Genomic DNA, 82939 nt, shown 5'->3' on the forward strand with positions numbered 1-82939 from the left:
TTCAACTAAGTTGTCCATAGCCTGTTCCCCCTCGGAGCTGTTTTTGGTGTGCACCAAAACTTTGCTCCTGGAACAGGCTTCTCGTCAATTTCTTATCCAGAATTCGGGTTAGCTAGCATTCAAACGCGTATTGAAGAGCGAGTATTGCGCTATGAACCCCGTGCAGAAATGACTGAAATTAAAGTGAGTCAGAAAACCGATTTATCGAATACCTTACAAGTTCAGGTGAATTATGCCTTGAGAGGCAGCGAAATTAGCCAGCAAATTGAAGGTATTCTTGAGATGGGTGAAGGGCTGATAGAGGTGATCTTATGAGCAAACAACTGGTGGTTGATGGCGACACCTTGCTATTCGAACCCTTGTTCGGTAACCGACAGGTCACTCTTGTGGGGCCAGCAATTATCAGGGGCAGCGGGCACGCCAAAATCCAAGGCAAAAAGATTGTCATCGTGGGTGATGAAAAAAAGATACAGCTTCAAGCGCAATATATTACTCCTATCCACCCGGTACCTGGCATGGGGATGGTCACCATTGCTCAATTGGATGCTAGCCAGACAATAAACTTTTGCCGTAGCCTTGCCACGGTGATTGTTGTTGGGCAACAATTTATTGCTCGTTTTACTCCATCACAGCCGGCAAATAATCCACAGAGTGGCCCGGATATAACAGCACCCAGTATGGGTAAAGGCCGATTTATTGCCAGTCAATATGCTGTCAGTGCCGGATAAATAACCTTTTAATTTATTTTTAAATAATGATCATCTCCTGAAAATATCTTAAAGTTATATTCAAATAACAGGTGGAATAAATATGGGGCAGACAGAATTAGAAAATAAACTTACTGCTATGGTATCGGATACTACTTTTAAACTTGATGAAAGAAGTACGCTGGATATATTAAATTGGCTTCAGGAATATACGGAAAAAATCCCTTTTGAACAAGAGAAAGAAAAACTTTGGAGTAGCTTCTACTTTATTCAGGAAAACAACCCTCAGCAATTAGCGGATATTTACCAAGATGCGAATAAAGCCAATGGCCTTTTACCAGCGCATCAGGCTTTTTTACTGGCTTTTTTAAAACTATTAGAAACCACTAAAATATTATTCAATACCTTTCCGGCACGTCATCGTGATCTTTATTACCGACAATTGTTAGGCTTAAAACCGAGAAATGCTCAAGCAGATCAGGTTGCAATTGGTATCACGCTGAATTCGAGTAGCGTTGAATATCTTATTCCGAAAGGCACCCGCTTTGATGCTGGACATGATAGCGCTGGCAATCCATTACAGTATGTGTCTGAATCGAATATATTAGCAAATCAAGGAGAATTAACCGACCTGCGTTGGTATCGAAAAGAGGGGGATGGCTGGAAATCGGCAATACCACTAAATCTTGCAGATAACATTGCATTGCCTGAAAACGGTATTCGACTTTTTAGCCCAACGCCTAATGATGTTCCGGTTCTGTCTGGCTACTTAATTACTTCGCCTTTATTGACGATGTCAGCGGGAGAGCGCACGATTAAAGTGACATTAGACAGCGAGTGGGCGGGGGATTCTAATCAAGTCACCGCTCAGATTAGCTCGGGAGATCACTGGCTTTCATTATTAGTAGAAAAAGAAAAGGCTAACCTCAAACTCAGCTTATCAGCTAACGATGACCCCATTAGCCCACCTGATGCTTTAGATAATATGACGTTTGATGTACCGGTACTAAAACTGAGCACCAAACAGGGACCGAGGTTGCCGAAGATCAAAGACATCGAGATCAACATCAACATTAACGGCAACCGTAGTGTGTACTATGCGTCTGATAGCGGTATTGAACAAATGAATGCGACTAGTTTTCCTTTTGGTCAATCACCGTTATTAGGCTCTGGTTTTAATCTGGTTGCTCCTGAATGGTATAACTTCGAAAACGCGACCTTGACGATTACCCCTCAATGGGTAGGATTGCCTCAACAAAACTTTTCAACATGGTATGGAGGATATGAGACCCAGCTCGATAATAGTGCATTTAAAGTACAGGGTTACTTAGTCACGCCTCAAAAGAGAGAAAAGCTTAATGAAGCGCAATCATTATTCAATGGAAAGGAGAAACCACAAGGACAAAGCTTAAAATTTACCTTGCCAGCAATGAATTTTCCCCTTACAGACAGCTCGAATCCCAATGATTGGCCTGCATCCGTGCGTATAGAACTCGCCGAGCAGGATTTTATGCATACCCAATACTGGAAAGATCCCAAAGATAAAAATTTACCCTATATCCCACAAATCAGTGCGTTGCAGATTCAATTCAACGTTGAAGTTAAATCTAAGCAATTTACTGTTTACCCTCTGACGCCTTTTGGCCGGGGTGAAGCAGCAGAAACACTGACATTTACTCATGATGCATTCTATTTGGGCTTTACCGGAGTACTACCGGGTCAAACTTTATCTCTTTATTGGCAATTAGAAGGGGTAAAAAAACAGGCTTTATCTTGGTTTTATCTCGACAAGTGCAATACCTGGAGTAAATTGGATAAATTCGTTGACGATCAAACTGATAACCTGTTCGACCGGGGTATCTGGCGCACTTTATTGCCACAAGATGCCTCAAATCAGGCCGCTCTGATGCCGTCAGGGCGGTACTGGCTGAAAGCCGAGATAACGGATAAGACTGATCCCCAAGATTACCCACGTATTAAAGGTTTGCTGTATAACGCTACCACTGTCACCTTAGCTAACGCAGAAGCTGTTGAGCAGGAACATTTTATTAATGGATTGGCCGTTGGCAGCATAAAACAGCCGGCAAACACTATTCCGGCAATCAGCGGTGTTACGCAACCTTGGGCTTCCTGGAACGGTCGCCCGCAAGAAACTGAGCAAGCCTTCTTAAAGCGAATTCCTGTCCGGCTGTCCCATCGTAACCGAGTGTTGAGTTGGGGGAACATGGTCACCTTACTAAAAGATCATTTTGTTAGCCTACTTGATGTCAGACACCATTCAGGCAGTAAATTAACCACCCTCCCGGCGCCGGAAAAGCAACAATTGATAGTCATCCCAGACAGCCGTTACAAGGATAACGACGATGCATTACGCCCAGCACTGAACCCGGCGCGATTGGCCGAGATGGTCGAATGGTTAAATCGATTAAGTAGCCCTTGGGTAACCATTGAAATCAACAATCCTACTTATGTTGACGTTAATGTGGATTACCAAGTGACCTTTATCTCAGGCATTAATTCTGACTACGGCTATCACCAGCTACAACAGCAATTAAGCAGAACGTATATGCCGTGGGGAGAGAATCCTGCTATCGGTGTGACGATGGGTAATCACATTGACTACTACCAGTTATTAGCCACCATCCAACAATCCCCTTTGGTAGAACGCGTCACCAATTTAAGCATAACAATAGTTAATCGAGTTACGGGTGCCGTGGGTACAAATATCGAAGCTAATGATAATGAAGTGTTGATTTTAGTCTGGTCAGATAAACATTCCTCAAATAAGGAGTTAATCAATGAGTCATCAGGATGCTCTGTTTCCCGTTGTTAAAGACGATATTGCCTTTGATACCTTACTTGCTCAGGCTAAGGCTGTTATTGAGCAACAGTCTGGTCAATTTTGGCGTGATATCAGTGAAAGTGATCCCGGTATCACCTTATTAGAAGCCTGTTGTTATGGTGCATCAGATTTAGCTTACCGTCATTCGCTGCCGCTTTTAGATCTTCTGACGCCCAGAAAGGAGGAACAGACACCCGGCGACGGTATTTTCCCCCAAGAGTTTGGCCCGCAACAGATGCTGACTTGTGGTCCAATTACGTTGGCGGATTATCGCCGGGCGTTGCTGGACTTGCATAGTGACAACACGGTTGATGGTTACTTTTTATTTAATGATGTACTACTGGTATGTGAACCTAACGATCAACGCTATACATACTGGTATAGCAAAAAGAAACGTGAATACAGATTTATTCAAATCGCAGATTCAGATAGTGAACAGTTAACATTAAGAGGAAATTATTGGCTTTATTTGCTCCCAGGCCGGGAAACTCAGATCGATAATAAGTTGGCACAGGAGAAACTTAACGTTTTCCTGAAAGATAATCGTAATTTAGGAGAATGGGTGAGTCGGGTTATCTGGTTAGAACCTATTGATTTGCCATTGAAGATGGATATTCAGCTTGATAATGATGTTAAAGATATCGCTGACGTATTTGCTCAAATTTATATGACAGCGGAACAAACGGTGCAGGAAAAGCCGCTACGTTATACCACCCAGATAATGAAAGAAATGGGTTACAATAATGAAGAAATTTTTGACGGGCCTTATTTACATCACGGTTGGATACCTGAATTACCCCCGATCAAAGATTACAGTGGTGCGACGATATTAAATCTAAGCCATTTGGTTAACCGATTATTGGCTATCAAGGGAGTTCAAAGTATTATTAGGCTGGAATTAGATGAAAATAAAGATAATAAGAAAATTATTTCTCCGCTACTGCAAGATAATTGGTCTTGGCAAATTGCGAAAGGATATTATCCCAGATTATGGGGTGATGATCCCTTGGGATTGATTACCTCATCAGACAGCCCATTGACTCTTATTGCCAAAGGTGGTGTGAAAGTTGTAGTTTCTAGCGAAGAGATAAAGAAGAAGATCATTACAGAACCACTGATTAATACACAACCAGAATTATTAAACTGGGGTAAGCACCGTAAAGTGTTGGATTATTATCCGGTAAGTAATAAATTACCGGCTTGTTATGGATTGCAGACTAATAAACATACCTTACAACAACGACAGTTACATCAATTTATTCTGCCTTTTGAACAAATATTAGCTAACGGTTGCGCAGAACTTGCCTTATTGCCAAAACTATTGGCGTTTAAACAACGAGGAAATACGGTATACGGTGCACAATGGCCTTTCAAGGTTAATACCGTCAGTCAGAACGTTCATCAGGAGATAATGCCCGACTTAATTAAGAAACTGAATAATGATGTACAAATTGGTAATGATGATGGCATCCATGAGCGAAACTATGCAAAAGAGCTGGCTATTCTTGAATATCTGTTAGGCTATTTTGGTACACAGCGAGCCGCCAGACCACTTATTCTCAATCGACAGGATTTTTTATCCACTCAGCGCGGTTACTTGGCTCAACAACCAGAGTTGGCCTACCATCGTAATAATATTCGCATTGATAAAGTATCGGCGCTGCAAAAACGAATTGCAGCTCGGTTAGGCTTGGGAAGAAAATGTTTTAGTGAACCGCCTGATTTAGCTGATCTTCCTTTCTATTTAATTGAGCATCGCCGGCTGTTACCCGTGAAACCTGATGAGGCATTCAACAGTGAACAAATACCTGATAATCTGGAAATTAAAAATCATCCTGATTCTAAAAGCCATCATTTAATTATTATTCAGCAAAGTACAGCAGGGCAGTTATTACATGGTCAAATGATTGACTTGATTATTAAAGGCGAGAACGGATTCACATTACGGGGCCAGGTGATCACTGAGATTACAGAAAAATCATTTTATCTTGACACCCATAACAGTGTTGCTTTGGAACACAATTTGAACAGAGTGCAACAGGCATTTACTGACAAAAAACTAGTCTGGCAAAATAGCCTGGTGTGGTTGGAAGATATGGATTATCAACTGGTTTATGCCGATGAAATACATCAAAAAAATAAAGAAGACGATGAACTCTGGATCACATCTAGTCCCCAAAGCCCTTTTCCTGCTATGATCAAAGAAGGGGATGAAATCACACTAAAATATAAAATTACCCCTTATGAACCAGCCAAAAAAATATCCGCTGATATGAATTCTCCATCTGACTATATGCTTAAAGCGTGGGTAAAAAAATTCGATCATATTAAGGGTAAGATATTAATTAAACGAGATAAAAATACCAAACCTTTTCCAGAAAAGGAAAATGCATGGCGTTACCGCTGGTATTTCTCTAGTGCAGAATACGCGCATACTGATCGTTTTTCATTTGTCGTCAGCGTAGTCATTAATCGCCAGTTAATTGAGAATAACAACGTTGATCATCATGGACTGGAATCGTGGGTAAAAACTGAGATTTTAGCTGAATTTCCTGCTCATGTTTCCATGATTATTCATTGGTTATCACCGGACCATTTCAGGAATTTTGCCAGCACCTATAAGCGTTGGCAAAATAATGGTTCTGCTTTAGGGGATGAAGCATACCATATTTTAGAAATGTTAACATTAGGTCGTCTGCCTTCTGAATTAACAGGTATAGGGAATATGAGAATTGCCACTGAACAACAGAGAACTGAGGTCATTGGTGAGTCTGAAACAGAATGGAATGCTAAATTTATTGAGAGTAATCAGTTGCTGTATGTACCAAAAGTTAAAGATAATATTTATCGTGACAAAGACAAAGGTTGATTTATACCCTATGGATTTCAAGATGCATCGCGGCGGCAAGGGAGCGAATCCCCGGGAGCATAGATAACGATGTGACCGGGGTGAGAGAGTGCAGCCAACAAAGAGGCAACTTGAAAGATGACGGGTATATGTTATTAGAATAGACGAATATATAAGGTGATAAAAATGGAAAAGAAGAACGATTTGTCCAATTTAGAGAGTAATCAAGAAAATACTAATAATAAAGTAGAAGATCTTTCAGCAGATGATTTAAAAAAACGTTTTAAAGCAGGTAGCATTCCATTGCAAACTGATTATGAACATTTAATTGATATTGCTGATATTGGTCGCAAAGCAGTCGGGAAAGTACCGAAACAAACTGGGCCAGGAACAGGATTGAAACTGGATGATAATGGTACGCTTAATTTAAAGATGGGTCCTATCTCCAGTAAAGACTTTTCTCCATTAATATTAGAAAAAGATATTTTATCTGTAGACCTTGGTAGTGGTTTGATTAATAAAGAGAATGGAATATCTGTTGGTCAAGGTAATGGTATTGTTGTAAATACAGATGATGTCGCTGTCAAGGCTGCTAATGGTATTACTGTTGATGGCAAAGGTATTTCAGTTAAATCTAATAATGGCATCAATGTTGATGCTGATGGTGTCTCTGTAAAGACAAAAAATACAACCATCAAAGTCGAATCTATTGGGATATCTGTAGGAATTGGTTGGGGAGTAAGAATAGGAGATGAGGGATTAGATGTCCAAGCTAGTAATGGTATTAATGTTGATAAAAATGGTGTTTCAGTTAAAGCTGGCAATGGTATTAAGGTTGATGATAAAGGTGTCAGTATTGATCCTAACAAAGTACTCCCCAGAGGAATGATTGTGATGTTTTCTGGCAGTAATGCTCCTGAGGGATGGGCATTATGCGATGGTAATAATGGTACACCAAATTTGATCGATCGATTTATTTTAGGCGGGGATTTTTCTGGTGTTAAAGGGCAAAGTAATACTAAAGTTTCAGGACCTAAAGATGGTAAATCATTTAGTTTTAATTCTGATGAGGCTACATTAAATATCAATGGCAAAACAAATGAGAAATCGTTATCTATTGGTCAAATACCTAACCACGATCATCTTAGTGGAATAATTATTGATACAAATATAATGGCTCAATATGGAGCTTATGAGATATCTTCAGACAAGAGAGCGGTAGCTTCTTCAAATAATACTAGAAATAGATATCTCTATTATTCAACAGGGATGACCACATCTAAAGGTGTTGTAAACGGAAACAGTCCAGAAACACATAATCATGACATTGATGTGAAAAACACAGGTAGACATTCCCATAGTAATAAAATAACAGTTCCTTATTATATTCTTGCTTTCATTATGAGAATTTAATGTTTATTAAGGAATCGAAAATATAAGTCATTCATTAATCGTAAAGAGAATACTATTTATGACTTTAGGAAAAAACTTGTTAAATCGAATTGCTATTACTATTGAAGCTAATAATCAACAGGTAGCTAAAAAATTATTACATGGTTCTCTGCTTAATCAAGTCAGCATGCATAAATTACTTAATTTATACTTTAATAAACATGCTGTTAATCAGGATATCTATTTAGAGAAATTAACGCTGAATCTTGGTGAAATTAATTTCCGTAACTTTAATTCATTATTTCCTATTAGGCTTAATATGGAGTTAAGTAAAGCATTGAATCGATATCATGGAGATAATAAGGAAAAAACACTCACAGAAGATTCAATAATACTCCAAAATACCCATAAGCCCTCTTTATTAAATGGTGATTATTTATCTGATATTGAGGAATTTATCCAATATTTATATAAAAAAGATGTTAAGTTAAATATTGAAAAGGCAATTGTAAATAATAGGAATATTGATGTTAATACTAAATCTTTAATTAACAAATTAATGCGAATGGAGAGAAAATTAATATTATTTTTGGCAAAAAGTTGCTTATCTGAGCATGGTTTACAGCGACTTTTAGCTATCAGTCAACCTGCTTTATTAACTGCGATTAATCACAAATTGTTGGAGGATATAGATAAATCTCAGCATCAAGGAAAGATAATTTCTTCTTGGCAATTGGTATTGAATGCCTTGGGATATATACAGCGACATAATACGCAGGAAATACCTAAACCAGATATGAAAGTGATGTCATATATCATGGCTGAACGTGATAACAGTATGCTTGATATTGTGTCTATTATTACATTATTTCGCCAAAATATAGTCGCTGAAAGTGCCTTATTAAATGCATGGTTGAAGCTGCTTTGGCAAATAGAATGGATTCCAAAACTGTGCAAAAAACACCTCTCGATTCAGGAATATGAAGATTTAGTTAATCGCTTTAGCTGTGAAGATCAGATTATTAGGGAACACACTTTACAACAAACAGTCGCAGTTAATTCTTTGTTGACTGAGTTATTACAGAGATTAGCGACGGAGACTCAGAAAACTTTACCGCCATTAAATCATCATCAGCTTTCATTAATAGCGGCAGCAATTCAGAAGGGGGAAATTAAAACAGAAAATATTCTCCAGCTATTGCAACATCCAGCGTTATATAACAATGTAGGTTTGGCTTGGTTAGCACCGCTGTGGCAATTAGCTCCTGTTTGGCAAATGTGTAAAAAACATCTTCCTGTTGAGGAATATCGCGATCTGTCACAACGCTTTATTCCAAATAATGCAAATCAAAAATTAATTTTGCAAGATCAGCCAATATTATTAACACCAGATAACGTGTGCGTTAAAGACAATAATGGTAGCCAACGTCGAGCAATTAATAGACCATGTTCTGAGCCGGGTTTATTACCGCTATATCAAGTCAGTAATGCTGGAATATTGATTCTATGGCCGATGTTACCCGCATTATTTAATCATCTGGGTCTACTTGAAGAGAAAAATTTTATCCATCATCAAGCTCAATTTAGGGCGATTGATTCTCTGGATTATCTTATTTGGGGGAGTGAAGAGACGCAAGTAGAGAGAAAAATATTGAATAACGTTCTGTGTGGGTTAATGATTGATGAAGAGACACAATCAATCCCTGTTGAACCAGAAAAACAGTTGATAATAGAACAATGGTTAGATGTGATTATTACTCAACTTCCGGGCTGGAAAAAACTGAGTCGTAATGATATCCGTCAACTATTTTTACAGCGGCCGGGTGAATTGTTGATAAATGAACTGGAAATTAAAATCACGGTACAGTATCAGCCATTTGATGTGCTATTAGCCGACTGGCCGTGGCCGTTAAATATCGCCAAACTTCCCTGGCTAAATCTTCCTTTACGAATTGACTGGCAAAACATTTAAAAGGTTTATATGAACTCTTTCCCTTGCCGTCGCGATCCATCTTGAAATCAATAGGGTATATATGATGGCTGAATTACGTTGGATTTATCCCCATCTGGAACGTATCGATCTGCAATTACAACATTACTATTATCAGAATAGAGATAAATATGACTCCTTACCGGAGAGTTTTTTACTGACTGAGGATGAAATAAGACAACATTTAGCAACACCATTAGGTATTCCGCATTGGATAATTAAACAGGATGATATTATTAACCTGCCTGAAATTGAAGAAAACCCATCCATTGATGAATTGTCTTTATTGGTTGAACGTTTTGAACTGACGGAATTTGAGCGTGATGCCTTATTATTAGGTTTATTGCCACATTTTGACAGCCGTTATCATGCATTATTTGCTGCTCTGCACGGTAACAGTAAAAAGCAATGGCCTAGTTTTGCTTTAGTAATTGAATTATTTAGCCAATGCCAAAGTGATAGGCAATTACTGCGAAACAGTTTTTTGCCACAAACACCGTTAATTAGTAATCAATTATTGCGACTCAATAATTACGAGGAGCCTATTTGGCTTCAAACGCAATTTTTAACTCACATCGCTGTCTGGCATTTTTTATCAGGCCAACGGGTAATTTTGCCGTCCCTAATAACTTGTGCTTATTGGCATTCTCCTGTTTCGCACCTTTGGTATCCACCAACCCTTTGTCATTCACTTGAAAAGATATTATTGAATGAAACTGATGAGATTCGCCCGCTGGTGATACTTAGAGGAAAACAGCATAGTGCCAGAGAATTAGCGGTCGGCAATATTATGGCGTTTCACAGAATTAACACTTTAATCTTGGATTTAGCTCGATTACCAGAGGAAGAAAACTCAACTGTAATAGCTAGTTTGCTAGCAGATGCAGTGAGAGAAACACGTTTACATAATGCTTGTTTATTAATTCGCAATTTTTCTTTGCTTGCAGAGGAAAAGAAAATATTGAATAACGTATTATTCGTTTTATTAAATCAACCAAGATTACGGGTGGTTTGTTTAGTAGAGCCGGGAGACGCATTAGTATGGATTAAACATCTGCCAATGGTACAAATAGAGATGCCGGTAGCTACGCTGGTGGATAAAGAATCTATGTTAAAAGAATGTTTACCGGATAATACCGCTCAAAGAATTAATATTATTCAATTGTGTCAGCGTTTCTCATTTACCGCAGAAACATTGCCGTTAATTCTTAAAGAAGCTTATCAATACCAAATACTCCGACAACCAGAGGAGCAGTTAGAAGAAATAGATTTACGTAAGGCGTTAAGTTTTCGCGCTCAACAGAACTTAGGCAAGCTGGCTAAACGAATAACACCAACACGTAATTTTGATGATTTAGTGATTTCTGATGAATTAGCTCAACAATTAAAAGAAATTATCGCGGCAATTAATTATCGTGACCAGATTTTGAGTGCTGGTTTTCAGGAGAAAATAGGCTATGGTACTGGTATTAGTGCACTATTTCACGGTGAATCGGGTACGGGCAAAACAATGGCCGCAGAAGTGATTGCCGGGCATCTTGGTGTTGATTTGATTAAAGTTGATCTTTCTACCGTTGTGAATAAATACATTGGTGAAACGGAAAAAAATATCGCCCGCATTTTCGATTTGGCTGAGACGGATTCTGGGGTGCTGTTTTTTGATGAAGCCGACGCACTATTTGGCAAGCGCAGTGAAACCAAAGATGCTCAAGATAGACATGCCAATATTGAAGTTTCTTATCTATTACAACGATTAGAGGATTATCCGGGATTGGTAATTTTAGCCACCAATAATCGTAGTCATTTGGATAGCGCTTTTAATCGTCGTTTTACCTTTATTACCCATTTTACTTATCCTGACGAACTATTACGTAAAAGAATGTGGCAAACTATTTGGCCTGAACAACTGAAATTATCCGACGAAATTGATTTTGCACATTTGGCTAAACGGTCTGATTTGACGGGGGCTAATATCAGAAATATTGCCTTATTGGCATCAATATTAGCCGCGGACAATAATAGTGAAAAAATTGATAATCAACATATAGAACGAGCCGTTACCCTCGAATTAAATAAGACGGGTAGACTGATTTTTTAAATACTGATCAAATTTGGAGTCGATATGAAAGATATTATTGAGCCTAATAATGCTATTGTCGAAGTTAATAACGCATTAAAAGATGTTTTATCTCGATATTTAAATAATGTTGATATTCGTTTTGATTTGCCAGATATAGATTCAATTCCATCTAAACCGACAATCAGTGTATTTCTTTATGATGTACATGAAGATTTGCAATTACGCTCTGCTGAACCAAAGCGTTATAATCCTGTGACTAATTTATTGTTACCGGGATGGGTAAATATTAATTATAATTATTTAATTACTTACTGGCATTCGAACAAACCATCAGTTGATGGTAGCAGTCCTGATAGCCAACCTGATAATCAGGCGGCAAAAATAATGACATCTGTTTTGAATGCATTGATTAATCATCGTCAATTACCTAAAATTCCTGGTGCTTACACCAAAGTCATTCCACCACAGGAAAATTTAAATAGCTTAGGTAATTTTTGGCAGGCGCTTGGCAATCGCCCACGTCTTTCCTTATTATATTCCATTACCGCACCGGCAAAACTTCAAGATATTACTAATACAATAGAGACAGTTATGGAAATTTCTCATTCTGTGGATCAAAAATTGAATCCGGTTAGCTCACAAATAAGTCAGGCGTTATTAGAAAAATTATGTACTGATTTGGGGGGAACAGAAGATGTGCGTTTTGCGTTGGCTAAAGTGAAGTTAACGATTAAACTGGACATATCTGTCACAGGCAATAATGATAATCAAGAAAATGAAAAAATTATTCTTGAGGTTTCGGGTATTACTTGTTTAACTTATTTATCTAAGATAAAAGAGATTCTTTCAACATGGGTAAAAAGTCATAAAGCGGTCGTTAAGGTAAATGGTATAGGTATTATTGTTGCTAAAGAAAATTCTGATGCATTAATTGGAGTGAAAAAACCATCATCTAATTAATTACTCATAATAAAATGACAAGTTAGAGAAGATAACGATATTTTTATTGAGGGATTTATATAAAAACATCTTGTTGTTTGTGATATTTTAATCTATATACCCTATGGATTTCAAGATGCATCGCGGCGGCAAGGGAGCGAATCCCCGGGAGCATAGATAACTATGTGACCGGGGTGAGTGAGTGCAGCCAACAAAGAGGCAGCTTGAAAGATGACGGGTATATCAGTCAGATTTGGGAGAGGGGGCATTACCGCCTCTTAAAATAGCAGATTGGTTAAGTGCTAGAGGAAAAGATCCCGTTACTCTTAATAAATTAAAGAAATTATTAAGTCATGAATTTAATCTATTATCTGCAAATGAGCAACAGGAACTTATTGCCGAAATTTTTGATATACATAAAGAGATATCTAATGTTGGATTAGATAAAATTAAGAAAGATAAACGGATTGATATCTATTTAACAGAGTATAATATTAATGACTTTTATGAAAACATTGAAAAGTTAAAATCTAAATTTGATGATTTATAATATCGCATTTGGTAAGCCAGAATGAGATCTATTATTTTAATAATTGTACTAAAATTGTTTTAATAATCATTTATAAGGTGATAATATGAGACGTGAATATAGTGAAAAAGAAAAGAAAAAAACTTCAATACCGTTGGGGAATTCTATTGATCAGCATGAAATAGATAATAATCCGTTAGGATCAGGATTGGATCTAAATCAGATGATGAATAATACTCCTAGGGTAGCGAAAGATAATTACAGTGAAGAAAATGGCGATCTGTTTTATGGCCTTGCCGCTAAAAGGGGAAAGTATATAAGAGATGTTAATCCTAATTTTGATTCAAATAATCCTGATAGTACGCCAATGATTATAGATTTTTATAATAACGAAGTATCTAGAGTTATTTTTAAAGACACTAAGATATTACCTAAAAAATCAGAAGATTTGGTGAAAAATCCTAAAAAATATGCAAGAAATATTAAGGTTAAAGACAGCTTACAGAAAAATATTATTAAAGAGCAAAAAGGGAGATATCCTTTATGGAATGATTATTTTAAAATAGGAGGTGAAAATAAGAAATTTAACATGTATAAAATATTTAAAGAAATAACTAGCAAGTATAATTCTGACTATTATCATGTTTGTTATAACAAAACATGGCTTACCTTTGAACCTAGATTACTTTGGAAAAGAGGAAGCAAGCTTGGTATAGAAATGGCAGCCCGTAATGGGAGAACAAAAATACACTTTGTTCTTGATGGCCTGAATATCGAACAGGTTGTTAATAAAACAAAAGGTTCTACTCCTCTGGAGGCAGGGCCAGGCGAGTCAGTTACCGCGTCTGAATTGCGTTATGCTTATCGCAATAGAGAGAGATTGGCGGGAAGAATTCATTTTTATCGGGATGGTAAGGAAGTTATTGCGCCGTGGGACGAAAATCCAACGTTATGGCAGAATTATATTCCTCAGGGTAGTAATCGAAATATAGCTACTCAGAGAAATGGAGGAGCAATGTCTAGATTAATAGCATTACCGAGACGAATGTTTTCACCAGTTATTAAGCGTATTTTTTAGTTGAATCCTGATAATTTAAATACCCAGTTGTCATAATGATAATTTCAGGTATCCAATTTCAATTATTATAGAGAGTTTAAAAATGTTCAAAAATGATATACGTGAAAAAACAGTTAAACTTGGCAAAGGTAAAACTGCGGATGAAAGGTTATTGGATGCATTACATTTGGAACTTCCTGATGAAAAAGCAGTTATGTCGGCTTATCAAAAACAGATTCCTGAATTTGATGGTTTTAGTAAAAAAACGCAATTAATCCTTAGCTCTTCAAGTGAATTTGGAAAATTGAAACCAGCGAAGCAGCGTAATTTCTCAAAACCGGGTTTAAAATCGAATGGTGTTTCTGATGGAAAATTTCTTTATGCAAAGAAATCCTTGGAGAATTTCGCTGCTCATGCTGGATACGAGTATAATGGTCATTATGACGATGAATTTGTCAACTTTAAGGATAATAATAGAAATTTAGCCGATGGAAAGTTATTCCCGGGTATTAACCTGATTAAACGTCCAAAATTATCGATAGTGAAAGGTAAAGGAGAATGGGAAATACAACAAAGTGATGAGGCCGAAGCTTATAAGATTATTGACATTGAATCCTTTATTTCAGGGATAAGAGATATGTATGGTAGGGTAAATACACCTTTGCATCCAGTAATAGAATCTTTGATCAGAAATCATATTATCAACAACGACCGTATATTACCGACGATGGCGGGTATTGCTGGTTTGCATGCAGAGGTACAGGCACTGAATAATTTATTGATTTCAGAAGATAAAAAGGCAGGGAAAGCTATTGGAAGTCGGAAAATAAGCGAATATATACGGGATATGCTGAAATCATCTATTTTCACTCAGCGATTAACAACTAAACAAGCTGGAGATAATTTTGCTGCTTGCCATAATTGTTCGGGGATATTGTCATCACCCGTCAATGTCGTTACTGGTAAGGTAACAAGTGCGGGAAGTGATTTTTCATCAACATTATCTCGATATAAAACACCGCAAGAATCTCCAATATAAAATATACCCGTTATCTTTCAAGTTGTCTCTTTGTTGGCTGCACTCACTCACCCCGGTCACATAGTTATCTATGCTCCCGGGGATTCGCTCCCATTTATAAAGAGGCTAAATGATAGTTTTGCTAATGATTTGGTATTTATAACACCAGATCCAAGATGATGACACCACACAAGCCAATCGCCCATGCAATAGTGGTTGGTATTGACCAAACGATCATCTGTTGTTTGGCATCTTTAATTCCCATCATGCGGTTAACGACCCAGAATAGGCTGTCATTAAAATAACCGAAGAATAACGAACCCATCGTTGCTGCTTGTGCGGCAACCAACATGTTGATCCCCGGAATTTGACTAATAATTGGTGCAGAAATAGAAGCAGCAGTGATCATTGCCACAGTGCCGGAACCTTGAATTAAGCGAACCAGTGTTGCGATGATAAATGGAATCAGCACCGGTGTTAGTGGTAGATTGGCTATATATTGCGCCAGAATGGTGCCGGTACCACTTTCACGCAATACCGCGCCTAACGCACCGCCTGCTCCTGTCACTAATAAAATAATACCGGCAGCCTGTAAACCTTCTTCCAGACGGTCAATGACTTCATGTTTATTGGCTTTTGGCATCAAGGTATAAACCGCCAATAATACACTAATGGCTAAGGCAATAATGGGTGCGCCAAGGAAATCGAATGTCTGAAAGTAGAAGTTGTTTTCTTGTCCAGTAAAAGTTTCAGTGTTTAATAACAGGCCATTAATGGCTTTAATGAAGATCAAAACAATAGGGATAATAATCGGCAACAGGGAAAGAAATAGGCTCGGTAGTGGTTTGTTCGCCTTCTCTTCCATGTAGCGTTGGTGGATTGCTTGTAGATCTTGAGCTTCTTCGGCTTCATCAATGGGTTGAAATTCAGGATATTTTACTGCTAACCATTTGGCATAAAATACAATGCCAATAACGCAAGGCACCGCCAGAACCATACCGGTTAACATCATGGCGCCGACATCTACACCGAAAATACCAGCAACTCCCAGTGGCCCCGGTGTTGGCGGAACAGTGTGGTGGGTAACAACCAATCCGCCGGCCAGTGCCACGCCAAGCGTTAGCAGATGACGTTTTCCCTTTTTTGCGAGAGCCTTTGCCAGTGGATAGAGGATAACGAAAGCAGAATCGACAAAAATCGGAATGCTGACGATATAACCGGTAATCGCTAATGCCCACTCTTCGCGTTTTTTACCTAACCATTTGATAAAACTGTAGGCTATCTGTTCCGCGGCACCGGAAACTTCTAGCACCCGTCCCATCATGACCCCTAGACCGATAACAATCCCAATACTGCCCAGTGTGGAGCCAAAACCTTTAGTCATAACATCAATGGTATTTGCTGCGGTTAAGCCGCCAGTAATCCCGGCAATCGCTGCGGCAATTAGCATTGCTAATAAAGCATGAACACGGGTACGTAGTACCAGAAAGATCAACGTAAATACGGCAACACCCAGACCAATGACCGGAATGTAGTGTTCCATAATTAGCCTCCAGCTTGGGATAGGTTATTGGAGATAAAAGCACGGATTGCATCACTGAAAGTATTATCAACATGAAAACCCAGTGATAAGCCACGGTTGATATCGAAGTGACCCGGCCAACTGGCAACAATACGGTTAATGTTTTCGTCTGGTTCAAAGCGGATGAGATCCACCGCTTTCTGCCCGGCAATCTCGGCCAGTGCGTCAATCATGTCCTGAACTGTGACGCTAATACCCGGTAAATTAACTGTGCGGGAAAGACCAAATTTTTCCGCCGGAATTTGAGCTGCATGTATAAAGTTGCGGATCACGGTTTCAGGGCTGGAAAGCCATAAAGTAAGATCGCGGGAAACTGGACAGATACTGCTTTCTCCGTGCAGAGGCTCACGGATAATGCCACTGGCAAAAGAGGATGCTGCTTTGTTTGGTTTACCTGGGCGGATACTGATTGTCGGTAGACGAAGTACTCGGCCATCAACATATCCTTTGCGGGAATAGTCGTTAATTATCAATTCACACATGGCTTTCTGTGCGCCATAGGATGATTGAGGATTAACCGCACACTGATCCGTAATGGTTGATGGTAATTCTCCGCCAAATACGGCCAGGGAACTGGTGAAAATAAATTTCAATTTTGGATTTTTAGCCCGTGCAACGTTTAATAAGTTGCGAGTAACATCAAAGTTAACTTGCAAACCGAGATCAAAATCGCTTTCAGCGTGACTACTGACAATGGCGGCGAGATGGAATAATACCGCACTGTTTTCATCGATCAGCTTTTCCGCGGCTTCTGATTGAGTTAAATCCAGTGCTAGACACTGAACGCGGGGATCATTAACGGGTGAAACAGGACATTGAATATCGGTCAATATGAGTTGGTCGAAATTTAATGTTTGATTGTTGTTTAGTAAAGCGCTGGCTAGTTGCTGACCCAGAAAACCTGCTCCACCAGTGATTATCATTTTCATTGCGACTCTCCTTGTTTAATAGCGTTGGGCTATTTACTTATAGGTTATAGGGTATATACCCGTTATCTTTCAAGTTGCCTCTTTGTTGGCTGCACTCGTTCACCCCGGTCACATAGTTACCTATGCTCCCGGGGATTCACTCCCTTGCCGTCGCGATGCATCTTGAAATCCATAGGGTATAGTAGGGTTCTTACCCTTGTACGCTGACGATATGTAATATCAGATTGTGTTCTCGTAATTGTTGCTGCACTTTCGCCGGAAGTTGGCTGTCACAGACAATATCATCCAAACTCGAAAGCGGGCAGACCCGAAACATGCCGTATTTGCCATATTTACTGCTATCAGACACCAACACACGGCGGCGGGCGATTTCCAATACTGCCTGTTTGACTAACACTTTTTCTTCATGTGGCGTGGAGACACCATGCTCTAGATCCCATGAACTGGTGCTAATAAAGGCAATATCCACATTCAGATTGCGAAGCAGCATGGCGGCGATAGGGCCAACACAGGAATAATTTCTTTTATCTACCAGCCCCCCGGTATGGAACAGATTTAATTGGGGTTTGTTCATCAGATATTGGGTAATGGAAAAATCGTTCGTGATGATAGTGAGGTTAAAACGCTCAGCCAGGACTCTGGCAATTTCAAACGTGGTAGTGCCAGCATCAAGATAGACCACTTGTCCATCTTCAACCATAGATACTGCATATTGACCAATTTCCCGCTTATGACGATGATGAAGCCGGGCTTTTTCATTCCAAGGCAATTCCTGACGTAAAACATCACTAAGTTGCACACCACCACTGACACTAACGACTTTTCCTTCCTCCTCCAGAGTGCGGATATCCCGCCGTACTGTCATATGCGAGACGTTCATCAGTTTAACCAGTGTACTGATAGAAATTGTCCGATATTCATGTACATAGCGATAAATAAAGTCTCTACGCTCTGATGGAAGCATATCTTCTCCTGATTATTTCTGTGCTTTGGTCAACCAATCCAAACCATCTTCGGTGTAACCAGCGGGGTGATATTCACAGCCCAACCACCCTTGATAGCCCATTTCATCCAGTTTGTTAAATAGCCACGGATAGTTCACTTCGCCGCTATCGGGTTCATGGCGTTCGGGCACGGAGGCAATCTGGATGTGACTGAATTTTCCCCATAGACGTTCAATGGTGCGTAGCAAATCCCCTTCCATGATCTGGCAGTGATAAAGATCCAATTGGATAAGAACATTTTGACGATCAATTTTTTTGAGTAATGTTTCAGCCTGATGCTGAGTTGTCAGAAAGTAACCCGGCATATCACGAGTATTAATCGGCTCAATTAATACGTTGATGTTATGTTCTGCCATGACATCAGCGGCATATCGAATGTTTTTGATATAACACTCACGTTGTTGTTCTGGTGTGAATTGTTCATGCAATTTCCCGGCCATAGCATGAACTTGCTTGCAATTCAGAGCCAGTGCATATTTCAGCGCTATTTGTGTACCTTCAACAAATTCTTTTTCACGGCCAGGTATAGAGGCTATTCCTCTTTCTCCCGCCGCCCAGTTTCCGGCGGGCATGTTGAATAGAGCTTGTGTTAATTGATGCTGTTTTAATAGGGCAGCAAGCTCTTCCGCTGCGACTTCATAAGGAAACAGATATTCAACGCCTTTAAATCCAGCTTTGGCTGCACGGGCAAACCGTTCTGTGAAAGGTACCTCATTGAACATCATGCTCAAGTTTGCCGCGAATTTAGCCATGACGAATTCCTTGTTTGTTCACTCAGTTTTTGGGTAACGAGTTGCAAGTTCTTGCACTTGCTCTTTATTTAATGTCGTAAAGCCGTGTGGCAATAAGGTTAAATAGAGCCGTGCGGTATCTTCCAATTCCTCTGCGTTGAAAAAAGCTTGCCGTAAAGTTTTGCCGCCGACAACAGGTCCGTGGTTTGAGAGAAGAATTGCGTTGTGTTTTGCGGCCAGCTTCGCAATTTCTTCACCGATTCTTTCATCTCCTGGTGGCAGATATTTGACCAGAGGCAGTTTTCCGACCCGCATTACATAGTAGGGCGTAATGGGGGGTAGACAGTTACTTTTGTCCAGATTGGGTAGGCAGGAAAGGGCAGTTAACCAAGGGGAATGTAGATGGACCACCGCATGGCATTCGGGACGGTTGCGGTACATTGCCAAATGCATGGAAACTTCTTTTGTGGGTTTGTCACCGGATAGCCAATTACCTTCTGCATCTAGTTTACTCAGGCGATTAGCTTGCAAGTCACCAAAACTGGAGTTGGTCGGTGTGATGATAATCGTGCCATCTTCCAGTTTGGCGCTGATGTTACCTGCACCGCCACTGCTATAACCCCGGTAGAACATTGAACGAGCCCATTCGACTAACTCTAACCTTAGTGCTTGTTCACTCATGAAACATCTCCTGTACATGCAGGAAGAAATCGATGTTGCCGAAGTTACCTGATTTCAATGCCAGCCAATAATTGTGTTGTCGATCGTGTACCCAAGGTACGCCGGGAGCAATGGGTGCGCCGATACTGAATTGTTGGATGTCCAGACTTTGTACTATCTTACCGGCAGTCTCGCCGCCTGCGACAATAAAGGTATTGAATCCTAGCTGACACAGGCTTTTTACAACGCTGGCGAAGGTGTTTTCTATTGCTTCACTGGCAGTAGTTGCACCATATTGTTGCTGGATTTTCTGTAATGTTTCTGGCGGGTGAGTCGCGTATAGCATCGGTGCCAGATAGTTTTCGGATTGCTGAATAACCCACGCAACCAGCTTTTCGGCATATTGTGGATCATTGATGCATGAATCAATATTCAGGGATTTAGTTGGGGCCAATTTCTGATATAGAGCAACTTGTTTGTTGGTCATGACGGAACAACTGCCAGAAAGGACCACGGTGCGTCTATTCTCGGCGGGTGGGGTTGCCCCTTCTTGTTGGTATGGCATCAATGGCTTACCGGTGTCTGTGCTGGCAAGGGCAGCGCCAAGACCAGAACCACCAGTGATTAATTTCAGCTCTGATGCCGCTTTGGCAATAGGCAGTAGGTCATTCATGGTGAGGGTATCTGTTATTGCGTAGCGTATGTTTTGTTGTTGTAAATGATTTAGCCTCACGCGGATTGCCTGCTCGCCTTGGTGTACACATGCCAGATCCACCAGATCTGCTTTCCCTTGAGCTTGTTGTTCTATTAGGCGCAGTAGATTGGCATCTGTCATTGGTGTCACCGGATGGTGCTGCATACCACTTTCATTAAGTAGTTGACCGTTGACAAATAGATGCCCATGTACAACTGTTCGCCCGTTAACGGGAAGGGCAGGGGAGATTAGCGTGATGTCTGTTTGTAGTTCATCCATCAGGGCATCAGTGACCGGCCCGATATTGCCTTTGCTGGTAGAATCAAAAGTTGAGCAGTATTTGAAGAATATTTGTTGACAACCTGTTTTCTGACGTAACCAGCGGCAGGATTTCACCGCGTTATTCACGGCTTCGTCTATCGGGCAGGAACGGCTTTTCAGGCTGATAACGATAGCATCAATATCCGGTGGAATAGAGGTATTTTCATCAGGTGTATCTAATAGCTGGACAACTCGCCAACCACTTTGTGCCATAAAACCGGCGATATCGGTTGCGCCGGTAAAGTCATCAGCGATAACGCCCAATTTAATGGTCATTATTTTTTCTCCGGCAAAGTGATACCTTTAAATGTTTTGATAACCGCGCTGTCATCCCATTGGCCGAAACCTTCATTACTGGCAGCGAGGAACATTTGATGTGCAGTGGCTGATAATGGTAATGGGAATTTCAGATCCTTACCTGTTTCTAAGACTAATCCCAGATCTTTGACAAAAATGTCTACGGAGGATTTGGCAGTGTAATCCCCAGCCAGAATATGGGGAACGCGGTTTTCAAACATCCAAGAGTTACCCGCCGCATGGGTTACAATGTCGTACATCAGTTCCAAGGAAATGCCGGCTTTGGCCGCCAATGCCATACTTTCAGCTGCGGCAGCAATATGTATACCGGCAAGTAATTGATGGATTGTTTTGACGGTAGAGCCTTGACCAATTTCATTTCCAACATAGTAGAGACGTTCGGTGGTGGCAGCAAATACGGGTTTTAGTTGTTCAAATAATGCGAGTTCACCGGAAGCCATAACGGTGAGTTGGCCTTGTTCAGCTTTTAGTGCGCCACCTGAAATAGGTGCGTCCAGCATGTTTAGATTGTATTGGCTAAGACGATGGGCAAAATTTTTAGCCTGTTCTGCGGCAACGGTACTGTGAAGCACAATGATCGTACCGGCTCTTAACTGGTTGACTAACGGTGTTTCGCCTTCAAACAGTATGCTTTCTATTTGAGCACCATTGACGACAACAAGTAAGATAGCATCCAGCTCTGATGCCCAATTTGCGGCGTTGTTTGTCGCCACTTTAGCGCCTGCTTGTAGTAGTTGGTCACAGGCTTTTTGGTTTAAATCAAATCCATATATGGAAATACCCGCGCGTATTAACGCGCGGGCAATTCCCATACCCATAGCCCCCAATCCTATAATTCCTATTTTTTGTGTTGATTGGTTCATGATGGTTCCCTGGTGTTGTTGTTATAATTTGTTATTCTTTTATAATTATTTCACACATCATTTCACAAATATACGATGGTTATCACATTCGAAAGCTCGCTGCTTGAAGGTGGTTTTTGTTTTAATTATTTGATTTATATGGTTTATTGTTGATTTTTGCAAAATGTTAAGCTTCACATAAAGATGTGATTAAGAAATATGATCGTGGGTACATTAAGGTTGGGGGAGCGCATGTTTCGTTGAGTACTTTTAAAGGTGCTAATAGCCAATTCAGAAATGTGCAGACTCAGATTAGGTTTAGGGGATGGAGAGTATAAGAAATCAATCCGGTTGCCACTTCTAAGAGAAAATTTATCGGATTGAGAATTTGAGGTCTTGCTTTAATGTCTGGAGGCTTGAAGAATATTTATGGTGGTGGGGGAAGGATTCGAACCTTCGAAGTCTGTGACGGCAGATTTACAGTCTGCTCCCTTTGGCCGCTCGGGAACCCCACCAGATTTTGAAATGTATCACTGTTGATTACAGCGGGCGGAATCATATCAAATGAGCCGCCGCTGTAAAGCATATATTTAAAAATAAGTTACCGTATGCTGTTTTTTTATCCTTATTGATCCCGTTGTGAGCAAATGAGCGGCCTGTTTGTTGGTTGCCCCAACTAATTCAGCTTTAAAGAATTACAGTACGGTTGCCGTAAACAAAAACCCGCTGAGCAAGAACCCAATATAAAGCATGGCTCAGAACATTTTTTTCAACATCCCGGCCCGCTCTCATCATATCTTCAGCCGTGTATGTGTGGTCTATGTTAATGACATTCTGAGTAATAATTGGACCTTCATCCAGATTATCATTCACATAATGCGCTGTTGCTCCGATGATTTTTACCCCTCTTTCATAAGCTTGATGATAAGGACGTGCCCCGATAAATGCCGGTAAAAAGGAGTGGTGGATGTTAATAATCTGATTTGGATAATGCTGGACAAATTCTGGTGTCAGTACTCGCATGTATTTAGCTAATACCACGTAGTCAGGTTTGTATTGGTTAATTTGTGCAATCAGTTTTTCATCGTGTTGTTCACGAGTTAAACCCTCGTGACTGATTAAATGGAAAGGAATGCCAAATTGTTCAACCAACGATTGTAATATTGCATGGTTGCCGATAACCGCCGCAATTTCAACATCAAGCCCGTCATAAGCGCTTTTCATGAGCAAATCCCCAAGACAATGCGCTTCTTTTGTCACCATAATGACAATACGCCGACGCCCCGCGCTATTTAATTCCCGTTGAGAACCCACCGGCAGTGCATCATCTAAATCAGCAAGAAATGTCTCATCATTGAAAATGCCTTCAAGCTCTGTACGCATAAAAAAGCGGCCAGTACGATGATCGACGAATTCATTATTCTGAACTATATTCAGTTGGTGTTTGTAGCAAATATTAGTAATTTTGGCGATCAGTCCTTTGGCATCAGGGCAAATAGTGCGTAAAATTTTCTTTTGTATATGTTGGTGCGGCATGAATGGGATTATCCTTAAATATTTTGCGTTTTCTGTTTATGGGTCTTAACCACAACATTTTTTGTATTTTTTACCCGAACCACATGGGCAGGGGCTATTACGGCCAATTTGAGGCTTTACACCATCAATAGGTTTTACTCCATCAATATAGTACCAACGCTGGTCTATACGAAGAAAACGTGAACGCTCATGAATAAGTTGCTTATCTTGGGATTTCTGATCAAGAAAGCAAGCTGAAAATTCAACATAGGCTTCGTTATCATTTTTGCCTTTTTCAGTGGTAATGACATGTAGTCCGAGCCACTGGGTAACAATAAAACTCTGCTCTATGTCTAAACGCCACTTTTCAGCCTGGCAGTTAGGATGCCAACTGGTAATTAGATAATCGACGTTGTGCTTTACATAGGCACTGTATCGGGAACGCATCAGTGATTCAGCAGTTTGGGCAAATTTTATGTTTTGGAGATAAGGGGAACAGCAATCCGCAAAATCTATTCCACTACCACAAGGACATAGCTCTGTCAAAATAACTCCAATTGTAAAGGGTGAAATACCATTTTTATGGGTTTTCTATTGCAAAGAAACGTAAGAGAACAAATGATAGTCACTTAATTGAACTAATATGAGTGATAGTACCTAAGAAAAGGTGAAGGTCGCAATATTAAGGTAAGGGAGCGTATTTATGGAAAAGGCATTGGCAGGCAAAAAAATTCTGATTGTGGAGGATGAACCTGTTTTTTGTTCTTTGCTGGCAGGGTATTTGCGAACGTTGGGCGCTAAGGTATTAGTCGCATCTAATGGCGCTGTCGCACTACAGGTGCTAGGACGCGAAGCTCATGTTGAACTTATTTTATGTGATTTAGATATGCCGGTCATGAATGGCATTGAATTTATTGCGAAATTGACGAATGAGGGTATTAGCATTCCAGTTATTATTATTTCAGCAACTAACAAGATGGCCGAAATTGATGAAGTGCTTCGTTTGGGTGCAAAAGATGTTTTATTAAAACCAGTGTCAGATCTTAATGAGATAAAAAAATCGGTGTTGGCCTATTTACATCCTACGGTCTTTATGTCTGGTGCGATTGAACAGAATAACTTGAATAAAGATTGGTTAACCCTAAAGCATAATTCAGATGAAGCATTAAATATGCTTAAGCAGTTGCAACCCCCAGTTTCTCAAGTGATTGCCCACTGTAAAGTCAATTACCGAAAATTAAATATGATTGATAATCCAGGATTAATTCTCGATATGGCGGCGTTATCTGACAATGAATTAGCTTTTTATTGTCTAGATATTAGCCGTTCAAAAGAGTATGGCGTGATTTCAGCATTATTACTTAGAGTCATATTTAATAGTTTGTTACAAGAGCATATCATCCACCATTCCCGACGTTTACCCAATATGGCAGGTATTCTAAATAGAATTAATAAGTTACTGGAAGGTGCAGGGTTACAAGGGCAATTTCCATTGCTGCTTGGGTATTATCATACAATCAATAAAACGGTTCTGCTCACTTCTGCGGGGTTACATGCCAGTATTAAGTCGGGTAATCGCCAAATCCAATTAGACAGTGGTGTTCCTCTTGGGACATTGAGAACGATTTGTTCGAACCAAGTTTGTTCTCATAGCGCTGAATGGCAATGTCGGATTTGGAATACAAATAGTCAAATAAATCTGATGCTTTCTTCAATGTATTCTGAGTGAATATTACCAAGGTGGAATGTTGTTTAAAATGGATTTTAAACATCAAGTCACGGTAATGTAATTAAGCAGAATGGTGATGTTTATCGAAGAGAATTAGCTGGTATACTCCGCCTATTATGCTTGGAAGTCTATCTAATCAGGCTATTTTATTTGCCGCTCTTTAGTACAAAGAGCGGATTTAGTACTGCTCAGATAAAAGTGATAACTTTTTGAGTGGTCAGAAGGGTGAACTGAACGAAGCAGTGAACTTTTGTATGCCTTGGTTCCTGTGTGCTGTTCGTGTGCGCGGTTTATTGACACAAAATAATCAGTAATAGTGATGCCTTATTAAAGAATTGGCACTGATTTTGAGTTGAAGACAGATTTGTTTTAGCCAAAAAACATCGGGAGAAAGGTTAATGCCATCAGTAGAAAAACGATCAGTAGACAAACTATCAGTAGGAAAAATAGTAAAGAAAGCTGTTATTCCAGTCGCGGGCTTGGGAACGAGGATGTTACCTGCTACGAAAGCAATTCCTAAAGAGATGTTACCTTTAGTAGATAAACCTCTTATTCAGTATGTTGTTAATGAATGTATTGCCGCTGGCATTAATGAAATTATCTTGGTAACTCATTCATCAAAAAATTCAATTGAAAACCATTTTGATACCAGTTTTGAGTTAGAAGCTATCCTTGAGAAAAGGGTGAAGCGTCAGTTATTGGACGAAGTTCAATCTATTTGTCCAAGTCATGTCACTATTATGCAAACTCGTCAGGGAATTGCTAAAGGATTAGGACATGCGGTGTTATGTGCCAAGCCTTTAATCGGTGAGGAACCTTTTGCTGTGATACTGCCTGATGTGATTCTTGATGAATACAGTACAGATCTGACTAGATATAATCTGAGCGAAATGTTGGTTCGGTATAATGAAACGGGTGCTAGTCAAATATTAGTAGAACCTGTACCTCATGAAGAAGTTTCTAGTTATGGTATTGTCGATTGTCAGGGAGAAAATCTTCAACCCGGTGACAGCAAACTCATTAAGCGCGTAGTTGAAAAACCTCAACCTAAAGAAGCACCATCAAATCTTTCCATTGTTGGCCGTTATGTGTTGTCCGAGAAAATTTGGTCATTATTAGCAAAAACAGCGCCAGGTGCCGGTGATGAAATTCAACTCACTGATGCAATCGCTATGTTAATAGAAAGGGAGCCTGTGGAAGCCTATCATTTGCAGGGTGTAAGCCATGATTGCGGTAATAAGCTTGGTTATATGCAGGCATTTGTCCGGTATGGTATGAAACATCATACTTTAGGCAAAGAGTTTACTGATTGGTTAGTGGCTTTGCAGGATCAAGCTAAAGAATAATCTTGTGGAAATTTTTAGGTATCATATGAAAGTTACAGTATTTGGTATTGGCTATGTTGGCCTGGTTCAGGCTACGGTTTTAGCTGAAGTAGGGCATGATGTCCTTTGCATTGATGTAGATGAAAATAAAGTTGAGAACCTGAAAAATGGTCAAGTCCCCATTTTTGAGCCTGGTTTAGCGCCACTGGTTAAGAAGAATTATGAAGAAGGCCGTCTGAATTTTAGTACGGATGCAAAGGCCGGTGTTGCACACGGTAAATTGCAATTTATTGCTGTCGGTACTCCTCCTGATGAAGATGGTTCAGCGGATTTGAAGTATGTGACAGCGGTTGCTCGTACTATTGCGGAACATATGGATAGCTATAAAGTTATTATTGATAAATCTACGGTTCCTGTTGGTACCGCAGATAAAGTTAATGCGGTTGTCAATGAGACTCTGCGTAAACGCAATATTGATATCCCATTTGATGTGGTTTCTAACCCGGAGTTTCTCAAAGAAGGGGCCGCTGTTGCAGATTGTATGCGCCCTGAGCGGATTATTATTGGGTGTGACAACGACAGAGTCGTTGACCTGATACGTGAGTTGTATGAGCCATTTAACCGTAATCATGATCGTATGATTGTGATGGATATCCGCAGTGCAGAACTGACTAAATATGCCGCGAACTGTATGTTGGCAACGAAAATCAGTTTTATGAATGAGATATCTAATTTAGCTGAGATGCTTGGCGCTGATATTGAGCATGTTCGTCAAGGAATTGGTTCTGATTCCCGTATTGGCTATCATTTTATCTATCCGGGCTGTGGTTATGGTGGCTCATGTTTCCCGAAAGATGTGCAGGCGTTAATTCGTACCGCAGAGCAAATTGGTTATCAGCCTAAAATTCTTCGTGCTGTGGAGCAAGTGAATGAACTGCAAAAGCATAAATTACCTTCTTTTGTAACGCGCCATTTCGGTGAAGATTTATCCGGTAAGACATTTTCTGTCTGGGGATTATCGTTCAAACCGAATACCGATGATATGCGTGAAGCATCAAGCCGTGTTTTGATGGAAGCATTATGGCAGGCCGGAGCCAAAATACAGGCTTATGATCCTGAGGCGATGCAGGAAGCTCAGCGTATTTATGGTCAGCGTGATGATTTATTATTGATGGGAACTAAAGAAGCAGCGCTTAAGGGAGCCGATGCCTTGATCATTTGTACTGAATGGCAAAGTTTTCGTGCGCCAGATTTTGATGTAATCAAAGAGTCTCTCAAAACGCCGGTTATCTTTGATGGCCGGAATCTCTATGATCCTGAACGCCTGCAATCCCGAGGTTTTACTTATTATGGGATTGGTCGTGGTGCATCCATTAATCCGGTTATCTGAGTAATACAATGAAATTCTTAGTCACAGGTGCTGCTGGTTTTATTGGCTTTCATGTGAGCCAGAGATTATTGCAAATGGGGCATGAGGTTGTGGGTATCGACAACCTTAATGACTATTATGATGTGAGTCTCAAACAAGCACGGTTAGATCTATTATTTGATAAGTCAGGTTTTAAATTTGAAAAGCTAGATTTAGCTGACAGAATAGCCATTCCCGATCTTTTTTCGCGACACCAATTTCAGCGGGTTATCCATCTGGGGGCTCAGGCGGGTGTTCGCTATTCGTTGCAAAACCCAATGGCTTACATTGATTCGAATATAATAGGGCATATCAATATCCTGGAAGGTTGCCGTCACAATAATGTTGAGCATTTATTATATTCTTCTTCTAGTTCTGTTTATGGATTAAATAGAAAGCAACCGTTTTCTACAAATGATTCAGTTGATCATCCAGTTTCACTATATGCGGCAACGAAAAAATCAGATGAATTAATGTCTCACAGTTACTCTCATCTTTATCAGTTGCCAACGACAGGCTTGCGCTTCTTTACAGTATATGGCCCGTGGGGACGTCCTGATATGGCTTTATTTAAGTTCACCAAGGCCATGTTATCAGGGCAGCCTATTGATGTTTATAACCACGGTAATATGGTTAGAGATTTTACGTATATAGATGATATCGTTGAATCAATAATCAGATTGCAAGACATCATTCCCACACCAAATGAGAGCTGGGTGGTTGAAGATGGGCAAATATCTGCCAGCTCTGCCCCTTACTGTATTTATAATATTGGTAATGGTAAACCAACTAGACTAGGTGCTTTTATTGAAGCAATAGAAGAATCATTAGGCATTCTGGCTAAGAAAAATTTTATGCCCATGCAAGATGGTGATGTTCTGTCGACCTGTGCTGATTCAAGTGACATTTTTCAAAAAATAGGGTTTGCCCCAAATACATCTGTGAAGCAGGGTGTGAAGCAGTTTGTAGAGTGGTATTTGAGTTTCTATCATAAGTCTAAATAAGATAAGGAGCCGTTGGCTCCTTATCTATTGAATCAACGACAGTGACCAGAGAGAAGTAAATAGTTGTGTCTGTTTGATTATTAATTTATCTATGCATTGGCTAAGTGAGTAACTGGCCTTGCTTTACCATAAAGAAATGATACAAAAAACGGGCAACTCGACTAAATTCTTCTCAAGGATACTTATCTCGCTTATACGATAGACGTTAATTCTTTTGTCAGCTAAGTTGTTTTATAATAAAAACACCCTTCTATTTTAAAAGGGTGTTTTTAATTAAATTAACTTGAAAAACAATGACTTAGAGTAAGAAGCTTTCCAGCGTTCTTCCTTCTTCTTCAATTGCTTTTTTGATAACAGCAGGTGTACGTCCTTGGCCAGTCCAAGTTTTAGTTTCACCGTTTGTATCAACATATTGGTATTTAGCTGGACGTGCAGGACGTTTTGCTTTACCAGCAGATTTGCCGGCGCTCATTGTCTGAAGCAATTCGCTTGGATCAATTCCTTGGTCAAGAATCATTTTACGAACTTCTTCCAATTTACGTGTACGTTCCTCTAATTCAGCTTGTACCTGACTTTCTTCTTCACGACGTTCTTCAACAACGACGGTCAGTTTTTCAAGTATTTCATCTAAGAACTCAAGTGGGCATTCTCTTGCTTGGGCTCGTAAAGTACGGATGTTATTTAGGGTTTTTAAATCGCTCATTGTCCTGGTCTCAAATTATTAATGATGATTGCGGATGTGGATATAATAATAGAATGCTATTTTATTTTCTGCAATAGTCAATTTCTCATATTCCGATAAAATAGCTCTTTTTTTTAAACGTAATTTCTTTACAAAAGTTATATAGTGCTTTTTATACAGCTATTTTGATTGTCATTCCCCAATAACATGTTCAGGGTACCTTTAACAAAGAGGAGACATGATAATCTCTCTAATTTATAAACCAGGTATATACTAAATCGGTAAGTAATTTTAACTGTTTCTTATCATACCTGATAAACCAGGATAATACTAAGTTAAAAAAAACTTATGACTAATCCATGAGTTATCGCTGATTTACTGTTACCGTTTTCTGGAAGTAAATCACGCACATTATTAATTTGCATACGATATGCAACAAATCAGACTAGCTTTCATTTTTTAATTTAAACATGAACATTTGTCATTCAAATGCGCTTTATTACTCGGCTGGTGTGATGGTGGTCATGAATCATTAAGACATCACTAAGCTAAATATTTCGGTATATCAACCAGTGTAGCTTACTGAGATGGATAATCACAACTCAAGTTTATGGTAAACTCATCTGACTATTATGGCCTTATAAATTTTGTTAAGGGGCAGGGTTGATGGCTCAACTTTATTTTTATTACTCCGCAATGAATGCTGGAAAATCGACATCCTTGTTGCAATCCTCTTATAACTATAATGAAAGAGGGATGAAAACGCTGGTTTTTACCGCGGAAATTGACACCCGGTTTGAAAATGGAAAAGTCAATTCTCGGATTGGATTATCTTCTGATGCACTTCTATTTAGTCAACAGACAGATATTGGTGAGTTGATCAGAAATGAAAATAAGCAGGCAAAAGTGCATTGTGTGCTTATTGATGAGTGCCATTTTCTCACGAAAGCACAGATTGAACAGATATGTAAGGTGACCGACTACGATGATATTCCGGTTCTTTGTTATGGGCTGAGAACTGATTTCAGAGGCGAGCTTTTCAGTGGTAGCCAGTATCTTCTAGCGTGGGCTGATAAGTTAGTTGAATTAAAAACTATTTGCTATTGTGGACGCAAAGCGAACCGTGTATTACGTTTTGATAGCGAAGGCGCGGTCATTTATGATGGCGAACAAGTTGATATCGGTGGTAATGAAAAATATGTGTCTGTTTGCCGTAAGCACTATATGGATGCTATTAGTGAGGCGAGGAAAAACAGAAAAGACAGCGTGTAATGGATAGGCTTTCTGTGAAGCGGTCGGGTGCTCTGTTTGAGAGTTTGTATTAAGAATAGAGCAGCGGTAAGTTAAAGGGAGCTGATATCAGCTCCCTTAAGTGGTATTTAATCAGTTAATAAATTTGTTCTTATTGGCTTTTTTCTGTTGCAACGGTTTCTGTAAATTCTCGTCCATAGTATGAATCCAACAGCAATTGTTTCAGCTCAGAAATCAGCGGGTAGCGCGGATTAGCACCGGTACATTGGTCGTCGAAGGCATCTTCAGATAACTTATCAATTTTTGCCAAGAAGTCAGCTTCTTGAATGCCCGCTTCACGGATAGATGTCGGGATACCTAGCTCAGACTTGAGCTCTTTCAGCCAGGCTAACAGTTTTTCAATTTTTGTGACAGTATGGTCACCAGTAGCAGATAAACCGAGATGATCGGCAATTTCAGCGTAACGACGGCGGGCCTGTGGGCGATCATATTGACTGAATGCAGTCTGTTTGGTTGGGTTATCATTAGCGTTATAACGAATAACATTACAAATCAGCAATGCGTTAGCCAGGCCATGCGGGATATGGAACTCAGAACCCAGTTTATGCGCCATAGAGTGGCATACCCCCAAGAAGGCATTAGCAAATGCAATCCCTGCAATAGTTGCTGCATTATGAACCCGTTCACGGGCAACTGGGTTAGTGGCCCCTTCATGATAGCTGGTTGGGAGGAACTCTTTCAGTAGTTTTAGCGCTTGCAGTGCTTGTCCGTCAGAGTATTCGTTTGCTAAGACTGATACATAAGCTTCCAAAGCGTGAGTGATGGCATCTAATCCACCAAAAGCACAGAGTGATTTCGGCATATCCATGACTAGATTGGCATCAACGATAGCTATATTAGGCGTCAATTCATAATCAGCCAGTGGATATTTCTGACCGGTTGCATCATCAGTGACAACGGCAAATGGTGTCACTTCAGAACCGGTGCCGGAAGTTGTGGTAATGGCGACCATTTTCGCTTTAACCCCCATTTTGGGGAATCTATAGATGCGTTTACGGATATCCATAAACCGTAGAGCTAGCTCTTCGAAATGAGTTTCAGGGTGTTCATACATCACCCACATAATTTTGGCCGCATCCATTGGGGAACCTCCCCCCAGGGCAATAATGATGTCCGGTTTGAATGAGTGCATTTGTTCCGCACCCTTACGAACAGTGCTCAGGGTAGGGTCTGCTTCAACTTCAAAGAAAACTTCTGTTTCTATCCCATGGGATTTCAGCACATCAGTGACTTGATCAGCATAACCATGATTAAATAAGAAACGGTCTGTTACGATAAAAGCGCGTTTTGCACCGTCGGTTGCAACTTCTTCTAATGCCACAGGCAGGGAGCCGCGACGGAAGTAAATTGATTTCGGAAGTTTATGCCACAGCATATTTTCTGCTCTTTTCGCCACGGTTTTGGTATTGATGAGATGTTTTGGCCCGACATTTTCAGAGATGGAATTCCCTCCCCAAGAGCCGCAACCTAGTGTCAGAGAGGGAGCAAGCTTGAAGTTGTAGAGATCACCGATACCGCCCTGAGAAGCAGGAGTATTCACGAGAATACGAGCTGTTTTCATTTTATCGCCGAAATACTTGATTCGTGCCGCCTGATTGTCCTGATCGGTATACAAGCAGGAAGTGTGACCAATTCCGCCCATTTCAACCAATCTTTCTGCCTTTTCTACGGCATCTTCAAAGCTATTGCCACGATACATAGCGAGAAGTGGAGACAATTTTTCGTGGGCAAAGGGTTCTGCTTCATCAATCAAACTCACTTCTCCAATCAAGATCTTGGTCCTTTCAGGAACATTAATGCCTGCCATTTCGGCAATTTTTGTTGCAGATTGACCAACAATTTCCGCATTTAGACTCCCGTTTTTCAGAATGATATCTTGAACAGCTTTCAGTTCCTTGCCTTGTAACAGATAACCGCCATGAGTAAAGAAACGTTTACGCATCTGATCATAAACGGCATCCACCACGATAACGGATTGTTCTGAAGCGCAAATGACGCCGTTGTCAAAGGTTTTAGACATCAGAATAGATGCGACAGCACGTTTAATATCAGCTGATTCATCAATGACAACCGGGGTGTTACCGGCACCGACGCCGATTGCGGGCTTACCAGAGCTGTACGCCGCTTTTACCATACCTGGGCCACCGGTCGCCAGGATTAGATTGATGTCTTGGTGGTGCATCAATGCATTGGAAAGTTCAACGGAGGGTTCATCAATCCAGCCAATAATATCTTTTGGCGCACCAGCGGCAACCGCAGCGGATAGAACCAATTCTGCTGCTTTGGTTGTTGCTTTTTTGGCGCGTGGGTGGGGTGAGAGAATAATACCGTTACGGGTTTTTAGGCTGATGAGGGCCTTAAAAATAGCGGTAGATGTTGGGTTGGTGGTTGGCACGATACCGCAGATTAAGCCAATAGGCTCGGCGATAGTGATGGTGCCGAATATTTTGTCCTCAGACAAAATGCCGCAGGTTTTATCATCTTTATAAGCGTTATAGATATACTCGGAAGCAAAGTGATTTTTGATTACTTTGTCTTCGACAATGCCCATACCGGATTCTGCTACGGCTAATTTTGCTAAAGGGATACGTGCATCTGCCGCTGCAAGGGCCGCTGCGCGGAAGATTTTGTCAACTTGCTCCTGAGAAAAGTTAGCAAATTCACGTTGTGCTTTTTTTACCCTGGCAACGAGTTCGTTCAGTTCAGTAACATGAGTTACAGTCATAAAGAAGTACTCCTGGAAATATTAAAAATCTTTTAATATCAATGAATAAGTATTTTTTAAACTATTTAGCTTGGTGATTTTTTGGTAGCTAAAGGTTACCATTTGGTATTAAATATATATTGATCTTAATCACATAAATCCCCAAGCTGATTCCTTTCAGCTTGGGTCAGTGATAGTTATTATTGATTGGGTTTAAATAGCGTTAAGAAGTTGAATTTTTAATCTAATAAAAATATCGGGTTAACAACTTGTTATATAAGATATTTTAAATTAAAAAATACGTTGTGGTTGATGGAAAATAGAACTTCGCCAGTATAAGGTGAAGAAAAAATTAAGTTTTCCATGATTTTTGGGAGAGCAATCATGAGAATGTTTTTAACAACACAGCGTAATTCAATAGGGGTTCTTTGTGGGTGACTTACTGCTGGATCTGCCTGACTCGATACTACGTATGTTTGGCATTTCCATTGACTCTTTTCGTATTGCCGGTGGGATTTTGGTTGTGACCATCGCGATGTCGATGATTAACGGTAAACTTGGAGAGGACAAACAGGCATTAACGTTATCACCCGAATTATGGGACTGCTATTGATGTCTTTGGGAATTGAACTGATTGTGACAGGGATCAGAGCGCTATTCCCAGGGTTGCTTTGATATGATTTACGATAAAAGGTGTTAGTTTTCATTCTAGTGAAATTACAAATTATAATATTCTTATCATTTTTATTATAAAGCCTATTTCATAGGCTTTTCTCCCTTCTTTTACCGGTACTTCCTGAATTTTATACAAATAACCTAATATTTTTCTAAATGATTCTTTCCTGTTAGTTCGATGTGTAACTGGTTGCTTCCACCACTGTTTTGTGATGAATGTAGGTTTTTAATTTGCATTGATTGCAATTTGTTAAAATTATGTTTATTTTCATCTTTGGTCTCGCTTTGTTTACTATTTTATTTAAGTTCTAAGTTAATAATGCTATATATATCAACTTGTTATAATGAACTTTGGGATGTTTTATCAATTAATGTAATAAGTCGTACTAAGTTGTTTGTAAGGATGATTTTTACAATATGAGAGCGATATTTTAACAATCGATATGATAAGTTGCCTTTAATATTTAATCCGTTACTTTGGGCTAAATAATGTGAAGATACCGGCCTTGATGGGATATGTGGAATGAACCGGTCCATCAAACTGGAGGTAAAAAATGAAGATTAAACAATTAAAATTACATAAGTTTATTTCCTGTATATTTTTATTATCAGCATTTCCTGTTACCGCCGTGTCTGCCGTTGAACTTCCAGATGGTGTGAAACTTGCGGATAAACAACAAATTATTATTAATAATGGCACCGAAGTTGCCTCGCTTGATCCACATAAAGTTGAAGGTGTACCAGAAAGCAATATTATTCTTAATCTCCTGGAAGGGTTAGTGAGGATGGGTTCTGAGGGAGAAGTTGTGCCAGGCGTTGCGACCCATTGGGAAAATCAGGATTACAAGGTATGGACTTTTTACCTGCGTGATAATGCTAAATGGAGTGATGGAACGCCCGTCACTGCCCACGATTTTGTCTATAGCTGGCAACGGTTATCTGACCCAAAAGTGGGTTCACCTTATGCCAGCTATCTTCAATATGCTTACGTTGAAAATATTAGTGATGTTCTAAAGGGTAAAAAATCGCCTGATCAGTTGGGCGTAAAAGCGCTGGATGATCATCGTTTACAGGTGACTCTGACGCATCCTGTGCCTTATTTCGTCAGTATGCTCAGTCATACGGCAATGAAACCCGTCAAAAAGGATGTGGTCGAAAAGTTAGGTAATAAATGGACGCTACCAGAAAACTATGTGGGTAATGGGGCGTATCTGTTAAAAGAGTGGGTGGTCAATGAGCGGATAGTGATCGAACGCAACCCGCAATATTGGAACAATGCAAAAACAGTTATTGATCAAGCGACGCTTTTACCCCTTCATTCCGAAACCAGTGATATAAACCGCTATCGTAGCGGAGAGATAAATATTACCAACAGCTCCATTCCGCCGAATCTGTATCAGAAAATGAAAAAAGAGCTCCCTGAACAGATTCGTGTCAGTCCTTATCTTTGTACGTTTTATTACGAAATTAACAATAAAAAACCGCCGTTTACTGATGTTAGAGTCCGCGAAGCCGTCAAATTAAGTCTCGACCGGGATATTATCGCTGGAAAAATTATGGGTCAGGGGCAAATACCGGCTTATGGTTTCACGCCAACATTTATCGGTGGTGGCGATTTCGCTAAGCCAGAATGGGCTAATTGGACACAAGAGCAACGCAATAAACGCGCCAAAGAATTGTTAGCCCAAGCCGGTTTCAATCAGGCGAATCCATTGAAGTTCACATTGTTGTACAACACCTCTGAGCAAAATAAACAACAGGCTATTGCTGCCGCTTCCATGTGGAAAAAGAATCTGGGAGCGGATGTGATTTTGCAGAATCAGGAATGGAAAACTTCTCTTGAAAGCCGCCATCAAGGGAATTATGAGGTGACCAGAGCGACCTGGTGTGCTGATTACAATGAACCTACCGCATTTTTAAACATGTTGTTGTCAGACAGCAGCAATAACACGACTTTTTATCAGAATAAAAATTTTGATAGCTATCTGGAACAGGCATTAATCGCTAAGGATGCTATTGAGCGTAAGAAATTATACCAACAAGCCGAGTTTCAATTGGATAAAGACTCGGTGCTGATTCCCGTTTATTACCGGGTGAGTGTACGGCTTGTTAGCCCATCAGTGGGAGGGTTTTCAGGGAAAGACCCATTGGATTATATGGATATTAAGCGACTGTATATGATAAAAAATTAGACAGTAGCTTTATTCAAAAGAGTTACTAGACCCTGCAAACAAAATCGTTCCTTTTGTATGCAGGTGGTAATCCACCCTTTATTTCTGGGCCGTCGGCTGATAACAAATCTGACGGTATAAAATTGGAGTAGAAAAAGATGATAAACACAACGAAAAAGAGACTACTTACTGTCAGCATCAGCGCTGCACTGAGTATGGTAATGGCGAGTCAGGTCTTTGCTGCAAAAGTGCCTGATGGTGTTCAATTAGCTGATAAACAGGTTTTAGTCCGTAATAACGGCTCTGAACCGCAATCGTTAGACCCGCATAAGATTGAAGGAGTGCCAGAATCACATTTGGCACGCGATCTGTTTGAAGGTGTTGTCATCGTTGGTCCGAATGGCGAAATTTTGCCAGGTTCTGCGACCAGTTGGGAAAATAAAGACTTTACCGTCTGGACATTCCATATGCGTAAAGATGCTAAGTGGTCTAATGGTGATCCTGTCACGGCTCATGATTTTGTTTACAGTTGGCAACGTCTGGCCGATCCTAATACTGCTTCTCCCTATGAAAGTTACCTCCAGTATGCCCATATCACCAATATTGATGACATCATCAGTGGTAAAAAGAAACCAGATACTTTGGGAGTAAAGGCGCTGGATGACTATACATTGCAGCTTACATTGAGCGAAGCGGTTCCTTATCTGCCAAGACTTTTAGCCCACTCTTCAATGTCACCGGTGCATAAAGCCACGGTAGAAAAATATGGCGAAAAATGGACTCAGCCACAGAGTTTTGTCGGTAATGGGGCTTATAAACTGAAAAATTGGGTAGTTAACGAACGTATTGTGATGGAACGCAGTCCGACATACTGGGATAACAAGAATACCGTTATTGATCAGGTTACTTTCTTGCCAATTTCGTCAGAGGTCACGGATGTCAACCGCTATCGCAGTGGTGAAATTGATATGAGTCATACTAATTTACCGATTGAGCTATTCCAGAAACTGAAAAAAGAGATCCCGAACGAGCTGCACATTAACCCACAATTATGTACTTATTATTACGAAATTAATAACGAAAAACCCCCATTTAATGATCCCCGCGTTCGTACCGCACTGAAACTGTCTATGGACCGCGACATTGTGACCAATAAAGTAAAAGCACAGGGTGATATCCCGGCTTCTGGTTATACACCGCCGGTCACAGATGGTATGAAAGAGATGAAACCAGTGTGGTTTACTGGTTGGAGTCAGGAACAACGCAATCAGGAAGCCAAAAAATTACTGGCTGAAGCCGGTTATACTAAAGACAATCCACTGAAGTTTAACCTGCTTTATAACACCTCTGATCTACATAAAAAAATTGCAATCGCCGTAGCTTCAATCTGGAAGAAAAATTTGGGTGTTGATGTTCGTTTAGAAAACCAAGAGTGGAAAACTTTCCTTGATACTCGACATCAAGGGAATTATGACGTAGCCCGTGCTGGCTGGTGTGCCGATTACAACGAACCTTCTTCATTCCTGAATTCAATGCTTTCTTATAGTAGTAATAACACGGCTCATTATAAGAGTGATGAGTTTGATAAGCTGATGAAACAATCTCTGAAAGTGGCAACAGATGATGAACGTGCTGCTGTTTACCAGCAAGCAGAAGCGCAGTTAGATAAAGATTCGGCTATTGTCCCTCTCTATTACTATGTAAATACCCGGTTAGTGAAGCCCTATGTTGGTGGCTATACAGGAAAAGATCCTTTGGATAATTTACACACCAAAGATTTTTATATTATCAAACAATAATCGTTGTAAAGCAGCCCGGAAAGGGCTGCTTTAGTGTCAAATTATTTTAAGGCCAGGGTTAAGGGCCAATACATAGGAACGGGCAATGCTTAAGTTTATTCTACGCCGTTGTTTAGAGGCTATCCCGACACTTTTTATTCTTATCACTATTTCGTTTTTCATGATGCGGTTGGCACCAGGTAGCCCATTTACCGGTGAGCGGAAATTGCCACCAGAAGTGATGGCAAACATTGAAGCGAAATATCATTTGAATGACCCAATTTATAAACAATATTTTGATTACTTAATTCAACTCACTAAAGGAGATTTTGGGCCTTCGTTTAAATATAAGGACTACACCGTTAATGATCTGGTCGCCGTGGCATTTCCGGTATCTGCCAGGTTAGGTGCTGCGGCATTTATTATGGCAGTTGTGTTGGGGGTCAGCGCCGGGGTTATTGCCGCACTTAATCAAAATACCAAATGGGATTATACGGTTATGGGGTTCGCCATGACGGGGGTTGTTATCCCGGGGTTTGTCGTAGCGCCGTTACTGGTGCTGGGGTTCGCTATTCATCTTAAATGGTTGCCGGGAGGCGGCTGGAATGGCGGTGCGCCTAAATATATGATTTTACCGATGGTAGCACTCTCTTTGGCCTATATCGCTAGTATCTCCCGTATTACCCGTAGTTCGATGATAGAAGTGTTGCACTCTAACTTTATTCGTACTGCGCGAGCCAAAGGGTTGCCATTGCGCATCATTATTTTCCGTCATGCTTTAAAGCCCGCATTGTTGCCGGTTATCTCTTATATGGGGCCTGCTTTTGTCGGCATTATTACTGGTTCGATGGTGATTGAAACGATCTTTGGGTTGCCGGGAATAGGGCAGTTGTTTGTTAATGGCGCATTAAACCGTGACTATTCGTTAGTGTTAAGTCTGACTATTTTAGTTGGTAGTTTGACTATTCTGTTCAATGCGATTGTTGATGTGTTGTACGCGGTTATCGATCCGAAGATTCGTTATTAAGATTGGAGCACGCAATGATAGTTAATAAACAAAACAGCGAAGCTTTGGAAAATTTCTCTGAGCAATTAGAAATTGAAGGCCGTAGTTTGTGGCAGGATGCACGGCGTCGTTTTATTCACAATCGGGCAGCGATTGCCAGTTTGTGCCTGTTATCTTTGATTACCTTGTTTGTGATCCTGGCGCCGATGTTAGCTCAATTCACCTATGACGATACTGATTGGGCCATGATGTCGATGCCGCCTGATTCTGAATCAGGTCACTATTTTGGTACCGATTCTTCCGGTCGTGATTTGCTGGTGCGTGTTGCCATTGGAGGGCGTATTTCATTGATGGTTGGGGTGTCTGCTGCTTTGATTGCGGTAGTCGTCGGAACCTTATATGGATCATTATCCGGCTATCTGGGGGGAAAAATAGATTCAGTCATGATGCGTCTGCTGGAAATTTTGAATTCATTTCCATTTATGTTCTTTGTGATCCTGCTGGTGACCTTCTTCGGACAGAATATTTTTCTGATATTTGTCGCTATCGGCATGGTGTCATGGTTGGATATGGCGCGTATTGTCCGAGGTCAGACACTGAGCTTGAAACGTAAGGAGTTTATTGAAGCGGCGTTGGTGTGTGGTGTGCCAACCCGTCATATTGTGCTGCGCCATATTGTTCCTAATGTATTGGGAGTGGTGGTGGTTTATGCATCTTTATTAGTGCCAAGCATGATTTTGTTTGAATCATTTCTTAGCTTTCTGGGATTGGGAACTCAAGAGCCGTTAAGCAGTTGGGGCGCATTGTTAAGTGATGGTGCGAATTCGATGGAAGTTTCCCCGTGGTTGCTGATGTTTCCTGCCGGTTTTCTGGTGGTGACACTGTTTTGTTTTAACTTTATCGGCGATGGCTTGCGTGATGCCCTCGATCCGAAAGATCGTTAAGGAGGTAACATGGACAGCGTTAAAAACCAGAAAAGTTCTGAGCCGTTGTTAATTGTTAAAGAGTTGGACGTGACTTTTAGTACCCCGGATGGGGATGTTACCGCAGTGAACAAGCTGAATTTTGATTTACGAGCGGGGGAAACACTAGGAATTGTGGGTGAATCTGGTTCTGGAAAATCACAAACCGCTTTTGCTTTGATGGGGCTACTGGCCAGAAATGGCAAAATTGGCGGTTCCGCTATTTTTAATGGCAGGGAAATTCTTAACCTTGAAGAGAAAGCGCTTAATCGCATGAGAGCGGAAGAGATATCAATGATATTTCAGGACCCAATGACATCTCTCAATCCCTATATGCGTATCGGCGATCAACTGACAGAAGTATTGATGTTGCATAAGCATATGAGTAAAAGTGAGGCATACCTTGAATCGATACGGATGCTGGATGCCGTCAAAATGCCAGAAGCACTTAAGCGAATGCGGATGTATCCTCATGAATTTTCTGGTGGGATGCGTCAGCGTGTGATGATCGCAATGGCGTTGTTATGCCGACCAAAATTGTTGATTGCTGACGAACCGACAACCGCACTTGATGTCACGGTTCAGGCTCAGATTATGACTTTACTGAATGAGCTGAAACGGGAATTTAATACTGCAATTATTATGATTACTCACGATTTAGGGGTGGTTGCTGGTATTTGTGACAAAGTGTTGGTGATGTATGCGGGGAGAACGATGGAATATGGTTCGGCCCGTGAAGTATTTTATCAACCAACCCATCCTTATTCTATTGGCCTGCTTAATGCTGTTCCGCGTCTTGATGGTGATGAAGTATCATTGACGACCATTCCCGGAAATCCACCTAACTTATTACGGTTGCCGAAAGGGTGTCCGTTCCAGCCACGCTGCCAGTTTTCAGTAGACCGTTGTGTAAATTGTGAACCAAGGTTAGAGACATTTGGCAACGGGCGTTTGCGAGCTTGTTTTAAAGCACCGGGGGAATTGGTATGAGTCCGATTGAAGAAAGACGTGTGCTGCTGGAAGTAGCAGATCTGAAAGTTCACTTTGATATTAAAGATGGTAAACAATGGTTCTGGCAACCAACAAAAACTTTGAAAGCGGTTGATGGCGTTACATTAAGGTTATACGAAGGGGAAACCCTTGGTGTGGTTGGTGAGTCCGGTTGCGGTAAGTCGACTTTTGCTCGTGCAATTATCGGATTGGTTAAGTCTTCCGGTGGTTCAGTAACTTGGTTGGGAAGAAGCCTGCTGGATATGGATGATAAACAGTGGCGGGATATTCGTAGTGATATCCAGATGATATTCCAGGACCCATTAGCATCCTTAAACCCGCGAATGACGATTGGCGATATTATCGCTGAGCCACTGCGCACTTATCATCCGAAGATGAAAGGGCTGGAAATTAAAGAGCGGGTAAAAGCCATGATGATGAAAGTTGGGTTATTACCGAATTTGATTAACCGTTATCCGCACGAATTCTCTGGTGGTCAATGTCAGCGTATTGGAATTGCTCGTGCACTTATCCTTGAGCCTAAATTGGTGATTTGTGATGAGCCGGTATCCGCGCTTGATGTATCCATTCAGGCTCAGGTAGTTAACTTGTTGCAAAAATTACAACGGGAAATGGGGCTGTCGCTGATTTTTATCGCCCATGATCTGGCGGTGGTTAAACACATATCTGACCGTGTATTGGTGATGTACCTTGGGCATGCGGTGGAGTTGGGGACTTATGATGAGGTTTACCATAATCCACAACATCCTTATACCAAGGCGTTGATGTCAGCCGTGCCAGTGCCTGATCCAGATAAGGAACGAAATAAACACATTGAATTGCTGGAAGGTGAATTACCGTCACCTATCAACCCGCCTTCAGGATGTGTTTTCCGTACTCGTTGCCCAATGGCAGATCCTGAATGTGCTAAAACTCGGCCATTGATGGAGGGGAGTTTCCGCCATGCCGTGTCTTGTTTGAAGGTTGATCCATTGTAGTTAAGATTGATTGTAGTTAAGATTGATCGATTGTCGTTAAGGTTAATCAATTGTAGTTATTGAGGAACTTTGTAAGACATTCAATGTGAGAGTTACTTTTGGGATTTTATATCAGGATTCAGACCTGCATTAAAACGGGTAGCTCTCACTTTTTGCGGAAAAAAGAGCAGATCAAAATAACTGACTTTAATTTTTCACTCTTTCCACAAAATATGGTAAATCAGGTGAGATTTTTCCCGGCAAATGAGGATACGGGCAAAAACATCGTTGATCTCAGCATCTTCAGATTCTGCTAGCCCGATAATGACTTCGGCAAAAAAATCGGGGTTTGGATTGAAATCCACGTGTTCAAGCCACTCATCAGAAAGGGGCAGTAATTCTGCGCCGCCACGTATTTCGAATTGCAAGCTAAATAGCAGAATATCAGCGGGATCAAGGTTGAACGAAGCCAGTTCAAGAAAGATGTCATAGGCTTTCTCAAGGGTTTCATCTTCTGTCATTCGATTATTGAGATCTAAATCCATAGTTTGTGAGGATCTGTTGTCCATATTGATTTATTTGTGGGTCGTGATGAAGAATTAAAACATGATGAAGTCTTGATTGATACCCCCGTCTTGTAAAGACGAGGGTATTGATCACAGTAGTGGACTAAAAAAGTAACAAATACGCTCAATAATCCGATGCCACAAAGGGCGTTGTTCCCACTCATTGATTTCCAGCAATGTGGAATGGGCGATATAATCGTATTGCACCAGCGTCAGATCATGACCAAAGTTTTCATCATCAATAACCACGGTAATTTCGAAATTTAGCCACAGGCTACGCATATCAAGATTAACGGAACCCACCATACTGAGTTGACCATCAACTAAAACGCTTTTGGTATGTAGCAATCCATCTTCAAACTGGTAAATCTTAACACCGGCGTTTAATAGTTCAGCAAAAAATGCCCGGCTTGCCCAACGAATTAAGAAGAAATTGTTTCTGCGTGGAACGATAACAATAACTTCAACCCCTCGTAAGGCTGCGGTGCAAATAGCATTTGTCAGGTCATCACTGGGAACAAAATAAGGGGTAGTTAAAATCAGTTGCTTACGAGCAGAGAAAATAGCCGTCATTAAAGATTGTTGAATCAATTCCTCAGGGAATCCGGGGCCGGATGCAATAATCTGAGTTGTGTGTCCGCTGGCCTGTTCAAATGGCATGATATTGTTATCTGGTGATGGCGGAAAGATACGCTGACCTGTTTCCATTTCCCAGTCACAAGCGTAAATAACCCCCATAGTCGTGGTAACCGGCCCTTCCATTCGCACCATGATGTCGATCCATTGCCCAACGCCGGCATCTTGTTTAAAGAAGCGTGGATCGACCATATTCATACTGCCGGCATAAGAGATATAATTATCTATCAAGATAATTTTACGATGCTGGCGCAGATCCATACGGCGTAGAAATAAACGGAATATATTGACTCGCAAAGCTTCAACAAATTCAATTCCCGCCTTGCGCATGATATCCGGGTATTGGCTACGGCAATATAACCAGCTACCGGCTGAATCCACCATAATACGGCATCTGACTCCTCGGTGTGCTGCGGCCATAAGAGCATCCGTCACTTGTTCAACCAAGCCGCCGGTTTGCCAGATGTAAAACACCATATCAATACTGTGTTTGGCATTCTCAATATCTTTGATAATGGTTTTTAGTGAATGGTCGTAGGTTGTCAGTAGTTGGATCTTGTTACCTTTAACACCGGCAAGCCCTTGCCGTCGTTCGCAAAGCTGGAATAGCGGTGTCGCGACTTCGCTATTTTCTGTAGCGAAGATATGACGAGATTTGCGCAATTCTTCAAGCCATACGGTTGTTGAAGGCCACATGGCTTTTGCTTGTTCAACTCTGCGTTTTCCCAAATGCAGCTCACCAAATGACAGGTAAGCGATGATTCCAACTAAGGGTAGGATATAAATAATCAGCAGCCAGGTCATGGCAGAAGTGACAGGCCGGCGTTTTATCAGAATGCGTAAGGTGATACTGGCAACAATCAGCCAATAAAAGAAAATAGCAAGCCAACTTAGGACGGAATAAAAGGTTGTCATATTAGGCAATCAATCCTGTTTTGTTCAGACATCTTTGGTGGCGTTTAACATGGTTTCCTCAAGACTCAAGCTATAAACGATCTAATTAACTTGGTGAATTTACCAAAAAATCGGCAAATATACTGCAAGCATCATACTTGATATTGGTCATTTCGCATTATTGATATAAAAAGTACTATCCAGATACGCCTTGGATATCTTTTTTAAAGGCTTATAATGAGCGTGATGTTTTTATAGGTAGGTTTTATGAAACGTAGTCGGAATGAAGTAGGGCGGTGGCGGATATTGCGCCAGAATTTCAACCGCCGTCGCCGTTGGCTGGAAGGGCAGTCAAGACGTAATTTGCGTATTTATTCACTACGTAAATTAGATGGTTATAAGCAGCGTCGAGCTTTATTGTTTGTTCAGCATGGCGAATGGATACATTGAAAAAATAATATTTTTGGCCTTATATTCACGCTCACCTACAATCTTTATTGAATATGATTGCTATTTGCATTTAAACTAGCAGTCATTCGAGGATTGACTATTATGCTGCTAATCAAGAATTCCCTTATGCGCTGGATACATTGGCCAATATTGTTGTCAGTTTGTTTACACGTTTCTGTTGCTGCCGCACTTTTTTGTTCTGCAATACAGGAAAAGCAGCCTGATGCTGCACTTATGTCTGTTGCTATGATTCAGTTAGCTGCCGAGGAAACTCCTGTTTCAGAGCCGGCAGCACCAGAACCTGAGTCAGAGCCAGAGGAGCCGGAACCTGTTCCAGAGCCGGTAATTCCAAAACCAGAGGTGAAGAAGCCGAAACCGGAAGTGAAGAAAAAGGTTGTTAAAAAGCAATCTGAACCCGTTGAAAAGAGGGCTGAACAACCGGAAAAGCCGTTGTTTAATCAGAATGCATTGGCTAACCGTACTGATAATAATCAGAATAAACCGGTGGTTAAACCGCAGAATGGGCCAAGAGCATTAAGTAAAGCGTTACCTGTCTACCCATCCAGAGCTTCAGCATTGGGCACCGAAGGTTATGTGAAAGTCAAATATGATATTGATGAAGACGGACGGGTAAAAAATATAGAAGTGATTGGCGCTAATCCACCCAATGTTTTTGAAAGGGAGGTGAAAAAAGCGATGAGAAAATGGCGCTTTGAAAAAATACCCGCGATGGGTTATATCACAACCGTCGAATTTAAAATTACGGGTATATCTCAATCCTGATTGTCGGGGAAATGCAAATAAAAAAGGAGCATTATTAACATGCTCCTTTTTCCATTAATGTTTATTCGCTGGTACTGCTAGCGAGTTGGAACTGGGTTTTACCTTCTGGTAACCGACGTGAGGTATTATCTTCATTAACCGCAACATAAGTGAATATCGCTTCGGTTGCACGATAGCGTTGACCGACAGGTTCAGAGGCGACTTTCTTCACCCAGACTTCGATGTTGATGGTAATCGAACTGTTACCGGTTTTGAGACAATGCGCATAGCAGCAGACGACATCACCAACGGCAACAGGTTTCAGGAAAGTAATACCATTTACTCTGACAGTGACAACACGGCCTTCCGCAATTTCTTTTGCCAGAATTGCACCACCAATATCCATTTGTGACATTAACCATCCACCAAAAATATCTCCATTGGCGTTGGTATCAGCGGGCATAGCCAGTGTGCGGAGGACTAACTCTCCGTTAGGTAATTGTTGTTGTGTCATTGAAAACTTTACTTTATTTGATGAAAAAACAATACCTGCCTACAGACGATAGCAGGCAGGTATCCATTTGAATAAGGTTACTTCTGTTCGCGTGGCAGGTGACGATAAATATATACTACACTGAGCACGGTGAAAACCAGAGTCAGGGCAGTCAGACCAAATACTTTAAAGTTAACCCAGACATCTTGTGGTAACCAGAATGCGACATAAATATTAGCCAGCGCACAGGCTGTAAAAAACAGCGCCCATGCCATATTGAGCTTATTCCAAACAAGATCGGGTAAAATTAACTCTTTTCCTAGCATTTTCTGAATGAGTGGTTTTTTCATAAACCACTGGCTGCCTAGCAAAGCTAATGCGAATAATGCATAGATTACAGTGACTTTCCATTTAATAAATAGATCACTATGGAAAGCTAAAGTTAACGTACCGAAAACAGCAACCATGATAAAAGTGATCAGGGAGGCTTTCTCTACTTTCCGGTAGATGGAATAAGTAATAGCGACAGCTAAACCGGTGGCGGCGATCAACGCCCCGGAAGCGTAGAAAATGTCATACATTTTGTATACGACAAAAAAGACGACTAGAGGTAGAAAGTCTAAAAGTTGTTTCATATTTGAACCTATTGTAATTCCGGCATTTGATTATCATCCGATAATGATGGACTGGCAGCAACAGTATGGTTTTATACCCGTTATCTTTCAAGTTGCCTCTTTGTTGGCTGCACTCGCTCACCCCGGTCACATAGTTACCTATGCTCCCGGGGATTCACTCCCTGGCCGTCGCGATGCATCTTGAAATCCATAGGCTATATCGTTCAATAAAAAAGGTTTTTATCGATCGGTTTCGCACAATTTTACCATAAAGAGCGGCGTAATTAACTTCCGGTTGTCAGTGAACATATAACGCAGCATTATAACGAAAACCCGTTGAAAAATAAGAGGGCATAAACCAGATGCAGTGGAAAAAACTACAGCGTTGGATGCCAGGGTTGGGTAATTTTTCTCATTATCGCAAGGAATGGTTTAGTCATGATTTAAGAGCTGGGCTTTCTGTTGCCGCAGTTGCTCTGCCCGTTGCTATTGCTTACGCCGAATTGATGGGAATAAGTGCAATTATTGGTCTTTATGCATGCATTTTACCTATGTTCGCTTATGCACTATTTGGTACTTCAAGGCAGTTGATTGTCGGGCCAGATGCCGCAACGTGTGCCGTTATTGCAGCGGCTGTCGCGCCATTGGTTTTTGATAATGAAGATGTACGCTGGCAGCTCACGATCGTCATGACCTTAATGACCGGGATATGGTGTGTTCTCGCCAGTCACTTCCGATTAGGCGCGTTTGCTGATTTTCTTTCCAAACCGATCCTGAAAGGATTAATGAACGGTGTTGCATTGACAATCATTGTGGATCAGCTAGCTAAAGTCTTTGGTTTTGCTGGCGTTCCGGCGGGATTGATTGAACGGGTGATCGCATTACCTGTCAAGCTCATGAGTACACATTTACCGACGTTAGCAATGTCTGTTGCTATAGTATTAATTTTGCTCACTGTACGTTTCTTGCGTCCGACTTGGCCGGGGCCTTTGTTGGCAATGGTATTAGCGACTTATATAAGCTGGCAATTTGATCTGGAAAAATATGGCATTCAGATTGTTGGTAGTGTCAGCGGTGGGGGATTACCTGTTGTGCCAATGCCCGATTTCCAGCCAGGCATTATGCGTGAGCTGGTTATTCCATCGTTGAACCTTGCTGTTATCAGTTTTGTCAGTTTTATGATGACGGCCCGTAGCTTCGCCAGTAAAAACGGTTATCAGATTGATGCAGATTGTGAACTTAGGGCCTTAGGCATTGCGAACATTGCTTCTGCTTTATCACAAGGATTTGCTGTCAGTGCTGCCAGCAGTCGTACTGCGGTTAATGATGCGATTGGTGGGAAAACGCAATTGGTCTCTGTTATCGCAGCGACCATTATTTTGCTGGTTTTGTTATTTATGACCTGTTTCCTGGCTTATATCCCGTTGTCATCTCTTGGTGTGGTGCTGATTTATTCGGCATCGTCACTGTTGGGCTTACGGCGGATCTGGTCACTGAGGAAAAGAAATCATCAGGCATTTACTTTATCACTATTTACATTAATTGCCGTGCTGGTGGTTGGCTTGATTAACGGTGTTGGTTTCGCCGTTCTGCTTGGTTTATTACAGTTTTTGCGAATTATATTCCGCCCGACAGATCAGCTCTTAGGGGTGAATGACCAAGGAATGATTCATTCAATTAACCATGGCAATGATATTAAGCCAATAGATGGTGTGATGATGTATCGGTTTAATTCACCATTGACTTATTTCAATGTCAGCTATTTTAAAAAGCGGGTGTTACAGCATGTTGACAGGATTCAAAAACTTAACAAGACGCAAAAACGTCCGGGTTGGTTGGTTGTCGATGCGGCTGTGAGTTTTACCTACGATGATGTCAGCGTATTTGCCGCTATTGATGAGTTGATTAGTGAATTGAAAGGAAGAGATATCACATTGGTGCTTGCCGGGCGCCGGACAGAACTTACTCGCTGGATAAGACAGAATAAACTGAAAAGTAGTGATGACGATCTGATTGTGGTGCCCGATCTCTATTTTGCGGTACGAATGATCCAAAGTAAGCCTGAATGGTACTCGAATTACATGAAAAGATAATAATTTACAGTTGCTTGCTAGCTTGAATTTCATTAAACAAAGACATATGATTAGATCATAACAACAAGGAGGTTTTAGTAATGCAATCGGATTCAGGTTTGGACGTCTTGAAACCCTATAGATAAGGGTGTTCCATATGAATTTACTTCTGCATATCAGTTAATTGAGGATTTCTTTACTAAAATTGATGAAATTATCGCTGAACGCGAAAAAAGAGGGTAATACGATGAAAGCACTCATTGGCGTGATGAATGAAGAACTTATACGCAAGCGCACATTGGCTATTATTAAAGGTGAATATGTTGTTCAACCTGATGAGCCTAAGATTTGGTTTACTTCCATGATTGCTCTTGCCCAAGTACTTAGCAGTGATAATATCGCGCTTCTGCGCCTTATCAATGAGCATAAACCGGAGACAATCGCAGAGCTGGCTAATTTATCAGGAAGGAAACCAAGCAATCTGTCAGTGACATTAAAGACGCTTAGCCAACATGGTTTTGTAACGCTGGAAAAAAGTAATAGAAGCGTAAAACCAAAGGCGCTGTTTACTGATTTTGAAATAAAAATTGAGCAGGAAATCAGTGAAAGGGTTATGTCATCTTGTGGGGCTAAAAATATAGCAGCTTGAAATAGCAAATTTAAGACAATGTAAATTAACACAACGTAAACTTGTTTATAACTTTCAGCCTCATAGTTTTATCACTGTGAGGTCTGATTGAACGATTATTTAGCTATAATAGCGTTATTGAGATCAACAAGTGAATACGATAAATAAAATAATCACATTGATAATTATAATTGAAAAAATAGTTCTTGATTCCTAAACGTATGATTATTGACCGTTATTCTTCTATTATTTGAGATATCAGATCCTGAATACCTGTTTTATTTTAAAATTTCTTGTTAAAAAACAATGTGATTGGAATATTAAGTATTTAATACCACGTTACATTTTGTTTTTCGATAAGTATATTTTAACAAAGCAAAATCATTATTACTTGTACAATAACTATTTAGGACGTTCCAATGAAAAAGGCATTGATAGCCTCAGCAGTGGCAGTTGGTTTATCTGTATTCACATTTGCAGCAAATGCCGGTGAACACACGATTTCTGGTGGTTATGCTCAAAGTCATGTGAAATTTGATGGTGAAAAGCTTGATGAAAACCCAAAAGGCTTTAACCTGAAATATCGCTACGAGCTGGATGATAATTTTGGTGTTATTGGGTCATTCACGCTGACACATCAGGGTTATGATATCTACGATTATGGCAGCAAAGTTGGTACGGATGATTTAGATTATTATTCTCTGATGGTTGGCCCTACATACCGCTTTAATGAATACGTGAGTGTATACGGTCTGGTTGGTGCTGCACACGGAAAGGAAGAGGCAAAGGGTAATGCTGCTGTATTGGGCTATGACGTTGAATATAAAGAGAGTAAGACCTCTGCTGCTTATGGTTTAGGATTGCAGTTTAACCCTATGCCAAATTGGGTTATTGATGCATCTTATGAATATTCGAAAGTAGGTGACTATAAAATAGGCACTTGGGTAATTGGTGCGGGTTATCGATTTTAAATAGTGTTTCCAATGTAGTCGTTCCTTTAAAGGGAATTCAGTCCAACTTTTGCGATCTGTGCAATCTCATTAAGTGACTGAAGATAATAAAGTAATGTTAGAACCAACTCTCTGTTAGCTTGTTAGATAGTTTATTTAAAGGCTATCGAAATAATGAGGACACAGAGTACGGATTTTCATCAGGGATTATTGAAACCGGATATATGTTTTTGACTACTTTTTGCCAGAACATCTTATTTATAGATTTGTATTGGTTTAGTGTCCATATATCTATTTAGTTGAAATTGCTAGTCCATGTTTAGCCATGTAATCTGAAGATTATTCCTTTATTAGTTATCACTATCTATTCTAGACAAAATTCCCTGTTGTAAGACAGGGAATTTTTTTGCTTTTATCTCAATAGTGAAGTGATGAAATGCTAATAAGCACAAAAAATATCCGATTAAGATGGAAAGATTATCTTGTTCAGGATGGAAAGCGGTTATTACTTTATCTTGTTAAACGGAAACTTAACAACAAACGGGATTGAGTTGTTTTCTATTGATTGTTGATAAATAATCGCGCCTCGTAATTAATCTTTTCTATATTTTATACAATATTAGGGATTTTCAATGAAAAGAGCATTGGTAGCTTCAGTGGTGGCAGCAGGTTTATCTGTATTTGCATTTGCGGCAAATGCCGGTGAAAGCACGATTTCGGGTGGTTATGCTCAGAGTCATATAAAGTTTAAAGACGATAAGATTGACGATCATCCAAAGGGCCTCAACTTAAAATACCGCTACGAATTGGATAATAATTGGGGTGTTATCAGCTCATTTACGTATACATATTTGGGGTACGAGTTTTATGACCATGGCCGAAAAGTAGGTAAAGCTGATATAGATTATTATTCTCTGATGGCGGGGCCTACATATCGTTTTAATGACTATGTTAGTGCATACGGTATGGTTGGTGCTGCACGTGGAAAGGTTAAGGTCTCTGATTTTGTTGATTCAGAGAGTTACAGTAAAACATCTATTGGCTACGGTCTGGGATTACAGTTTAACCCTATGCCAAATTGGACTATTGATACATCCTATGAATATTCAAAACTGAATGACATTAAAGTAGGCACTTGGGTAGTTGGTGTTGGTTATCGGTTCTAACCGAAATTCGCTAATTAATATTTAATTAGCTCTCTTTTCTATAGAATTCCCTGTTGAAAAACAGGGAATTTTTTTGTGTTTTAGTTCAATCCAGATATATACCCTATGGATTTCAAGATGCATCGCGACGGCAAGGGAGCGAATCCCCGGGAGCATAGATAACTATGTGACCGGGGTGAGTGAGAGCAGCCAACAAAGAGGCAACTTGAAAGATGACGGGTATAGCAGCTTATTCTGTTTATCCCCATAGTTTTATCACTATGGGGTTTTGTTTGAATTGCTATTTTATATTGATTTTTGTTGTGAAGAGGTAATCAGCATATACAACCGGAACAGGTAAATCAGCAAAATGGCTGAGATGAGGTTATTAAACACACCAAGAATAATCCCTGCCATCTCGCTGTGAATGAATGTTAGGCGATCAATAATAAATACCAGTAAGAGCCTTGCGGTCAGCCATAAAAGAATTGCTGGAACCAGCAGGCGAATATTAGCAAATGCCAGTTTCCAGCTTATTTTTATAGAAGCAAAAACGCCGCAACGCTCGGCAGTCATAATAACGGGTGATAAAGCCAGTGCGATCGACAAAATAATGCCTGGTACTAGCATAAGCATCAAGCCTAGTTGAATTAGCAGGGTGCAGATAAGCAGTAACAGGAACAGTTTCGGTAACTGGCTTGCTGATAAACCAATTGCCTGTAATGAAGAGATACGATTTCCCGCTGAAACTGCCGCAACCAGTGTCAATACACCACCAACTAGTAACACGCTACCAATCATGCTTGAGAAAATGGTTCCGATTCCCGCACGCATGATCATTGATTGTTGCTCTGGAGTCATTTGAGACACCAGCTCTTGAATACCGGCCTTGCCTGAGGTGGCAAACGTGAATTCTGCTTCTGTCAGCAACTTCATCTGTTCGCTGTCAGGAATAAACAGGTGCCCCAATAAGGTGGTAACCAGAGCCGCCAGAACGGCCAGGGTCAGGGTACTTAACAGTTGATTCTTGAAAAAGTTAAAACTGTCACGGTACAGGGTATTCGCCGTGATTGGCATGAAGACAGCTCCTATCAGGTTAAACAACAATACATAGGGGATGATTGTACCTTGTTATGGGGAAACGTGGATAGTAGAAACAAGATGATACGGATAAATTAATGGTTAGCTGTGATTGTTGATGACAGAAAAAAATTCTTCACATTATATTCTTAAGATAAAAATAAACATAAAATTAACCTTATTAAAACATAATGGAAATATAATGAGAGGAAAGATAAAACATCGGAATGGTAAAAAGATTACTAACTGATTAATAATAAATAAACTTTGATTTGGATCAAGTTAAAATAATTCCTAATTGAAATAATAATATTATAGATATGCGGTTTTACTGAAATTCTTTGAAAGATGTGATCTGTCTTGGATCATAATTTCTAATATATGAGTATATTTTGATTGACTTTAAATCACAGGAATGGGATGAATAATGAAAAAAATTTCTGCATTTGTATTAGCAGCGGCAACTTTAGTACCCTCATTCGCTTTTGCTCATGAAGCGGGTGATTTTATTTTCCGCACAGGTACTGCAACAGTAAGACCTAATACAGGTTCTGATAATGTATTGGGGGTGGGTTCTTTTAGTGCGGATAATAATACCCAGATGGGTTTAACTTTCAGTTATATGATGACCGATAATATTGGTTTTGAATTACTGGCAGGGACACCCTTCCAGCATCGGGTAAGTTTACCGGGTGTTGGTGATATTGCTAAAGTAAAACATCTACCGCCGACATTAATGGCGCAATACTATTTCGGCTCTAAAGAAAGTAGTTTCCGCCCTTATGTTGGTGTTGGTCTTAACTATACCACTTTCTTTAACGAAAAATTCAATGGTAATTCGGCTGTTAAAGATAATAACTTACATAGTCTGGACTTGAAAGATTCCTGGGGTGTTGCGGGGCAGGTTGGTCTGGATTATGAGTTAGATCAGAATTGGATGTTGAACGCCTCTGTGTGGTGGGTAAACATTGAAACAGATGTGAAATTTAAAGCAGGTGACCAGCAATATAAAGTTGATACCCGGCTTGATCCGTGGGTATTTATGTTTGGGGTTGGTTATCACTTTTAATAAAAAAATGGGGCAGATTTTGCCCCATTTTTTGTAACCGGAACTGGATTCCCAATTTCATTTCATTTCCTCACGTTATATATTTTGAATACCTTTTAACACCAATATCAAAAACCAATTTCGCTATAAAAATTAAAATTAAAATTAAAATTAAAATTAATGTGACCAGAGTCTGAATAAAAAACCATTTCATACTCATTATTCCACTTACTACTGAAGCTGGAACACCCGTTATAAATAGACACGGAAGTATGAACATTAAAATAAAACGAACTACACCATGAAAAGATTGTTCAGGTCTCACCAATACTTTAAAACAAGGATTTGAGTTCTTAATACTAACTAATGACGTTGTCCAAAATATTGTTGTTCTTATGATCCATGTAATTGAAGTAAGTATTAAGACTCCTTCTAATACCATGATAAAATGTAAAAAAACCAACAAAATATTAGTGCCAAAGTAAATATGTACAGTAAAAAATAATACTAAAGATAGGAATGATAATAAAAAATGCTCAAATGCAATATTTGTAGTGACATATAAAAATTGAGTGTTTATAGGTAGCGTTAAATGAGGTTCTAACTTTAATGACTTGACTTTTTTAACCAGCAAGAGGCTTCCTCTGCCAAATAAAAAAAGATAAAGATTATCGACTAAACATACCGTAGTAAAAAATATAATAATAAAACCATCAGATAAAATATAACCTGAAGATTGTGAGTTTAAAATAGCATACCAAAAAAAAGCTTGTGCTATATAGTAACTAAAATTAACAAAAGCGGATAACCATAAATTTAATGGACTTTTTTTTGCTTCTGACAATCCACTTTTAAAACCAATAAATATAACTCTAAACATTACCATTATACCCTTGATTGTATTTTAACATATAATTCCAAATAAAATTAAAAATCATCATTAAACACATCATGACTAAAAATCCATTAAATATAAAATAAATAGATATTGAATTTGTTGCAATTTTAACTGGAATATAGGTAATATATTGAAATGGAATATAATTAAATATTGATTTTAAAAAATCACCAAACACATCTAATGGTATTAACGCACCTGAAAGGACCCATGACAAAGTATCCTTAATAATTATATACCCGTTATCTTTCAAGTTGCCTCTTTGTTGGCTGCACTCACTCACCCCGGTCACATAGTTATCTATGCTCCCGGGGATTCGTTCCCTTGCCGTCGCGATACAACTTGAAATCCATAGGGTATAATGTTTAATTATTTCATATCCATATTATCTTTATTCTTTTAATTTGAAGGCTATTATAGCCTTCAAATCTCTAGAAATTACTTATCGCTGTGCGATTTTAAAGGACGAGGAATATTATGCGTGGCAGACTTCATTTTTGATACAAATTCAGTCAGTTCTTTCAGCATTATTTCTGGCTGAGAAAGATTTTCTTCGATAATTTTAACGACGGCAGATCCTGAAATGGCTCCCGCTGCGCCACTCGCTAATGTTTCTTTTACCTGCTGAGGTTCTGAAATACCAAATCCCTGTAACGGTGGTGCAGCATGATATTCCCATAGTTTATTGACTAGATGATTTAACGGTTTTTCACCTCGTTTTTCTATACCGGTCACTCCTGCTCTTGATAATAAGTAGGTATATCCGCGGCCATAAGAAGCAATTTCACGTAATAGTTCATCTTCCGCGTTGGGGGGACAAATAAAAATGGGGGCAATCCCATGTTTCATGGCTGCGGTACGGAATGGCCGTGATTCTGACATAGGAACATCTGCAACTAATACTGAATCGATATCGGCATCTTTGCAACGGCGGTAGAACTCATCTATTCCATGATGAAAAACCAGGTTAGCATACATTAATAAACCAATAGGAATATCAGGATATTTTGCCCTAATCTTTGTTAATAGTTCAAAACAGAGCGTGGGAGTCACATTTGAGGAGAAAGCGCGCAAATTAGCATTCTGAATTGTCGGGCCGTCAGCCAGCGGATCGGAAAAAGGAATACTTAACTCAAGAGCGTCAGCGCCACCGATAATCAGTGTATCAATAATTTTCAATGATAATTCTGGGGTTGGATCACCGAGTGTGACAAAGGGGACAAAAGCACCTTGTTTACGGCTTTCCAGTTGTTTAAATAGCTGCTCGTAACGCTCCATTAGATTTCCCCCCTGGATTTTAAAATATCGTGGACAGTAAATATGTCTTTATCACCGCGACCGGATAGGTTAACGATCAGTAATTGCTCTTTATCAGGAGCTTGATGGATCATTTTCAAAGCATAAGCCAGCGCATGAGAGGATTCGAGGGCTGGAATAATGCCTTCCTCACGGGAAAGGGTTTTGAATGCTTCTAATGCTTCATCATCGGTGATGGAAACATAGTCAGCTCGTCCAATGCTGTTCAGATAAGCATGTTGAGGGCCAACGGAAGGGAAATCCAGACCGGCGGAAATAGAATAAGATTCTTCAATCTGGCCTTCATCTGTCTGCATCATTGGCGATTTCATACCAAAATAGATACCCAATTTGCCATGTTTCAATGGCGCACCATGTTTACCGGTTTCGATACCGAGCCCGGCAGGTTCAATACCAATCAGGCGGACCGATGTTTCAGGAATAAACTCGGCAAACATGCCAATGGCATTGGAACCCCCACCAACACAGGCCAATACGGCATCGGGCAGGCGTCCTTCTCTTGCCAGAATCTGGGATTTGGCTTCTTCGCCAATCATACGCTGGAACTCTCGGACCATCGTCGGATAAGGGTGCGGTCCGGCGGCAGTTCCTAATAAATAGTGGGCTTTATCATAGCTACCAGACCAATCACGTAACGCTTCATTGCAAGCATCTTTTAAGGTGGCAGAACCGCTGTGAACCGGAATAACTTCGGCTCCCATCAGACGCATGCGGAAAACATTAGGGGATTGGCGCTCCACATCTTTAGCGCCCATATAAATGCGGCATTTCATATTTAAAAGTGCGCAGGTAAGGGCGGTGGCTACACCATGTTGACCAGCGCCGGTTTCTGCAATAATTTCGTTTTTGCCCATGCGTTTCGCTAATAGAGCCTGACCAAGTACCTGATTGGTTTTATGAGCACCGCCGTGTAATAGATCTTCTCGTTTCAGATAAAGGCGAGTTTTGGTGCCCTTCGTCAGATTACGGCATAACGTTAATGCCGTTGGCCTGCCTGCATAATTTTTCAGTAGATCTTGAAATTCTTGCTGGAATTCAGGATCTTGCTGAGCGGCAATAAATGCGGCTTCTAATTGTTCAAGGGCTGGAATAAGGATCTGTGGTACAAATTGTCCACCGAAATCACCAAAATAGGGGTTAAGCTTACTCATCATTCTATTTGTCCATCGTAATTAATCGAAATATACCCGTCATCTTTCAAGTTGCCTCTTTGTTGGCTGCGCTCACTCACCCCGGTCACATAGTTATCTATGCTCCCGGGGATTCGTTCCCTTGCCGTCGCGATGCATCTTGAAATCCATAGGGTATATAGTAATTAATCGAAATATAGTAATTAATCGGAAAACAGTAATTAATCGGAAAATTGCTGTTTATTGGTAACAGCGTAGTAGCTGAAACACTTTATTTAATTTATGACTGCTTTTGATGCCGGGTGCGTTTTCGACGCCAGAGTTAAAATCAAGTCCACAACAGCCATATTTTGCTGCTTGTTGGCAATTTTCTTCATTTAATCCACCGGCGAGCATGATGTTGGCGAGTGATTGTTTTTCAAGTAATTGCCAATCGAAACTTTGGCCGGTTCCACCTTTGCCGTTATCAAGTAAATAACGGTCAACATTTCTGGCTTTGGTGTGAAATTCATCTTTCGACATATCAATCGCTTTCCAGATTTGACAATTTTCAGGCAATGTTTTTCGTAATTCCTCAATATAAACTTCGCCTTCGGCGCCATGGAGTTGCACCGCAGCCAGAGAAAGGACACGAGCGGTATGACTGATGAATGCAGATGATTGATTTTGAAATACCCCGACATATTTGAGATTTGCTGCATTGATAATTTGTTGGGCCTGTTGGATATTAATTTTACGTGGTGAATGTTCAGCAAATATCAAACCACCATAAACAGCACCTGCCTGTAATGCCACTTTCGCATCTTGTGGGCGAGTTAATCCACAGACTTTATTTTCACCCAGAATCAGTTGACGTAATGCTAAGTCCAGATTGGGTTGGGCCATCAAAGCACTGCCAATGAGAAAGCCATTAGCATAATGACTAAGCTCACGAATTTGTTGATGCTGGTGGATACCCGATTCGCTAATAACAATGGTTTCTTCCGGTAACTGTGGCGCAAGTTGTTTGGTACGGTTTAAATCGATAGAAAGATCTCTCAGATCACGGTTATTGATACCAATAACTTTAGCTTTTAATGCAACTGCTCTGGCTCGCTCTTCCTCTGAGCTGATTTCAGTCAGCACGCCCATATTCAGGCTATGCGCCAGTTCAGACAGCGTAATATATTGCTGATCATCAAGAACAGAAAGCATCAGCAAAATCGCATCGGCTTGATAATAACGGGCAAGATAAACCTGATAAGGATCGATAATAAAATCTTTGCACAATACTGGCTGGTGAACGGTATCACTGACTAAACGAAGAAATTCATAGTTGCCTTGAAAATATTTTTCATCAGTTAATATAGAGATGGCCGTTGCATAGGGCTGATAAATTTTCGCTATTTGAATGGGATCAAAATCCTGGCGAATGACGCCTTTAGAAGGAGATGCCTTTTTACATTCCAGAATAAAAACGGTCTGTTCACTGTTTAGTGCCTGATAAAAATGACGGTTGCTGGCAACAACAGCATTAATAAAACTTTCCAATGGTTGTTGCTGTTTACGATTAATAAGATATTCGGCTTTATCATTAACAATTTTCTGTAAAATGGTAGCTTGCATGATTAACTCCTTGTTGCAAGTGCAATAACTCGTTCATAAGCTCGGCCACTGTGAATGGTTTCGAGAGCTTGTTGGGTGTTATGACGTAAATCTTCCTGTCCATGAATTTTCATTAACAGAGCAACGTTAGCCGCAACGGCATCAGCATGGGCTTTCTTACCCCGTCCTTGTAACAATAAACTGAGCATTTCACGATTATCCACGGGTGAACCTCCTTTTAGTGCTGACATTGGATGGCGTTGTAAACCAAAATCTTCAGCATTTAATTGATAATGGATAATTTCTCCATCGTTAATTTCTGCCACTTTCGTTGGTGCATGCAGTGCGACTTCATCCATGCCACCACTGTGTACAACCGCTGCCCGTTGATAGCCGAGAACCAGTAAGGTGCGGGCAATAGGTTCAACGAGTTCCGGGCTGTAGACGCCAATTAATGCTAATGGCGGACGTGCCGGATTAATCAAAGGACCTAATATATTAAATATAGTCCGTGTTTTCAGTTGTTGACGTACCGGCATCGCATGACAGAATCCCAGATGATAATGTGGCGCAAATAGGAAACAGATGCCGATTTCATCCAGTGCGCTACGAGCACATTCCGCGCTGATGTCAAGGGCGATACCAAACGCTGCCAGCAAATCAGAAGAACCTGATTGGCTGGAAACACTGCGGTTACCATGTTTGGCAATTTTAATCTGGCAAGCCGAGGCGACAAAGGCACTGGCGGTTGAAATATTGATACTGTTCGCACCATCACCGCCCGTTCCGACGATATCGCAGAAAGTGTAATCCGGCCGTGGAAATGGCAGGGCATTTGCCAATAATGCTTGGGCTGCACCGGCAATCTCCTGTGGTTGTTCACCCCGTAATTTCATGCTGATAAGTACAGCAGCGAGTTGTGGTTCACTTAATTCTCCTTGAATAATGGCGGCAAATAGTTGCTGGCTTTCTTGTTGTGTCAGTGTTTGCGCATTAAACAATTTATTGAAAATAGCTTGCATTTTCATCTCCCTTTTAATTTAGTGCCCAAACCAGAGTTTGTTCAAGCAATTTAGCGCCATGAGTTGTGAGAATCGATTCTGGGTGAAATTGAAATCCACAAACCTTATGTTTATCGTGGCGAACTGCCATCACGGTGTCGCCACAACGGGCAGAAATAGTCAGTTCAGACGGAATTAGGCTACCCATGAGAGAGTGATAACGGGCAACGGGTAGAGGGTTTTCCAGATTAGCGAACATAGCTTGATTATCGTGTTTTGCCAGAGAAGCTTTGCCGTGTAGGATTTCATCAGCAGCAGAAATTTTTCCACCATAAGCTTCAATAATGGCTTGATGCCCAAGACAGATGCCGATCACTGGGATTTTGCCGATGACTTGTTGGAGTAATTTAGGCATACAACCGGAGTCAGATGGTTTACCCGGTCCCGGTGAAAGCATCAATAGCGGAGAGGAGAGCATTCTTAATTGCTGCATAATCATTTCAGTAGCAACAGTATTGCGATAGATAACAACCTGATGACCATGATTACGCAATTGATCGACGAGGTTATAGGTGAATGAATCCACGTTGTCGAGCAGAAGAATATTTGCCATTAGAAAGTCTCCTCTGCCTGATGAGCCTCAATAATTGCACGAATGACTGCTCTTGCTTTGTTACGAGTCTCTTCGGATTCTGCTAAAGGTTCGGAATCCAGTACGATACCGGCGCCAACCTGAATAGTTGCTACGCCGTCTTCCACGTAAGCAGAGCGAATAACGATGCAATTATCCATATCCCCTTTGCCGGTGAAATAACCGACAGCACCACCGTAACTGCCACGGCGTTCGCTTTCATAGTGAGCGATAAGTTGCATTGCGCGTACTTTCGGCGCGCCGGTGAGGGTACCCATATTCATACAAGCTTGATAGGCATGAAAGGTGTCTAAATCATGGCGTAATGTCCCCACGACGCGGGAGACCAGATGCATAACAAAAGAGTAGCGATCGACTTTTGTCAGATCCGCGACATAGCGGCTGCCCGGCTCACAAATGCGGGCCAGGTCATTACGGGCCAAATCGACCAGCATCAGATGTTCGGCTAATTCTTTATGATCTGTTCGCATCTCCAGTTCGGTCCGGCTGTCAAGATCCGCATCCAGCTCGCCAGCCGCATTGCGCCCACGGGGACGTGTGCCGGCGATCGGGTAGATTTCAATTTGGCGATTGGACGCATCATATTTAAGCGCGCTTTCGGGAGATGCGCCAAACAGACAGAAATCTTTATCCTGCATGAAAAACATGTAGGGACTTGGATTGTGGTACTTAAGTTTTTGATAAGCATGAAGCGGTGCCGGGCAGGGCAAAAAGAAGCGTCTTGATGGCACTACCTGAAAGATATCCCCCTGGCGGATGTATTGTTGTAATTGCGCCACCATTTCTGCATAGGCCGAGTCATCCCGATTGTATGAAACTTTCATGGTTGGCAGAGAGATTTGTTGTACTGGTTCAATGGGTTTGGTAATGAGCGCCACTAATGTTTTTAATCGTTGCTTAAGGCGTTGTTCTTCTGCTTGAGAATCACTGAAAAGAGAGATTTGCAAGCGTGCATTTTTGTTCTGGTGGTCGATCACCAATAACGTTTCTGCGAGATAAAAACAGAAATCAGGGCAGCGTTGAACAGTTTTTACTGCGGGTAATGGTTCAAATCCGGCCACCAGATCGTAGGAAAAAAGGCCGCCAACGAATATCGCTTCTGCGCTTGACGAATTGTATGTTGACGGCTCTTCCGCCAAAGAAAGCAGGGCACGCAGTGCATCAAATACGGATACCGCTTTTAGACGATTATCTTCATCTATATTGTGATTGATTGGTGGGAAAATCACTTGAAGAGTATTGTGTGTTATTTCAGATTGGACGTTGCTGGAAAATTTGTTGGCCAAAATGGGTAATAAATTTCGGCCATTTTCTGTTAAAGCGTCAAAAGTAACCTGATTGCCGTTGGCACTGATGCGCAAGGCACTATCGATAATTAGCAGACTTTTTAAGTTTTTTTTGCTGTTAATTTCCGCAGATTCTAGCAATAAAGTTGCTGGTCGCTCACCGCAGAGTTGGTTGAATAGTCGCGTAGGATCAGGTTGGTAAGCGGTTTCCTGCTCAATTACTGTGATTTTTGGTTGTTTATCCGTCATTTTTTCGTCCTGTCAATAAGTTATGCATATAAAAAAACCCGCTGATTAGGCGGGTTTTGGTAATTTGGCACTGTTGATTTATGTGCGTGACCATACCGCCCTTACTGGGAAGTTATGCCACCAACGGATAGACATCATAAATACAGCCATTTTCAGTGCCTCTTTAGTATTGATATAAGATGGGATACAAGACAATATCGCTTTCACTTGTGTACTAGTAAACTGGAACGAAATTGGTGTGTCAAGTATTTTTTGGCGCGTTTATTAATTTGCTGTGTGATTTCTCGAATTTGAAATGACCAACGTTACAGGTAGTGAATTTCCCACAGAATCTATTCAAGAGATAACCCTATTTTAATATGACTAGATAAAATTGAAGGTTAATTTGGTGACATTTTATTACGGTGTAACATAAACTGATTAATAGTTAGAGATCGGATACTTAATTTTAATAAAATTATTATCTTATTGTCACAAATATCTCATCATATTATTTTATGATATAGCTATGATATATATTTAGTAATATTAAGTATGTAAATCATGTTTCATGAAAAAAAGAATTTAGCGATAGTAAAAATTGGTTAAAGAGCAGGATTAGCTGGATTTTTTTTGAGTCAATAGGCAAACGGGGAGAATAGATAATCAATTTTTATATCTGTATATGAAAAAAAGAGGTTTAACCGATATTACTGTGAGAAGTAGTATTCATAGCTCTAACATATCGTGTTATTTAAAATTTAGATCTTTATAAGTTAAAACTATGTAATTATTTGTATTTAATACGTTATAGGTATGTCAGATGAACGATTTTTTAATCTGAATACTTATACCCAATAGATTTTAAGATGCATCGCGACGGCAAGGGAGCGAATCCCCGGGAGCATAGATAACTATGTGACCGGGGTGAGAGAGTGCAGCCAACAAAGAGGCAACTTGAAAGATGACGGGTATATAGATCTCTACTTAATTCTGGCATCGGTCGCCATGATTTAACTCTCTGATGTTTAAAATAATTGTACTATTAGTGGAGTAAGATATGAGTGAAAATAAACCAAAAGCAGATAGCCAATTGGTGTATGAAACTGATCCATATAAGGTTAAGGATTCGGAAGAAGGTGCGGCGCAGAAAACTTATCGGTTAAATAGTTTTGATCCTAAGACAACCGATGGTGCATTATCTTATACACCAACAAGGCTTGCTAAAACAGTTTTCAATACTTATGAGGAGAAGGATGATTTTGGTGTTTTCTGTTATTTAACTGATTGGTCAATTTATGATGCGCGTTTTATTGACACAGCAAGCGAAGATGATTTTAAAAAGAATGGTGGCAGAGGCTCTGATTTAATGCGCTTTAAGGGTGATAAAGACAAGGGAAAGCCGTTTCAGAGAATTATCTTTAGCTTTGCAGGTATTATTGGTGACACTGGGGAGAAGAAAGAAACTATCATTGCTGCCGCGGGTAAAAATGGATGGCAAATGGGGGAGGCCGAACAAGATATTCTAGAGAATCACGAAGGTAAACCTATTCCAATTGATCCTTGGGCTGATGTTGGTGCTTATCTTAATTGTGGCTTTACTCATTGGGTGGGCAATCCTGTAGACTTATATCAGCAAGATAAAGCCCAAGGGGTATTAGGAGGATTGCGCTTACTCAAAGAACAAAACCCGGATCTGGAAATTTCTGTTAGTGTTGGCGGTTGGTCAATGAGTGGTGCTTTTTATAAAGTTTGTCGTGATGAGAAACTGCGCCAACGGTTTGTTGAGGGGGTTAAAGATTTATACACCAGATTCCCCATGCTAACCCATATTGATCTTGATTGGGAATATCCTGGTTCTGCGGGGGAAAATAATCAATTTGATAAAGATGATTATAAGTACTTTGCTGAGCTTATTAAGGATTTGAAGAGTGCAAATATCAGTAATTTGAAAGGCATTAGTATTGCAGCTTCTGCTGATGTAGAAAAAATTAAAGCAGCGAATATTCCAGAATTGATCGCCGCCGGTGTCAATGAAATCAACTTAATGACTTATGATTTCTTTACATTGGGCGATGGAAAACTTTCTCATCACACTAATCTTTATCGCAATCAGGATGATCAGTATTCTAAATATTCAGTCGATGATGCAGTTAACTATCTTATCTCTTTAGGTATTAATAAGAAATTTATTTATATCGGTTATTCTGGTTACACTCGTAATGCCAGAACTGCGGAGTTAGAGAGTAAGGATAATGAACAACTGGTTGGGAAATATACTGATGGAACATCCACAGTAGGGAGTTTCGAATACAGTGTAATTGAATGGACAGATATTATCTATAACTATGTTGATTATGAAAATCAAATAGGTCGTAATGGTTTTGCGGTTCTCCATGATCCGGTGGCGAAAGCCGATTATCTTTACAATAAAGATCTCAAAGTATTTATGTCGTTAGATACGCCACGCTCAGTAAGAGAAAAAGGCCGCTATGTTAAAGAAAAAGGGCTTGGTGGCTTATTTATTTGGACCGGTGATCAAGATAATGGTTTGCTAACTAATGCTGCTCATGAGGGATTGGGGCGTAAGGCGATTAAAAAAGTTATTGAAATGGAACCGTTTTATTTCGAAGGTGAACTTCCTTCTTACGATAAACCGAAAGAGAAACGGTGTGAAGCATGTAAATTAAATTGAATTTATGCTTTAAAAAATCTCACTACTTAAAATGGTTATAGTCTCTATAACTGTTCTGTTCAGGTGTTTCCGATTAATTAGGTTGGGAATAATATAATGGATAAATATAAAAGCATTTCTCGTGAAAAACAGAATATAACAAAAGTATCACCATTATTAGCTGCGGTGGCAGAAGTTAAATCGTCAAAATCGCCATCAGGTTATAGGTTATTAAACGCAGTAGAGAAAGAAGATAATTCCACTATCACGCTGGTTAATACACTCCAGCGTCTGGGATATCACTCAATTTTTGATATTGCAGAAGTATCAAAGCAGCGATTTATTAAACGCCATAATCAATCTTTATCAGGTCATGCAGAGGTCATTTTTGATAAAGCAGTGAGTGCGGCGAATCAATTGGTACAAAGTTATCGGCAAAGACAATTGAGGGATTACGATGACACATCATTAACAAAAGCGAGTCATCAGGCAAGATATTTTTCTTATCGCAATAATGATGCAGATGAGAAAGAAAAATTACCTGATTACAGTAACCTATTTCCTGAGCCTTGGGATAGCTTCTGTCAGCCAAACGCTATTGAATCCCTTGACAGTCCGGTAAATTACCTGCTTGATCTTTATAAGTTTGTACAACAAATAGAGTTAGATGGCTCTAATAATGCCGTGGGATTGGAGCAAAGGCGTGCTGATATTCCTGACTTATTACTTAATAGTGATAATCTTTACAAAGAGATCACGGCAATATCTATTGTGAATGATGTTTTGTCGAAAAGTGCCAGGGAATATATTGATCAGACAGGTCAGGCGGAAAAACCGGTTAATCAGGTTTTGGGAGAGACTCGTTTTCCCTTTACATTACCCTATAGTTTACCCTCTCAACAGATCAATAAAGGTTTGGCCGAAAAAGAGACTGAATTAGGTACCGTTATTCAGCAAGTGAATCAACAATTTCCTTGGCATATCTTAACGGAAAAACGTGATCAGGCTCTGCTTGCTTATACCCAATTAAGTAAAGAGCAAATGAGTTTACTCACAGAGAAAAGCCCATTTGCGCAACACTTTTTATCACGCGAACAACTTATTAATAGCTATTTCAGTACAAGTACAACAGAAGTATTGCCTGAACGTGATGTTGCAAAACATGCTTATATTATTCATGCTGATGAAAATATCACTGGCCCAACATTATTGAGTGATAATGTTGATAAAGCCTATGATGAAATTGTCGTTACTTGTGAAAATAAAGCTAAAGAGACGATCAAAGTTAAACTTCGTGGTGAAAATGTTCTGACCTACAATCGCATAAAAGCGAGGATGGAGCCTTTCGATAATTCATCACCATTTAGTCGGCAGTTAAAATTGACTTATGTAGAAAGTGATAATAGTGATATCGGTAATTTAGATAAAGGTCCTTTCTTTGGTGAAATGACAGTTTATGCTGCGGTACCCAAAGAAAGTACAAATAATACTGCGGTAAATATTGAAGGCATTAACTTCCTGACCATGACTTATCGTTTTGCTATTGCTAAACAAGGGACTGCACAATCAGAATTATTGCCAGAAGCAGAGCGGTTTTTCCAAGATAACTATGGCGTTTCTGCGGATGAAAGGGTGAAATTAACAGAGATTTTATCTTTTGGTCAACAAACAGGATCGAAAGTGACAGATCTCGAACACTTGTTTAGTAGTGGTGATTTCCGGCCTTTAGTTTCGCCAAATGTGGTATTTTCTAATCCTATCTTCGATAGTGGGCAAACATCAGAACACTTTCCTGCACCTTATCACTGTGGTGGTGTTTATATAAATGCAGGGCAATTGGATGCATTAAGCATTGTGAGAACGGACTCAGGACGGGAAATAGATGCAGTTTCTGATTTTCGCTATGATCGAATGAACCGCTTTATTCGTTTACAGCGTTGGTTAGCGTTACCTTATCATCAACTTGATTTACTGGTAACCTCAGCAATAAAAGCTGAACCGAAAAATAGCGATCTGGCTATCTCTAATAATACATTAAGAGCATTAGGTTTATTCCGTCATTTATCGACACAATATAAAGTATTACCGGAGACGTTTGCCGGATGGATATATCAAATTACGCCATTTGCCATCAGCAATAATATTCCATTTTTTGATCAAGTTTTTAATCAGTCTAAACTTTTTGACCAGCCGTTAATTCTGGATGGGAAAGAATTTAACTATGCAGAAAATCAAGGAGATGGCGCAAAAACAGTTAAACAATTGTGTGCAGGGTTAGCTATTTCTTTATCCACGTTTCAAGTGATTGCACCTATCGTTGAGAAAGCACTGAAACTCTCTTCTGGCAAATTAGTGCGTAATCTTGATGTCGTATCCAGACTTTATCGCTTGGTGACTATTCCACGATTATTTGGTTTTTCTGCGGAAGATGGATTAATTCTGGTGGATATTTTAACGGATAAAAGCGAATATCTGGTAAATATACCGGCTTTAGGAGAGAAAGATGACATCCTCAGTATTATTGCCCAAATGGAGGTTTTAACTTCCTGGCTCACTAAAACGAAACTGACACCGATTAAGCTTTCTCTATTATTAGGTAAAACTCAGCTTCCGGTCGTGCCAACAAGTGGTATGTTAACTTTTTATAAAGGAATTTCTGACGGTCTTACTGATAATGTACGTTTGCAAGACTCTGATTTTAATCGGCAAGAAATAAATGGTACAGATTGGTGGACCATTTTGTCAGATGAAAATGGTGTTTTTGATAGGGATAATGGATTAATCAAAGATATTCCATTGATATGGGGAAAAACAGACGAAGAATCTCTGAGGAAAAAGATAGAAGATATTGTAAAAGAGAAAAAGATAACTCCAGATAATAATCAAATTAATATTGTCTTGCAGATCATATTGCAATCTAAAACCACACAAGAGAGTCTATTATCTAGCACTATTGCGGGTGAATATGGGGTATCAAGAGATATTGTGCCACTACAATTGCGTTGGTTAGGAAGTAGTGTTTATTCAGTGTTGAAAATGGTGTTAGATAATACACCAGAAAAAGTTGAAGATATTAAAAAAGAGTTTCTGGACTTGACCTATAGTCTGTTAGTTTATACCCAATTAATTAATGCGTTGAGCATAGGTAATAATCTATTATTATTGCGCCTGACAAATCCTAAATGGCTTGGACTAATCATAGATGAAACCACAGAAATATCATTGTCGTTAGATGAAATTTTCCTGTTGAATCGCTATCAAGATTTACTGGAAAATGCGAAACAAAATGAGGATAAAGTTCAGGAATATTTTACTTTTGCTAACAGTGAAATTTTACCGAAGACAGAAGAGGATGATAATAATTATAAATGTGCGCAATTACTGGCGGAAATTTTAGATTGGGGTCCTGATGAAATTTATCTTGCTTGCGATAAAGGAGGATTAGAAAGAAAACGTGCGATGACCTTATCCCAAATAGATTGGATACGACGGCTACAACAATTTTCTGTGAAAACCAATTTATCCGTTGAGCCTTTATTAGGTGCTGGTGCACTTGATGTTAATTCAGATTTTGAAGCTTTCCAAAGCATTGGTGAAGCAGTAATGGCTGCATTAAAAGCGCAAGGAGATGATGAGAATGTCTAGTTTAATTGAAGCTAAATTACAGGAAAATTTGCGTGATGCATTAGTTGATTATTATCTTGGTCAGATTGTTCCGCATGATACCGCTTTTCAATCCTTGAGTGAAAGAATTCAAAATGTTGATGACTTGTATGATTTTCTCTTGTTAGACACTCAGGTCTCTTCTAAAGTAAAAACAGCCCGTGTCGCACATATTACCCAATCTATACAACAATATATTAACCGTATTGTTTTGAATTTAGAGTCAGGTTTATCAATGACTCAGGAAGAGGCAGACAATTGGCAGGAGTTTGCTAATCGTTATGGTTATTGGGCGGCAAATCAACAATTGGCTATTTATCCAGAAGTCTATGTTGATCCCACATTACGTTTAACCAAAACAGAATTCTTTTTCCAACTTGAAAGTGCGCTTAATCAAGGCAAGCTCACCGATGATGTTGCTCAAAAAGCGATATTGGGATATTTGAATAACTTCGAAGAGGTCAGTAATTTAGAGGTTATTGCTGGCTATGAAGATGGTATTGATATTACCGATGATAAGATCTATTTCATTGCTAAAACACGAACTCAACCTTACCGTTATTTTTGGCGAACTTTAGATGCCAAACAGCGTAATAATCAGACTGATGAACTCTATCCTACCGCCTGGAGTGAGTGGAAGCTGATTAATGTTCCTTTAGAAAATGCGTATAACGGTATTGTTCGTCCAATTATCCTAAATAACCGGTTATATATTAGTTGGTTTGAAGTCTCTGAAGAAAAACAAGATCAAGGTAATAGCGTTAAATATCGTACCAAACTTAATTTGGCTCATTTAGCATTTGATGGTACCTGGAGTACCGGGACAACTGTTCGTGAGGATTTACTCGACCACTCAATGAAAGAGTTGATTGCGGTTCTCGATCGTACCGGAAATGTTGAACGTTTAGCGTTGGTCGCATTTGTGCGCTTGCAAGGTACAGATAATGATGGAAAAGCATACGATTATGATGAAGTTTTCACCTATGTTTGTGACAACTTATTAATGGAAGCAACGGATTTGCCCAAATCCACTTCAAAGCTATCCGACCTTGATGCATATGGCGCTGCTTTAGTCTGGTTCTATTTTCGGGAACCCTCAAATGGCGGGCCGGAAGAATATAAGCAATTGGTACTTTATCCCGTTAATAATAATATGAAATGGCCGATAGCCGAACCACCAACATTTGAAGGACAACTGGGTAAAATAGACGATTTTAAGCTGGAGGCGCCTTATGTTGACGGGACATTAAATATGCATCTTACGTCCACTTCAACGTATAAATATGATTTTAGCAGAAGTAAAAATATCCTTTATTGTATTTGGCTGGAAGATAGCAAGGGTGAACGCTGTTGGCTTGATTATAAGATACTGACTCCAGAAGATTATGATCCAAATCTGAGTTTCATATTGAACCGTTGTGATAGAAATGATGTAACGGTTGTTACGGGTTTTAGTTTGCCGTCGGAAACTGGAGATGTTGCGGGTAAAATTAAAACTAAACTCAGTGTAGGTAAATTGCTCCGTGACAAGGTTCAGATTAAACAGACTAAACAAACTCAGTATTTGCAATTTCCAAAGGAACAGAAACCAAAGGAACCATTAGAAAGTTGGTATTCTGACAAGGCGATTCGTTTAAATACCCTGTTTGCAAAAGAGTTAATTAGTAAGGCGAGTCAAAAACTGGACAAAGTTCTCAGTTGGGAAACGCAACATATTCATGAAGAGCCGATTACCGGCAATGTTTCAAAACCTATCGACCTTAAAGGAGCAAATGGTATTTATTTCTGGGAATTATTCTTCCATATGCCATTTATGGTGGCCTGGCGGTTTAATGTCGAACAGCGTTATGAAGAAGCCAGTCGCTGGATTAAGTTTATTTTTAATCCTTTTGAAAGTCATGATGAATCGGCGCTGGAACAAAATAAGCCACGTTATTGGAATAGTCGCCCGATCATTGACGAGCCAAAGAGATTACGTAGTTTAATAGAACCGGCTGATCCTGATGCAATTTCTGCCAGTGAACCTATTCATTATCGTAAGGCTATTTTTAACTTCTACGTTAAGAATATTATCGATCAGGGTGACATGGAATATCGCAAATTACAGACTACTGCCAGAACGGTGGCACGTCTGAGCTATGCAACGGCAAGTTCATTATTAGGCGCTCGTCCTGATCTCCAATTAGCCAGTTCATGGCAGCCGATAACTCTTGAGGATGCATCATATAGGAAGAGTAGCGCAGTACGTGCATTGGAGATGATAAGTTATCCTTTGCCTTATGCCCCGGTGGTTCATGATAAAACGATTCGTGCGCTGGATAATGATCTCTTTATGAAACCGATTAATGAAGAGTTAACGGCCCTGTGGGATAAAATAGAAAACCGGATTTACAATTTACGGCATAATTTAACGCTGGATGGTAAAGAAATTTCTATGGATCTTTATGATTCGAAAATTTCTCCTCGTGGATTAATGAATCAGCGTTATCAGAAGGTTGTTGCTGCCAGAAATGCCAGCAGAATGAATTTCAGAGTGCCAAATTATCGTTTTGAACCGATGTTGGCGCGGGCGAAATCAGGTGTCGATACATTGATACAATTTGGCAGCACGTTGTTAAGCCTGTTGGAACGGAAAGATAATTTGAGTTTTGAATCATTCCAGATGGTGCAGAATAATGATCTCTACCGTTTTGCGGTTGACCTTCAGCAACAAGATATCAATATTAATCAGGCCAGTCTTGATGCATTGCAGGTGAGTAAACAATCTGCTCAGGAGCGGTACGAACATTATAAAAGTCTTTATGATGAAAATATTTCGTCAACGGAACAGCAGGTTATTGAATTACAGGCTCAGGCATCTTCTGCTCTATTAGCTTCACAAGTATCAAGAACAGCGGCGGCGGCGCTGGATTTAGTTCCCAATATTTATGGATTGGCAGTCGGGGGTTCACATTGGGGGGCCGCTTTAAATGCTGTTGCTGAAATAGCAACCTTGAAACATCAGTCTGATAGTACTAAAGCTGATAGCCTCAGTGTTTCTGAATCTTATCGCCGTCGCCGGCAAGAGTGGGAACTGCAATATAAACAGGCTGAATGGGAAGTAAAATCTATTGATCAGCAAATTAATATTCAGCAGTTGCAGGTCAGCGCCGCACGTAAGCGTTTGGCGCAAGTAGAAGCACAGCAACAACAATCTCAGGCACTGTTGGCGTATTTCTCCAGCCGTTTTACTAATGAAAGCTTATATACTTGGATGATTAGCCAGATCTCAAGCCTTTATTTGCAGGCTTATGATGCTGTTTCATCGTTATGTTTATCCGCACAAGCCTCTTTACAATATGAACTTGGACTAGGCGAGCAGAATTTTATTGATGGCGCGAGCTGGAATGATCTCTATCAAGGGCTGTTGGTCGGTGAAAATCTGAAATTGGCGTTGCAACGCATGGAACGCACTTATGTTGAGCAAAATTCGCGTAAATTGGAAATTATCAAAACAATTTCACTTAAATCTTTATTGGGTGAGTCTTGGGAAAATAATCTCAACGCTTTAAAAGCGCATACTGCAATTACCTTTAATTTGGATGAGTTAAAACAATTTGGTGTGGATTATCCGGGTTTATTTAATCGGCGGATTAAATCAGTTTCAGTGACGCTGCCGATGTTAATTGGGCCTTATGAAGATATCTGTGCCAAATTAAGTTTGTCGGGTGTGAGCAGTTATACGACAAAAGCGGATCTCAAAACCGTTGAAAAAATGTTGAAAGAAGGAATTCGTGCGGAAACGCCTTATACGGTGCGCAGTATCCAGCCTAATCAACAAATCGCTTTATCTACGGGGATTAATGACAGCGGAATGTTCACGCTTAATTTCGATGATGAACGTTTCTTACCCTTTGAGGGGGTAGGGGTAGGATCAAGTTGGAATTTCCAATTTACCAATACCTCGCAGGATTTAGAAAGTTTGACCGATATTATTCTTCATATTCGATATACCGCGCAAGAAGGATCTGCATCATTTGGTCTGGCGGTTAAAGAGTTATTAAAAAAGGAAAACCCAGATTTGTGATAACGAGAATTAAGCATTAAATGAATCAGTCACCTGAATTTAAAATGCTTACTCATTATCTTTAACATTCAAATTAGCCTCTTCTCATTATGTGGAGGCTAAATATAAATCGCATTGGAGTTTATAAATGGTAAATAAATATACTTATACCTCATCGAAATCCATGTCCGACATCAGTGATATTGTTGGTGAACCATTAACTGCATGGAATAATCAGGCAGGTGGCCAAGTTTATAATGTTATTTTTAATAGTGGTGTTTATACCAATACGTATTGGGTTGAGCGCTGGCATATTCCCGATCCTACGGCTAAAGAGGGAACACCGCATAATGCCTGGAAATATATTCGTCCAGCGACGGAAGATGAGATAAAACAGCACGGAAATCCTACCGATGGGCGCGTTGATCCAACCGAAGATATTCCTTCACCGGTTTTACAACCGGATGCGATTACAGAACAAACCTATCAACGGCCGGATGTTAATTTTAAACCTGATGGTTCAGCGGGTAACCTTTCTTATACTGCGACGCGTGTTTGTCGCCCGATGTTTAATGAATATGAAAGCGATAAATCCAGGCCAAAACTTTCTGCTTATATTACTGATTGGTGCCAATATGATGCACGTTTGGATGGTGAGGATAAAGGGGCGGGTGATCGGGGAAGAGGATTTGATTTAAGCACTATCAAAGTCACCGCTTATGATAAGTTAATATTCAGCTTTTTGGGTATTTACGGTGATACTGGTGTGAAAGGGGATAAAATCAAAGAGGTTGCCGATGGTTGGAATAGCCAGAGTGAAATAAAAATTACTGAAGGCCATATTGTCCCTCTTGACCCTTATGGTGATTTAGGAACTGCCCGTAATGTGGGATTACCGAAAGAAAGCGCGAATACTGCTATCGGTCCGGGAACATTCTTGCCTTATTATCAACAAAAGAGAGCTTCGGGTTTATTAGGTGGGTTGCGTGAACTGCAAAAAACGGCACGTTTAGCGGGCCATAAACTTGAATTAGCTTTTAGTATTGGTGGCTGGAGTATGTCCGGTTATTTCTCCGTGATGGCGGCTGATGCGGTACTGCGTCGTGTTTTTGTTGACAGTATTGTTGATTTCTTTGAGCGTTTTCCTATGTTCAGTTGTGTCGATATTGACTGGGAATATCCTGGAAGCCCGGGAGAGGAAGGTAATGTTATTAGTGATAAAGATGGAGAACATTATGCTCTGTTAATTAAAGAATTACGTGAATCTTTGGATAGTCGATTTGGACGAGAGGATAGAAAAGAGATCTCCATTGCTTGTAGTGGTGTAAAAGCGAAATTAAAAACCTCTAATATTGCTGAATTAGTCAAAAATGGTCTGGATAATATTTACTTAATGAGTTACGACTATTTTGGTACTGGTTGGGCACCTTATATCGGCCATCATACTAATCTCTATTCGCCAAAAGATCCTGATCCATCAGAGGCATCTGATTTATCCGCGGAAGTTGCTATCAATTACTTACATCAGGATCTTGGCATACCTTTGGAGAAAATTCATTTAGGTTATGCTAACTATGGCCGTGCGGGCAAAGGGGCAAATCTTGAAACGCGCGAATATAATAAAACTGGCGATGCATTAGGAACAATGGAAAAAGGTTCACCTGAATTCTTTGATATTGTTAATAATTATCTGGATAGTGAACACACTCTCGCTACCGGGAAAAATGGCTTTGTGTTAATGACAGATACCAATGCTGATGCTGATTTCTTGTTTAGTGAAAAAGAGGGGCACTTTATCTCATTAGATACCCCTCGCACGGTGAAGCAAAAAGCGGAATATGTCGCTAAGAATAAACTGGGAGGCATATTTTCTTGGTCAGGCGATCAGGATTGTGGCTTGTTGGCAAATGCGGCCAGAGAAGGGATGGGCTATATTGCCAAATCTAATGATGAAACCATCGACATGGGGCCACTTTATAATCCGGGTAAGCCCTATTATTTGAAATCTATTGGTTAGGTGAAGAAAAACGCCGGTTAATTTTTCTTTGCCAATAAAAAGGGATATTGCTTTTCTTATCTGTTAGTTTTTTCATGCTTAAAATAATCATGTTCAACCCGATATTCTAGGGCTGAACATGATTATTTCTGTAAAACGCGACCATTTACCGTTAAGCTATCCCATCAAGCATTTAAGCTATTTGGGCAGAGAAAGAGATAATGACAAATTCAGCCACTGAGTTAGTAACAATTTACGATCTGCATAGCCATACGACTGCATCGGATGGTTTACTTTCACCAGCAGAATTGGTCGAACGAGCGGTGGCAATGGGCGTTAATGTATTGGCCGTGACTGATCACGATACGACAGACGCTATTTTGCCGGCCCATGAATATATTAACCAACATGATTTGCCATTAAAGCTCATATCAGGGGTTGAGATATCCACACTGTGGCAAAATATCGAGATTCATATTATTGGTCTGAACATTGATATTCAGTCAAATGCAATGATTGAATTACTTAATAAACAATCTGAACTTAGGAAAGAAAGAGGAATTGAAATAGGTCGCAAGCTGGCAAAGGTGGGTATTTCCGATGCTTGGGCAGGAGCGAGCCGATTAGCGAATGGTGGACAAATAACACGAGGCCATTTTGCCCGTTATTTAATTGAAATGGGCAGAGAGCCAACAATGGCGAAAATATTTAAAAAATATCTGGCAAAGGGAAAAATCGGATATGTTCCACCTCAATGGTGTACAATTGAACAAGCTATTGATGCCATTCATCAATCAGGTGGTCAAGCAGTCATTGCGCATCCGGGACGATATGATTTATCGACCAAATGGTTGAAGCGTCTGATTGTTTGGTTTAAACAACATGGTGGTGATGCAATGGAAGTTGCACAGTGTCAGCAGGCACCTAACGAGCGGCAATATCTTGGTCAGTTGTCACGGGAACATGATTTGATGGCTTCGTTAGGTTCTGATTTTCACCAGCCTTGTTCATGGATAGAGTTAGGGCGTAAATTGTGGTTACCCGGTGATGTGGTACCAATATGGCGTAACTGGTCACTGTAGGGGCAGCATAAAATTAAGAGGTAATTTATGAGCCAGTTTTTTTATATTCATCCAGATAATCCGCAGCCCCGCTTAATAGGGCAAAGTGTGGATGTGTTGAAAAAAGGTGGGGTGGTTATTTACCCCACTGATTCCGGTTATGCGATTGGTTGCCATCTGGAAGATAAAGATTCGATGACTCGGATATGTCGTATTCGCCAGTTAGATAGTCATCATAATTTCACCTTAATGTGCCGGGATTTGTCGGAGATATCGACTTATGCTTATGTCGATAATCCGGCTTTTCGTCTGATTAAGAATAATACTCCGGGCAATTACACGTTTATTTTGCGTGCGACGAAAGAAGTCCCTCGTCGTTTGATGAATGATAAGCGGAAAACCATCGGATTACGTGTTCCATCTAATCCAATTGCCTTGGCGCTTCTTGAACAAGTGGGTGAGCCATTGATGTCCACGAGCCTGATTTTGCCAGGCAATGATTTTGCTGAATCTGATCCTGAAGAAATTAAAGATAATTTGGGAAAACGGGTTGATCTGATTATTCACGGGGGTTATTTAGGGCAACAACCTACCACCGTAATTGATTTAACCGAGGATACGCCGGTTGTAATACGGGAAGGGGCTGGCAATATCACGCCATTCTTATAAGCTACGCAGTAATTATTTTCAGAATCTATATAAAGCCTGTATATTATACGCAGGCTTTATATTTTTGGTTTTTTAATTGAATCGAAATGGTTATTATTGTTTCGAATTATTAATACTGACTCAATAAAATAAAATCATCATCTATTTAATAATTAAGTTGATTTTAATAACGTGATAAGGAAATATTTACCTAACCAAAGGTAAGTGTGTTCGCCAATTATTTGACTATACCATTAGATATAAAACCTTTGGTCTGAGCTATTTAATATAAATAATAGCGCAAGGCTATTCATCCATTATAAAATCAAGGGATATTGAAAATGTCAGTTATTAATTTCTCCGATAAACCAGTTGATGTCGCTAATGTTCATGCATGGCCGAAATCACCAGATAGGGATTTAATTGCATGTGGACGTGACGCATATGCTGAAAAATCAGTGCAAGAAGCATTGAGCGGAGATCCTGATAAAGCGGTAAAATTAAGTGAATTAAATGATATTTTGGCTGCCTGTGAACCTTTTGACTTTAAAGGCGTCACGTTATATGCAAAAGATCCTGTATTGACCTTAATTAAAGCGTTATCAGAGAAGAATGCCTATTTAGTCGATGATTCATATCCTCCTGAGCAATGGCAAAGCGGGGGAGTTGATAAGCATGACCGTATTAAAGATTTTATTGAATCCCCTAACATGTTTATTAAAGGGATAGAGATGATCGATATGGGCCAGCTTTATCTTGGTAATTGCGGCTTTGTTAGTACCATTGGGGCAATTGCATCCCATCCTGAAGGGCATAATTTGTTATTTTCTGCTATCTATCCGCCGGTTTATAACCCAACGGGGGTTTATTCGATTAGAATCATCAATCAATCGAAAATTGGTTATTTATTGATTGATGATGATCTGCCACGAGTTAGTTTTTCTGATATGGAAGATAAAAATGAGTTTTGGTATTACCTGATTGAAAAAGCATTTGCGAAATTGCATGGAAGCTATGAGAATTTAGGCGGCGGTAATGAGATCTATTTTGGTATAGAATCGACAGAAAATACCAGTATTAATCGGGATAATCAGGATCGTATTTGGGATGAAAAATTTATCGATATCTTCAAAATAAAACATCATGTGACTTATCAAGGAACGGGTTACTCTACGGATTTGGTATCAGGTCATGCTTATTTAATATTAGATGCTCAGCAATGGAATGATATTAAGTTAGTACGATTGCATAATCCGTGGAATGTCGTTAAATATAAAGGTCCATATTCTCCGGGCTCTGCTGAATGGGAAAATATTCCAGAAGACGTGCAAAATGATATATTCCAGAATAGCCGATTTGAGGGGAAATCATTCTGGATGCCATATGATCTCTATGTTAAGAATTTACCAAAGATTAGCGATATGTATCTCAGTGAAACTGTTCCTGATTCACTGAAAAGTATTGCAAATCCCTCTCCAATTCAAGAGTGATAGGATATCAGTTTTGTCAGGATTGATTTGTAAGCCTCTAATTTAATATTAGTACCTGGTAATTAATAGTAATTTAATGAAATGGTGGCCTGAAATTTATAATTTATGGTCACCATTATATTGTTTGAAATTATATTTATTAATTATTTGATAATTGAAAGAATAAGTGGGTAAGTCAATTTGGTTATCAGTGCACCTTTTTCCCAGGCGGGCAGAGAATTATACAACAGCCCTAAATCGTTCTGGTTTTCTGTCGTCACAAACTGGCTGAGATGGTTGAAATTTTTAATCCTAACTCTGTATCAGACTGATAAATAAAAAATATTAATATAAAGTTAAAGTAATCCCAGCCGTAGCTGACTGGGATTAGAGTTTTATCTATACCCGTCATCTTTCAAGTTGCCTCTTTGTTGGCTGCACTCGCTCACCCCGGTCACATAGTTATCTATGCTCCCGGGGATTCACTCCCTTGCCGCCGCGATGCATCTTGAAATCCATAGGATATAGACTTACTAGCCATTAGTAGATATTTTAGTTAACGGACATTGTGACATTTTTTGAATTACAGAATGAACTGTACCAGCAGGTAATAATGTCTCCTTTATTGTATTCCCATCATCAATACTCCAAATTAGGCGATCATTTTGGCTTGTTTTCATAAAGTAAATATAATAGCCATTATCCCCCATTGCAGTACAAGTCATATCAAACAAGCCATCAATAAGATCTTCTCCTTCTCCTGTAAAATAACTTTCTGCATTTCTGTATAAGGTAATAGGATCAAAGGGAATATCATTACATGGCAACTCATCTATTTTCATATTTGAGTAAAAGCCAATTGTTGTTCTTAATTCAAAAACATCAACGATGTCAAATAATTTATTCCCTTCTAAGTAGAAAAAAAATACTCCATTTTTCCAAAAGTTATCTGGAGAGTTCCATGACTCAACAATGTCAAATTGAAGAGAAAAGTAAAATGGATCACCATAAATCATTTTAGTTTCACTCCTAGTTTTTTCTGAATATCACTTGGCACCTGTTTGCTTGTTAAGGCATTGTTAATATCTCCGGTGCTGCCATTCCAATGATATTCTCCGTTAGTTCCTTCGAATCGGTGAACGTTACCGTTCTTGTCTACTGAGAATCGAACCTCTTTATTGTTATAGTTTTTTGAGCTTGGTATAGAGTTTTCAAAAAGAATTAGAGAATCTCTTGGTTCTATTCCTGCATTTTTGCGATTTCCATCACCTCCGGGAGTATGTTTAGGATTTGATTTGTAAATTAACCCATTAGAAGCGGTTATGGGTTCCGGTACTGGTATTGCGCTTCCTCGGTGTTTCCCAACAATCGAAGCAACGGAAACTTTGCTGCCGATAGCACCACCAATACCGGCAGATTCTACCGCCTCTTTGGCTATTAGTGCACCTTTTTCCCAAGCAGGCAGCGAGTTATACAACAGCCCTAAATCGTTCTGGTTTTCTGTCGTCACAAACTGGCTGAGACGATGAGTATCTTCAGCCGATAAGCCAAACATCCATCTCAGACCATTGATGGCATCTGCTGTTTTTATTCCTCCTTCCATTTCGGCCTGATAGGTCAGTGTGCATAACCCACCATTCCCGGCACAATGAGATAACATGTCTGCCCGTTGTGCAGCGCTCAGTTTGTTGTATTTGTTCCAGATTGCTTCGGTAGGCGTTCCTTGCTCATTGGCTTCCTGGAGCTCTCTGGCCAGATTGTAGGCATTCATGGAGTTCAGGTGGTTAAAGAGAATAACAATTTCCCCAGCATTAGCCCCACTGTTAGCGCCTTTGGCGCTGTTGGTCGCAATGGCACCTGCGACGCTGCCGATGATTTTGCCACCCGCCTGAATTTTCATTGGATCATTGAATGTTTTATCCAATGTTATCGCGGCCAGTTCTGCGGCTAATGCTCCAGCCGCCGCCCCTTTGGCATCACCGCCGCCAATTTCCGCAGCAAGGGCAGAAACCGCCGCATGGCTGATAGCTTTTCCGGGTAAATCTAACACCTGACCGTTAGCCCCAATCAACCCGGCACCTTCGGCGTTAATCTGGCTGCCAATATTGGCAAGTAATGCGGTGGTAAAATTGTCCTTAAAACTACCGCCATTGATGGCTGTACCCAGGCTGGAACTGATAATGGATTGACCTGCGATCCGTTGAGCCACTTTGCTCCAGTCGCCGTTGCTCAGTTTAGGTAATGTCACTTTTGCCGGGTCAATTTGAGCACCATTGGCGGCTTTATCCCATCCCATGGCGTTATCAAAACCCGCCAGTGCGCCACCCATTGCCATTGATGTGACAGTTGATTTTACTGTCTCACTGTTTCCCATATCCTTAAGGGTTTTCGATAGGTTTCCTTCATTATTAATAAGCTTAACCGCTGCCGTAGCAGCTAGAGATGAGATACCCGCAGAAACTGCGCCGTATGTGGCGGTACTCACTGTTGCCGCAGTTGCAGCACTGGCTCCGGCTGCGGTAGCGGCACCACTGGCTGCACCCGCGGCACTATTGGCAGCAGCTACAGTTACCCCGGCCCCGGCTGTGACTACAGCAACGGAGATAGCAATAACCGCAGAAACGACAGGATTTAAATGCTGGCTCTTATGATCCCAATTCTCATAAGCATCCTGAACTTCATTCCAGTTGACATCTTGACGTTGGCTTAACTCTTTTAACCAGGCTGTTTCAGAAGTGTTGCCAAGAGCAGCCAATACCGCCTGTAAGGATTGTCCTTTCTGTGTTTTGATATCAGCACTGATCCCATTTGCGGCCTCAATCGTTAATTTTCCACCAATGTGAACCGAAGGCAGCACCCATGTTTCTGCACGATGACCACTATCTCTGTTCTTAATGAAAAATCCTTTAGACTGGCTAATGGTCTGTTCAAAAGAACTGTCTTTAACTGCTTTAAAGTTTATTTTTCCATGTGTACTGGTCAGTCTGGCATTTTTATTTGTTTCAATTTTGCTGGCTTCATATGTACTGTCATCTCGGCTGAGTAAATTAATATCTCCATCAGCAATAAATTCAGTCACTTTATTGGTGACTGAATGATGGGTGGTAGTTGAAGTCTTCTTTTTACCATACCACTTACGTTTAGTACTGGAGGTTGTATATTCAGTCACATCTTCCTGTGCTTGTGCATAAAGATAACCCCCTTTAGCAGCAATATCTATTACACCTTTAGCTAAAAGTTTAGTTGCTTGAAATAAAAGACCTTCTCCGGTAAAAATGGTTAAATTATTACTGCTGGTTAATTTGGCTTCTTTATGTGTAATAGATGATCTGGAATTTGTGTTTTCAGTATCTACTGCGGATTTAAGGTATGTATACCCACCAGAAGTGAGGGTCATATCACTTTTAGAAATTAAACTTGAACCTTCTAACTTTATATTATCATTAGCTATTAAAGTTAATTTATTACCTGCATTAACAGAAGTAATGTGGCTTACTCTTCCTTCTCTCATCAGAAGACCGTCTACATTACCATAAGCAACAGATAAATTGAGATCTCCACCAGAATTCATCAATATGTTTTCTGTTGCATTCAATGCAGAGTTGGTTACATTCAAATCTTTCCCCGTCGATATAGAGATACTATTAGCTGTAATAGGAATTCCCCATAATGTAGAATTTTGAGAAGAGTTTATTATAACGTCTTTTCCTGCGATGAGTTTTACACCACTAATATCCAGATTTATACCACCATTAATGGATATGGACTCGGATGAGTCTAGAGTGGTTTCACTTCTGCTTATTTTAATATCTCTGACCGCAGTTAAAGTCGTATTCTTGTTTTTTGTTAAATAATTGATAAAATTTAAATCTAAGTTTGTTCCTGAATAAAATGTTAAATCTCCTGATGAGTTTATTATATTACTTCGATCATCAATATCAGGCCCGATACTAAATCTTGTAGATTTATAAGCGGATATTCCTGAATTTTTGCTTATTAATGAAACATTATGTCCTTTTAATACCGTTGATAAAATATTAATGGCATCTGGAAATAATAATTTACCCCAAAATTCATACGGTGCTTTATAATAGGTTGAAAGTATAGATAAATCACCTGATTTAGATATGATTTTAGAATCGGTAAGATCGACAACGTTAGCATCTGATGAGATAATGTTGATATCTTTTTCAGCATTTAATCGTGCTGATTTTAATGTAAATCCATTTGCATTTAATATAAGATTATTTTTAACTTTGATATCATCAGTTTCTGCATTTAATAGATTTAATGTTTTTTCTTTCCAACTAGGTGTAATCGGCGTATTCAACTTGTTTTCATTAATAAGTTCCTTATTTGACGTAATTTTAACCTCGCCAAGAAAATCAATAACTAAATTCCTTCCAGAAAATAGCATTGTCTTATTTGTGAATGAGTCAATTTTTGTTTCATTAGAAGGATTATTTCGAAGAAGATTCCAATCTTGCTGTTTTATATCTGTGTTATTTCTATCTAATACATGTATACCCGTCATCTTTCAAGTTGCTTCTTTGTTGGCTGCACTCGCTCACCCCGGTCACATAGTTATCTATGCTCCCGGGGATTCGTTCCCTTGCCGCCGCGATGCATCTTGAAATCCATTGGGTATATTTCTCTGTCGTTTTCCTGCCTATTTCTGTATTTATAGTATGGATTATTAAATACAGGATGTGAACTATTTATTATAAAATGTGGATAGGTATTTCCATTATCATTATATAGATTTTCAGTATTTATAAATTTAGTGCTTGTAAAATGACTTCCGGTCAAAAATACATCGCCTTTTCCATGTATTTCACTGTTTATATTTAATAAATTATCACTATTTATATATAAATTTCCTCCAGATGAAATTAAACTGCTATCATAATTTTCTATAAAGAACCAATTTCTCATGTCACTGAGATCATCAATATTACTAAAGTCAAGAAAATCGTTTTTTTCAGGTTTAATATTAGAAAGGAGATAAAGATCTCTTATATTGAGCATCTTATGAGATCTGGCAACTAAATCGCCTTTATTCGTCTTTATGGTGGCAGATCTATTTTCAATAAGATGACTTTTATCTCCTTGTGCATTTTTCTGTATCCACATATTATTATTGGCTTGCAGCAAGGCTTTATTACCGCTATTACGCACAGTATCGCCAAATATCCGCATATCCCGGCCAGCAGTCACGCTACCTTTATT

General features: G+C 40.0%; 64 protein-coding genes, 1 tRNA gene, 2 pseudogenes and 1 other annotated feature. Of the genes and pseudogenes, 39 read left to right on the forward strand and 28 right to left on the reverse strand.

All coding sequences use genetic code 11. From position 1 onward, the window contains the following. Window positions 1-48: 48 nt before the first annotated feature. The 12 genes from ACGF49_RS14370 (at window position 49) to ACGF49_RS14425 (ending at window position 15423) form a co-directional block, all read left to right on the forward strand. Window positions 49-315, forward strand: coding sequence for a GPW/gp25 family protein (locus tag ACGF49_RS14370; protein ID WP_387491557.1), 267 nt, complete (start codon window positions 49-51; stop codon window positions 313-315). Then, on the forward strand, window positions 312-728 hold the full coding sequence (locus tag ACGF49_RS14375) for a hypothetical protein (protein ID WP_113041309.1): 417 nt from the start codon (window positions 312-314) through the stop codon (window positions 726-728). Before ACGF49_RS14370 ends, ACGF49_RS14375 begins: the two co-directional genes overlap by 4 nt. A gap of 82 nt (window positions 729-810) precedes the next feature. Further along, window positions 811-3540, forward strand: a complete 2730-nt coding sequence (locus ACGF49_RS14380) for a hypothetical protein (RefSeq protein ID WP_387491561.1) — start codon at window positions 811-813, stop codon at window positions 3538-3540. Next, entirely contained in the window at window positions 3506-6418 is a 2913-nt protein-coding gene (locus ACGF49_RS14385; RefSeq protein ID WP_113041311.1) for a hypothetical protein, read from the forward strand. The genes ACGF49_RS14380 and ACGF49_RS14385 overlap by 35 nt, the downstream gene beginning before the upstream one ends. Then, window positions 6415-6561, forward strand: coding sequence for a hypothetical protein (locus tag ACGF49_RS14390; RefSeq protein ID WP_387491565.1), 147 nt, complete (start codon window positions 6415-6417; stop codon window positions 6559-6561). Before ACGF49_RS14385 ends, ACGF49_RS14390 begins: the two co-directional genes overlap by 4 nt. A 22-nt stretch (window positions 6562-6583) precedes the next feature. Next, entirely contained in the window at window positions 6584-7810 is a 1227-nt protein-coding gene (locus ACGF49_RS14395; protein WP_387491568.1) for a tail fiber protein, read from the forward strand. A 58-nt stretch (window positions 7811-7868) separates the two neighbouring features. After that, the gene (locus tag ACGF49_RS14400; RefSeq protein WP_387491571.1) at window positions 7869-9761 is read left to right on the forward strand and encodes a contractile injection system tape measure protein; all 1893 of its coding nucleotides are present in this window, start codon (window positions 7869-7871) and stop codon (window positions 9759-9761) included. Between the two features lie 61 nt (window positions 9762-9822). After that, window positions 9823-11877 (forward strand): ATP-binding protein, encoded by a 2055-nt coding sequence (locus tag ACGF49_RS14405; RefSeq protein ID WP_387491574.1) that lies wholly within the window; start codon window positions 9823-9825, stop codon window positions 11875-11877. Window positions 11878-11901: 24 nt separating this feature from the next. Then, entirely contained in the window at window positions 11902-12819 is a 918-nt protein-coding gene (locus ACGF49_RS14410) for a DUF4255 domain-containing protein (protein WP_228903026.1), read from the forward strand. Between the two features lie 232 nt (window positions 12820-13051). Continuing rightward, the gene (locus ACGF49_RS14415; RefSeq protein ID WP_113041316.1) at window positions 13052-13348 is read left to right on the forward strand and encodes a cycle-inhibiting factor; all 297 of its coding nucleotides are present in this window, start codon (window positions 13052-13054) and stop codon (window positions 13346-13348) included. A gap of 85 nt (window positions 13349-13433) precedes the next feature. Beyond that, entirely contained in the window at window positions 13434-14405 is a 972-nt protein-coding gene (locus ACGF49_RS14420; RefSeq protein ID WP_113041317.1) for a hypothetical protein, read from the forward strand. A gap of 82 nt (window positions 14406-14487) precedes the next feature. Next, a complete protein-coding gene (locus tag ACGF49_RS14425; protein ID WP_113041318.1) occupies window positions 14488-15423 on the forward strand; it encodes a YwqJ-related putative deaminase in 936 nt (311 codons plus the stop codon). 136 nt (window positions 15424-15559) lie between these two features. Here ACGF49_RS14425 and ACGF49_RS14430 read toward each other — a convergent pair whose 3' ends face one another. The 10 genes from ACGF49_RS14430 to ACGF49_RS14475 all read right to left on the reverse strand — a co-directional run bounded on the left by ACGF49_RS14430 (window position 15560) and on the right by ACGF49_RS14475 (window position 24544). Next, a complete protein-coding gene (locus tag ACGF49_RS14430; RefSeq protein WP_113041319.1) occupies window positions 15560-16945 on the reverse strand; it encodes a GntP family permease in 1386 nt (461 codons plus the stop codon). Window positions 16946-16947: 2 nt separating this feature from the next. Beyond that, a complete protein-coding gene (gene denD, locus ACGF49_RS14435; RefSeq protein WP_113041320.1) occupies window positions 16948-17913 on the reverse strand; it encodes a D-erythronate dehydrogenase in 966 nt (321 codons plus the stop codon). 190 nt (window positions 17914-18103) lie between these two features. Beyond that, the gene (locus ACGF49_RS14440; RefSeq protein WP_228902661.1) at window positions 18104-18877 is read right to left on the reverse strand and encodes a DeoR/GlpR family DNA-binding transcription regulator; all 774 of its coding nucleotides are present in this window, start codon (window positions 18875-18877) and stop codon (window positions 18104-18106) included. Between the two features lie 12 nt (window positions 18878-18889). After that, window positions 18890-19669 (reverse strand): 2-oxo-tetronate isomerase, encoded by a 780-nt coding sequence (otnI, locus tag ACGF49_RS14445; RefSeq protein WP_113041322.1) that lies wholly within the window; start codon window positions 19667-19669, stop codon window positions 18890-18892. 18 nt (window positions 19670-19687) lie between these two features. Beyond that, window positions 19688-20329 (reverse strand): aldolase, encoded by a 642-nt coding sequence (locus ACGF49_RS14450; RefSeq protein ID WP_113041323.1) that lies wholly within the window; start codon window positions 20327-20329, stop codon window positions 19688-19690. After that, window positions 20322-21599 carry a 3-oxo-tetronate kinase gene (gene otnK, locus ACGF49_RS14455; RefSeq protein WP_228902662.1) on the reverse strand — a complete coding sequence of 426 codons (1278 nt, stop codon included), beginning with the start codon at window positions 21597-21599 and terminating at the stop codon, window positions 20322-20324. The genes ACGF49_RS14450 and otnK overlap by 8 nt, the downstream gene beginning before the upstream one ends. Then, window positions 21599-22504, reverse strand: a complete 906-nt coding sequence (gene ltnD / locus ACGF49_RS14460) for an L-threonate dehydrogenase (protein WP_113041325.1) — start codon at window positions 22502-22504, stop codon at window positions 21599-21601. Before ltnD ends, otnK begins: the two co-directional genes overlap by 1 nt. Before the next feature lie 409 nt (window positions 22505-22913). Beyond that, a tRNA-Tyr gene (locus ACGF49_RS14465) sits at window positions 22914-22998 on the reverse strand. 172 nt (window positions 22999-23170) lie between these two features. Beyond that, window positions 23171-24019, reverse strand: a complete 849-nt coding sequence (gene purU, locus ACGF49_RS14470; protein ID WP_113041326.1) for a formyltetrahydrofolate deformylase — start codon at window positions 24017-24019, stop codon at window positions 23171-23173. A gap of 45 nt (window positions 24020-24064) precedes the next feature. Beyond that, window positions 24065-24544, reverse strand: a complete 480-nt coding sequence (locus ACGF49_RS14475; protein ID WP_113041327.1) for a YchJ family protein — start codon at window positions 24542-24544, stop codon at window positions 24065-24067. A 157-nt stretch (window positions 24545-24701) separates the two neighbouring features. Here ACGF49_RS14475 and rssB point away from each other — a divergent pair, with 157 nt between their 5' ends. The 4 genes from rssB (at window position 24702) to ACGF49_RS14495 (ending at window position 29464) form a co-directional block, all read left to right on the forward strand. Continuing rightward, complete coding sequence (rssB, locus tag ACGF49_RS14480; protein WP_113041328.1) at window positions 24702-25727, forward strand: two-component system response regulator RssB; 1026 nt, start codon at window positions 24702-24704, stop codon at window positions 25725-25727. A 398-nt stretch (window positions 25728-26125) separates the two neighbouring features. Further along, entirely contained in the window at window positions 26126-27073 is a 948-nt protein-coding gene (gene galU, locus ACGF49_RS14485) for a UTP--glucose-1-phosphate uridylyltransferase GalU (RefSeq protein ID WP_113041329.1), read from the forward strand. Between the two features lie 25 nt (window positions 27074-27098). Beyond that, window positions 27099-28442, forward strand: coding sequence for a UDP-glucose/GDP-mannose dehydrogenase family protein (locus ACGF49_RS14490; RefSeq protein ID WP_113041330.1), 1344 nt, complete (start codon window positions 27099-27101; stop codon window positions 28440-28442). An 8-nt stretch (window positions 28443-28450) separates the two neighbouring features. Next, complete coding sequence (locus ACGF49_RS14495; protein WP_387491589.1) at window positions 28451-29464, forward strand: NAD-dependent epimerase; 1014 nt, start codon at window positions 28451-28453, stop codon at window positions 29462-29464. A gap of 298 nt (window positions 29465-29762) precedes the next feature. Here the strand turns inward: ACGF49_RS14495 and hns are convergent, their stop codons facing one another. After that, the gene (gene hns, locus ACGF49_RS14500) at window positions 29763-30167 is read right to left on the reverse strand and encodes a histone-like nucleoid-structuring protein H-NS (RefSeq protein ID WP_113041332.1); all 405 of its coding nucleotides are present in this window, start codon (window positions 30165-30167) and stop codon (window positions 29763-29765) included. 645 nt (window positions 30168-30812) lie between these two features. Here hns and ACGF49_RS14505 point away from each other — a divergent pair. Beyond that, complete coding sequence (locus ACGF49_RS14505; protein ID WP_113041333.1) at window positions 30813-31418, forward strand: thymidine kinase; 606 nt, start codon at window positions 30813-30815, stop codon at window positions 31416-31418. Between the two features lie 130 nt (window positions 31419-31548). Here the strand turns inward: ACGF49_RS14505 and adhE are convergent, their stop codons facing one another. Beyond that, the gene (gene adhE / locus ACGF49_RS14510) at window positions 31549-34182 is read right to left on the reverse strand and encodes a bifunctional acetaldehyde-CoA/alcohol dehydrogenase (protein ID WP_113041334.1); all 2634 of its coding nucleotides are present in this window, start codon (window positions 34180-34182) and stop codon (window positions 31549-31551) included. A gap of 424 nt (window positions 34183-34606) precedes the next feature. Between adhE and ACGF49_RS14515 the strand changes: the two are divergent. From ACGF49_RS14515 to oppF, 7 genes and pseudogenes are all read left to right on the forward strand, one after another. After that, window positions 34607-34836: pseudogene (locus tag ACGF49_RS14515) on the forward strand (MarC family protein); the annotation flags it as partial. Window positions 34837-35390: 554 nt separating this feature from the next. Beyond that, complete coding sequence (locus tag ACGF49_RS14520) at window positions 35391-37028, forward strand: ABC transporter substrate-binding protein (RefSeq protein WP_349010410.1); 1638 nt, start codon at window positions 35391-35393, stop codon at window positions 37026-37028. Between the two features lie 137 nt (window positions 37029-37165). Continuing rightward, window positions 37166-38806, forward strand: coding sequence for an oligopeptide ABC transporter substrate-binding protein OppA (gene oppA, locus ACGF49_RS14525; protein ID WP_228901968.1), 1641 nt, complete (start codon window positions 37166-37168; stop codon window positions 38804-38806). A gap of 85 nt (window positions 38807-38891) precedes the next feature. After that, complete coding sequence (oppB, locus tag ACGF49_RS14530; protein ID WP_228901969.1) at window positions 38892-39812, forward strand: oligopeptide ABC transporter permease OppB; 921 nt, start codon at window positions 38892-38894, stop codon at window positions 39810-39812. A 14-nt stretch (window positions 39813-39826) separates the two neighbouring features. Beyond that, window positions 39827-40735 (forward strand): oligopeptide ABC transporter permease OppC, encoded by a 909-nt coding sequence (gene oppC, locus ACGF49_RS14535; RefSeq protein ID WP_113041338.1) that lies wholly within the window; start codon window positions 39827-39829, stop codon window positions 40733-40735. A 9-nt stretch (window positions 40736-40744) separates the two neighbouring features. After that, the gene (locus ACGF49_RS14540) at window positions 40745-41743 is read left to right on the forward strand and encodes an ABC transporter ATP-binding protein (RefSeq protein WP_113041339.1); all 999 of its coding nucleotides are present in this window, start codon (window positions 40745-40747) and stop codon (window positions 41741-41743) included. Next, on the forward strand, window positions 41740-42741 hold the full coding sequence (gene oppF, locus ACGF49_RS14545; protein WP_113041340.1) for a murein tripeptide/oligopeptide ABC transporter ATP binding protein OppF: 1002 nt from the start codon (window positions 41740-41742) through the stop codon (window positions 42739-42741). The genes ACGF49_RS14540 and oppF overlap by 4 nt, the downstream gene beginning before the upstream one ends. A 194-nt stretch (window positions 42742-42935) precedes the next feature. Here the strand turns inward: oppF and ACGF49_RS14550 are convergent, their stop codons facing one another. Next, complete coding sequence (locus tag ACGF49_RS14550; protein ID WP_228901988.1) at window positions 42936-43265, reverse strand: HI1450 family dsDNA-mimic protein; 330 nt, start codon at window positions 43263-43265, stop codon at window positions 42936-42938. 111 nt (window positions 43266-43376) lie between these two features. Continuing rightward, on the reverse strand, window positions 43377-44837 hold the full coding sequence (gene cls, locus ACGF49_RS14555) for a cardiolipin synthase (RefSeq protein WP_113041342.1): 1461 nt from the start codon (window positions 44835-44837) through the stop codon (window positions 43377-43379). Between the two features lie 246 nt (window positions 44838-45083). Between cls and ACGF49_RS14560 the strand changes: the two genes are divergently transcribed. Next, window positions 45084-45266 carry a YciY family protein gene (locus ACGF49_RS14560; RefSeq protein WP_112875877.1) on the forward strand — a complete coding sequence of 61 codons (183 nt, stop codon included), beginning with the start codon at window positions 45084-45086 and terminating at the stop codon, window positions 45264-45266. Window positions 45267-45368: 102 nt separating this feature from the next. After that, entirely contained in the window at window positions 45369-46049 is a 681-nt protein-coding gene (tonB, locus tag ACGF49_RS14565) for a TonB system transport protein TonB (RefSeq protein ID WP_113041343.1), read from the forward strand. A gap of 61 nt (window positions 46050-46110) precedes the next feature. On the opposite strand, the gene yciA is transcribed toward tonB, so the two are convergent. From yciA to ACGF49_RS14580, 3 genes are all read right to left on the reverse strand, one after another. Continuing rightward, window positions 46111-46542, reverse strand: a complete 432-nt coding sequence (gene yciA / locus ACGF49_RS14570; protein ID WP_113041344.1) for an acyl-CoA thioester hydrolase YciA — start codon at window positions 46540-46542, stop codon at window positions 46111-46113. Window positions 46543-46619: 77 nt separating this feature from the next. After that, window positions 46620-47156, reverse strand: a complete 537-nt coding sequence (locus ACGF49_RS14575) for a septation protein A (protein ID WP_112875880.1) — start codon at window positions 47154-47156, stop codon at window positions 46620-46622. Next, window positions 47095-47286 (reverse strand): hypothetical protein, encoded by a 192-nt coding sequence (locus tag ACGF49_RS14580; RefSeq protein WP_146748059.1) that lies wholly within the window; start codon window positions 47284-47286, stop codon window positions 47095-47097. The genes ACGF49_RS14575 and ACGF49_RS14580 overlap by 62 nt, the downstream gene beginning before the upstream one ends. Before the next feature lie 211 nt (window positions 47287-47497). On the opposite strand from ACGF49_RS14580, the gene ACGF49_RS14585 reads away from it, so the two are divergent. The 5 genes from ACGF49_RS14585 (at window position 47498) to ACGF49_RS14605 (ending at window position 52201) form a co-directional block, all read left to right on the forward strand. Beyond that, on the forward strand, window positions 47498-49228 hold the full coding sequence (locus ACGF49_RS14585; RefSeq protein WP_113041345.1) for a SulP family inorganic anion transporter: 1731 nt from the start codon (window positions 47498-47500) through the stop codon (window positions 49226-49228). Window positions 49229-49454: 226 nt separating this feature from the next. Next, a complete protein-coding gene (locus tag ACGF49_RS14590) occupies window positions 49455-49856 on the forward strand; it encodes a MarR family transcriptional regulator (RefSeq protein WP_113041398.1) in 402 nt (133 codons plus the stop codon). Window positions 49857-50254: 398 nt separating this feature from the next. Beyond that, a complete protein-coding gene (locus ACGF49_RS14595) occupies window positions 50255-50806 on the forward strand; it encodes an Ail/Lom family outer membrane beta-barrel protein (protein WP_271859073.1) in 552 nt (183 codons plus the stop codon). Window positions 50807-51417: 611 nt separating this feature from the next. Next, the gene (locus ACGF49_RS14600; RefSeq protein WP_113041347.1) at window positions 51418-51951 is read left to right on the forward strand and encodes an Ail/Lom family outer membrane beta-barrel protein; all 534 of its coding nucleotides are present in this window, start codon (window positions 51418-51420) and stop codon (window positions 51949-51951) included. A gap of 73 nt (window positions 51952-52024) precedes the next feature. After that, entirely contained in the window at window positions 52025-52201 is a 177-nt protein-coding gene (locus tag ACGF49_RS14605) for a hypothetical protein (protein ID WP_228901977.1), read from the forward strand. Window positions 52202-52236: 35 nt separating this feature from the next. On the opposite strand, the gene ACGF49_RS14610 is transcribed toward ACGF49_RS14605, so the two are convergent. After that, window positions 52237-53007, reverse strand: coding sequence for a YciC family protein (locus tag ACGF49_RS14610; protein WP_113041348.1), 771 nt, complete (start codon window positions 53005-53007; stop codon window positions 52237-52239). Between the two features lie 430 nt (window positions 53008-53437). Here ACGF49_RS14610 and ompW point away from each other — a divergent pair, with 430 nt between their 5' ends. Beyond that, window positions 53438-54079: an outer membrane protein OmpW gene (ompW, locus tag ACGF49_RS14615; RefSeq protein WP_113041349.1), complete on the forward strand. Its 642-nt coding sequence runs from the start codon at window positions 53438-53440 to the stop codon at window positions 54077-54079. A gap of 70 nt (window positions 54080-54149) precedes the next feature. Here the strand turns inward: ompW and ACGF49_RS14620 are convergent, their stop codons facing one another. The 8 genes from ACGF49_RS14620 to ACGF49_RS14655 form a co-directional block, all read right to left on the reverse strand. Then, entirely contained in the window at window positions 54150-54938 is a 789-nt protein-coding gene (locus ACGF49_RS14620; RefSeq protein WP_387491605.1) for an ABC-2 family transporter protein, read from the reverse strand. Further along, on the reverse strand, window positions 54931-55248 hold the full coding sequence (locus ACGF49_RS14625; RefSeq protein ID WP_387491607.1) for an ABC-2 family transporter protein: 318 nt from the start codon (window positions 55246-55248) through the stop codon (window positions 54931-54933). The genes ACGF49_RS14620 and ACGF49_RS14625 overlap by 8 nt, the downstream gene beginning before the upstream one ends. 146 nt (window positions 55249-55394) lie before the next feature. Further along, window positions 55395-56234: a tryptophan synthase subunit alpha gene (gene trpA, locus ACGF49_RS14630; RefSeq protein ID WP_228902890.1), complete on the reverse strand. Its 840-nt coding sequence runs from the start codon at window positions 56232-56234 to the stop codon at window positions 55395-55397. Further along, window positions 56234-57424, reverse strand: coding sequence for a tryptophan synthase subunit beta (trpB, locus tag ACGF49_RS14635; protein ID WP_011146690.1), 1191 nt, complete (start codon window positions 57422-57424; stop codon window positions 56234-56236). Before trpB ends, trpA begins: the two co-directional genes overlap by 1 nt. Window positions 57425-57643: 219 nt before the next feature. Next, the gene (gene trpCF / locus ACGF49_RS14640; protein WP_228902889.1) at window positions 57644-59008 is read right to left on the reverse strand and encodes a bifunctional indole-3-glycerol-phosphate synthase TrpC/phosphoribosylanthranilate isomerase TrpF; all 1365 of its coding nucleotides are present in this window, start codon (window positions 59006-59008) and stop codon (window positions 57644-57646) included. A 2-nt stretch (window positions 59009-59010) separates the two neighbouring features. Continuing rightward, complete coding sequence (gene trpD / locus ACGF49_RS14645) at window positions 59011-60009, reverse strand: anthranilate phosphoribosyltransferase (protein ID WP_113041353.1); 999 nt, start codon at window positions 60007-60009, stop codon at window positions 59011-59013. A gap of 13 nt (window positions 60010-60022) precedes the next feature. Next, window positions 60023-60601 (reverse strand): gamma-glutamyl-gamma-aminobutyrate hydrolase family protein, encoded by a 579-nt coding sequence (locus ACGF49_RS14650; protein ID WP_113041354.1) that lies wholly within the window; start codon window positions 60599-60601, stop codon window positions 60023-60025. Then, window positions 60601-62175 carry an anthranilate synthase component 1 gene (locus ACGF49_RS14655; protein ID WP_228902888.1) on the reverse strand — a complete coding sequence of 525 codons (1575 nt, stop codon included), beginning with the start codon at window positions 62173-62175 and terminating at the stop codon, window positions 60601-60603. Before ACGF49_RS14655 ends, ACGF49_RS14650 begins: the two co-directional genes overlap by 1 nt. 28 nt (window positions 62176-62203) lie before the next feature. Continuing rightward, window positions 62204-62304, reverse strand: a sequence feature (Trp leader region). Window positions 62305-63214: 910 nt separating this feature from the next. Here ACGF49_RS14655 and ACGF49_RS14660 point away from each other — a divergent pair. From ACGF49_RS14660 to ACGF49_RS14690, 7 genes are all read left to right on the forward strand, one after another. Then, the gene (locus ACGF49_RS14660; RefSeq protein WP_387491611.1) at window positions 63215-64849 is read left to right on the forward strand and encodes a glycoside hydrolase family 18 protein; all 1635 of its coding nucleotides are present in this window, start codon (window positions 63215-63217) and stop codon (window positions 64847-64849) included. Window positions 64850-64945: 96 nt separating this feature from the next. Continuing rightward, window positions 64946-68473, forward strand: a complete 3528-nt coding sequence (locus ACGF49_RS14665; RefSeq protein WP_387491613.1) for a Tc toxin subunit A — start codon at window positions 64946-64948, stop codon at window positions 68471-68473. Then, window positions 68466-72557 carry a neuraminidase-like domain-containing protein gene (locus tag ACGF49_RS14670; RefSeq protein WP_387491616.1) on the forward strand — a complete coding sequence of 1364 codons (4092 nt, stop codon included), beginning with the start codon at window positions 68466-68468 and terminating at the stop codon, window positions 72555-72557. The genes ACGF49_RS14665 and ACGF49_RS14670 overlap by 8 nt, the downstream gene beginning before the upstream one ends. Window positions 72558-72684: 127 nt before the next feature. After that, a complete protein-coding gene (locus tag ACGF49_RS14675) occupies window positions 72685-74553 on the forward strand; it encodes a glycoside hydrolase family 18 protein (protein ID WP_387491618.1) in 1869 nt (622 codons plus the stop codon). A gap of 200 nt (window positions 74554-74753) precedes the next feature. Next, window positions 74754-75614, forward strand: coding sequence for a PHP domain-containing protein (locus ACGF49_RS14680; RefSeq protein ID WP_113041360.1), 861 nt, complete (start codon window positions 74754-74756; stop codon window positions 75612-75614). 27 nt (window positions 75615-75641) lie between these two features. Next, a complete protein-coding gene (locus ACGF49_RS14685; protein ID WP_228902710.1) occupies window positions 75642-76262 on the forward strand; it encodes an L-threonylcarbamoyladenylate synthase in 621 nt (206 codons plus the stop codon). A gap of 320 nt (window positions 76263-76582) precedes the next feature. Continuing rightward, a complete protein-coding gene (locus tag ACGF49_RS14690; protein ID WP_387491621.1) occupies window positions 76583-77731 on the forward strand; it encodes a C2 family cysteine protease in 1149 nt (382 codons plus the stop codon). A 512-nt stretch (window positions 77732-78243) separates the two neighbouring features. Here the strand turns inward: ACGF49_RS14690 and ACGF49_RS14695 are convergent. After that, window positions 78244-78726: an immunity 42 family protein gene (locus ACGF49_RS14695; protein ID WP_262978037.1), complete on the reverse strand. Its 483-nt coding sequence runs from the start codon at window positions 78724-78726 to the stop codon at window positions 78244-78246. Next, window positions 78723-82939, reverse strand: a pseudogene (locus ACGF49_RS14700) (DUF637 domain-containing protein); the annotation flags it as partial. The gene ACGF49_RS14695 and the pseudogene ACGF49_RS14700, both read right to left, overlap by 4 nt.

Origin of the sequence: Photorhabdus sp. RM96S (genome assembly GCF_042879335.1) — a bacterium.
In the GTDB taxonomy this organism is placed as follows: domain Bacteria; phylum Pseudomonadota; class Gammaproteobacteria; order Enterobacterales; family Enterobacteriaceae; genus Photorhabdus; species Photorhabdus kayaii.

What these genes read in the sequence shown, in the direction of transcription:
- ACGF49_RS14375 (WP_113041309.1), top strand. Translation starts at nt 312, where the DNA reads ATGAGCAAACAACTGGTGGTTGATGGCGACACCTTGCTATTCGAACCC.
- ACGF49_RS14380 (WP_387491561.1), top strand. Translation starts at nt 811, where the DNA reads ATGGGGCAGACAGAATTAGAAAATAAACTTACTGCTATGGTATCGGAT.
- ACGF49_RS14385 (WP_113041311.1), top strand. Translation starts at nt 3,506, where the DNA reads ATGAGTCATCAGGATGCTCTGTTTCCCGTTGTTAAAGACGATATTGCC.
- ACGF49_RS14395 (WP_387491568.1), top strand. Translation starts at nt 6,584, where the DNA reads ATGGAAAAGAAGAACGATTTGTCCAATTTAGAGAGTAATCAAGAAAAT.
- ACGF49_RS14400 (WP_387491571.1), top strand. Translation starts at nt 7,869, where the DNA reads ATGACTTTAGGAAAAAACTTGTTAAATCGAATTGCTATTACTATTGAA.
- ACGF49_RS14405 (WP_387491574.1), top strand. Translation starts at nt 9,823, where the DNA reads ATGATGGCTGAATTACGTTGGATTTATCCCCATCTGGAACGTATCGAT.
- ACGF49_RS14410 (WP_228903026.1), top strand. Translation starts at nt 11,902, where the DNA reads ATGAAAGATATTATTGAGCCTAATAATGCTATTGTCGAAGTTAATAAC.
- ACGF49_RS14420 (WP_113041317.1), top strand. Translation starts at nt 13,434, where the DNA reads ATGAGACGTGAATATAGTGAAAAAGAAAAGAAAAAAACTTCAATACCG.
- ACGF49_RS14425 (WP_113041318.1), top strand. Translation starts at nt 14,488, where the DNA reads ATGTTCAAAAATGATATACGTGAAAAAACAGTTAAACTTGGCAAAGGT.
- ACGF49_RS14430 (WP_113041319.1), bottom strand. Translation starts at nt 16,945, where the DNA reads ATGGAACACTACATTCCGGTCATTGGTCTGGGTGTTGCCGTATTTACG.
- denD (WP_113041320.1), bottom strand. Translation starts at nt 17,913, where the DNA reads ATGAAAATGATAATCACTGGTGGAGCAGGTTTTCTGGGTCAGCAACTA.
- ACGF49_RS14440 (WP_228902661.1), bottom strand. Translation starts at nt 18,877, where the DNA reads ATGCTTCCATCAGAGCGTAGAGACTTTATTTATCGCTATGTACATGAA.
- otnI (WP_113041322.1), bottom strand. Translation starts at nt 19,669, where the DNA reads ATGGCTAAATTCGCGGCAAACTTGAGCATGATGTTCAATGAGGTACCT.
- ACGF49_RS14450 (WP_113041323.1), bottom strand. Translation starts at nt 20,329, where the DNA reads ATGAGTGAACAAGCACTAAGGTTAGAGTTAGTCGAATGGGCTCGTTCA.
- otnK (WP_228902662.1), bottom strand. Translation starts at nt 21,599, where the DNA reads ATGACCATTAAATTGGGCGTTATCGCTGATGACTTTACCGGCGCAACC.
- ltnD (WP_113041325.1), bottom strand. Translation starts at nt 22,504, where the DNA reads ATGAACCAATCAACACAAAAAATAGGAATTATAGGATTGGGGGCTATG.
- purU (WP_113041326.1), bottom strand. Translation starts at nt 24,019, where the DNA reads ATGCCGCACCAACATATACAAAAGAAAATTTTACGCACTATTTGCCCT.
- rssB (WP_113041328.1), top strand. Translation starts at nt 24,702, where the DNA reads ATGGAAAAGGCATTGGCAGGCAAAAAAATTCTGATTGTGGAGGATGAA.
- galU (WP_113041329.1), top strand. Translation starts at nt 26,126, where the DNA reads ATGCCATCAGTAGAAAAACGATCAGTAGACAAACTATCAGTAGGAAAA.
- ACGF49_RS14490 (WP_113041330.1), top strand. Translation starts at nt 27,099, where the DNA reads ATGAAAGTTACAGTATTTGGTATTGGCTATGTTGGCCTGGTTCAGGCT.
- ACGF49_RS14495 (WP_387491589.1), top strand. Translation starts at nt 28,451, where the DNA reads ATGAAATTCTTAGTCACAGGTGCTGCTGGTTTTATTGGCTTTCATGTG.
- hns (WP_113041332.1), bottom strand. Translation starts at nt 30,167, where the DNA reads ATGAGCGATTTAAAAACCCTAAATAACATCCGTACTTTACGAGCCCAA.
- ACGF49_RS14505 (WP_113041333.1), top strand. Translation starts at nt 30,813, where the DNA reads ATGGCTCAACTTTATTTTTATTACTCCGCAATGAATGCTGGAAAATCG.
- adhE (WP_113041334.1), bottom strand. Translation starts at nt 34,182, where the DNA reads ATGACTGTAACTCATGTTACTGAACTGAACGAACTCGTTGCCAGGGTA.
- ACGF49_RS14520 (WP_349010410.1), top strand. Translation starts at nt 35,391, where the DNA reads ATGAAGATTAAACAATTAAAATTACATAAGTTTATTTCCTGTATATTT.
- oppA (WP_228901968.1), top strand. Translation starts at nt 37,166, where the DNA reads ATGATAAACACAACGAAAAAGAGACTACTTACTGTCAGCATCAGCGCT.
- oppB (WP_228901969.1), top strand. Translation starts at nt 38,892, where the DNA reads ATGCTTAAGTTTATTCTACGCCGTTGTTTAGAGGCTATCCCGACACTT.
- oppC (WP_113041338.1), top strand. Translation starts at nt 39,827, where the DNA reads ATGATAGTTAATAAACAAAACAGCGAAGCTTTGGAAAATTTCTCTGAG.
- ACGF49_RS14540 (WP_113041339.1), top strand. Translation starts at nt 40,745, where the DNA reads ATGGACAGCGTTAAAAACCAGAAAAGTTCTGAGCCGTTGTTAATTGTT.
- oppF (WP_113041340.1), top strand. Translation starts at nt 41,740, where the DNA reads ATGAGTCCGATTGAAGAAAGACGTGTGCTGCTGGAAGTAGCAGATCTG.
- ACGF49_RS14550 (WP_228901988.1), bottom strand. Translation starts at nt 43,265, where the DNA reads ATGGATTTAGATCTCAATAATCGAATGACAGAAGATGAAACCCTTGAG.
- cls (WP_113041342.1), bottom strand. Translation starts at nt 44,837, where the DNA reads ATGACAACCTTTTATTCCGTCCTAAGTTGGCTTGCTATTTTCTTTTAT.
- ACGF49_RS14560 (WP_112875877.1), top strand. Translation starts at nt 45,084, where the DNA reads ATGAAACGTAGTCGGAATGAAGTAGGGCGGTGGCGGATATTGCGCCAG.
- tonB (WP_113041343.1), top strand. Translation starts at nt 45,369, where the DNA reads ATGCTGCTAATCAAGAATTCCCTTATGCGCTGGATACATTGGCCAATA.
- yciA (WP_113041344.1), bottom strand. Translation starts at nt 46,542, where the DNA reads ATGACACAACAACAATTACCTAACGGAGAGTTAGTCCTCCGCACACTG.
- ACGF49_RS14575 (WP_112875880.1), bottom strand. Translation starts at nt 47,156, where the DNA reads ATGAAACAACTTTTAGACTTTCTACCTCTAGTCGTCTTTTTTGTCGTA.
- ACGF49_RS14585 (WP_113041345.1), top strand. Translation starts at nt 47,498, where the DNA reads ATGCAGTGGAAAAAACTACAGCGTTGGATGCCAGGGTTGGGTAATTTT.
- ACGF49_RS14590 (WP_113041398.1), top strand. Translation starts at nt 49,455, where the DNA reads ATGAAAGCACTCATTGGCGTGATGAATGAAGAACTTATACGCAAGCGC.
- ACGF49_RS14595 (WP_271859073.1), top strand. Translation starts at nt 50,255, where the DNA reads ATGAAAAAGGCATTGATAGCCTCAGCAGTGGCAGTTGGTTTATCTGTA.
- ACGF49_RS14600 (WP_113041347.1), top strand. Translation starts at nt 51,418, where the DNA reads ATGAAAAGAGCATTGGTAGCTTCAGTGGTGGCAGCAGGTTTATCTGTA.
- ACGF49_RS14610 (WP_113041348.1), bottom strand. Translation starts at nt 53,007, where the DNA reads ATGCCAATCACGGCGAATACCCTGTACCGTGACAGTTTTAACTTTTTC.
- ompW (WP_113041349.1), top strand. Translation starts at nt 53,438, where the DNA reads ATGAAAAAAATTTCTGCATTTGTATTAGCAGCGGCAACTTTAGTACCC.
- ACGF49_RS14620 (WP_387491605.1), bottom strand. Translation starts at nt 54,938, where the DNA reads ATGTTTAGAGTTATATTTATTGGTTTTAAAAGTGGATTGTCAGAAGCA.
- trpA (WP_228902890.1), bottom strand. Translation starts at nt 56,234, where the DNA reads ATGGAGCGTTACGAGCAGCTATTTAAACAACTGGAAAGCCGTAAACAA.
- trpB (WP_011146690.1), bottom strand. Translation starts at nt 57,424, where the DNA reads ATGAGTAAGCTTAACCCCTATTTTGGTGATTTCGGTGGACAATTTGTA.
- trpCF (WP_228902889.1), bottom strand. Translation starts at nt 59,008, where the DNA reads ATGCAAGCTACCATTTTACAGAAAATTGTTAATGATAAAGCCGAATAT.
- trpD (WP_113041353.1), bottom strand. Translation starts at nt 60,009, where the DNA reads ATGCAAGCTATTTTCAATAAATTGTTTAATGCGCAAACACTGACACAA.
- ACGF49_RS14650 (WP_113041354.1), bottom strand. Translation starts at nt 60,601, where the DNA reads ATGGCAAATATTCTTCTGCTCGACAACGTGGATTCATTCACCTATAAC.
- ACGF49_RS14655 (WP_228902888.1), bottom strand. Translation starts at nt 62,175, where the DNA reads ATGACGGATAAACAACCAAAAATCACAGTAATTGAGCAGGAAACCGCT.
- ACGF49_RS14660 (WP_387491611.1), top strand. Translation starts at nt 63,215, where the DNA reads ATGAGTGAAAATAAACCAAAAGCAGATAGCCAATTGGTGTATGAAACT.
- ACGF49_RS14665 (WP_387491613.1), top strand. Translation starts at nt 64,946, where the DNA reads ATGGATAAATATAAAAGCATTTCTCGTGAAAAACAGAATATAACAAAA.
- ACGF49_RS14670 (WP_387491616.1), top strand. Translation starts at nt 68,466, where the DNA reads ATGTCTAGTTTAATTGAAGCTAAATTACAGGAAAATTTGCGTGATGCA.
- ACGF49_RS14675 (WP_387491618.1), top strand. Translation starts at nt 72,685, where the DNA reads ATGGTAAATAAATATACTTATACCTCATCGAAATCCATGTCCGACATC.
- ACGF49_RS14680 (WP_113041360.1), top strand. Translation starts at nt 74,754, where the DNA reads ATGACAAATTCAGCCACTGAGTTAGTAACAATTTACGATCTGCATAGC.
- ACGF49_RS14685 (WP_228902710.1), top strand. Translation starts at nt 75,642, where the DNA reads ATGAGCCAGTTTTTTTATATTCATCCAGATAATCCGCAGCCCCGCTTA.
- ACGF49_RS14690 (WP_387491621.1), top strand. Translation starts at nt 76,583, where the DNA reads ATGTCAGTTATTAATTTCTCCGATAAACCAGTTGATGTCGCTAATGTT.
- ACGF49_RS14695 (WP_262978037.1), bottom strand. Translation starts at nt 78,726, where the DNA reads ATGATTTATGGTGATCCATTTTACTTTTCTCTTCAATTTGACATTGTT.